At 67.1% G+C, this 115,343-nt stretch carries 82 protein-coding genes and 1 tRNA gene (2 of these 83 only partly in view); 46 read left to right on the top strand and 37 right to left on the bottom strand.

What is annotated here, in order from left to right:
- The 6 genes from ETR14_RS07665 to ETR14_RS07640 all read left to right on the top strand — a co-directional run.
- On the top strand, nucleotides 1-758 hold the 3' portion of the coding sequence (locus ETR14_RS07665) for an HlyD family secretion protein (RefSeq protein WP_129384068.1). 400 nt of this gene lie to the left of the window's left edge; only the last 758 of its 1,158 coding nucleotides appear in the window; its start codon lies beyond the left edge, outside the window; the stop codon is at nucleotides 756-758.
- Nucleotides 759-2,327, top strand: coding sequence for a DHA2 family efflux MFS transporter permease subunit (locus ETR14_RS07660; RefSeq protein WP_129384067.1), 1,569 nt, complete (start codon nucleotides 759-761; stop codon nucleotides 2,325-2,327). It abuts the gene before it with no gap.
- A 76-nt stretch (nucleotides 2,328-2,403) separates the two neighbouring features.
- Entirely contained in the window at nucleotides 2,404-3,393 is a 990-nt protein-coding gene (locus tag ETR14_RS07655; RefSeq protein ID WP_371416759.1) for an aldo/keto reductase, read from the top strand.
- Nucleotides 3,394-3,942: 549 nt separating this feature from the next.
- Entirely contained in the window at nucleotides 3,943-4,527 is a 585-nt protein-coding gene (locus ETR14_RS07650; RefSeq protein ID WP_129384066.1) for a GbsR/MarR family transcriptional regulator, read from the top strand.
- A 65-nt stretch (nucleotides 4,528-4,592) separates the two neighbouring features.
- A complete protein-coding gene (locus ETR14_RS07645; RefSeq protein ID WP_129384065.1) occupies nucleotides 4,593-5,282 on the top strand; it encodes a DUF4166 domain-containing protein in 690 nt (229 codons plus the stop codon).
- Nucleotides 5,279-6,778 carry a TIGR01777 family oxidoreductase gene (locus tag ETR14_RS07640; RefSeq protein WP_129384064.1) on the top strand — a complete coding sequence of 500 codons (1,500 nt, stop codon included), beginning with the start codon at nucleotides 5,279-5,281 and terminating at the stop codon, nucleotides 6,776-6,778. Before ETR14_RS07645 ends, ETR14_RS07640 begins: the two co-directional genes overlap by 4 nt.
- 335 nt (nucleotides 6,779-7,113) lie before the next feature.
- On the opposite strand, the gene rpsI is transcribed toward ETR14_RS07640, so the two are convergent.
- The 4 genes from rpsI to ETR14_RS07620 form a co-directional block, all read right to left on the bottom strand.
- The gene (gene rpsI, locus ETR14_RS07635) at nucleotides 7,114-7,692 is read right to left on the bottom strand and encodes a 30S ribosomal protein S9 (RefSeq protein WP_129384063.1); all 579 of its coding nucleotides are present in this window, start codon (nucleotides 7,690-7,692) and stop codon (nucleotides 7,114-7,116) included.
- Nucleotides 7,692-8,171 (bottom strand): 50S ribosomal protein L13, encoded by a 480-nt coding sequence (rplM, locus tag ETR14_RS07630; protein ID WP_129384062.1) that lies wholly within the window; start codon nucleotides 8,169-8,171, stop codon nucleotides 7,692-7,694. The genes rpsI and rplM overlap by 1 nt, the downstream gene beginning before the upstream one ends.
- Before the next feature lie 472 nt (nucleotides 8,172-8,643).
- A complete protein-coding gene (locus ETR14_RS07625; protein WP_129384061.1) occupies nucleotides 8,644-8,871 on the bottom strand; it encodes a helix-turn-helix transcriptional regulator in 228 nt (75 codons plus the stop codon).
- Nucleotides 8,871-9,371 carry a DUF2975 domain-containing protein gene (locus ETR14_RS07620; RefSeq protein WP_165356359.1) on the bottom strand — a complete coding sequence of 167 codons (501 nt, stop codon included), beginning with the start codon at nucleotides 9,369-9,371 and terminating at the stop codon, nucleotides 8,871-8,873. The genes ETR14_RS07625 and ETR14_RS07620 overlap by 1 nt, the downstream gene beginning before the upstream one ends.
- Nucleotides 9,372-9,461: 90 nt before the next feature.
- On the opposite strand from ETR14_RS07620, the gene ETR14_RS07615 reads away from it, so the two are divergent.
- On the top strand, nucleotides 9,462-10,778 hold the full coding sequence (locus tag ETR14_RS07615) for an aspartyl protease family protein (protein WP_129384059.1): 1,317 nt from the start codon (nucleotides 9,462-9,464) through the stop codon (nucleotides 10,776-10,778).
- A gap of 3 nt (nucleotides 10,779-10,781) precedes the next feature.
- Here the strand turns inward: ETR14_RS07615 and cutA are convergent, their stop codons facing one another.
- Entirely contained in the window at nucleotides 10,782-11,117 is a 336-nt protein-coding gene (cutA, locus tag ETR14_RS07610) for a divalent-cation tolerance protein CutA (RefSeq protein ID WP_129384058.1), read from the bottom strand.
- Nucleotides 11,114-12,232 carry a COX15/CtaA family protein gene (locus ETR14_RS07605; RefSeq protein ID WP_129384057.1) on the bottom strand — a complete coding sequence of 373 codons (1,119 nt, stop codon included), beginning with the start codon at nucleotides 12,230-12,232 and terminating at the stop codon, nucleotides 11,114-11,116. Before ETR14_RS07605 ends, cutA begins: the two co-directional genes overlap by 4 nt.
- A 118-nt stretch (nucleotides 12,233-12,350) precedes the next feature.
- Between ETR14_RS07605 and ETR14_RS07600 the strand changes: the two genes are divergently transcribed.
- The 4 genes from ETR14_RS07600 (at nucleotide 12,351) to ETR14_RS07585 (ending at nucleotide 16,406) form a co-directional block, all read left to right on the top strand.
- Nucleotides 12,351-12,716: a MerC domain-containing protein gene (locus ETR14_RS07600; protein WP_243455807.1), complete on the top strand. Its 366-nt coding sequence runs from the start codon at nucleotides 12,351-12,353 to the stop codon at nucleotides 12,714-12,716.
- A 127-nt stretch (nucleotides 12,717-12,843) separates the two neighbouring features.
- Nucleotides 12,844-13,320, top strand: a complete 477-nt coding sequence (locus ETR14_RS07595; RefSeq protein WP_129384055.1) for a Fur family transcriptional regulator — start codon at nucleotides 12,844-12,846, stop codon at nucleotides 13,318-13,320.
- A gap of 123 nt (nucleotides 13,321-13,443) precedes the next feature.
- Nucleotides 13,444-15,369, top strand: coding sequence for a 1-deoxy-D-xylulose-5-phosphate synthase (dxs, locus tag ETR14_RS07590; protein WP_129384054.1), 1,926 nt, complete (start codon nucleotides 13,444-13,446; stop codon nucleotides 15,367-15,369).
- A 299-nt stretch (nucleotides 15,370-15,668) separates the two neighbouring features.
- Complete coding sequence (locus ETR14_RS07585; RefSeq protein ID WP_129384053.1) at nucleotides 15,669-16,406, top strand: TlyA family RNA methyltransferase; 738 nt, start codon at nucleotides 15,669-15,671, stop codon at nucleotides 16,404-16,406.
- Nucleotides 16,407-16,581: 175 nt separating this feature from the next.
- Here the strand turns inward: ETR14_RS07585 and ETR14_RS07580 are convergent, their stop codons facing one another.
- Complete coding sequence (locus ETR14_RS07580) at nucleotides 16,582-17,751, bottom strand: integrase core domain-containing protein (RefSeq protein ID WP_129384052.1); 1,170 nt, start codon at nucleotides 17,749-17,751, stop codon at nucleotides 16,582-16,584.
- Nucleotides 17,752-17,946: 195 nt separating this feature from the next.
- A complete protein-coding gene (locus ETR14_RS07575; protein ID WP_129384051.1) occupies nucleotides 17,947-18,786 on the bottom strand; it encodes a hypothetical protein in 840 nt (279 codons plus the stop codon).
- Between the two features lie 85 nt (nucleotides 18,787-18,871).
- On the opposite strand from ETR14_RS07575, the gene ETR14_RS07570 reads away from it, so the two are divergent.
- From ETR14_RS07570 to ETR14_RS07545, 6 genes are all read left to right on the top strand, one after another.
- The gene (locus tag ETR14_RS07570) at nucleotides 18,872-19,480 is read left to right on the top strand and encodes a hypothetical protein (protein ID WP_129384050.1); all 609 of its coding nucleotides are present in this window, start codon (nucleotides 18,872-18,874) and stop codon (nucleotides 19,478-19,480) included.
- Between the two features lie 79 nt (nucleotides 19,481-19,559).
- The gene (locus tag ETR14_RS07565; RefSeq protein ID WP_243455806.1) at nucleotides 19,560-20,624 is read left to right on the top strand and encodes an efflux RND transporter periplasmic adaptor subunit; all 1,065 of its coding nucleotides are present in this window, start codon (nucleotides 19,560-19,562) and stop codon (nucleotides 20,622-20,624) included.
- 4 nt (nucleotides 20,625-20,628) lie between these two features.
- Nucleotides 20,629-23,742, top strand: coding sequence for an efflux RND transporter permease subunit (locus ETR14_RS07560; RefSeq protein WP_129384049.1), 3,114 nt, complete (start codon nucleotides 20,629-20,631; stop codon nucleotides 23,740-23,742).
- Nucleotides 23,743-23,751: 9 nt separating this feature from the next.
- Nucleotides 23,752-24,306, top strand: a complete 555-nt coding sequence (locus ETR14_RS07555; RefSeq protein WP_129384048.1) for a TspO/MBR family protein — start codon at nucleotides 23,752-23,754, stop codon at nucleotides 24,304-24,306.
- Nucleotides 24,307-24,372: 66 nt separating this feature from the next.
- A complete protein-coding gene (locus tag ETR14_RS07550; protein WP_129384047.1) occupies nucleotides 24,373-24,663 on the top strand; it encodes an accessory factor UbiK family protein in 291 nt (96 codons plus the stop codon).
- Nucleotides 24,664-24,757: 94 nt separating this feature from the next.
- Nucleotides 24,758-25,267: a YbjN domain-containing protein gene (locus ETR14_RS07545; RefSeq protein ID WP_129384046.1), complete on the top strand. Its 510-nt coding sequence runs from the start codon at nucleotides 24,758-24,760 to the stop codon at nucleotides 25,265-25,267.
- Here ETR14_RS07545 and ETR14_RS07540 read toward each other — a convergent pair.
- The gene (locus tag ETR14_RS07540; RefSeq protein WP_129384045.1) at nucleotides 25,177-25,845 is read right to left on the bottom strand and encodes a dual specificity protein phosphatase family protein; all 669 of its coding nucleotides are present in this window, start codon (nucleotides 25,843-25,845) and stop codon (nucleotides 25,177-25,179) included. The genes ETR14_RS07545 and ETR14_RS07540 overlap by 91 nt on opposite strands.
- Before the next feature lie 373 nt (nucleotides 25,846-26,218).
- Between ETR14_RS07540 and ETR14_RS07535 the strand changes: the two genes are divergently transcribed.
- The 3 genes from ETR14_RS07535 to ETR14_RS07525 all read left to right on the top strand — a co-directional run bounded on the left by ETR14_RS07535 (nucleotide 26,219) and on the right by ETR14_RS07525 (nucleotide 28,353).
- The gene (locus ETR14_RS07535) at nucleotides 26,219-27,031 is read left to right on the top strand and encodes a pyrroline-5-carboxylate reductase (RefSeq protein ID WP_129384044.1); all 813 of its coding nucleotides are present in this window, start codon (nucleotides 26,219-26,221) and stop codon (nucleotides 27,029-27,031) included.
- Nucleotides 27,032-27,294: 263 nt separating this feature from the next.
- Nucleotides 27,295-28,185, top strand: coding sequence for a branched-chain amino acid aminotransferase (locus ETR14_RS07530; RefSeq protein ID WP_129384043.1), 891 nt, complete (start codon nucleotides 27,295-27,297; stop codon nucleotides 28,183-28,185).
- Between the two features lie 93 nt (nucleotides 28,186-28,278).
- Nucleotides 28,279-28,353 (top strand) — tRNA-Gln (locus ETR14_RS07525).
- 162 nt (nucleotides 28,354-28,515) lie between these two features.
- Here the strand turns inward: ETR14_RS07525 and ETR14_RS07520 are convergent.
- The gene (locus ETR14_RS07520; protein ID WP_129384042.1) at nucleotides 28,516-29,919 is read right to left on the bottom strand and encodes an HlyD family type I secretion periplasmic adaptor subunit; all 1,404 of its coding nucleotides are present in this window, start codon (nucleotides 29,917-29,919) and stop codon (nucleotides 28,516-28,518) included.
- Between the two features lie 96 nt (nucleotides 29,920-30,015).
- Between ETR14_RS07520 and ETR14_RS07515 the strand changes: the two genes are divergently transcribed.
- From ETR14_RS07515 to ETR14_RS07250, 8 genes are all read left to right on the top strand, one after another.
- Nucleotides 30,016-32,277 (top strand): ATP-binding cassette domain-containing protein, encoded by a 2,262-nt coding sequence (locus ETR14_RS07515; RefSeq protein ID WP_165356358.1) that lies wholly within the window; start codon nucleotides 30,016-30,018, stop codon nucleotides 32,275-32,277.
- An 88-nt stretch (nucleotides 32,278-32,365) separates the two neighbouring features.
- Complete coding sequence (locus ETR14_RS07510) at nucleotides 32,366-33,100, top strand: hypothetical protein (protein ID WP_129384040.1); 735 nt, start codon at nucleotides 32,366-32,368, stop codon at nucleotides 33,098-33,100.
- A 13-nt stretch (nucleotides 33,101-33,113) separates the two neighbouring features.
- Nucleotides 33,114-34,580 (top strand): hypothetical protein, encoded by a 1,467-nt coding sequence (locus ETR14_RS07505; protein ID WP_129384039.1) that lies wholly within the window; start codon nucleotides 33,114-33,116, stop codon nucleotides 34,578-34,580.
- Nucleotides 34,581-34,582: 2 nt separating this feature from the next.
- Nucleotides 34,583-34,939, top strand: coding sequence for a PilZ domain-containing protein (locus tag ETR14_RS07500; RefSeq protein WP_129384038.1), 357 nt, complete (start codon nucleotides 34,583-34,585; stop codon nucleotides 34,937-34,939).
- A gap of 236 nt (nucleotides 34,940-35,175) precedes the next feature.
- Nucleotides 35,176-36,633 (top strand): TolC family protein, encoded by a 1,458-nt coding sequence (locus ETR14_RS07495; RefSeq protein ID WP_165356357.1) that lies wholly within the window; start codon nucleotides 35,176-35,178, stop codon nucleotides 36,631-36,633.
- A 137-nt stretch (nucleotides 36,634-36,770) separates the two neighbouring features.
- Complete coding sequence (locus ETR14_RS29630) at nucleotides 36,771-57,428, top strand: S-layer family protein (RefSeq protein WP_305851962.1); 20,658 nt, start codon at nucleotides 36,771-36,773, stop codon at nucleotides 57,426-57,428.
- Between the two features lie 245 nt (nucleotides 57,429-57,673).
- Nucleotides 57,674-58,009: a PilZ domain-containing protein gene (locus ETR14_RS07255; RefSeq protein WP_129384036.1), complete on the top strand. Its 336-nt coding sequence runs from the start codon at nucleotides 57,674-57,676 to the stop codon at nucleotides 58,007-58,009.
- Nucleotides 58,010-58,287: 278 nt separating this feature from the next.
- Nucleotides 58,288-58,653 (top strand): response regulator, encoded by a 366-nt coding sequence (locus tag ETR14_RS07250; protein ID WP_129391500.1) that lies wholly within the window; start codon nucleotides 58,288-58,290, stop codon nucleotides 58,651-58,653.
- A 386-nt stretch (nucleotides 58,654-59,039) separates the two neighbouring features.
- On the opposite strand, the gene ETR14_RS28185 is transcribed toward ETR14_RS07250, so the two are convergent.
- Complete coding sequence (locus tag ETR14_RS28185) at nucleotides 59,040-59,693, bottom strand: phosphatase PAP2 family protein (RefSeq protein ID WP_165356356.1); 654 nt, start codon at nucleotides 59,691-59,693, stop codon at nucleotides 59,040-59,042.
- Nucleotides 59,694-60,309: 616 nt separating this feature from the next.
- Between ETR14_RS28185 and ETR14_RS07240 the strand changes: the two genes are divergently transcribed.
- On the top strand, nucleotides 60,310-60,699 hold the full coding sequence (locus ETR14_RS07240) for a UrcA family protein (RefSeq protein WP_129384034.1): 390 nt from the start codon (nucleotides 60,310-60,312) through the stop codon (nucleotides 60,697-60,699).
- A gap of 45 nt (nucleotides 60,700-60,744) precedes the next feature.
- Nucleotides 60,745-61,866 (top strand): class I SAM-dependent methyltransferase, encoded by a 1,122-nt coding sequence (locus ETR14_RS07235; RefSeq protein ID WP_129384033.1) that lies wholly within the window; start codon nucleotides 60,745-60,747, stop codon nucleotides 61,864-61,866.
- A gap of 65 nt (nucleotides 61,867-61,931) precedes the next feature.
- Here ETR14_RS07235 and ETR14_RS07230 read toward each other — a convergent pair whose 3' ends face one another.
- The 12 genes from ETR14_RS07230 to ETR14_RS07175 form a co-directional block, all read right to left on the bottom strand.
- Entirely contained in the window at nucleotides 61,932-62,783 is an 852-nt protein-coding gene (locus ETR14_RS07230) for a GNAT family N-acetyltransferase (protein ID WP_206185996.1), read from the bottom strand.
- Nucleotides 62,784-63,242: 459 nt separating this feature from the next.
- The gene (locus ETR14_RS07225) at nucleotides 63,243-64,037 is read right to left on the bottom strand and encodes an alpha/beta fold hydrolase (RefSeq protein ID WP_129384032.1); all 795 of its coding nucleotides are present in this window, start codon (nucleotides 64,035-64,037) and stop codon (nucleotides 63,243-63,245) included.
- A 26-nt stretch (nucleotides 64,038-64,063) separates the two neighbouring features.
- Nucleotides 64,064-64,489, bottom strand: coding sequence for an organic hydroperoxide resistance protein (locus ETR14_RS07220; protein WP_129384031.1), 426 nt, complete (start codon nucleotides 64,487-64,489; stop codon nucleotides 64,064-64,066).
- Nucleotides 64,490-64,891: 402 nt separating this feature from the next.
- Nucleotides 64,892-65,290, bottom strand: coding sequence for a response regulator transcription factor (locus ETR14_RS07215; protein WP_129384030.1), 399 nt, complete (start codon nucleotides 65,288-65,290; stop codon nucleotides 64,892-64,894).
- 1 nt (nucleotide 65,291) lies between these two features.
- Entirely contained in the window at nucleotides 65,292-65,924 is a 633-nt protein-coding gene (locus tag ETR14_RS07210; protein ID WP_129384029.1) for a response regulator transcription factor, read from the bottom strand.
- Complete coding sequence (locus ETR14_RS07205; protein ID WP_129384028.1) at nucleotides 65,917-67,206, bottom strand: sensor histidine kinase; 1,290 nt, start codon at nucleotides 67,204-67,206, stop codon at nucleotides 65,917-65,919. The genes ETR14_RS07210 and ETR14_RS07205 overlap by 8 nt, the downstream gene beginning before the upstream one ends.
- A gap of 143 nt (nucleotides 67,207-67,349) precedes the next feature.
- Nucleotides 67,350-68,567 (bottom strand): GAF domain-containing protein, encoded by a 1,218-nt coding sequence (locus ETR14_RS07200; protein ID WP_129384027.1) that lies wholly within the window; start codon nucleotides 68,565-68,567, stop codon nucleotides 67,350-67,352.
- A 169-nt stretch (nucleotides 68,568-68,736) separates the two neighbouring features.
- The gene (locus ETR14_RS07195; protein WP_129384026.1) at nucleotides 68,737-70,872 is read right to left on the bottom strand and encodes a DAHL domain-containing protein; all 2,136 of its coding nucleotides are present in this window, start codon (nucleotides 70,870-70,872) and stop codon (nucleotides 68,737-68,739) included.
- Nucleotides 70,869-71,705, bottom strand: a complete 837-nt coding sequence (locus ETR14_RS07190; RefSeq protein ID WP_206185995.1) for a cytochrome-c peroxidase — start codon at nucleotides 71,703-71,705, stop codon at nucleotides 70,869-70,871. The genes ETR14_RS07195 and ETR14_RS07190 overlap by 4 nt, the downstream gene beginning before the upstream one ends.
- A gap of 83 nt (nucleotides 71,706-71,788) precedes the next feature.
- A complete protein-coding gene (locus ETR14_RS07185) occupies nucleotides 71,789-72,532 on the bottom strand; it encodes a response regulator (protein WP_129384024.1) in 744 nt (247 codons plus the stop codon).
- 641 nt (nucleotides 72,533-73,173) lie between these two features.
- The gene (locus ETR14_RS07180; protein WP_243455805.1) at nucleotides 73,174-73,953 is read right to left on the bottom strand and encodes a response regulator transcription factor; all 780 of its coding nucleotides are present in this window, start codon (nucleotides 73,951-73,953) and stop codon (nucleotides 73,174-73,176) included.
- A 136-nt stretch (nucleotides 73,954-74,089) separates the two neighbouring features.
- Complete coding sequence (locus tag ETR14_RS07175; RefSeq protein ID WP_129384023.1) at nucleotides 74,090-75,703, bottom strand: GMC family oxidoreductase; 1,614 nt, start codon at nucleotides 75,701-75,703, stop codon at nucleotides 74,090-74,092.
- Between the two features lie 352 nt (nucleotides 75,704-76,055).
- Between ETR14_RS07175 and ETR14_RS07170 the strand changes: the two genes are divergently transcribed.
- Nucleotides 76,056-76,442 carry a LysR substrate-binding domain-containing protein gene (locus tag ETR14_RS07170; RefSeq protein ID WP_371416757.1) on the top strand — a complete coding sequence of 129 codons (387 nt, stop codon included), beginning with the start codon at nucleotides 76,056-76,058 and terminating at the stop codon, nucleotides 76,440-76,442.
- 222 nt (nucleotides 76,443-76,664) lie between these two features.
- Here ETR14_RS07170 and ETR14_RS07165 read toward each other — a convergent pair whose 3' ends face one another.
- Together ETR14_RS07165 and ETR14_RS07160 are read right to left on the bottom strand one after the other, a co-directional pair.
- Nucleotides 76,665-77,018, bottom strand: coding sequence for a UrcA family protein (locus ETR14_RS07165; RefSeq protein WP_165356355.1), 354 nt, complete (start codon nucleotides 77,016-77,018; stop codon nucleotides 76,665-76,667).
- Nucleotides 77,019-77,198: 180 nt separating this feature from the next.
- The gene (locus tag ETR14_RS07160; RefSeq protein WP_129384020.1) at nucleotides 77,199-78,341 is read right to left on the bottom strand and encodes a benzoate/H(+) symporter BenE family transporter; all 1,143 of its coding nucleotides are present in this window, start codon (nucleotides 78,339-78,341) and stop codon (nucleotides 77,199-77,201) included.
- A gap of 237 nt (nucleotides 78,342-78,578) precedes the next feature.
- On the opposite strand from ETR14_RS07160, the gene ETR14_RS07155 reads away from it, so the two are divergent.
- On the top strand, nucleotides 78,579-79,100 hold the full coding sequence (locus ETR14_RS07155) for a MarR family winged helix-turn-helix transcriptional regulator (RefSeq protein WP_371416756.1): 522 nt from the start codon (nucleotides 78,579-78,581) through the stop codon (nucleotides 79,098-79,100).
- A 97-nt stretch (nucleotides 79,101-79,197) separates the two neighbouring features.
- Here the strand turns inward: ETR14_RS07155 and ETR14_RS07150 are convergent, their stop codons facing one another.
- Entirely contained in the window at nucleotides 79,198-80,469 is a 1,272-nt protein-coding gene (locus ETR14_RS07150; protein WP_129384018.1) for a cytochrome P450, read from the bottom strand.
- Between the two features lie 356 nt (nucleotides 80,470-80,825).
- Here ETR14_RS07150 and ETR14_RS07145 point away from each other — a divergent pair, with 356 nt between their 5' ends.
- The 3 genes from ETR14_RS07145 to ETR14_RS07135 all read left to right on the top strand — a co-directional run bounded on the left by ETR14_RS07145 (nucleotide 80,826) and on the right by ETR14_RS07135 (nucleotide 83,661).
- Nucleotides 80,826-81,665, top strand: coding sequence for an alpha/beta fold hydrolase (locus tag ETR14_RS07145; RefSeq protein ID WP_206185994.1), 840 nt, complete (start codon nucleotides 80,826-80,828; stop codon nucleotides 81,663-81,665).
- Between the two features lie 166 nt (nucleotides 81,666-81,831).
- The gene (locus tag ETR14_RS07140; RefSeq protein WP_129384016.1) at nucleotides 81,832-82,785 is read left to right on the top strand and encodes an alpha/beta fold hydrolase; all 954 of its coding nucleotides are present in this window, start codon (nucleotides 81,832-81,834) and stop codon (nucleotides 82,783-82,785) included.
- Nucleotides 82,786-83,259: 474 nt separating this feature from the next.
- The gene (locus ETR14_RS07135; protein WP_206185993.1) at nucleotides 83,260-83,661 is read left to right on the top strand and encodes a MerR family transcriptional regulator; all 402 of its coding nucleotides are present in this window, start codon (nucleotides 83,260-83,262) and stop codon (nucleotides 83,659-83,661) included.
- A gap of 115 nt (nucleotides 83,662-83,776) precedes the next feature.
- On the opposite strand, the gene ETR14_RS07130 is transcribed toward ETR14_RS07135, so the two are convergent.
- The 3 genes from ETR14_RS07130 to ETR14_RS07120 form a co-directional block, all read right to left on the bottom strand.
- On the bottom strand, nucleotides 83,777-84,193 hold the full coding sequence (locus tag ETR14_RS07130; protein WP_129384014.1) for a DoxX family protein: 417 nt from the start codon (nucleotides 84,191-84,193) through the stop codon (nucleotides 83,777-83,779).
- A gap of 273 nt (nucleotides 84,194-84,466) precedes the next feature.
- Nucleotides 84,467-85,033 carry a VOC family protein gene (locus ETR14_RS07125; protein ID WP_129384013.1) on the bottom strand — a complete coding sequence of 189 codons (567 nt, stop codon included), beginning with the start codon at nucleotides 85,031-85,033 and terminating at the stop codon, nucleotides 84,467-84,469.
- A gap of 136 nt (nucleotides 85,034-85,169) precedes the next feature.
- On the bottom strand, nucleotides 85,170-86,321 hold the full coding sequence (locus ETR14_RS07120) for an N-acetyltransferase (protein WP_129384012.1): 1,152 nt from the start codon (nucleotides 86,319-86,321) through the stop codon (nucleotides 85,170-85,172).
- Between the two features lie 357 nt (nucleotides 86,322-86,678).
- Between ETR14_RS07120 and ETR14_RS07115 the strand changes: the two genes are divergently transcribed.
- From ETR14_RS07115 to ETR14_RS07095, 5 genes are all read left to right on the top strand, one after another.
- Nucleotides 86,679-87,989, top strand: a complete 1,311-nt coding sequence (locus tag ETR14_RS07115) for an MFS transporter (RefSeq protein ID WP_129391491.1) — start codon at nucleotides 86,679-86,681, stop codon at nucleotides 87,987-87,989.
- Nucleotides 87,986-88,975, top strand: coding sequence for a hypothetical protein (locus ETR14_RS07110; protein WP_129384011.1), 990 nt, complete (start codon nucleotides 87,986-87,988; stop codon nucleotides 88,973-88,975). Before ETR14_RS07115 ends, ETR14_RS07110 begins: the two co-directional genes overlap by 4 nt.
- A gap of 162 nt (nucleotides 88,976-89,137) precedes the next feature.
- Nucleotides 89,138-91,330 (top strand): TonB-dependent siderophore receptor, encoded by a 2,193-nt coding sequence (locus ETR14_RS07105; RefSeq protein ID WP_129384010.1) that lies wholly within the window; start codon nucleotides 89,138-89,140, stop codon nucleotides 91,328-91,330.
- Between the two features lie 16 nt (nucleotides 91,331-91,346).
- Nucleotides 91,347-92,510 (top strand): PepSY domain-containing protein, encoded by a 1,164-nt coding sequence (locus ETR14_RS07100; protein WP_129384009.1) that lies wholly within the window; start codon nucleotides 91,347-91,349, stop codon nucleotides 92,508-92,510.
- Nucleotides 92,507-92,692: a hypothetical protein gene (locus ETR14_RS07095; protein WP_129384008.1), complete on the top strand. Its 186-nt coding sequence runs from the start codon at nucleotides 92,507-92,509 to the stop codon at nucleotides 92,690-92,692. The genes ETR14_RS07100 and ETR14_RS07095 overlap by 4 nt, the downstream gene beginning before the upstream one ends.
- 27 nt (nucleotides 92,693-92,719) lie before the next feature.
- Here the strand turns inward: ETR14_RS07095 and ETR14_RS07090 are convergent, their stop codons facing one another.
- Both ETR14_RS07090 and ETR14_RS07085 read right to left on the bottom strand, forming a co-directional pair.
- Nucleotides 92,720-94,687 (bottom strand): response regulator, encoded by a 1,968-nt coding sequence (locus ETR14_RS07090; protein ID WP_165356354.1) that lies wholly within the window; start codon nucleotides 94,685-94,687, stop codon nucleotides 92,720-92,722.
- Nucleotides 94,688-94,966: 279 nt separating this feature from the next.
- Nucleotides 94,967-96,601, bottom strand: a complete 1,635-nt coding sequence (locus ETR14_RS07085) for a lipopolysaccharide assembly protein LapB (RefSeq protein ID WP_129384006.1) — start codon at nucleotides 96,599-96,601, stop codon at nucleotides 94,967-94,969.
- 177 nt (nucleotides 96,602-96,778) lie between these two features.
- Here ETR14_RS07085 and ETR14_RS07080 point away from each other — a divergent pair, with 177 nt between their 5' ends.
- The 4 genes from ETR14_RS07080 (at nucleotide 96,779) to ETR14_RS07065 (ending at nucleotide 101,973) form a co-directional block, all read left to right on the top strand.
- Nucleotides 96,779-97,978, top strand: coding sequence for a multidrug effflux MFS transporter (locus ETR14_RS07080; RefSeq protein ID WP_129391488.1), 1,200 nt, complete (start codon nucleotides 96,779-96,781; stop codon nucleotides 97,976-97,978).
- A 175-nt stretch (nucleotides 97,979-98,153) separates the two neighbouring features.
- On the top strand, nucleotides 98,154-98,660 hold the full coding sequence (locus ETR14_RS07075; RefSeq protein WP_129384005.1) for a 2Fe-2S iron-sulfur cluster-binding protein: 507 nt from the start codon (nucleotides 98,154-98,156) through the stop codon (nucleotides 98,658-98,660).
- A complete protein-coding gene (locus tag ETR14_RS07070) occupies nucleotides 98,657-99,643 on the top strand; it encodes a xanthine dehydrogenase family protein subunit M (protein ID WP_129384004.1) in 987 nt (328 codons plus the stop codon). The genes ETR14_RS07075 and ETR14_RS07070 overlap by 4 nt, the downstream gene beginning before the upstream one ends.
- Nucleotides 99,640-101,973 (top strand): xanthine dehydrogenase family protein molybdopterin-binding subunit, encoded by a 2,334-nt coding sequence (locus tag ETR14_RS07065; protein ID WP_129384003.1) that lies wholly within the window; start codon nucleotides 99,640-99,642, stop codon nucleotides 101,971-101,973. Before ETR14_RS07070 ends, ETR14_RS07065 begins: the two co-directional genes overlap by 4 nt.
- 37 nt (nucleotides 101,974-102,010) lie before the next feature.
- Here the strand turns inward: ETR14_RS07065 and ETR14_RS07060 are convergent, their stop codons facing one another.
- The 3 genes from ETR14_RS07060 to ETR14_RS07050 all read right to left on the bottom strand — a co-directional run bounded on the left by ETR14_RS07060 (nucleotide 102,011) and on the right by ETR14_RS07050 (nucleotide 106,465).
- Nucleotides 102,011-104,488, bottom strand: coding sequence for an EAL domain-containing protein (locus ETR14_RS07060; RefSeq protein ID WP_129384002.1), 2,478 nt, complete (start codon nucleotides 104,486-104,488; stop codon nucleotides 102,011-102,013).
- 128 nt (nucleotides 104,489-104,616) lie between these two features.
- Complete coding sequence (locus tag ETR14_RS07055) at nucleotides 104,617-106,140, bottom strand: methyl-accepting chemotaxis protein (RefSeq protein WP_129384001.1); 1,524 nt, start codon at nucleotides 106,138-106,140, stop codon at nucleotides 104,617-104,619.
- Nucleotides 106,133-106,465, bottom strand: a complete 333-nt coding sequence (locus ETR14_RS07050) for a hypothetical protein (RefSeq protein WP_129384000.1) — start codon at nucleotides 106,463-106,465, stop codon at nucleotides 106,133-106,135. Before ETR14_RS07050 ends, ETR14_RS07055 begins: the two co-directional genes overlap by 8 nt.
- A 100-nt stretch (nucleotides 106,466-106,565) precedes the next feature.
- On the opposite strand from ETR14_RS07050, the gene ETR14_RS07045 reads away from it, so the two are divergent.
- Nucleotides 106,566-106,940: a PilZ domain-containing protein gene (locus tag ETR14_RS07045; RefSeq protein ID WP_371416755.1), complete on the top strand. Its 375-nt coding sequence runs from the start codon at nucleotides 106,566-106,568 to the stop codon at nucleotides 106,938-106,940.
- 29 nt (nucleotides 106,941-106,969) lie between these two features.
- Here the strand turns inward: ETR14_RS07045 and ETR14_RS07040 are convergent, their stop codons facing one another.
- From ETR14_RS07040 to ETR14_RS07035, 3 genes are all read right to left on the bottom strand, one after another.
- On the bottom strand, nucleotides 106,970-107,659 hold the full coding sequence (locus ETR14_RS07040; protein ID WP_129383998.1) for an alternative oxidase: 690 nt from the start codon (nucleotides 107,657-107,659) through the stop codon (nucleotides 106,970-106,972).
- A gap of 115 nt (nucleotides 107,660-107,774) precedes the next feature.
- Nucleotides 107,775-107,915 (bottom strand): hypothetical protein, encoded by a 141-nt coding sequence (locus ETR14_RS28180; protein WP_165356352.1) that lies wholly within the window; start codon nucleotides 107,913-107,915, stop codon nucleotides 107,775-107,777.
- 168 nt (nucleotides 107,916-108,083) lie between these two features.
- Complete coding sequence (locus tag ETR14_RS07035; protein WP_129383997.1) at nucleotides 108,084-108,725, bottom strand: helix-turn-helix transcriptional regulator; 642 nt, start codon at nucleotides 108,723-108,725, stop codon at nucleotides 108,084-108,086.
- A 279-nt stretch (nucleotides 108,726-109,004) separates the two neighbouring features.
- On the opposite strand from ETR14_RS07035, the gene ETR14_RS07030 reads away from it, so the two are divergent.
- A protein-coding gene (locus ETR14_RS07030; RefSeq protein ID WP_129383996.1) for an autotransporter outer membrane beta-barrel domain-containing protein crosses the window boundary here: on the top strand, nucleotides 109,005-115,343 show its 5' portion. The gene runs 633 nt beyond the window's last position; the window shows 6,339 of its 6,972 coding nt (coding positions 1-6,339); its start codon is at nucleotides 109,005-109,007; its stop codon lies beyond the right edge, outside the window.

Below are 115,343 nucleotides of genomic sequence, written 5' to 3'. Positions count from 1 at the left end.
CGGAGGTGGCGGGCAGCGGCGCCGACATCCAGGGCGCCGAGGCCAATGTGGCTTATGCCCAGCGCGCGTTCGACCGGCAGGCGGAATTGCTCGGGCGCGGCTTCACCACCCGCGCCAGCCATGACGAGGCGCTGCACGATCTCCAGGAAGCGCGCGAGCGCCTCGCCAACGCGCGGTCGCAGGCGCAGGTCACCCGCGCCCAGCTCAGCGCCGGTCCGGATACGAACCAGCCCGCTCTGCTCGCCGCGATCGCCGCGCGCGACAAGGCGATGCTGGACCTGAAGCGCACCGAAGTGCGGGCGCCGTCGGACGGCTACGTCACCCAGACCGATCGCCTCCAGGTCGGCAATGCCGTCGTCCAGGGCTTGTCGGTGGTCACCGTGGTGCGCAGCGGCGAAGTATGGGTCGAGGCCAATTACAAGGAAACGGATCTCGCCAAGATGGCGCCGGGCCAGCCGGCGGAGGTCAAGCTCGACGCCTATCCGAGCGCGCACATCGTCGGCCACGTCGCCTCCATTGGCCGCGGCACCGGCTCCGAATTCTCGGTGCTGCCGGCCCAGAACGCCACCGGCAATTGGGTGAAGGTGACGCAGCGCGTGCCGGTGCGGATCATCATCGACAGCGATCCCGGCCGTCCCCTGCTCGCGGGCCTTTCCGCCGAAGTCACCGTCGACACCCAGGAAACACCGCCGCCGGCGCAGGGCGGCCGCGCCAGCCTGGCGCACGCTTCGCAGCCGCAGGCGAACGGACGCCGGTAAGTGGCGAGCGCCGCCGCCTCGGCTTCTGCGGTCGCCGCGCCCGAGCGTCCCGCGCTCGACCGCGCCGAGCACGTGATCGTCAGCATCGCCTTGATGATGGCGGTGCTGCTGCAGGTGCTCGACACCACCATTGCCAATGTCGCTCTGCCGCACATGATGGCGAGCATGTCGGCCACCCAGGAAACCATCAACTGGGTGCTGACCAGCTACATCGTCGCCTCCGCGATCGCGATTCCGATCACCGGCTGGCTCGCCGACCGGGTCGGCCGGCGGCGGCTGTTCATCGCCTCGGTGGTGACCTTCACCTTTGCCTCGGTGCTGTGCGCGATGGCGCAGAATCTACCGGAAATGGTGGCATTCCGGGCACTGCAGGGCGTTTCCGGCGCCTTCCTGGTGCCGATCGCCCAGGCCGTATTGTTCGACATCAACCCGCCCGAGAAACATGCGCGGGCGATGGCGATGTTCGGCATGGGGGTGATGATCGGGCCGATCCTCGGGCCGGTGCTCGGCGGCTGGCTGACCGACAATTTCAGCTGGCGCTGGGTGTTCCTGGTCAATCTGCCGGTGGGTATCCTCTGCACTCTGATCCTGCTTCGCTACATGCCGAGCTTCCCCACTAACAGGAGACGGTTCGACCTGTTCGGCTTCGCGCTCCTGGCGCTGGCGCTCGGCAGCCTGCAGATGATGCTCGATCGCGGCGAGCAGCTGGATTGGCTGCAAAGCTGGGAGATCCGGATCGAGCTCGGCCTCGCCATTGCCGGCGCCTGGATGTTCGTCGTCCACCTGATGACCGCGCGCGAGCCGATCTTCGACCCCAAGATGTTCGCCGACCGCACCTTCGCCGTCTCCCTGCTGTTCATGGCGGTCACCGGCGTGCTGCTGCTCGCCGGCCTCGCCTTGCTGCCGCCCTTGCTGCAGCGGCTGCTCGGCTATTCGGTGCTCGATTCGGGCTTCCTGACCGCGCCGCGCGGCGTCGGCACTCTGGTGTCGATGATGGTCGCCGGCCGGCTGACCGGCAAAGTCGACGGGCGGCTGCTGATCTTCGGCGGCATCTCGGCGATGGCCTTGTCGCTGTGGCAGATGTCTGGCTTCTCGCTGCAGATGGACGCGCATCCGGTGATCGTCAGCGGCTTCGTCCAGGGGATCGGCCTCGGCCTCATCTTCGTGCCGCTGCAGGCGCTCGCTTTCTCATCGCTGCCGCCGCAATATCGCACCACCGCCGCCGCTCTGTTCAACCTCGCGCGCAACATCGGCGGCTCGATCGGCATCTCGATGGTCACCTTCCTGCTCGCCCGCAATCTCCAGGTCAGCCATTCCGATCTCGCCGCCCATGTCACGCCCTACACGATGCAGGTGGCCGATCCGACGATCGCGCAGATGCTCGGCAGCTTCGGCGACAGCGTGACGGCGATGCTCGATGCCGAGATCAACCGGCAGGCGCTGATGATCGCCTATCTCGACGATTTCCACGCGATGATGCTGGTGACCCTGTGCGCGCTGCCGCTCGTCCTGCTGCTGCGCAAGCCCAAGGCGGGCGCCGCCGGCGGTCCGCCGGTGATTGCCGACTGACGCGCGCGCCGATCGGGGGGCGGGAGCCGGAACGGCTTCCGCTCGTTGCGCGGGGAAAGCGGGAAGGAGCCTTCACATGATCACGAGACGAACCCTCGGCAGCAGCGGTCTCGAAGTCTCGGCGCTCGGCCTCGGCTGCATGGGCATGTCCGAATTCTACGGCGCCGGCGACGATGCCCGGTCGATCGCGACCATACACCATGCGATCGAGCGCGGCGTCGACTTCCTCGACACCGCCGACATGTACGGCGTCGGCCGCAATGAAGAGCTGGTCGGGCGTGCCATCGCCGATCGCCGCGACAAGGTCGTGCTCGCCACCAAGTTCGGCAACGTCCGCGGCGCGGACGGCAGCTTCGGCGGCATCTGCGGCACGCCCGATTATGTCCGCTCGGCCTGCGAGGCGAGCCTCAAGCGGCTGAAGGTGGACGTGATCGATCTCTATTATCAGCACCGGGTCGATCCCAACGTTCCGATCGAGGAAACTGTCGGCGCGATGGCCGAGCTGGTGGCACAGGGCAAGGTGCGCTTCCTCGGGCTCAGCGAGGCGGCGCCGGAGACGATCTGCCGCGCCCATGCGGTCCATCCGATCGCGGCGCTGCAGACCGAATATTCGCTGTGGAGCCGCGATGCCGAAGCGGAATTGCTGCCGACGGTGCGCGAGCTCGGCATCGGCTATGTCGCCTACAGTCCGCTTGGCCGCGGCTTCCTCACCGGCCAGTTCAAAAGCCCGGCCGATTTCGCCGAGGACGACTGGCGGCGCCACCATCCGCGCTTCGAAGGCGCCAATTTCGACAGCAATCTCGCGCTCGTCCGCGAGATCGAGGCGATCGCCGCCGACAAGGGCTGCACGCCCGCCCAGCTCGCGCTCGCCTGGGTGCTGGCGCAGGGCGACGACATCGTGCCGATCCCGGGCACGCGCCGGCCCGAGCGGCTCGACGAGAATGTCGGCGCCCTGGACGTCGTCCTCTCGGCCGAGGATCTGGCGCGGATCGATGCGGTGCTGCCACCCGGCGCCGCCGCGGGCGAGCGTTATCATGCGCAGGGGATGAAGACGATCAACGGGTGAGGGGCTGGGGCGCCGAAGCGAATTTGGATCGAGGGCTTGAGTGGGGCGAAGAGGAGGCTTGGCTAGAGCTGGCTCTCTCGTGCGACAGCGGGAAGGGAAGGGCTTCGACAGGCTCAGCCCGAACGGTGTTGGGGGTGAGGTAAGGTGCGCCTCTAACATCACCGGGCGGGCACAACGGCGTTGTTCCTGCTCTCGTGAGGATCTTGCCGAAGGGGTGAGAAGATCGGGACCGACCAATGGGCCGATCGCGGAGACAGCGGGAAGGAGAGGGAAGGGCTTCGACAGGCTCAGCCCGAACGGAGCATAGAGGGGGCGGTACGGCTTTGATTTAACCGTTGTGCCGAGCGCGGGGGCGACCCTGCCCGCTCGGTTCGTTGCACATTCGGCGATCGGACCGGTGTCTTCCACCACCGTTCGGGCTGAGCCTGTCGAAGCCCTCCTTTCTCCTGCCTCTTCCTGTCATCCGCTGCACCGCGGGCAATTGCGCGACCCTCGAGTGTCGTGGCGAACTCCCTTGACAAGCCTCGCGCAATGTCCGAAGTTTCTGTCATGACAGAAATCTCCGCCACGACTCGTACGATGCCGCCAGCGGTGGAACGCTTCGTGCTCCAATGGGGGGACATGGGCGGGCAATGGGGGGTCAATCGCTCGGTCGCCCAGATCCATGCCCTGCTCTATCTGGCGGAGCGGCCGCTGACCGCGGAGGACATTGCCGAGACGCTCGGCATCGCGCGGTCCAACGTTTCGAACAGCCTTCGCGAGTTGCAGGGCTGGAAGCTGATCCGGCGGGTGCCGGTGCTCGGCGACCGGCGCGACCATTTCGAAGCGGAAACCGATCTGTGGGAGATGGCGACCCGGATCGCGCAGGGGCGCAAGGAGCGCGAGATCGATCCCGCGGCGGCGGCGCTGCGCGCCTGCCGCACCGACGCCGACAAGGATCCGCGGGTCAGCGACATCGCGCGCAAGCGGCTGGCGGCGATGGACGAATTCGTGACCTCGCTCACCCGCTGGCACGACCAGATGTTGGGCGTGCCCGCACCGAAGCTGATGGCGCTGGTGCGGATGGGCGCCAAGGTTGCCAGCCTGGTCGGCTTCGGCCGCGGCAAGCCGGCGGCCGAGAAGGATAGCGGCTGAACGCGCTATCCCTTTTTTGACCATACGTTTCTGTCTCTACAGAAACAACGATAGTGGAGGAAGAAATGATCGCGCGGGGCGTAGCGGCGAAGGTGGGGATCGCGGCGGCCGCTGCGCCGACGTCGCCCCCCCTCGGCGACCTGCGCTTCCGCCGCCTGGTCGGCGAGGCCGATTGGGTCACGTTGCCCGAGGCGGTGCGCGCCCGCTTCGCCCATCGCGCCGCCGGCGGCCACGTCATCCTCTACGCCGGGGAGATCGTCGAGGCGCAGCGGAGCCGGTGCGGCTGGTGGCTGACGCAGGCCGCACGGCTGGTCGGGGCGCCGCTGCCGCTCGGCTGCGAGATCGGCGTTCCGGCGGCGGTCAGCGTCACCGAGGATCCGGCCACCGGTGGCCAATGCTGGACCCGCATCTATGGCCGACGCCGCGGCTTTCCGCAGGCCATCCACAGCGCCAAGCGCTTCGCCGGACCGACGGGGCTCGAGGAATATCTCGGCCTCGGCTTCGGCATCGCCCTGGTGCTGCGGGTCGAGGCCGGGGCGCTCCATTTCGACAGCGACCATTATTTCCTCAGGATCGGCAGCGTTCGCCTGCGCCTGCCGCACTGGCTCGCGCCGGGGCGGATGCGGGTCAGTCATGTCGACCTCGGCGACGGGCAGTTCGCCTTCATCCTCGCCCTTCATCACCCCTGGTTGGGCGCGCTCGTCCACCAGGTCGGTATCTTTCACGAGCGACCCGAAAGGGGAGACGCGCCATGACCGAGTTGCTCTGGACCCTCGTCGCCATCCAGATGGTGATGGGCGCGACCGACACCTTCCTTCACCATGAAGGAATCGAGCGGCTCGCCTGGCGTCCCTCCCAGCGCCGCGAGCTGCAGCTGCACGGGATCCGGAACCTGGCCTACGGCATCGCCTTCGGCGCGCTCGGCTGGACCGTGCCGCACGGCGCCTGGGCGGTCGGCCTGATCGCGCTGCTGATCGCCGAGACCGGGATCACCTTATGGGATTTCGTCGAGGAGGACCGCACCCGCAAGCTGCCGCCAAGCGAGCGTGTGCTCCACGCGCTGCTGACGCTCAATTACGGCGCGATCCTCGCCTTCCTCCTTCCCGTGCTCATCGGCTGGGCGCAGCGCGACACGGCGATCGCGCCGGTCTCCTACGGACTGTGGAGCTGGCTCTGCGCGCTGGCGACGGTCGGCACCTTCGTCACGGGCGTGCGCGATCTTGCCGCCGCAGCCCGCACCCGGCGGCTGCGCGACGGCGATGCTGCCCGCCTCGCCATCGGCCTCGCGCCGGGACGCGCGATCCTGGTCACCGGCGGCACCGGCTTCATCGGCCGGCGGCTGGTCGAAGCCTTGGTCGGCGCCGGTCACGACGTGACCGTGCTGACTCGCAGCCGGGGGAGCGATGCCGCGCTCCCGGCACCGATCCGGATCGTCACAGATCTCGATCAGATCGCCGCCGACGCGCGCATCGACGCGATCGTCAATCTGGCCGGCGAGCCGATCGGCAACGGCCTGTGGACCGCCGCCAAGCGTGCGCGCATCCTCGACTCACGCCGCGCGGTCACCGCCGCGGTCGGGCGCCTGATCGATCGGCTTGCGGTCACGCCGGAGGTGATGGTCAGTGGTTCCGCAATCGGCTGGTACGGCCTGCGCGGCGCCGAGCCGCTCGACGAGGGTGCCGCCGGTAGCGATTGCTTCTGCCGCACTGTCTGCGCCGCGTGGGAGCAGGCCGGCCGGAACGCCGCCGCGGGCCGGGCACGGCTCGTGATCCTGCGCACCGGTCTGGTGCTGGGGCGCGAGGGCGGCGTGCTCAGCCGGATGCTGGCGCCGTTCGAATTCGGGCTCGGCGGCCGCTTCGGCGACGGCCGCCAGGTGATGAGCTGGATCCACCGCGACGATCTCGTCCGTCTGATCGTCCGCGCGATCGCCGATCCCCGTTTCAAAGGCGTGATCAACGGCACCGCGCCCGGTCCGGTCGACAATCGCGCGTTCGTGCGGGCACTCGGCCGGGCGCTGCGCCGGCCGGCAATCCTGCCGGTGCCGGCGGCGCCGCTCCGTCTCGCGCTCGGCGGCTTCGCCGACGAGCTGCTCCTCGGCGGCCAGCATGTCGTGCCGGCGCGTGCGCTCGCGCTCGGCTTCCGGTTCGATTATCCCCGGATCGACGATGCGTTGGCGGAGATCGTCGGTAAGCCGCTCGCCGCGCCGCGCCTGCACATCCGGCGGCGCCCTGAGGCGGGGCTGCTGCGGTGAGTGGGGGCGACTCCACCGCGCTATACCCCGACCCGTCATCCCAGCCCTTCGACACGCTCAGGATGAACTGCAGCTGGGATCTCAGGTCGGAAGAGGCACCGCGCGCTTCATCCACGCCGACGCAGGTCTTCGGGGAGATCCCGGCTTTCGCTGGGATGACGGCTAAGGCCGAGGAGGCGACCCGCCTCACCCATTATGGGCCGGCTTCAGAAGACCCCGTTCTGCTCTCCGATCCCGCCGCGAAGTACCACTTCGAGGCGACGCAAAAAAAGGGCCGCCCCGAAGGACGACCCTCTTGTTGCCCGGCACGAAGCGAAGGCTTCGTGACGTATCTCTTAGCGCTTCGAGAACTGGAAGCTGCGGCGTGCCTTGGCGCGGCCGTACTTCTTGCGCTCGACGACGCGCGGATCGCGGGTGAGGAAGCCGGCGCGCTTCACCGTGGTGCGCAGGGTCGGCTCGTAGCGGGTGAGCGCGGTCGAGATGCCGTGACGGACCGCACCGGCCTGGCCGGAGAGACCGCCGCCCTTGACGGTAGCGACGACGTCATACTGATCGCGGCGCTCGGTGATGTCGAACACCTGGTTGATGATCAGGCGCAGCGTCGGACGCGCGAAATAGACGGTCTGATCGCGGCCGTTGACGATGATCTTGCCGGTGCCGGGCTTCAGCCAGACGCGGGCGACGGCGTCCTTGCGGCGGCCGGTCGCGTAAGCGCGGCCCTGCTTGTCGAGCTGCTGCTCGCGAAGCACTGCCTGGATCTGCGGGCCCTGGGTGGCGACGCCATGCTCGTTGGAGACCGGCGCTTCGGCTTCCGCGGTCGCTTCGGTCGGAGCGTCGGCAGCGGCCGGAGCCGGAGCCTGGGCGGCGCCCGTCAGCTGGGCGAGATCGGCGAGGGATTGACGATTGTCGGACATCAGGCACCCACCTTGTTCTTGCGGTTCATGCCCGCGACGTCGAGGGTTTCGGGGTTCTGGCCGGCGTGCGGATGCTCGGTGCCGGCATAGAGGTGAAGGTGGCGCATCTGCTCACGGCCGAGCGGGCCGCGCGGGATCATGCGCTCGACGGCCTTCTCGAGCACGCGCTCGGGGAAGCGGCCTTCGAGGACCTTGGCCGCAGTGACCGACTTGATGCCGCCGGCATAGCCGGTGTGGCGGTAATAGACCTTGTCGCCGAGCTTCTTGCCGGTGAACCGGACCTTGTCCGCATTGATCACCACGACATGGTCGCCGATGTCGGCATGCGGGGTGAACAGCGGCTTGTGCTTGCCGCGCAGCAGATTGGCGATGATCGTGGCGACGCGCCCGACGACCAGACCATCGGCATCGATGAGATGCCATTTCTTCTCGACCTCGGAGGCCTTGGCGGCCTTGGTGGTCTTCATCAGCGCCTTCATGGGCCCCAACTCCGTAACGAGGCACGCCGGATGACGCGCCCACCTGAAATGAACCGCGCCGCCCCGAGGCTTTCACCGGGGGCGGCGCTGACGAGCGGCCAAATGGCAGCTGGACCCATTTAAGTCAAGAAAAACCGCGGCTTTGACGAGAGGTAAAATGATACCGCTGCGGTTCGGCCCGTCGCGAAGAAGGGGGATGGACCGGCCGTTTCTGTCCTTCTGCTCAGGCCGCCTCGCTCGGCCGGCTAGCTGAAACGAGGGCAGAAGAAAATTGGATCACGCAAAGCCGCAAAGCCGCAAAGCCGCAAAACCGCAAAGCCGCGAAGAGGCGAAGAGGCCGCGCGGCGAGTCTCCCCGGGTGGATCCCAAGCGCCGACGATCCGGTCAAACATCGGGAGCCAAGGGAGATCTGTCTTCGCGTCTTTGAGGCTTCGAGTGAACAGTCCTTCTTCTCGTCCGCATGGAAGGGCGCTCAATCGTCCGCGCCGGGCGGCAGGGACCGGTCGAATTCGAGCAGGTCGCCGGGCTGGCAGTCGAGATAGTCGCAGATCTTCTCCAGCGTCTCGAAGCGGATGCCCTTTACCCGACCGGACTTGAGCAGCGACAGATTGGCCTCGGTGATGCCGACATGGGCCGCGAGTTCCTTCGACCGCACCTTGCGCCGGGCAAGCATCACATCGAGCCGGACGACGATCCGCATCAGACGATCTGCCGATTATCGTCGGCGATACGCTGCGCCTCGCCGAACAGCCTGGCGATGAAGAAGAGCAGGGCGCTGACCAGCAGGGCGAAGAAGTCGCCGCTCTCGAACGACAAGGTGACGGTGAGGCTGTCGCCGCCGCGGACCAATCCCAACAGGAACTCCAACAGCGGCGGCGCGACGATCGAGGCGATCGACGAGACCAGCACCCACAAGGCGAAGCCGCGCAGATCGGCGATCGTCGCCTGCTCGAACACCTCGCCGCGTTCGATCCGGCGCAGCATCGCGAGCAGCCGCCAAAGGCCGAGCGCGAACGGGATCCCCGACACCAGCGCTCCGGCGGCCTCGGCATCGGGTGCGCCGCTGCCGGTGGTGCCGAGATGCAGGCCGCCGATGCCGAGCAGGGTGGCGAGCCCGGCCACGGCGACGAGCAGGATCGTCGCGAGCAGCCCCGCCAGCGTGCCGATCCTCAGCCGGCGCGCGCCCACGGCCAGTCTCACACGAGATTCCATATTGCATCCCAAACAAAGATTATCGTAAAACAGAAACTGTTAACTGCTTCACGATGATTGTACAGGAGATCGATACCCGTGCCCAGAGCCTCTTCCCACGTCCTGCTCTCTCTTCTCTCGGGCGCAATCCTCGCCTGTGCTGGCCTCGCCGGCGCGGCTCCGGCGGACGCCGCCGCCGCGGCCGTGAAGACAGACCGGTTCGACGCCGCGATCCTGGCGGCGCGGGTCGGCGCGACCGCCCAGCTGGAGCAGCTCCTGCCCGGCCTCGATCCGGCGGCGCGTGCGCTTGCCGAAGCGCAACTCGCCGCCACCCGCCTCGGCGGACCGGATGCCGACGCGGCGCTGGCCCGCTATTTCGCACTCGGCGACCAGGACCGCGACCGGCGGGCACGGGCGCTTGAAATCGCGTCGGAGGTCGCGTTCGCGAAAGAGGATTATGCCGAGGCGGTGCGGCAGGCGGATGCCTTTCTCGCCCTGTCGCCGGATCGCCCGGCCAAGCAGATCGAGAATATGCGCCAGACCCGGGTCGTCGCCGCGATCCTCGCCCAGGCACCCGCGCAGCGCGTGGACAGCATCGCGGCGGGGCGCCCGGCGAACGGCGCCCGGGACAAGGTCGGCCTGCTGCGCGTGGCGATGGCCGCAGGCGGCGCCCAGGCGCAGGCGGTGGTCGATACCGGCGCCAACGTCTCGGTGGTCAATGCCAGCACCGCCAAGGCGCTCGGGCTCAGGATGCTCGACGGCGAAGCGGCGGTCGGCAATTCGATCGGCGCCGACGTGCCGGTGCGAATCGCCATTGCCGACAGCCTCCATTTCGCCGGCGCTACTCTGCGCAACGTTCCGTTCGCGGTGCTCGACGACAAGGCGCTCGACTTTCCGATGGTTCCGGGTGGCTACCGGATCGAAGCGATCGTCGGCCTGCCGGTGCTGCGGGCGCTCGGCCGGGTCACGTTCGGGCCGGGCGACGCTCTGACGATCGCGGCGGCGCCGAGCGGGCCGGCGCCGGCGCCGAACCTGCTGCTAATCGGCAACGATCTCTATGCGCAGGTCGCGATTGCCGGCCGAGTCCACCCGCTGTTCCTCGATACCGGGGCCGCCAGCACTGCCCTCTACAAGCGCTTCGCCGCCGAGCGCCCGGATCTCCGCCCGACCGACAGCGGCAAGAGTCAGGGCAAGGGCGGCGTCGGCGGATCGACGACAGTGCGGGTGGCGAGCCTCGGGCCCGTCCCCATCGCAATCGGCACCGCGACGCGCGAGATGAAGAGCATCGATGTGGAACTCGCCGACGATGCCAATGAAGAGGAACGCTACGGCGTGCTCGGCAACGACGTGCTCCGCGCCTTCGACGGCGTCACTCTAGATTTTCGCCGCGGGACGATCGAGGCGGCGCCGCGCTGAGGCTCAGGCGGGAGCGGTCTCGTCCACCACCCAGGCGGCATAGCCGGGAGTCGCCGCTGCGATCGGCCAGACCGCCGCGGCCGGAAGGTCGTAGCCGTGCAAGTCTGCGAATCGGGCGATCAGCGCCTCGGCACGATCGGTCGCCGTCTTGAACAGGGCCGCCACTTCGGCCGAATCCTCGATCCGTCCCTGCCAGCGGTAGATCGACCGGCAGCCGCCGAGGATGTTGACGCAGGCGGCCAGCCGTTCCTCGACGAGGATGCGGCCGATCCGCGCCGCCTCGTCTTCAGATGCGAAGGTCGCGTAGACGCTGACGATCCCGCGCGCCGCGTCGCTCATCCGCGGGCGACGCCGGGGCGACCGCCGGTGGCGGCGCCGGGGCGATCGCGGGTTGCGACGTCGAGGCGATCGCTGATGGCGACGCCGAGGCGATGGCCGGTCGCGACCATGGTGCCGAGCAGGATCACCGCCATCGCCTGGTGGCCGGCGGCGATGTGGATGTCGACTCCGCTGAGCAGGGTGGAAATGCCGAGCAGGATCTGCGCCGCCACGGCCGCGAGCAAGGCGAAGGCTTCGGTGCGCAAGTTATGCCGCCACGCCGCCCGGGCGAGCAAAGCGGCGGCGAGCGCGACCGCCCAGGCCAGCCAGCGGTGGACGAACTGGACCATGATCGGATTGTCGACAAAGTTGCGAAGCCACGGCGCCAGCATCGGAGTCGCCGCCGGAAACCATTCATCGCCCATCTTCGGCCAGCTCGAATAGGCATAGCCGGCGTCGAGCCCGGCGACATAGGCGCCGTACAGCAATTGCAAAGCGAGCGCCGACAAAGCCCAGATCGCGACCGTCGGCATGCGTGCCGGCCGCGCCGCCGGGTCGTCGGCAAGCCGGCGCAGGTCGAGCGCGACCCAGACCAGGCTGGAGAAGATCAGCAGGGCGGTCAGCAGGTGGACGGCGAGGCGGATGTGGCTGACGTCGGGTTGGTCGACCAGGCCCGACGCGACCATCCACCAGCCGATCGCGCCCTGCAGCCCGCCGAGCGCCAGCAAGGCGACCAGCTTCCAGCCATACCCGGCGGGGATCGCGCGGCGCAGCCAGAACCAGAGCAGGGGCAAAGCGAAGGCGAGGCCGATCACACGGCCGAGCAGGCGATGGACATATTCCCAGAAGTAGATGTTCTTGAACTCGGCCAGGCTCATGCCGGCATTGATCTGCCGGTATTGCGGGCTCTGCCGGTAGAGATCGAATTCCTCCTGCCAGGCGGCCTCGCCGATCGGGGGCATGGTGCCGGAGACCGGCTCCCAGCGGGTGATCGAGAGACCCGATTCGGTCAGCCGCGTGATGCCGCCGACGACGACCATCAGGAAGACGAGCGCGGCGACCGCGAGCAGCCAGGTGGCGATGGGGCGCGGGCGTGCGCCGGGCGCGGCGGAACGGGGAGCGGCGGCAGTGGCCATAAGCGCGTCCTATGCCTCCGGGATGGATCGAATCCAATGCAACTTTTTCGGGTATGTAATGTTGTATCTTCTCCGTAGCGCGCTTATAAAGGGCCGGCACGGAGGGTACGGAGACACGATGTTCGCCAATACGGCGCGGAGCGGAATGATGGATCGGATGGCGATCGCGCTGTCCGGGCTGTGCCTCGTCCATTGTCTCGCCAGCGCGGTATTCGTTGCGGTGCTGGCCTCGGCCGGCGGCATGCTGCTCAATCCCGTGATACACGAGGTCGGCCTTATGATGGCGATCGTGCTCGGTGTCGTCGCGCTCGGCCGCGGCATCGTCGATCACGGCTTCATGATGCCCTCGGCGGTCGGCGGCCTCGGTCTCGGCGTGATGGGCGGCTCGCTGATGCTTCCGCATGGCGGCAGCGAAATCTACTCGGTAATCGGAGTCCTGATCGTCGCGCTCGGCCACGATCTCAACCGCCGCGCGGTGATCTGAGCCGTTCCGGCCGGTGCCCCGGTGCCGCGCCCGCCAGGGCGGCACAGTCTGAACGAACGCCGAACGAGCCTCGCTGCAAAGCGGCCTGCGGCTTGCTCCGGAGCCGGCAAATCCCTACTTAGGGGCCATGGCCGACCACGAGCACCACCACGATCATCACACGCATGGCGGCGAGTCGCTGATGAGCGCCGCGCAGGCGACGATGGAGCGCTCGGGGGAGCAATGGACGGCGATGCGCCAGGCCGTGTTCGAAGCTTTGGCGAGCTTCGACAAGCCCGCCTCCGCCTACGACATCGCCGACAAGGTCAGCCAGCTTCAGGGGCGCCGCGTCGCCGCCAACAGCGTCTACCGCATTCTCGACCTGTTCGTCGGATCGAACCTCGCGCGCCGAGTCGAAAGCGCCAACGCCTATGTCGCCAACGATCATCCGGATTGCCTGCACGACTGCATCTTCCTGATCTGCGACACGTGCGGTCAGACCACCCATCTCGACGACGACTCGCTCGCCGGCGGAGTCCGTGATGCCGCCAAACAGGCCGGCTTCTCGCCGCAGCGCCCGGTGATCGAAGTCCACGGCACCTGTCCAGACTGCAAGGTCGCCTGATCCCGCATCGCCAGGTCGTTCGCGCGGGGGGCCGACCTCCACCGGCCCTGCACCAATTGCTCATTCGACAGCGCAGCCGCTTTGGAGTAGCGGGGGAGGCACAGGGATTTTTAGCGTAAGATCATGACCGAACGTCCGAATACGCCTTTGCTCGACACCGTTCCGACTCCGCACCAGCTGCGCAAGCTTCGCCCGGATCAGCTGCGCCAGCTTGCCGACGAGCTCCGCGACGAGACGATCTCGGCGGTCTCGGTCACCGGCGGTCACCTCGGCGCCGGCCTCGGCGTGGTCGAACTCACCGTCGCGTTGCACTATGTGTTCAACACGCCGGACGATCGGCTGATCTGGGACGTCGGCCACCAGGCCTATCCGCACAAGATCCTGACCGGCCGCCGCGAGCGGATCCGCACGTTGCGCCAGGGCGGCGGGCTCAGCGGCTTCACCAAGCGCTCCGAGAGCGAATATGATCCGTTCGGAGCGGCGCACAGCTCGACCTCGATTTCCGCTGCGCTCGGCTTCGCCGTCGCCAACAAGCTCGCCGGCGCACCCGGCCGCGCGATCGCGGTGATCGGCGACGGCGCGATGTCCGCCGGCATGGCCTATGAGGCGATGAACAATGCCGAGGCGGCCGGCAACCGGCTGATCGTGATCCTCAACGACAACGACATGTCGATCGCGCCGCCGGTCGGCGGCCTGTCCTCCTACCTCGCCCGTCTCGTGTCTTCCGGCCCGTTCCTCGGCCTGCGCGGCTTCGCGCGGCGAGTGGCGCGCAAGCTGCCCGATCCGCTGCACCGCGCCGCCCGCAAGGCCGACGAATACAGCCGCGGCATGGTTACCGGCGGCACCTTGTTCGAGGAGCTCGGCTTCTATTATGTTGGGCCGGTCGACGGGCACGATCTCGACGCCCTGATCCCGATCCTGGAAAACGTCCGCGACGCCGCCGAAGGGCCGATGCTGATCCACGTCGTCACCAAGAAGGGCAAGGGTTATGGCCCGGCCGAGGCGGCAGCGGACAAATATCACGGCGTCCAGAAGTTCGACGTGATTTCCGGCGAGCAGGCCAAGGCGCCGGCCGGCCCGCCAAGCTATACCGGCGTGTTCGCCAAGGCGCTGATCGCGGAAGGGACACGCGACGACAAGATCGTCGCGATCACCGCGGCGATGCCGTCCGGCACCGGCCTTGACACGTTCCAGGCGCAATTCCCCGAGCGCAGCTTCGACGTCGGCATCGCCGAACAGCATGCCGTCACCTTCGCCGCCGGCCTCGCCGCGCAGGGATATCGGCCGTTCGTCGCGATCTATTCGACCTTCCTTCAGCGCGCCTACGATCAGGTGGTCCACGACGTCTCGATCCAGAATCTGCCGGTCCGCTTCGCAATGGACCGCGCCGGCCTGGTCGGTGCCGACGGCGCCACCCACGCCGGCAGCTTCGATCTCGCTTATCTGTGCACCCTGCCCAACATGGTGGTGATGGCGGCGGCGGACGAAGCCGAACTGGTCCACATGGTCCACACCATGGCGCTGCACGACAGCGGCCCCTCGGCGGTCCGCTATCCGCGCGGCAACGGCACCGGCGTACCGCTCCCGGCGACTCCGCAGCGGCTCGAGATCGGCAAGGGCCGGATCGTCCGCGAAGGCAAGAAGGTCGCCATCCTGTCGCTAGGCACCCGCCTGGAGGAGGCGCTCAAGGCCGCCGAGATCCTCGACGCGCGCGGCCTTTCGACCAGCGTCGCCGATCTGCGCTTCGCCAAGCCGCTCGACAGCGAATTGATCCGGCGCCTGCTCACCACCCACGAAGTCGCGGTCACCGTCGAGGAAGCAGCGGTCGGAGGCCTCGGCGCCCATGTCCTCACCCTCGCCAGCGACCAGGGCCTGATCGACGCCGGCCTCAAGCTCCGAACCTTGCGCCTGCCCGACACCTATCAGGACCAGGACAAGCCGGAGAAGCAATATGCCGACGCCGGCCTCGATGCCGCCGGCATCGTCGACGCCGTCCTGAAAGCCCTCCGCCACAACAGTACCGGCGTCATCGAAGAAGCGCGGGCCTAGTCCCTCTCTCCTGAAGGGGAGAGGGTAGGGAGAGGGGCTCTGACGTGGAGCAGCGCTGACCAAGCCGAGCTTGCCCCGACTCCCCCTCTCCCTGCTCTCTCCCCTGAAGGGAGAGGAGAACTCCGTTTCGGATCATTCTTCACTCGGTTGCGGCGGGAAACTCTATTAGGCTGGCGCCTCATACCTCCGACTTGGGCTTGGCTGCCTCTCGCCGGTCCGTCGCCGCCTCCGTCTCGTACGGGGGCGGTTTTTTTGTGGGCGCTGGCGGCGCGTCCGTCGGTTCGGCTAAGGGCGGCGCGATGGCGAAACTTCGTGTCGATCAGATGCTCGTCGATCGCGGGCTGGTCGAGAGCCGGGCCAAGGCGCAGGCGCTGATCCTGGCGGGCCTGGTTTTCTCGGGCGAGCGCAAGATCGAGAAAGCGGGCCAGCCGCTGGCGGCGGACGCGCCGCTCGAGGTGCGCGGGCGCGAGCATCCCTGGGTGTCGCGCGGCGGCATCAAGCTCGCCCATGCCCTCGATCATTTCGGCTGGGAGGTGACCGGGGCCATCGGACTCGACGTCGGATCGTCGACCGGCGGCTTCACCGACGTGCTGCTCCAGCGCGGCGCGGCCAAGGTCTTCGCGGTCGATGTCGGCACCAACCAGCTCGCCTGGAAATTGCGCCAGGATCCGCGCGTGATCGTCCACGAACAGACCAATGCGCGATACCTGACCAGCGACATCGTCACCGAGCCGGTCGACATCATCGTCTGCGACGCGAGCTTCATCTCGCTCGCCAAAGTGCTCGACACCGCGCTCGATTTCGCCGGACCCGGCGGCCGGCTGATGGCGCTGGTCAAGCCGCAGTTCGAAGCGGAGCGAGGCGAGATCGGCAAGGGCGGCGTAGTCCGCGACCCCGCGGTGCACGCCCGCGTCTGCGATGCTGCGACGGTGTGGGTGGAGTCGCGCGGGTGGAACGTCGTGGGTGTCGAGCAGAGCCCGATCACCGGGCCGGAAGGGAATGTCGAGTTTCTGCTGGCGGCGGCGAAGGGGGCGTGAAGCATAAGGTTCAGCACCCCTCCACGACTTCTTGGAGGATGTGGCGCCTGAAACGCGCCCGCGCCGTCCAAGATGGCGCCGCATGAGGGTGGTCCTTCCTGAACGTCGCTCTCCGGCGGAAACAAGAAGGGGCCACTGTCCAGCTGATACCTAGGTAACAGTTTAGACCGGATACCTAGTTGACACTCTCCTTCGTTTGGGCGTGCCCGCGCGCGGGCACGCCCAAACGTTTCAGTCGCTTCTGCACGGTGTCGATGATGCCGATCGGCCGGGCGTAGAAGCGCATCTGCAAAGCTCCGGTCTCTTGCTCCTCGATCGCGACCCACTCGCCGATGAGTGTCTCGGAGACGAAGATCGAGTCACCGCCCCACCGGATCTCGCCGCTTGGTCGCACCTTGCGGATGTCGGCTTCGCGGGGATAGTCCGGCTCGGGCAAGCATTTCGGAAGCGGCCTCAGCGACGGCGCGTAGTGCCGGGCCGGCGGCGTCTGGTTCAGCGCCTGATGCGGCCGCTCGTGATTGTAGTCCTGGCGAAACGCCTCGAAGCGCACGGCTTGGACCGCGCGATCAGCCGATGGCGGATCCATTGCTTCCTTCAAGGTGAGATGGAAGCGCTCGTGCCGGCCGTTCTGCTGCGGCTTTCCCGGCACGATCCGTTCCTGGTGGATGCCAAGCTTGGTCCACCATACCGCAAGCGCGCTCAGACCCGTGACGCCCGTTGTCGCGAACGGCGTGCCGTTGTCGGACCGGATGATCTGTGGAAGGCCGTATTCGGCAAATGCACGCTCAAAAACAGGCCTCGCTTCCGCCGAGCGCGTGCTCGAACAGGCTTCGATCGCAACCAGGAAGCGCGAGAAGCTGTCGGTCACCGTCAGCGGCTCGCAACGCTGTCCATCGCTCAATCGGATCCAGCCCTTGTGATCGACGCCCCAGACATGATTGGGTTGCTCGGCAACGGTGAGGCCGCCCAACGTCGGCGGGACACGATGACGCCGACGACGACGCTCAACCAGGCCTGCCCGCTTGAGAATCTCGCCCGCCGTTGACGGTGCCGGCCATGAAAGATCAGGTCGCAATTCCTTGAGCTTCGAGACCAGCTTCAGCGGGCCCCAGCTCCTATTCCTGTCCTTCAAAGCAAGGATCAGCGCCACCTGCTCATCCGGCGTCGACCGGCCATGGTTCAACGGCGCAGAATTGCGCTCACGCAAGCCTTCCGCGCCCGCCTCTCGATAGCGCCCAATCCACTTGTAGGCCGTCTTGCGGCTGATCCCGTACCGCTCCGCCAGATCCGTCGTCGCCGACAAACCCTCAAGCCACTCCCCAATGAACTGCATTCGTCGATCCATCGCACAGCTCTCCGCCCAAGGCATCGGCAAGGCCCTCCCTCGCCGATAAGAGAACTGTCACCCAGGTAACCGGTCGGTTTCGTCACCAACCTATCCGGTCAGGACACCACCCCCACCCCTCCAGGAAGTCCTGGAGGGGAGATTAAGGTGCTGGAGGGGAGATTAGGATGTTCGTTCCTGGCCTGACCTAATCCCTTACCGCGGATCGTCGCAGAGTGCGTGATAGGCCACTTCGATCACGGTGCCTTTCTCGATCGCCATCGGCCCTTCCGGCTTTTCATAATCCTTCTGCTCGGTGAGAGCGCCGCCGGGGGCGTATTTGCGGCCGGAATGGGCGGTGATGGTGCGCGCCGGGCAATCGATGCGGAGCAGGTAGCCGATGTCGCCGACGACGGCGCCCTGATCGGAATTGAGCAGCCGGAACCAGGCCTGGCGCCAGCTCGGGCCGCGGGTGACGCTGGTCGCGTCGACGGCAATGCCCTGCCCGGTCGCGGCGGCGCCGAGATTGACCCAGAGCGGCCCGGCCGCTCCGGCGGCGCTCGCCGTGCTCGCCATGCTCTCCGGGACTGCCGCCGCTCCGGGCTGAGAGGCCGTTTGCGCGGCCGGAGGCGCGACGTCGGGCGCCGCCCCCTCGAGAGCGGGCGCGCCGGTCGGGGTCGCAGCCGCATCGAGACCGCAGCCGGCGATTGCGGCTTCGGTCTTCGGCTTGACGTCGGCATCCTCGACGAGGCTGGCGATGTAGAGAAAGTCGCGCGGTCCGAACGCGGCCGGGTTGTTGCCGCCGGGCTGCAGCCGGGAGGCAAGATCGGAGAGCTGGCGCAGCTCCCAGACGGTGAGCCCTTCGGTGAGCCTGGTCTCGACGCATTTGCCCTGATCGCCGGCCATGCCGTAGCGGACGAGCTGGGCGGCGATCAGCTCGTTCTTCGGCTTCCAGTAATCGGACGCGTAGCCGGCGCATCCGGCCAGCGACAGACTGGCCAGCGACAGGCCCGCGCAAGCGGCGGTGGACGGCAGGAAAGGCAGGCATCGAGGCACGTGGGGCGTCTCCGGTCGTCTCAGGATGGGATCGTATCCGCGCTCGGACCTTTTCACATCGCTTCGCGCCCGTCAAAGTCGGGCAATGCGCAAGCTATGCCTGATTCTGCTGTCGCTGTCCGCCTGTCACAATGACGCCGCGGAAGAGGGCGTTGTGGACGCGGCCTCCGAGCCGCAGCAAGCGCTGGTCACGAACGCCGCCGTGGGGAGCAGCGCGCCCGATCCGGCGCAGCTTCAGGCGATGGTGAAGCAGGCGATGGCAACGGTGCTGCCCGACGCCAAGGCGGCCCGCTACCGCAACCTCCACGCCGGCACCGGCGGCGCCGCCTGCGGCGAAGTCGCGGCAGGTTCGACCGCGTTCCGGCCGTTCGTGGTCACGCCGAACGCGATCGCGGTAGTGGCGGCGACGCCGGCAATCGCCTTCGAGGATCCGTCCGACATCTTCGCCGACGCCTGGATCCGCTGGTGCGCGACGCCCGACGACCTCCGGCGGCTCGGCCCGGTGCTGCAGCAGGCGGCGGCGAGCAACGTGATCGAGACGATCCCCAACCCCGAAATCCCGCCGCCGGGGGAGCCGGCGCTGCCACCGCCGACACCGGCCGATACGCAGCCGCCTCCGGCGGCGGTCGCGCAACCGGCGCCCCGTCCGGAAATCGACAGCTTCTTCAATTCGGTAAAGCGCCAAGGCGAGTGAGGCATCGCTGCCTCGGCGGACCAATCGCGATCTGCAACGGGGTTGATCCCACCCGGCCGCTCGGTTAGCGACATGTTTCGTGCCCACTTTCCGGATCTTCCTGGTGGCGGCGCTTCTGGCTTCGCTCGCCGCCTGCGGGAACGGTAGCGACGACAAAGGCGGCCGCAATCGCCAGCCGCCGCTCGTCAAGGCGGCGGCGGCCTCGACGACGCGCTTCGTCCAGACCGTCGAGGCGGTCGGCACCGCCGTCGCCAACGAACAGGTGACCCTGTCCGCGCCGGTGACCGAGCGCATCGTTCGCCTCGGCTTCGACGATGGCCAATATGTCCGCAAGGGGCAGATCATCGCGGTGCTCGCGCAAGGGCAGCAGACCGCCCAGCTCGCAGAGGCGCAGGCCCGTGCCCGCGAGGCGCAGCAGCAGCTCAGCCGCATCGAGGCGCTGCGCCAGCGCGGCTTCGCCACCCAGTCCAACCTCGACGCGCAGACCGCCTCCGCCGCCGCCGCCCGCGCCCAGGCCTCGCAGGCGAGCGCGACGATCGGCGAGCGCGTGATCCGGGCGCCGTTCGCCGGCTGGGTCTCGCTGCGCACCATCTCGGCCGGCGCCGTGGTCAATTCGGGAACGCCGATCGCGACGATCAGCGACGTCTCGACGATCAAGCTCGATTTCCCGGTGCCGGAGACGGTGCTGGCGACGATCCGGCCGGGCCTCACCATCGAAGCACGATCCGCCGCCTATCCGGACCAGCCCTTCCGCGGCCAGATCGCGACCGTCGATCCGGTGATCGATCCGAACACCCGCGCCGTCACCGTGCGGGCGCGGCTGCCCAATCCGGACGGCCGGCTGAAGCCCGGCATGCTGCTCACCGTCTCGATCGAACAGGCGCCGCGGCTGTCGCTGGCAGTGCCCGAGCTCGCCGTCGTCGGCGAGGGCGATCGCCGCTTCGTCTATGTCGTCGCCGGCGACGGCGCAGCGCGCCGCACCGAGATCAAGACCGGCCTTCGCAGCAACGGCCTGATCGAGGTGCGCGAAGGACTGAAGCCGGGTGAAAAGGTGGTCACCGACGGCGTCGTCAAACTGTCCGATGGAATGAAGGTAAAGCTGGCCGGCCCCGCCGCGGGCGCGCCGAAGCCCGCAGGGGGCTGAGCCGATGATGCTCTCCGACGTCTCGGTCCGGCGGCCGGTGTTCGCGGCGGTCCTCGCGATCCTGATCGCGGTGATCGGCCTGGTCGGATTCTTCTCGCTGTCGGTGCGCGAGTATCCCGACGTCGATCCGCCGGTGGTGTCGATCACCACCATCTATACCGGCGCCGCCGCCAGCGTCGTCGAGAGCCGGATTACCCAGGTGATCGAGGAACGGCTTTCGGGGATCGAGGGCCTGCAGACGATCACATCGCGCTCGCGCGACGGCCAGTCCGAGATCTCGGTCGAATTCACGCCGGGCCGCTCGGTCGACGAAGCCGCCAATGACGTGCGTGACCGGATCGGCGGCGCCGCCCAGGATTTGCCCGAGGAGGCGCTGCCTTCGGAGGTGCGCAAGGTCGACGCCGATGCCTCGCCGATCCTGTTCCTGGTCTTCTCCAAGCCGGGCTGGAACCAGCTCCAGCTCTCCGATTATATTGATCGGACGGTGCTCGACCGTTTCTCGTCGCTCGACGGGGTCGCGCGGGTGTTCATCGGCGGCGAGGCGCGGCCGGCGATGCGGATCTGGCTGAAACCGGAACGGCTCGCCGCTTTCGGGCTCACCCCGGCCGATGTCGAGCAGGGTCTGCGCAGCCAGAATGTCGAGCTACCCGCGGGACGGCTCGAATCCGCGGCGCAGAATGTCACCCTGCGGGTCAACCGGCCGTTCGCGACTCCGCAGGAATTCACCCGGCTGATCGTCGGCCGCGGCGGCAACGGCTATCTGGTGCGGCTGGGCGACGTCGCCCGGGTCGAGCAGGGGCCTGAAAATCCCTATTCGGCCTTCCGCAACAACGGCGCCTCGTCGGTCGGGCTCGGCATCGTCCGCCAGTCCGGCGCCAACACCCTCGCGGTCGCCGACGCCGCCAAGGCGCTCGCCGAGCAGATAAAGCCCAACCTGCCCGACGGCATGACGGTGACGGTCGCGTCCGACGAGAGCCTGTTCATCAGCCGGGCGATCGACGGCGTCTACCACACCCTGTTCGAAGCGGCGGTGCTGGTCGTCATCGTCATCTTCCTGTTCCTCGGCAGCTGGCGCGCCACCCTGATCCCGGCGATCACCGTACCGCTCTGCCTGATGGCCTCGTTCGCGGTGCTGTGGGCGGTCGGCTTCTCGATCAACCTGCTCACCCTGCTCGCGCTCGTCCTCGCCATCGGCATCGTCGTCGACGACGCCATCGTCGTGCTCGAGAACGTCTATCACCGCATCGAGGAAGGCGAGCCGCCGCTCGCCGCAGCGTTCGAGGGCACCCGCCAGGTCGGCTTCGCAATCGTCTCGACCACCCTGGTGATCTGCGCGGTGTTCGTGCCGGTGATGTTCATCGCCGGGCAAACCGGCCTTCTGTTCCGCGAGCTCGCCGTGGCGATGATCGGCGCCGTCGCCTTTTCCGGCTTCCTGGCCCTCAGCCTGACGCCGATGCTGTGTTCCAAGCTGCTCCGCCACGAGACTCGCGGACGCTTCGCCGCCTGGCTCGATGAACGGTTCAAACGCCTCGAGAGCCGCTACGGAAGCGGCCTCGAACGGGCGCTGGGGCGTCCCAAGACGGCCTTCCTGCTGCTCGCCCTGTTGCTCGGCAGCACCGGTTATCTGTTCACCACGCTGCAGTCCGAGCTGGTGCCGGCCGAGGATGTCGGCATCCTCGAAGCGAGCATCTCCGCGCCGGAGGGCACCGGCTTTGCCGAGATGGACCGCTACATGCTGGAGGCCCAGGACAAGTTGCTGCCGCTGACCCGCGAGGGCGCGGTCCGCAACGTCATCCAGCGCACGCCGGGAGGCTTCGGCGCCAGCGACGACTTCAACTCGGGCCGGTTCATCATCTTCCTGCGGCCGTGGGAGGATCGCACCGAAACCACCCAGGAGGTCGTCGGCGAGGTCAACAAGCGTCTCGCCGAGCTGCCGACGATCCGCGGCAATGCGACGATGCGCTCGTCGATCGGCCGCGGCCGCGGCCAGCCGATCAACTTCGTCATCGCGGGCTCGACCTATGAGGAGCTCGCTCGGGCGCGCGACCGCATCCTCGCCGCCGCCGAGGACAATCCGGGGCTCGTCAACCTCGACAGCGACTACAAGGAAACAAAGCCGCAGCTGCGCATCGACGTCGATACCGCCCGTGCCGGCGATCTCGGCGTCTCCGTGTCCGACGTCAGCCAGGCACTGCAGACCCTGCTCGGCTCGCGCCGGGTGTCGACCTATGTCGATCGCGGCGAGGAATATCGGGTCGTCGTCCAAGCCGAGGCGCCGGCGCGAGCGACCGAGGCGAACCTCTCCACCATCCACGTCCGCAGCCGCTCGGGCGCTTTGATCCCCCTGTCCAATCTGGTGCAGATGCGCGAGACGGCGGGCGCGCGCGATCTCGGCCGCTACAACAAGCTGCGTGCGATCACCCTCTCCGGCGCGCTCGCCCCCGGCTACTCGATGGGCGAGGCGCTCGCCTTCCTCGAGCAGCAGGCGGCCGCTTCGCCGGAAGTCACCGCGGTGGGCTATCGCGGCGAGAGCCAGTCGTTCAAGGAAGCGGGCGGATCGATCTGGATCGTGTTCGCGCTGACCATCCTCGTCGTCTACCTGCTGCTCGCCGCCCAGTTCGAAAGCTTCGTCCACCCGGGCGTGATCATCGCCACGGTGCCGCTTGCCGTCGCCGGCGGCGTCGTCGGCCTTGCGGTGATGGGCCAGACGCTCAATCTCTACAGCCAGATCGGCATCGTCATGCTGGTCGGTCTCGCCGCCAAGAACGGCATCCTGATCGTCGAATTCGCCAACCAGCTGCGCGATCAGGGCCAAGGGATCGGGGATGCCATCCGCACAGCCTCGGTGCGCCGCCTGCGCCCGATCCTGATGACCTCTATCGCGATGGTCGCCGGTGCGGTGCCGCTGATGTTGGCGAGCGGCGCCGGCGCCGGCGCCCGCCAGGCGATCGGCGTGGTGATCGTCTGGGGTGTTTCGATCTCGACCATCATCACGATCTTCCTGATCCCGCTGCTCTATTCGCGCCTTGCCCGCTATACGGGCTCGCCGCTTGCCGTTACCCGTAGGCTGGAAGCCGAATTGCGGGGCGGGCGGAGGGAGCCTGCACCCGCCGAATAGGGAGGGGTCATGACGGCAATAGCGTCGCGTTCGCAGCTCAGGATGTCGTTTCTTCGTTATGCGCTGATTACGGTGCCGGCGATACTTCTGCTCGGCACGCTGTCCGGGCGTGCGTCCAATTCGGGCTATGGCAACAGCTGGTTCGATGCGCTGGAAAAGCCGGCGATCATGCCGCCCTCCTGGGCGTTTCCAGTCGCCTGGACGATCCTCTACATCCTGCTCGGCCTGGCGCTGGCGCTGATCCTGCACGCCCGGGGCGCCCGTGGGCGCGGCCTCGCCGTCACCCTGTTCCTGGTCCAGCTCTCGCTCAACCTCGCCTGGTCGCCGATCTTCTTCGCCGCGCACCAGGTCTGGACCGCCTTCTTCGTCATCGTCGCGATGTTCGTGCTGGCGGCGCTCACCGCCTGGCTGTTCGCCCGAATCCGCAAGGGCGCCGGCCTGCTGATGCTGCCCTATCTCGCCTGGCTGCTGTTCGCGGCGACGCTCAACTGGCAGATCGCCCAGGCCAATCCGGGCGCGGCGGAGCTTGTACCCGGGCCGCAGAGCGCCGATATCCCGCTCTGACCAACCTTGCGGCCTGCGCGCATCTCGCGCGTTGGACGCCTGACCATCTTGGCCAAGGAGCCCGTTATGCAATCCCAGAACCGCCTGTTCGACGATGTCGTGAAGATGATGAACGGCGCCGCCGGTACCGTGGCCGGCATGACCCGGGAAGCGGAAGGCGCCTTTCGCGAGCGCGTCCGCGAATGGGTCGGCGGGCTCGATCTGGTCAGCCGCGAGGAATTCGAAGCGGTGAAGGCGATCGCGGTGGCCGCGCGCGAGGAGAATGTGGCGCTGAAGGCGCGGCTCGATGCGCTGGAAGCGGTTTCGCGCGGCACCGCCGATGGTGGTGCGCCCGTGAACGGACCGGATGTACAGTAATCCACAACATATTGTATGTGGGCGCCCGACACCGTCTTGCACCGCAACAATTAGGGAGGCAGGCTCCTGGTGAACAAAAGCAGGACCCAGGGGCATGATGAACGTGGACGAGTTTGAGCTGGAGCGCGAGACCAGCGCACCCATCGACATGCTCGAACATTATTTCTCCGCGCACGGCTGGAGCTGCGAGCGGGGCGAGGACGAGATCGTCGCCAATTTCCAGGGCAGCTGGGCGCAATATGAATTGCGCGCGATCTGGCGCGAGGAAGACAATGTCCTGCAATTCCTCGCGCTGCCCGACATTCGCGTTGCCACCGACAAGCGTCTGACCATCTACGAGACGATCGGCCTCATCAACGAGCAATTGTGGCTCGGGCATTTCGAATTGTGGGCAAGCTCCGGCCTGGTCCTGTTCCGCCATGCCGCTCTGCTCGAAGGCGAGGAAGGCGCGGTGCTGACCCTGCAGCAGGCCGAAACCCTGGTCGAAGCCGCGATCGAGGAATGCGAGCGTTTCTACCCGGTGTTCCAGTTCGTCCTGTGGGCCGGCAAGACCCCGCAGGAAGCGATCGCCGCCGCCCTCATCGAGACCCAGGGCGAGGCATAAGGGGACGTCCCGAAGTAGTACTTCGGGCCGGAACTAAAGGATGCGCTCCGCACCAGGTGCGTCAATCGGTCGCCAGGGCAGCGGCGCAGTTTCAAGAATGTTGCTCCACCCAATCGCAGCACCCATTGCCGCTGGGCCTCCGTGTCAGGCACCTCCACGCCCCGGGCGGCCGTGATTGCGGCGAGGGCCGCTTCGGGCGTGATGCCGGCGGCGACCAGCACTGCCGCAGCCATCACGGACGATCGCCCGATGCCCGCGCGGCAGTGGATGGCGATGCGCTTGCCGCTGACCGCCAGCCGCCATGCCAGGGCCAATGCCTCCGGCATGTCATCGGGCACATGTCGGTCCGCAATGGGAAAGGAGACGAAGTCGATCCCGCTCCGCGCGCACAGCCGCGCCTCGGCGCCGAGCTCCAGCTCCTCGATTTCGTTCTGCTCCAGCAGGCTGACGACGCGTTCCACGCCCGCATCCTTCCAGTGAGCGATTTCGTCTTCCAGCCAGTCGCCCGCACGCGGCCGCGCCATGATCGCGAGCTTCGGTCCGCTCTTGGTGTCGATCCAGTAAATCTCAGATCGCATGCGCGGCGCTTTCTTTCGCTGGATGGCTGAGTCTGTCCTCCCCGGAACAGGGAGGGGGACCGCACGAAGTTCGGTGGAGGGGGTTTCGAGAACCCACTCGGCATCCGCAGTGCGGGTCTCGCGCCCCCCTCCGCCACCGCCTGTCGGCGGCGGTCCCCCTCCCCGTTCCGGGGAGGATCCTATCCGAGTCAACACGGCGTTTTGACTCTCTTCCGCGTTCCTGATACGTTCCATCCTGGCGAGACCGCCCGGCTGCTTCCCCACAGGCGTCGGGCCGGGAGCCGGCCCCCGGACGCGGCGGGTCGGCTCATTTGCTTGCCGGCCGGGATTGGGTAGGGCGAGCGCCGGACCATCTGTTTGCGGAGCGGCGCGCATGACCCTGTTCGAAGGACCCATCTGGCTGATCGGCTGCGGCAACATGGCCGGAGCGATGCTGCAGGGCTGGCTGCGCGCCGGCGCCGATCCGCGATCCTTCACCGTGATCCGTCCGAGCGGCACGCCGGTCGCCGAGGGTGTTCGCGTGCTCACCGCATTGCCGGAGGACGAAGTGCCCGCGCTCGTCCTGCTTGGGGTCAAGCCGCAGAAGCTCGACGAGGTTGCGCCGTCGCTGGCGCCGGCGCTCGCGGCCGAGACCATCCTGCTCTCGATCCTCGCTGGGGTCGAGCTCGGCGCCTTGCGGGCGCGGTTCGCAGCGCCGGCGACGATCGTCAAGGCGATGCCGAACCTGCCGGTCGCGCTCGGCAAGGGCGTCACCGAATTGATCAGCGACAGCGAGGATGCCGACGCTCGCGCCCGCGTCGACCGGCTGATCGGCGCGCTCGGCCATGTCGAATGGTTCGAGGACGAAGCGGGCTTCAACATCGCCAGCGGGCTCACCGGTGCCGCGCCGGCCTTCCTGTTCCGCTTCCTCGACGCGCTCGCCGGCGCCGCCACCGAGCTCGGCCTCGCGCCCGATCAGGCCGCCCGGCTCGCCGCCCGCATGGCCGAAGGCGCCGCCGCGCTCGCCGCCGGATCGGACGCCACCCCGACCGAACTCGCCCGCCGAGTCGCCAGCCCCGGCGGCACCACCGAGGCGGGGCTCAAGGTGCTCGACTCCGAGGAGGGCCTGAAGCCGCTGATGTTGCGCACCCTCGACGCCTCCCGCCGCCGCGAGGCGGAACTGGCCGCCGCCGCCCGGCGCGGCTGAACCGGAACAATCGCCCGCGGCCGTCATTCGCCTTCGAAACAGGAGGAAGACATGGCCAATCCGGAACAACCCAATAGCCGCCTGATGTGGATCATCGGCCTGGTCCTGCTCGCGATCGTCGTCGTTGTCGCACTCTGGGCGTTCACCGGCGGCGGCACCGTGCCCTGACGGGGCGCGGTGAGGGCCGCACGCCGCCCCGGCGTTGACGCTCTCCGCCCCGCGCCCTATCCCCCAGCCTCACCCCTGGAACAGCGGCGAGTGCAATGACCGAGCAGCGACCCTATGACGACCGTGACGGCTTGATCTGGCTGGACGGGCAGCTCATTCCGTGGCGCGAGGCGAACGTCCATGTCCTCACCCATGCGCTGCATTATGCGTCGTCGGTATTCGAGGGGCAGCGCGCTTATGGCGGCGAGGTGTTCCGGCTCACCGATCACAGCAAGCGGCTGAAGCGCAGCGCCGAGATCCTCGGCTTCGAGATCCCGTTCAGCGTCGAGGAAATCGACCAGGCCTGCCGCGACGTGCTCAAGGCCAACGACTTGACCGATGCGTATCTGCGCCCGGTGGCGTGGCGCGGTTCCGAGCAGATGGGCGTGTCGGCGCAGAACGCGAAGATCCACCTGTCGGTCGCCGCCTGGTATTGGGGCGCCTATTTCGGCGAGGACGCGATCCGCAAGGGCCTGCGCCTCGACATCTCCAAGTGGCGCCGACCCGCGCCCTACACCGCGCCGGTGGAGAGCAAGGCGGCCGGCCTCTACATGATCTGCACGATGGCCCGGCACGATGCGCAGGCGAAGGGCTATGACGACGCCTTGATGTTCGATTATCGCGGCCAGGTGGCGGAGGCGACCGGCGCCAACGCCTTCTTCATCCGCGAGAACAAGATCTACACGCCGACGCCCGACTGCTTCCTGAACGGCATCACCCGACAGACCGTGATCGAGCTCGCCAAGCGGCGCGGCATCGAGGTCGTCGAGCGGGCGATCTGGCCGGAGGAGCTCGAGAGTTTCGAGGAATTCTTCCTGACCGGCAGCGCCGCCGAGGTGACTCCGGTGTCGGAAGCCGGGCCGTGGCGCTTCACCGTCGGCGAGCTGTCGATGCAGCTCCGCCGCGACTATCTCGATCTCGTCAACCGGCGGTCCTCGAACAGCTGATCAGCGCTGCGGGAGCACCAGGGCGCCCGCCGACGGGGGGTGCGGATAGGGGCTTCCGCAACGCGTCACGGCGGCTATAAGGCCGCCACCTGGTGGGGCGTCGCCAAGTGGTAAGGCACCGGTTTTTGGTACCGGCATTCGCAGGTTCGAATCCTGCCGCCCCAGCCAGCATTTCTTCCGAACGCGTTACAGGGACGATCCGGCGTCTCATCCGCGGCCGCGACGGCAGGTTGGTTGCCGAAGGCCGAGGCGGCGCGGAGACCGGAGCAACTGCAACGTCCCTGCGCTTCCCCTTCCGGCGAGGCCGATCGACAGTCGGCGCCTCGCCGGTCAATGCTCCTGCAGCGCGGTATCCCGGATGCGGATCAGCGGGCCCAATATGTAGTCGAGGATCGTTTGCTTGCCCGAGCGGATGTTGACCTCGGCCGTCATGCCCGGCGTCACCGGCTTGTTCCAGCGGGTGGTGTCCGCACTCAGGCGCACGCGATAGAAGACCTCTCCCTTCTGGTCCTGGACGATGTCCGGAGAGACGTCGAGCACCTTGCCCTCGAGCCCGCCGTAGATGCTGGAATCATAGGCGGAGATCTTGATCCTGGCGGGAAGGCCCGGCCACACTTCGCCGCGGTCCTTGGGAGCGATCCTCGCCTCCACCATGACGACGTCGTCTACGGGCACGATCTCGGCGATCGGCTCGCCAGCCTTGATCACGCCGCCCACCGTCTGGATGTACAGCTTGTTGACGATGCCATCCATCGGCGCTCGCACCTCTTCGCGCGTCGCCTTGTCTTGCGCCGCGCCATATTGTTCGTCGGCCTTGGAAAGTTCGAGCCGCAGCTGTGCCGCCCGCTCCTTGGTTTCCTCCATCTCGCGGGTCCAGACCTCGTTGCGGCGGGCTGCCGATTCGCCGAGAGCGGCGCTGGACTGGGGAATTTCGTTCTGCACGTCGGCGATGCGCGTCCGGAGCGCGAGCAGCGCCGAGCGCTTCTCGAGGACGTCGCGCTCGGAGATGGCATCCTCCGCAAAGGCCCGCTCCAGCTTGTCGAGCTGGACCATCATCAGCTTTTCCTCGTTTCGCAGATTGGCCAGACGCGCCTGCAGGGAGCCGATCTCGGCGCGCCGTGCCCGGGCCTGTTCGTCGATGATGCCGGTCTGCTGGCCGCGCTGTGCCCGGCGCGAATGGAACAGGCTGACTTCGCTTGCGGCGATCTCGGGCGCTTGCGCGGCGAGCTCTTCGGGCACCACGAAATCGCCCGCACCAGCGACCTCCGCATCCATCCGGGCGAGGGTGATCTTCTTGGCGATCACGTCCGTGTGCGAGTTTTCGAGTTCCGCGCCGGTATAGGCATTCTCGATCCGAAGCAGCACCTGGCCCTTGTGGACCCGCTGGCCTTCCTTGACGAGGATCTCCTGGGCGATGCCGCCTTCGAGATGCTGAACCACCTGATTCTGCACCGACGGCAGCACCCGCCCGCCGCCGCGCGTTACCTTGTCGATCGAAAAGAGGGAGGCCCACGCGACGAAGGCAATCGTCAGCAGCACGAGAATCCGAAGCATCCAGGTCTGGCGCTCCGTGGCCGCGCGCGTGCTCCAGGGTGCGAGGCCCCCGATGGCAACGCCGGAGCCTGGAAGTCGCCCGCCAAGCGCCGCCTGCGCTTCCGAGCCCTTGACGTTCTCGAACAGGGTCGCGCCGCCCGCGGCGATGATGATGCGGTCGCGAACTCGGTGGAGAAGCATCTTTGCGTCCTGTGACAAGAAATCCGAGCACGCGTTTACCAGTCGTTATCCTTAATAATGTTTAACGCGCTCGAGTTTTTTTGGGGAGCGGGCGTGGTGTCGCAAACTGCTGAGTATGAAGAGGCGCGCAGGGACAGCCTCGTCGGGCTGCTCTGGAAGCGGGTGCGACGCCGGAGTCCGAAAGCAGCCGCCCGGGCGACTGCGCGAATCGCGGACGGCGACGCTTCTCTGTCTCCCTTTCCCTTCGCCAAGGCGCTGGAGCATCTCAGCGCGCTTTGCGGCAGCCCGACGACAACGGGGCAATTGACCGCCGGGCTTCCGTTTCACGATGGCGACCTCGATTGCCGCTTCGCAGCCTTTGCGATGGCACGCGCCGGATTGGACGCCCGCTGGCAATCGCTATCGCTGTCGTCGGTCGCGACCCACGACCTTCCGGCGATCGTTCCGCTTTACGGCGGCGGAGTCGTCATCCTGCTCGGGGTGCAGGTCAGCGCCGGTCGCGCGACCATTCTGGATGGCGCCGGCGAGCATGACATATCGCTCTCGGACTTCGACGATCTGATCCGCGGCGAGATGCTCGTGTGCGGCCACCTCGATCCGGAGAATGGCCTCGACGAAGACGCGGAGCGCTCGCTGTTGCAGCGCAACCCGAGGCTGTGGCTGCTGGGCGCCTTCCTTTCGGAAAAGAAGCGGCTGGGCCAGTTGCTCGTTGCGGCCTTGTTCCTCAACCTGTGTGCGCTCGGCATCCCGCTCTACATGCGTGCGATCTACGACCGCGTGCTGCCGAACCTGGCCATAGAGTCGCTCTGGGCACTCTCGGCGGGAATGGTTCTGGTGCTGCTGTTCGAATATGTCTTCCGAGGCATCAGGGGTGCGTTCGTCGACACGGTCGGACTTCGAGTCGGCCAGGTGGTGCAGCATCGTGCCATGCACGCGATCCTGCATGGGCGCATACCCAACGGCGGGAAGAGCGCCGGCGCGTTCATGGCGGGGCTGCGCGACGTCGAGCAGCTTGCGGCACTCGCCCCGCAGGCCGCGGTCACCTTCTTCGTCGACATTCCGAGCTTCTTCGGCTTCCTCGCGTTGATCGTCATGATCGGCGGCAGCACCATTGCCGGACCGGTCGTCGGCGCCGCTTGCCTGCTGGTGGTCGGAGTCGTCGCCAATTACGCCCTCAAGCTTGCCAGCGGCCGCACGTCCAAGCTGATGCAGGCGCGCAACAATCTGGTCGTCGAGGTCGCCGACGGCTGGTCCACGATCAAGTCCAACCAGGCCGAAGGGCTGTTCCTTCGCCAATGGGACATCGTCGCGGATCATATCGGCATCGGCAGCAAGGGCGTTCGCCATTGGGGCGAGGTGCTTGCCGGCATGTCGGCTCTGATCGTCCAGATCGTCACCGTGCTGGTGGTGGTCATCGGCGTCTTCCGGATCCAAGACGGCGCGATGACCACCGGTGCGCTGGTCGCGGTGACGATGCTGACCGGCCGCGCCATGGTGCCGATCTCATCGGCGGTGGCGATGGTGGGCAAGCTGTACCAGGCGCTCGCCCAATTTCAGGGGCTCGCCCAGATCCTCTCGACGCCCCCGGAGCGATCCCAATCCGATCCTTCGATCCGTGCCCACCGGGTGCGCGGAGACATTCGGGTGCGAAATCTCTCCTATCGATTCGATGGGGCGGCCGACGACAGCCTGCGGGAGGTGAGCTTCATGATCCGGCCCGGCGAGAAGATCGCGTTGATCGGCAAGTCCGGATCGGGAAAGTCGACCTTGCTGCAGCTTGTCGGTGGGCTGCTGGAGCCGCCTGCGGGGGCAATGACCATCGATGGCCATGCCGCCGGTCAATATGCACCGTCCTTCCTGCGCCAGCACATCGTCTATGCGGCCCAGGACGCCGCCCTGTTCGACCGGTCGATCTGGGAGAACATTCTCCTCGGCATGCCCGAACCGGAAGAGAAAGTCGTGGAACAGGCAATCCGCACGTCCGGGCTGGACGCCTTCGTCAGCCGCACCGTCGAGGGTTACGGCCGCAACATCGGCCCCCGCGGCCAGCGTCTCTCCGGAGGGCAACGGCAATGTCTTCTCCTCGCGCGCGCCTTGGTGCGCAACCCCTCCGTTCTGCTGCTCGACGAGCCGACCGCGGCGATGGACATCCATTGCGAGAGCATGGTGATCGACGGACTGCGCGAGGCCACGCGCGACAAGACCCTCATCGTTGCAACGCACCGCATGGCCCTGCTCGAGCTGGTCGACCGCGTGATCTGGCTCGAGGACGGCAGGGTGCAGGCCGACAAGCCCCGCCTCGAGGTCATGGCGATGATGCGCAACCTGCAGGCGGCGCAAACCGCCAAGGCTGTCTAACGCGCTCTTAACCAAAGCTTAGTCGAGCCCGGTCTATGTCGTTCGCCATTGCCGGGCACGAGATCCCGTCAGTCGAGGGAAAAGTGACGTGGCAGGTGCATCCGCCGAGGGCGAAGTCAATCATTGGCCGGCATTCGTCGACGTACTGACGACCGTGATCATGGTCGTCACCTTCCTGCTCGTGATCATGAGCGCGGCGGTGATGACCCTTTCGCAGCGCGTGATGCAGAATTTCAAAGAACAGCTGATCGCCCAGCAGAAGCAGAAACAGGAGCAGGAACGCCCGCGCAGCCGCGATGCCGCGGCTGCCCCCGACGCATCCGCAAGGCCGAGGCTGGTTTCGCCGGACGCCGAATCGGGAACTTCGGTTGCCGAATTCGGCGCCGTGCTCCGCAGCGAGACGGCGGTCGGAAACGAGCGGCTGACGATCCGTACGCGTGAAACGCCGGACACGCTCAAGCTGCAGGTGAAATCGATCGAGACGCCGGACGACAGCAAGGGCGCCCGGGTCCAGACGGCCGACGTGCTGCTGCGTGTCGACTTCGAACCGAATGCGATCAAATATGAGGACGAGAATGCGGCCAAGGTGCTCGCCTTCCTCAAGGCGAAGGCCCGCCCGGGCCTGACCTACGAAATCTGGTCGTTCGCGCCGCAGGGCGCCTCGGTCACCGAGGCGCAGCGCCTGTCTTATTATCGCGCGGCGATGACCCGCAACATCCTGATCCGTGCGGGCATCTCGCCCGCGAAAATCCAGACCCAGGTCCGCGTCACTGACCCGGCCTCCAGGGACGGACACAATGTTCGTGTCGTGCTGAAGCCGTGAGAGAGCTCGATCGATGACCATCGAAAAGAAGATCAAGTCCGAGCTTTCCAAGATGAGCGGGATCATGCTGGTCCTGCTCGCGCTCGGCATCTACGCCTATGACTTCGTGATCGCCGGCCTTCAGGCGAAGCTGGTGCTCAACTGCTCGATCTTCCTGCTTGCGGGAGTCGCCGCGTCGCTGGCGTTCCGGCACGTGCTCTCGCTCAAGAACGAGGCGGTGGCGCTCAAGGCTTTGCAGGTCGACCACGGCAATCGACGTCGCCGACCGGTGAACCCCTATCGCCATCCCGCAATCATCTTCAACGAGCCGGAGCTTCTCGGCCACGGCTATCGGATGATCACCGAGGAGCTCAGTAAGCAGGGCGAGGCGAAGATCTCGAACTCCACCGTGCAGATGCTGCTCCACGACGTCGATGCAAGGATCAACGATCGCAAGTCGACGATCATGTATTTTTCGGGGCTCATGGTGTTTCTCGGCCTGCTCGGCGCCTTCATGGGCCTGATGAAGACCGTGCACTCGGTCTCCGACCTGATCGGGGCGATGGACTTGTCCGCCACCGCCGGCGTCGACGGAATGGCCAAGATGATCGAGGGCATGAAAGCGCCTCTCAACGGCATGTCGGTAGGCTTCTCTTCGTCGCTGTTCGGCCTTCTCACCTCGATGGTTCTCGGCGCTCTCGAACGCTGCATGACCAGTGCGATGAAGGCGCTGCGCAACGAATATGAGCATTGGCTGTCGAACATCGCCGACCTCGAATCGAACGGCAGCAGCCGTCCGGGCGACGTGCATGTCACCGTCGATGCGGACTTCGCTGAAATGCGGGGAATGCTCGCCGCCAGCAGCGAGCAGCTCGAGCGGCTTTGCTCCGCTGCCATCTACAGCGCCGACGATGGCGCACGAACCCGCGCCGCATTGGGAGAGGTTGCCGGGTCGGTCGTTCGCCTGACCGAGACGGTGGAGCGGCTCCACGATCCCAAGCCGATGCTGGAGCCGATTGCGAAACTGGTTTCGGATCTGGCCGGCAACCAGGCTGCCATGCTCGACCACTTCCGAACCCTGTATGAACAGGCGGAATCCGATCGTACGCAGATCGCGGCCATACTGGGCGGAATGACGGCCGCCGTCGAGCGGATGAACACGCTCGACGGAGCGCAGATGCACCAACAGCTCGACATGCTCGCGACGCTGATGCGCGAGGAGAAGGAGCGGGACCGCACCTCCCTCGCCCAGGCGGAGAGCGCCGGCTTCTGGTCCTGGTTGTTCGACGGTCCTTCACGTCGCAGCCGGCGCGAGGAACCGCGCCCGCAGCCGGTTGGCGCGGCGTCGGCAACGAACTCTGCCGATGCCGCAGACCTCAGCGGATCGCGGCTTGCCCTCGAACTGCTGCGCCGCCGCTTGCGCGCCGATATCGCCGACGAGCCGGAGGCGCCGGAGACATCGCCCGCGCCGGTGACGAAGCAGGCCCGGGGAGGAGAGTGACAATGAAGCTTCCGTTCGCAAACCGCTTCGGCCGCGGCGCCAAGCGCGTCAATCGCTCGTTCGTGCGCTTCCGCTGCGAAGTCGATACCGAGCTGATGCTGCTCGATCGCGTGATGAGCTACGAAGGCCGCATCATCGACATCTCCCGTGGCGGCGCCTTGTTCCGACCGAAGCTCGCATACATCATGCGTCGCGCCAACGTGCCGGTCTGCATTCAGTGGGGCAGCGAGGAATTGTTCGGTCAGATCGTCGGAACCTCGCCGGCCGGATTCAGCATCCGCTTCGAGCAGCCGATCGATGAAGAGCTGTTCGACGAACTTACCGCCCCGCTCCGCGTGACTCCGAAGGCGGCCGCCTGACCACGACGACCTCCAACAGGCCTTCTGGAGCGCTGAGGTGATCGTCCGCGAGACCGCGGATCCGGACTCATGCTTACGACCCGTAACCTGCTGCGGCTCCGGGGCAAGACGGCATCGCCGCCCGCCCGCAAGATCTGGTTGGTTGCGCAACAGGGGATCTTCCCCGAGAGCATCCTAAACGCGTTGTTAACCTTAAGCATTTACGTCCCCCTCACCAGATGTTGAGGGATTTCGTCATGCGTGGGCAGTTTGCGGCGACGCTGTTTGCCAGAGTTGCCGTATTGGCTTTGGTTGCCATTCCGGCGGGGGGTGTTGCGGCGGCGCAGGGTCCGCAGGGTTCGCCGGACGATGCGAACCTTGCTCAGGCCGCCGAACCGCTTCCACCCGCCGACCAGAATGCGGGCGACGGTCCGGCCTTGCCCGCAGACGCAGAGTCGCTGCGCGATGCGATCGTGGCGTCGTTGAAGAGCAATCCGGACATTCAAATCGCTCTCGCCAAGCAGGATGACGCCAAGTTCGGCGTGAGTCAGTCCCGCGCCGGCAATCTCCCGCATGTCGACATGCAGATCGGCTACGGGCCCGAGATCGTGCGGCAGAACGGAACCACCGGCGATCTCAACAAGCGCTTCGAAGGCACCGTCACGGTCAATCAGAACGTCTGGGATTTCGGGACGACGAGCAACGACATCAAGCGCTCCAAGGCAAGCTACCGGGCAATGCAGTGGGCGACGCGCGAGCAGATCGAAGCGATCACCTTCGACATCACCAATGCCTATCTCGGGATCCTCCAGCAGCAGAAGCTGATCGAGCTCGGCAACGAGGAGATGGCCGCCACAAAGAAGATCCTGCGGATGATCACCGTCCAGAAGGAACTCGGCCTCACCACCCAGGCAGATGTCGATCGCGCCAAGGCGCGTGTCGAGAATCTGCAATCGAGCCTGCTCGATCGCCAGAGCCTGTTGCAGCAGGCGCGCGACAGCTACACGCGTCTTACGGACCGCAGCCCCGGCCGCGCGGTCGACCTGCCGCCGAGTGGCGGCGCGCTCCCCGCCACCGTCGATGCCGCCGTCGAGATGATCAGCCAGCACAGCCCGCGCATGGCGCAGGCGGTGGAGGATCGTCGCTCGCTCGAGCGGCAATATGCAAGTCAAAAGGGAACCTTCTTCCCGCGCGTGGGCGTCCAGCTGCAGGGCAACCACCGTTATGACGTGCTCGGGCGAACCGGCCTCGTCCAGGACGCGCGCGGCATGGTCACTTTGTCGTACAGCTTCTTGAACGGCGGTGCGGACGTCGCGCTGCGCAATCGTATCGGGGCGCGGCTTCGGCAGGCGGATTACGAGCTCGAGCGCCGCCGCCGCGAAGTCGAGCAGGATCTGCGCGCCGACTTTCAGTCGCTGGGCGCAGCGCGGCAGAAGATGGCAACCATCTCCGCCGAGATCGAGTCGGCCGAACGCGTCGCCGATCTCTACAAGCAGCAGTTCAAGGAAAGCAAAAGGTCGGTGTTCGACCTGCTCGACAGCCAGCAAGGACTGTTCAATGCCCGCGGCAGCTACGTTGCCAACGACATTGCGATGAAGCTGGCCGAGTACCGCGTCCTCCAGAAGCTCGGCGGACTGTTCACACTGGTCAGCGACGGCGAGCCGCTGCCGCGCCTGACGATGCCCGCGCCGGTGGTTGCGGGGTCCGGTTACTGACGCTTGCAAGAAGGGCCTTCAAAGAGGCTTTTTCATAAATTTTCAACGGACTGGATCGTAAACCAGCCATTGACCTTGAGGGAAGCGACGCAATGGCGGGGGGAGGAACGGCGCCGGCCGGCACAGAGGAGACGCGCATGCCCGCCGACGACGGATCGCAGGCGCCCGGCAGCGCATCTTCCGATTTGGCGCCGAACGCCACGCGTGCCGACGTCGGACCCGCCAAGGTGGTGGAACTCAGCGCCGACGACAAGGCGATGCTGGGCATCCCGTTCGCGCCGTTCAAGGTCGAGATCGTCGACGTCGACATCGTCCTGATCTTCGAGGACGGCAGCAAGATCATCATTCCGGGAATGGCACTGGCCGCTTTCTCGGGCCGCAAGGCAATGCTGGTGTTCACCGACAAGGAGATGACGGCCGATCAGGTGGTCGCCAGCGTCGGCGAGATTCTCGAGCAGGACGTCCCGCTGAAACTGTCCTCCGCACATGCTTCGGAGCAGGCCCAGGGCAAGGCCGAAGGCGAGAAGGAGGCAGACAGCGGCGGCATGCAGCCGCAGGAGTCGGCGCGCAGCCAGGAGGAGGCCGGCGCCAAGGAAGAGAACCGGCACAAATCCGACGAGGAGAACCGGGCGCTCACCGAGAAGATCAGCAACACACCATCCTCCGCGCCCTCTCCGCCGAGCCAGCCTTCGGCGCGCGCTCTCGAGCCGGCGCCGGACGACGCAATTGGCCCGGCCGGAATCGGCAAGCTCGTGCCGACCCTCTCCTTCAAGCTCTACAATTCGGAAGGCGTCACCACCACGTCGGTGAACGGCCAGGCGGTGATCAAGGGTGACACCGGCGGGCCGGGCTCCGCAACCGATGCCGGTTACACGGCGCAGAGCGCCAAGGAGACCGTGACCGGTACGTCCGCGGACGACGTCATCTATGCCGACAATCCTGCCCATGCCCCGGCTGGTGCGACGATGCGGGTTCTCCATGTCGAGGCGATGGTGCCGAGCGCCGGACTGCAGCTGCTTCAGGTCCTGGTGCCCTCCCTGCCGCAAGGCTACAGCATCGCCAACGCGGTCCAGACCGACAAGGGCTGGCTGGTCACGATCGAACCCGGCAACATCACGCCTTTGACCACGCTGAACGACGCGGCCGGCGTGCCCGTCCCGGTTCCCGCAAGCCAGTCCGCCTTCGGGTTCGACCTCCAGCTCATCTATGCCCTGCCGGAAGGCGCCGCGGCCGAGAACGGAGGTTTCCAGGACGAGTTCTTCCTGCCGGTCCAGCTTGGCTTGTCGACCGATGGCAAGACCAGCACCAACGCGGTCGAGGTGTCCACGCATTTCGGGATCAAGGTGGTCAATGCCGCCGGCGACATGATCGTTTCGGATCCCGTCAGCGGCAATCCGATCCAGGTCCTCTTTTCCAATCCGCCCGGCAACGTCATCAACGCGGGGACCGGCGACGATCACATCTATGCCGGTGCGGGCGATGATCAGATCGACGGCGGCGCCGGAGCGGACGTCGTCGACTATAGCCTGTCGAACGCAGCCGTGCAGGCGAACCTCGCTACGGGCAAGGGCGATGGCGGCTCTGCAAAGGGCGACAGCTACAGCGGCGTCGAAAATCTGGTCGGATCGGACTTCGCCGACACGCTGACCGGCGATGGCGGCGACAACCGCCTCGACGGCGGCAAGGGCGCAGACCGGATCGAGGGCGGGGCCGGCTTCGACACCGTCGATTATGATGAAGCGGTCGAGGGCGCCTCGGGTTCGACCGGGGTCGAGATCTTCCTGGATGGAAGTGCCTCGCATGGCGGCGCTGCGGAAGGAGACCGGCTGACCGGGATCGAGCAGGTGCTCGGTGGAACCGGCGACGACGTCCTGCACGGCGCCGACGGCGCCGAGACGCTCCATGGCCGCGACGGCGACGATCTCTTCACCGGCAGCGCCGGCGCCGACACGCTCCAGGGCGGAGAGGGAACCGACCTCGTCGACTATTCCGGATCGGCAAGCGGGGTAACCGCCTTCCTGGACGGTCGCGTCGGCCGCGGCGGCGATGCCGAAGGCGATGTGCTCGGTGGCATCGAGAACATGATCGGCTCCGTCCACGACGACAGTCTGACCGGCGACGCCGGCGACAACCGCATTGCCGGCGGGGCCGGTGCCGACCGCATCGACGGCGGCGCCGGAACCGACACCGTCGATTTCAGTGAAAGCGGCGAGGGCGTGGCGGTCTATTTCGACGGCCGTACCGGCTCGGGCGGCGATGCCGCCGGCGATACCTATGCGAACATGGAAGTGGCGATCGGGTCGCGTTTCGACGACCGGCTGGTCGGCGGTACCGATGTCGACACGCTGATCGGCGGGCAGGGCGACGATGTGCTCGAGGGTGGCAGCGGAGGCGACCTCCTCGACGGCGGTGACGGCTTCGACCTTGCCAGCTACGAAGGATCGTCGCGCGGCGTTCGTGTCGCGCTCGATGGGTCCGTGCAGGACGGCGGCGACCCGGCCGGAGACAGGTTCACCAGCATCGAAGGCCTGCGCGGCTCCGCCTTCGACGATGTCCTGATCGGAACCGCCGGGGACGACGTCCTGCAAGGCGGTGGCGGCGACGACGTGCTGCTCGGGGCCGGCGGCGCCGACGACCTCGACGGCGGGACCGGGTTCGACACCGTCGATTATTCGACCTCGCGGTTCGCGGTGAGTGTCGATCTTGGCGGAGGGCTTTCCGAGGGCGGCGATTCCGATGGTGACCGTCTCACCGACATCGAACATGTGATCGGGACCGCACTCGACGACCGGCTCCTGGGCGGCGCCGGTGACGACCAGCTCGAAGGTCGCGCCGGCGACGACCTGCTGCGCGGCGGTGCGGGCGCCGACCGTCTGCAGGGCGGGGAAGGCACCGATACCGCCGATTACGCGAGTTCGGCGGCCGGCGTGACGGTGGCCCTCGACGGCAGCCTTGGACGCGGCGGCGATGCCGAAGGCGACAGCCTCTCGGGGATCGAACGACTGGTCGGATCGTCGCATGCCGATCGGCTGAGCGGCGATGGCGCCGACAATCTGCTGGCCGGCGGCGGCGGCGACGACATCCTCGTCGGCGGCCTTGGTGCCGATGAACTGCAGGGCGGCGAAGGCTTCGACACGGCCGATTACGCCGCTGCCACGGGCGCGGTCACCGTGCGCCTGGACGGCAACGGTTCGTCCGGCGACGTTGCAGAAGGCGACCGCCTGACCGGTATCGAAAAGGCAATCGGCGGTGCGTATGCGGACATCTTGATCGGCGACAGCGGCGACAATGTGCTGGACGGTGGTGCCGGCGACGACCTGCTCGTCGGTGGCCGCGGCGCTGACCAACTGCTCGGCGGTGCCGGGGTCGACACTGCCGATTATGAGGATTCCGATCAGGCGGTCTCGATCGATCTCCTCTCCGGCACCGGCCTCGGCGGCACTGCGGAGGGAGACAGGCTCGCCGGAATCGAGAACGTAGCCGGATCCCGCCATGACGACCGCCTTGTCGGCGATGACGGCGCGAACCGGCTGGCGGGCGGCAGCGGCAACGACAATCTCGAAGGCGGTGCCGGCGCCGACATGCTCGATGGCGGCACCGGCTTCGACGTCGCCGACTATTCGGGGTCGGACGCGGGCGTCAGCGTGGCCCTGGACGGCAGCGTCGGGATCGGCGGCGATGCCGCCGGCGATCGGCTTCGCGACGTCGAAGGTCTGCAGGGCTCGGCCTTCGACGACACGCTGACCGGCAATGACGGAACGAACGTCCTGACCGGCGGCGTCGGCGACGATGTGCTGCGCGGCGGCCTCGGCGCCGACGCCCTGATCGGCGGCGCCGGGTTCGACAGCGCAGATTATTCAAGCTCGGCGTCGGGCGTGATCGTCGGCAATGACGGCACGATCGGGCTCGGCGGCGACGCACAGGGTGACAGCCTGCAGGGGGTCGAGCGCATTGTCGGGTCCGCGTTCGGCGATCTTCTTTCAGGTTCCGCAGGAGACGATGCCCTGGTCGGCGGCGGGGGCGACGACCGGCTCGACGGCGGGATCGGCGCCGATGCGCTCGATGGCGGCACCGGTGTCGACATCGTCGATTATGGCCGTTCCGAAAGCGGCGTCGTTGCCGGTCTCGACGGGCGCCTCAATCATGGCGGCGACGCCGAAGGCGACGTCTTCATCGGCATCGAGGGCCTCTCCGGCTCAGCGTTCGGCGACGTCCTCCACGGCTCGATCGCCGAGGATCGGCTCAGCGGACAGGGCGGCAACGATCGGCTGGTCGGCTCCGCCGGCGCGGACGTCCTCGACGGCGGCGCCGGGTTCGACGCGGTCGACTATGGCAACTCGCAGGTCGGCGTGTCGGTGAATCTGACCACCAGCCGCGCGTCCGGCGGCGATGCCGACGGCGATATCCTGACAGGCATCGAAAGCATCGTCGGCTCCGCCTTCGACGATCTGCTGGTCGGCTCGGAAGATTCGGACACTTTGCTCGGCGGCGCCGGTGACGATGTGCTCTCGGGGCGCGCAGGCGCGGACACGCTCGATGGTGGCGCCGGCTTCGACACGGTCGATTACGTGTCCAGCACCAGCGGCATATCGCTGATCCTCGACGGCAGCGGCGGCATCGGCGGCGATGCCGCCGGCGACCATGTTGCCAATGTCGAGCATGTCATCGGCTCCGAATATGGCGACGTCATCATCGGCGTCGGCCCCGACGAGCTCCTCGAAGGCGGCGGCGGCGACGATCGCCTGGCCGGGGCGGACGGGCGTGACACCCTGCGGGGCGGCGCCGGGGACGATCTGCTCGAGGGCGGCCTCGGAGAGGATGTCCTGGCCGGCGACGAAGGCGCCGACACGCTTCGCGGCGGCCAGGGGGCGGACATCCTGACCGGCGGTGCCGGTTTCGACACCGCCGATTACGGAGCGTCCGCATCGGCCGTCGTGATCGACCTTGGGACCGGCAGCGGCCGCGGCGGCGACGCCGAGGGTGATCGGCTGGACGGGATCGAGGCGGTGGTCGGATCGGCTTTCGCCGATCAAATGACCGGCGGTGCCGCGGCCGACACGCTCGCCGGCGGTGCCGGAGACGATCGCATCGCCAGCGGCGCCGGCAACGACATGCTGCTCGGCGGTGGCGGCGACGACCGTCTGGATGGCGGAGCGGGCGCCGACACGATCGATGGCGGAGACGGCCACGACGTTGCCGATTATGGCGGCTCGAGCGCCGGCGTAACCGTCTATCTGGACGGATCGGCCGGGCTCGGCGGCCACGCCACCGGAGACACCCTCCTCGGCATCGAGGAAGTGATCGGCACCGGTTCGGCCGATACGATCATCGGCACCGACCGGAACGAGCTTCTGCATGGCGCAGGCGGCGACGACCGGCTCGTCGGCGGCGCCGGCGCCGACCTGCTCGACGGCGGCGGCGGCACAGACACCGCCGATTACGGCGCTTCCGCGGGCGCGGTGACGGTGGATCTTGCCGCCGGCACGGCGCTCGGCGGCGATGCCGAAGGCGATCGGCTGATCTCGATCGAGCGCCTGGTCGGCTCGACCGGAGCGGACGTGCTGCGCGGCGACACGGGCGAGGAGACGATCCAGGGCGGTGCCGGCGCGGACCTCATCGCCGGGCGGGACGGCAGCGACATCCTCGAAGGTGGTGCCGGCGACGACGTTCTCGACGGCGGTGCAGGCGCGGACATGCTCGATGGCGGGGCCGGCCTCGACAGCGTCGACTATTCGTCGTCCGGGGTAGCCGTCCGGGTCGGCCTCGACGGCAGTACGGGCGCGGGCGGCGATGCCCAGGGCGACGTGCTCTCCGGTATCGAGCGCCTGGTCGGATCGATGCACGACGACGTCCTGACCGGCGGGGTCCAGGCCGACATCCTGGTCGGCGGTGCCGGTGATGACGGCATCACCGGTGGCGCTGGCGACGACCGCCTGGAGGGCGGCGATGGTGATGACGTGCTCGAGGGCGGAGCCGGCGGCGACATGCTCGACGGCGGCGCCGGCCTCGACACCGTCGATTATTCGGCTTCGTCCCAGGCTGTCATTGTCGCCCTCGACGGCTCGGCAGGCGCCGGCGGCGACGCGCGCGGCGACCAGCTGCTCGGCATCGAGACTCTGGTCGGGTCGTCGTTCGACGACCGGCTGACCGGATCGGCTGCGGACGAGACGATCCGCGGCGGCGGCGGCGACGACGTGGTTCGCGGCGCCGGCGGCAACGATCGCCTGGAGGGCGGCGGCGGCAACGACCTGCTGTTGGGCGGCCGCGGCGCCGACATCCTCGACGGCGGCACCGGCACCGACACGGCGAGCTATGCCGACTCTGCGGAGGGCGTGAGCGTGTCGCTCGACGGATCGGCGGCGAGCGGCGGCGACGCGGCCGGCGACAGGCTGACCCAGATCGAGAATCTGGTCGGATCCGCATTCGACGACGTGCTCGGCGGCGCAAGTGGAAGCGAGACGATCGAGGCGGGCGCGGGGAATGACCGTATCCTCGGCAGCGACGGCGCCGATATCCTCGACGGCGGGTCAGGCTTCGACATCGTCGATTACAGCCGCTCCGCCGATGCGGTCACCGTTCGCCTGGACGGCTCCAGCGGCGTCGGCGGCGATGCCGCCGGTGACCAATATCGCGGGATCGAGGGCGTCATCGGCTCCTCGCTCGACGACATGCTCGCCGGCGGGGCCGGGGCCGAGCGCCTGGAGGGTGGCGCCGGCAGCGATCGGCTGAGCGGCGGTGCCGGGGACGATCAGCTTCGCGGCGGCGCCGGTGACGACATTCTCGACGGCGGCACCGGCGCGGACTCGATCGACGGTGGTGCCGGCATCGACACCGTCGATTATTCCACCTCGAGCGCCGGCGTGAACGTCTCGGTCGACGGCAGCAGCTCGCGCGGCGGCGCCGCCGAAGGCGACATGCTCCTCGACGTGGAGAATCTGATCGGCTCCGCTTATGACGACGTCTTGCGGGGCACCGCCGGCACGGACACGCTTACCGGCGGCGACGGAGACGATATCCTCGAAGGGCGTGCAGGCGCCGATATCCTGCTCGGCGGCAGCGGCCTCGACACTGCGGATTATTCCGGCGCACAAGGCGGCATCGCAGTGTCGCTGGCGAGCGGGCGCGGTACGGCCGGCGATGCGGCAGGCGACCGGCTCGAGGGGATCGAGCGGATCGTCGGCTCCGCGCAGGACGACAGCATCGACGGCTCGTCTGCGGCCGACCGGCTCGAGGCAGGGGACGGCAGCGACATCGTACGCGCCGGTGCCGGCGACGATCGGATCGCCGGCGGCGGCGGCGACGACCTTATCGACGGCGGTGCCGGTGCCGACACGATCGACGGCGGTGCGGGTGTTGACGTCGCCGACTATTCGGCATCGGCCGTCGGAGTCCAGATCTGGCTCGACGGGCGCGCCAGCACCGGCGGGCTTGCCGAGGGCGACCTGCTGACCGGAATAGAGGGGGTGGTCGGATCCGCATTCGCCGACGTGCTCAGCGGATCGGCTGCGAACGAACAGCTTCATGGCGCAGGCGGTGACGATGTGCTGCGCGGCGGCCTCGGCGCCGACCTGCTCGACGGCGGAGCCGGCACGGACACGGCGGATTATTCGCAGGCGAGCGCGGGTGTGGCACTGAGCCTGGCCAGCGGCGGCACCGCCGGCGAGGCAAATGGCGACACGTTCGCGGGTATCGAGATCGTCCAGGGCTCAGGCTTTGCGGATCAGATCACCGGCGCCGAGGCGGCGGAGCGCTTGATCGGCGGCGGTGGCAACGATCTGCTCGACGGCGGCGCCGGCCGCGACGAGTTGCAGGGCGATGCCGGCGATGACCTGCTGCGCGGCGGTGCCGGCGCCGACCTTCTGGACGGCGGCGCAGGCATCGACACCGCCGATTATTCGACCTCCTCGGCAGCGATCGCGATCAATCTCGACGGCTCGCTCTCGGCAGGCGGCGACGCCCAGGGCGACACCCTGGCCTCGATCGAGAATGTCGTCGGCTCCGCCTTTGCCGACGCAATCAGCGGAACCGGCCAGAACGAGACGCTCGACGGCAACGATGGCGACGATGTGCTGCGCGGCCTCGGCGGGTCCGACACGCTGCGCGGCGGTGCAGGCAACGATATCATGATCGGCGGCGCCGGCGCAGACCTCATCCAGGGGGGAACCGGCTTCGACACGGCCAGCTACGCCGAGTCTACGGCCGGCGTGACCATTCGGCTGGACGGCGGCCCGAGCAGTGGCGGCGATGCCGAAGGGGACACGCTGCGATCCATCGAAGGGGTGATCGGCTCCGCGTATGACGACACGCTGACCGGCGGCGATGCCAATGATCGGCTCGAAGGCGGTGGCGGTGCGGACCGCCTCGACGGCGGGCTCGGCGACGACGTGCTGCTTGGTGGCAGCGGCGACGACGTCCTGGTCGGTGGGCTCGGCGCGGACATCCTCGACGGCGGCGGCGACATCAATACCGCAAGCTACGCAGCGGCGGCTGCCGGTGTTGCCGTGGATCTTTCCGGGGCCGCCGGGACCGGCGGCGAAGCTGCCGGCGATCGGCTGACCAATATCCAGATCCTGGTCGGCTCGGAGCATGCCGACACGCTCGGCGGCGGAGCCGGCGGCGAGACGCTTCGCGGCGGCCGCGGCGACGACAGCCTGCTCGGAAGCCTCGGTGCCGACCTCCTCGACGGCGGTGCCGGCTTCGATACGGTGAGCTATGCCGCGTCCGGTGCCGGCGTGACCGCCTATCTCGACGGCCGGCTGGGCATCGGCGGCGATGCCGCCGGCGACACGCTGACCGACGTCGAGGCGCTGCTCGGTTCGGCGCACGACGACAGCCTCGTCGGCGGCGGCGTTGGCGAGCGGATCGGCGGAGGCGCCGGCAGCGACCGGATCGACGGCGGCGGCGGCGACGATATCCTCTCCGGCGATGCCGGCAACGATATCTTGACCGGTGGCGCGGGCGCCGACCGGATCGACGGCGGGGCCGGTAGCGACACCGCCTCCTATGGCGACTCGGCAAGCGCCGTCACGATCGCGCTCGACGGCAGCGACGGCGCCGGCGGGACTGCCGCCGGCGACGTGCTCAGCGCCGTCGAGACGCTGGTCGGGTCCGCCTACGACGACGTACTTGGCGGGAGCGCCGCCGCCGACACGCTGAGCGGCGGCGACGGCGACGACCGCCTGCGCAGCAGCCTCGGTGCCGACCGGCTGATCGGCGGCCAGGGCATCGACGTCGCCGATTATTCGGCCTCCGGCAGCGGCGTGGTGATCGGCCTCGACGGCAATGTCGGGAGCGGCGGCGACGCCGCCGGCGATCAGCTTACCGGTATCGAGCAACTGGTCGGATCGGCGTTTGGCGACCGTCTGTCCGGCGCCATCGACGGCGAGCAGCTGGACGGCGGAGCCGGCGACGACGTGCTGGTCGGAAGTCTCGGCAACGATCGCCTGATCGGTGGCGTCGGCTTCGACACGGTCGATTATTCGTCCTCCTCGGCGGGCATTACGGTCGCGACGGACGGCAGCTTCGGCTCCAGTGGCGATGCCGCCGGCGACGCACTCTCCGGCATCGAAAGGATTGTCGGATCTGCGGGCGCGGATCGCCTCACGGGATCTTCCGGCGACGAGACGTTCGAGGGCGGCGGCGGCGCCGACAGCCTCTTCGGCGAGGGTGGCAGCGACACGCTGCGCGGCGGCAGCGGCGACGATGTGCTTGTCGGCGGCGCGGGTGCGGACCTTCTGGACGGCGGCACCGGCTTCGACACGGTGAGCTATGCAGCTGCCGGAGGGGCGGTGAGCATCGACCTTGCCGCCGGCACCGGCACCGGCAGCGAAGCCCAGGGTGACCGCTTCGTGAGCATCGAGCAGGTCGTCGGCTCGGACTATGACGATGCGATCCTCGGCGGCGCGGCTGCCGAAATCCTGATCGGGGGCACCGGCAGCGACAGGCTGGCCGGCGGCGCGGGCAGCGACCGCCTGGACGGCGAAGCCGGCGACGATGTCCTCGACGGTGGGGCCGGCGCAGACGAGATGGTCGGCGGTAGCGGCTTCGATACGGCCGATTATTCAGCCAGCGCAGGCGCGGTGGATGTGACGCTCGACGGATCGGCGGCGGCGGGGGGTGACGCGGCCGGCGACATCCTGCTGAGCATCGAGCGCGTCGTCGGCTCCGCCCAGGACGACACGATCACCGGCGCATCCGCCGCAGAGACGCTGGAAGGCGGTGACGGCAACGACGTTCTGATCGGGAATGCGGGCGGGGACCGCCTTCGCGGCGGGGCCGGCAACGACATCTTGCGCGGCGGCGCCGGTGCGGATGCGCTGGAGGGCGGCAGCGGCACCGACACCGCCGATTATTCGGGCTCGATCCTCGGCGTGAGCGTCACCCTCGATGGCTCGGCGGGAGTCGGCGGGGATGCCCAGGGCGACACTTATGTCGGCATCGAGCGTGTCGTCGGCTCCAGCGAAGCCGACACGCTGACCGGTGGCAGCGGTGACGATAGTCTGCTCGGCCAGTCCGGCGACGACATCCTCTCCGGCGGCGCCGGCAAGGACAGCCTGTCCGGTGCCGCGGGCGACGACATCATCACGGGCGGGACCGGTGCCGACCAGATCGACGGCGGCGCCGGCATCGATACGGTGAGCTATCTGAGTTCGGCCGCCGGTGTCTCCGCGTCGCTCGGCGGCGCGCTCGGGACGGGCGGCGACGCCGCCGGCGACGTGATCGTCAATGCCGAGATCCTGCAGGGATCGAACCAGGCGGACATTCTCTACGGGCGCGTCGGCAGCGATACCCTGCTCGGTGAGGGTGGAGACGACAGGCTGGTCGGCAGCGCCGGCGCGGATGCGCTGGATGGTGGCGACGGCTTCGACACCGCCGATTATTCGGCCTCGGCCGCGGCGGTGACGGTTGCACTCGACGGTTCGGTCTCGCTCGGCGGCGATGCTTCCGGCGATACGCTGGTTCGGATCGAGCGGGTGATCGGATCACTGCAGGCGGACCGGCTGAGCGGTTCCGACGATTCCGACACGCTCGAGGGCAATGACGGCGACGACCTTCTCGACGGCCGTCTCGGTTTCGACATCCTGCGCGGCGGTGCCGGCAACGACACGCTGGTCGGCGGCGCCGGTGCCGACAGCCTCGATGGCGGGGCGGGGAACGACAGCGTCAGCTATGCCGCATCGGCCGCGGGCGTGAACGCCGGCCTCGACGGCGCCGTGAACAGCGGCGGCGACGCCGCCGGCGACACGATCGCCAATGTCGAACGGCTGGTCGGCTCCGAGCAGGACGATACGCTCCGCGGCGGCACTGGCGCGGAAACGCTGAGCGGCGGTGCGGGCGACGATATCCTGACCGGTTCCGCAGGCGCCGATGTGCTGCAGGGCGGCAGCGGCACGGACACGGCCGATTATTCCGCCTCCGGCAGTGCCGTGACCGTGCGCCTGGACGGCACCGCCGGCATCGGCGGCCAGGCCGCGGGCGACACCCTGGCCAGCATCGAGCGCGTGGTCGGTTCCGCCTTCGCCGATACCCTGGTGGGCGGCAACGAGGCCGACATTCTGGTGGGCGGAGTTGGCGACGATCAAATCGCCGGCGGTCTCGGCGCAGACCTGCTCCAGGGTGGTGCCGGGGACGATCGCATCATCAGCGGCGGCGGCGCCGACACGGTCGACGGTGGCACCGGGTTGGACACGATCGATTATACGCTCTCGGCCGGTGCCGTGACCGTGAACCTGAACGGAGCGGCCAGCAGCGGCGGTGACGCCGAAGGCGACACGCTCGCGGGTATCGAAATCGTGCTCGGCTCTGCCCAGGGCGACAGCCTCACCGGCAGCGCCGCAGCGGATCGGCTCTATGGTAATGGCGGCGACGACGTGCTGATCGGCGCGGGCGGTGCGGACATGCTCGTCGGCGGGAGCGGCATCGACACCGCCGATTATTCCGGTGCCGCCGGCGCGGTGGCGATCGCGCTGGATGGCAGCGCAGGCAGCGGCAGCGACGCTGCCGGAGATGTGCTTGCGGGAATCGAGCGGCTGGTCGGCTCGAGCTTCGACGACAGTCTTGGAGGCTCGGCGTCCGACGACGTCCTGGTGGGAGGCGCCGGCAACGACAATCTCGCGGGCGGCGCCGGCGACGACCTGCTGCTGGGCGGCGGCGGCGACGACCTGCTCGCCGGTGGTGCCGGGGCAGACGTGTTCGAGGGCGGCACCGGCTTCGATACCGCGAGCTACGCCGCTGCCGGTGCTGCGGTCACCGCCTATCTGGACGGCACCACCGGGAGCCGCGGCGACGCCGCCGGCGACATTCTCTCGGGGGTCGAGCAACTGGTCGGCTCGGCATTCGACGATCGCCTGAATGGCGGCAGTGCCGCCGAGCAGATCCGTGGCGGCAGCGGCGCGGATGTCATTGCCGGTGGGGGCGGCGACGACGTTCTTGCCGGCGAGGATGGCGATGACACGATCAGCGGCGGCGCCGGGGCCGATCGCATCGACGGAGGCGTCGGCCGCGACGTTGCGAGTTATGCCGCGTCGCTGAGCGGGGTCACCGTCTATCTCGACGGCAGCACTTCGAGCGGCGGCGACGCCGAGGGCGACCTGCTGACCGGCATCGAGAGCGTGATCGGCTCGAGCCTTGCCGACGCGCTGCACGGCGGATCGGGCGACGAGCGGCTCGACGGCGGCGCCGGCGACGACATGCTCCATGCGAGCGCCGGCGCCGACACCTTGATCGGTGGATCGGGCTTCGACACGGCCGACTATTCGGCCGGCAGCGTTGCCGTCGCCGTCAACATGGACGGCACCGTCTCGACTGGCGGCTGGGCGGCCGGCGACATTCTTTCCGGGGTCGAACAGGTCATCGGCACCGCAGCGGGCGACAGCGTTCGCGGCTCGGCCGGCGCCGACACGGTCCTCGGTCTCGGCGGCGACGACGTGCTGAGCGGCGGCGCCGGAACCGATAGCCTCGCCGGCGGCGAAGGCGACGATGTGCTGGTCGGCGGCGCCGGCGGCGACGTGCTGGACGGCGGCGCTGGGACCGATACGGCCGACTATTCGGGCGCCTCCGGCGGGGTCGCGGCGAGAATGGACGGAGTGGCGGGATCCGGCGGCGAGGCGCTGGGCGACGTGCTGGCCGACGTCGAGCGCGTGATCGGCTCCGCATTCGCCGACACCGTCCAGGGCAGCAGCGGTGACGACCAGATCGACGGCGGCGGCGGGGACGACATGCTCTCCGGCGCGGCGGGCGACGACATGATCGCCGGGGGCGCCGGCGACGACCTCCTCGACGGCGGTGCCGGAGCCGATATGCTCGATGGCGGTGCAGGCGTCGACATCGCCGACTACAGTGCCTCCAACGCCGCGATCGTCATGGCACTGGACGGAACCGCAGGGGCCGGCGGCCATGCCGCCGGGGACCGCGTGACCAATGTGGAGGTGTTGCGAGGCTCGGCATTCGCCGATGCGCTGCGCGGCAGTGCATCCGCCGACACCCTCCAGGGCGCGGCCGGGGACGATGTCCTTGCGGGTGGGGGCGGCGCCGACCTGCTGATCGGCGGCGAAGGCTTCGACAGCGCGGATTATTCCGGTTCGGCGGCAGCGATCGTGCTCAACCTGACGGCGGGCACCGGCAGCGGCGGCGATGCCGCCGGCGACCGGCTGAGCGGTATCGAGCGGATCGTCGGTACCGCGTTCGCGGATTCGATCACCGGGTCGGCCGACGCCGACACCGTCGAGGGCGGCGCCGGAGACGACCTGCTCGACGGTGGTGCCGCGGGTGACGTGCTGCGCGGCGGCGACGGCAACGACACCCTCGTCGGCAATGCCGGCAGCGACCTGCTCGACGGCGGCGCAGGCACCGATACGGCGGATTACTCCGCCTCCAGCCAGGCGGTGACCGTCTACAATAACGGCACCGATGCCGGCGCCGGCGGTACCGCCACCGGCGACATCCTGGTCGGCGTCGAACGTGTGCTCGGCTCCGCTTATTCCGACATTCTGGTTGGCGGCAACGGCGTCGACACGCTGGTCGGTCAGGACGGCAACGATGTGATCGAGGGGCGGCAGGGCGCGGACGTCATCGAGGGCGGCGCCGGTTTCGACACGGCGTCCTACGAGCATGCGACCTCCGCCGTCGCGGTAAGCCTCGCGACGGGTTCCGGATCGGCGGGCGAAGCGGCCGGCGACCTGTTCAGCGGGATCGAGCGCCTGCTCGGCTCCGACTATGACGATATGCTGAGCGGCGGCACGGCGGCCGAGACCCTGGACGGCGGCAGCGGCGACGACCTGCTGGTCGCCAGCGCGGGCGCCGACACTCTGGTCGGCGGCGCCGGATTTGACACTGCGGACTATGCGGCGGCGACCACCGGCGTGACCGTCGCGCTCGACGGATCTGCCGGCCTTGGCGGGCTCGCGGCCGGAGATCGTCTGTCCGGAGTCGAGGCCGTGATCGGATCGGCCTTCGACGACGTCCTCACCGGTACCTTTTCCGACGACCGCCTCGTCGGAGGTCTCGGCAATGACCTGCTTGCCGGCGGCGCCGGGCTCGACACGCTCCAGGGCGGCGAGGGCGACGACAGCCTTGAGGGTGGCGGCGGCGCCGATGTGCTGGACGGCGGCGATGGCATCGACACCGCCAGCTATGCGGGCTCGGGCGTCGGGATCACCATCGACCTGTCGCTCGGGACCGCGACGGGCGGCGACGCGACGGGCGACAGCTTCACCGACATCGAGCGATTCGTCGGTTCGCGCGTATCCGACACCATGATCGGGGGCGGCGCGGCGGACTCGTTCGACGGATTCGACGGCAATGACACCTTGCGGGGCGGTGGCGGGGACGATGTCCTGGTCGGCGGCATTGGCGACGACCTGCTCGTCGGTGGCGCCGGCGCCGACCGGATCGAGGGCGGCGTCGGCATCGACACTGCGGATTATGGCGGGTCGGCTGCGGCGGTGACGATCCGGACGGCCGGCCTGTCGGCCGGCGGCGATGCAGACGGCGACGCGATGAGCGGCATCGAACGGGTTCTCGGCTCCGCCTTCGCCGACCGCTTCGAGGGCAGCGCAGCGGACGAAGAATTTGGCGGCGCAGCCGGCAACGACACGTTCGTCGCCTCCGGCGGCGCGGACATCTATCGCGGCGACGGCGGCATCGACACCGTCGATTATTCGGCATCGGCGTCAAGCGGCATGCAGATCTACATGGACGGCAGCTTCGGCACCGGCGGCGACGCCGCCGGCGACCGGCTGTTCGATGTCGAGATCGTCATCGGCTCGGCGCAGAACGACACGATCACTGCAGGCGGCAGCGCCTCCACGATCCTGGCCGGCGATGGCAACGACACGCTGATCGGCGGCGTCGCCAACGACGTGCTCGATGGCGGCGCAGGCGACGATGTGCTCGCCGGTGGCCTCGGCGCGGACCAGCTGATCGGCGGTGCCGATAGCGACACGGCCGACTACCGGCAGTCGAACGCCGCCGTCACCATTTCCAACGACGGCACCGCCGGTGCCGGAGGCTGGGCACAGGGGGACGTGCTCGCCAGCATCGAGCGGATCGAAGGGTCGCTGAACTATGGCGACACGCTCCGCGGCGGCACGCTTGCTGCGACCGCCTTGTTCGGCTGGGGCGGCAACGACCTGTTCGTGAGCTTCGGTCAGGCCGACAGCATCGACGGCGGTATCGGCACCGACACGATTGATTATTCCGCGTCGCTCACCGGCGTGACGGTGCGGCTGGACGGCAGCGTCTCGTCCGGTGGCGATGCGGCAGGCGACCGGATCATCAACGTCGAAGCGGTGCTCGGATCAGGTCAGAACGACTCGATCTTCGGAACCGGCGTCAACGAGGCTCTGTCCGGCGGCGCCGGCGACGACCGGCTCGTCGGCGGGGGCGGCGCGGACATGCTCGACGGCGGCGCCGGTTTCGACACCGCGGACTATAGCAATGCAGGCGGCGTCGTGGTCCGCATGGACGGAACGCCCGGCATCGCCGGCGACGCGGCCGGCGACATCCTGATCGGCATCGAACGGGTGGTCGGCTCCGCGCTTTCGGACACCATCTACGGCTCGGCCAATGCCGATACGATCGTCGGCGGCGATGGCGACGATCTGATCGCGCCTGGAGCCGGGGCTGATGCGCTCGACGGCGGCAACGGCTTCGACACGGTCGATTATGGCAGCGCGGCCTCGGCGATCACCGTCGATGCGGTCAACGCCGCACTCTCGACCGGCGACGCGCAGGGCGACACGTTCGTCAGCATCGAGCGCTTCAATCTCGGCGCCTTCGGTGACACCTTCGTCGGATCGGCCAATGCGGAGACGGTCTACGGCTATGCCGGCAACGACCTGCTCATCGGCGGTGGCGGCGACGACATGCTGTTCGGCGGCCTTGGCAACGACGTGCTGACCGGCGGTGCCGGCGCAGACACGATCGATGGCGGCGGCAGCACGGACATCGATACGGTCGACTATTCGGCCTCGGCGGCGGGCGTGTCGATCAACCTCGCAACCGGCGTCGGCAATAGCGGCGGCGATGCGCAGGGTGACGTGTTCGTCGTCAACACGATCGAGAATGCGATCGGATCGGCCTTCGGCGACACCCTGTACGGCACCAGCGGTGTCAATGTTCTGACCGGCGGCGCCGGCAATGACACGCTGATCGGCGGCGCGGGCGCAGACACCCTCGACGGCGGCAGCGGTATCGACACATTGAGCTACAGCAACACCGGCAGCGCCGTGACGGTCTCGCTGCTCGCCGGTTCGGGTTCGGCCGGAGATGCTGCCGGTGACACCTTCACCAATTTCGAAAATCTCGCCGGCGGCGCCGGCAACGACACGCTGACCGGCAACAATAACGCCAACGTCATCGACGGCGGCTTCGGCGTCGACACGATCTTCGGCCTATCCGGCGACGACACGATCAACGGCGGTGACGGCAATGACGTGATCGACGGGGGCGCCGGCGCGGACGCGATGGACGGCGGGCTCGGGATCAATACGCTGAGCTATGGAACGTCGAGCCTTGCCGTGACGGTGTCGCTGCTCAGCGGGCTCGGCACCAGCGGCGACGCGGCCGGAGACAGCTTCTCGAACTTCTCGAACCTGACCGGCGGCGGGGGCAACGACAGCCTGACCGGCGACGGCGGCATCAATGCCATCCGGGGCGGTAGTGGCGTCGATACGATCGACGGCGGAGACGGCAACGATCTGCTGTACGGCGATGCCGGCGACGACATCCTCCGCGGCGGATCGGGCTCGGACTACTTCCAGGGAGATGCCGGGCTCGACACCGTGGACTATTCGGCGTCGGCAGGCGGCGTGACGGTCGACATCAGCAGCGGCATCGGCTCCGGAATCGGAGGGGACGCGCAAGGCGATACGTTCCAGATCTCGACGATCGAGAACCTGACCGGCTCGGCGTTCAGCGACACGCTGGTTGGCGGCGGGGCCGGCAACGTGCTCAGCGGCGGCGACGGCAATGATCGCCTGTCGGGCCTCGGCGGCAACGACATGCTGAACGGCGGCAATGGCGACGACGTGATCTCCGGCGGCGCCGGAGCGGACGCCATCGACGGCGGAGCGGGCGACAACACGCTGATCTTCGGCAACAACTTCGCAAATCTGGGCAGCGTATCCGCGGTAACGGGAGTCACCGTGTATCTCGACGGCGTCACTGCCGGCGTCGGCGGCGATGCCGCCGGCGATACCTACAAGAACATCCAGAACGTCTACCTCACCAATCTGAACGATACCGCCTACGGCACCAACGCGAACGAGTGGTTCCGCGGCCTCGGCGGAGCGGACACGATCAACGGCGGCGGCGGCACCGATACGGTGAGCTATTGGGGCTCCGGCGCAGGTGTCACAATCAGCCTCGACGGCACGGCGGGGGCCGGCGGCGAGGCGCAAGGCGACGTCCTCTCCAACATCGAGGTCCTGACCGGCTCCCAATATGACGACGTGATCGGCGGCAGCGGCGTTGCGAACAGCCTGTACGGAATGGAAGGATCCGACGTGCTCAAGGGCGATGCCGGCGCCGACCTGCTGGACGGCGGTCTCGGGACCGACACCGCCAACTATGCGCTCTCCGCGTCCGCGGTGACGGTGAACCTGACCACGGGCCTCGGATCTGGCGGCGATGCTGCCGGCGATGTCTATGTTTCGATCGAGAATGTGGTCGGCTCTGCGTCCAATGATATCCTATACGGCGACGCGGGCGACAATGTGCTCACCGGCGGCCTCGGCAACGACGTCTTGCGGGGTGGCGCGGGCGCCGACCAGCTGAATGGCGGCAGCGGCACTGATACGGCCGACTATACGGATTCCACCGCCGCGGTGACCCTCTATCTCGATGGCACCACGTCCACTGGCGGCTTTGCCCAGGGTGACGTCCTGCTGTCGATCGATGTCGCGCTCGGGTCAGCATTCGGCGACACCATCGTCGGCTCGAATGCGTCCGAGACCCTCACCGGAAATGATGGGGACGACATCCTCTCGGGCAATGTCGGCGACGACGTGCTGAACGGCGGCGCCGGCAACGATACGCTGAGCGGCGGCCAAGGCGCCGACATCGTCGACGGCGGCGCCGACACCGACAGCTTCAGCTATGCGACATCTACGGCAGCGGTTGTCGCCTATCTGGACGGCACGATCGGAAGCGGCGGCGACGCGGCCGGCGACAGGCTGGTGAATGTCGAATTGCTCACCGGCTCCGGTTTCGGCGACATCCTCTACGGTGCCGCCGGAGCGGAGACGCTGCAAGGCGGCAGCGGCGACGACGTGCTGATCGGCGGCGCGGGCGCCGACCGGCTCGACGGCGGTGCGGGCATCGACAGCGTATCCTATCTGACGTCGGGCGCCGCAATCAACGCGAGCTTCGCCTCCGGATCCCTCGTCGTGAGCGGTGCAGACGCGGCCGGCGACGTGTTCGTCTCGATCGAAGGCGTCATCGGCACCAACTATGCCGACACGCTGGCGGGCGGGACAGGGGCCGAGCGGCTCGACGGCGGTGCCGGCGACGATCTCATGCTCGGCAGCGCCGGCGCCGACACCCTGATCGGCGGCAGCGGGACAGATACGGTCAGCTATGCCGGATCAGTGGCCGGTGTGGCGGCCGCGCTCGACGGCACGATCGGCAGCGGCGGCGATGCAGCGGGCGACATGCTCTCGCAAGTCGAGATCCTGATCGGCAGCGCCAATGCCGATCAACTGACCGGATCGGCCGGAGACGACACGTTGCGCGGCGGTGCCGGAGGCGACGTCCTTCAGGGCGGTGCCGGCAACGACACGCTCGTTGGAGACGGCGACGACGATATCCTGGTCGGCGGCGTCGGTGCGGACACGCTCGACGGCGGCGCCGGCAACGACACGGCGAGCTATGCCGGCTCGGCGTCCGGCGTCACCGCCGCTCTCGGGGGAGCGAGCGGCTCCGGAGGAGACGCCCAGGGCGACAGCCTTGCCGCCATCGAAAATCTCGTCGGCTCGGCCTTCGGCGACACTCTCGTCGGGGATGGGGGCGTCAACCGGCTCGATGGCGGGAACGGCAACGATGTTCTCGTCGGAGGGGAAGGCGCCGACACGCTGATCGGCAGCGGCGGCAACGACGTCGCAAGCTACAGCACGGCCTCGGCGAGCGTCTCGGTGAACCTGCTCAATGCCGCGCTGAATCTTGGCGAGGCGGCGGGCGACAGCTTCACCAGCATCGAGGGACTGGTCGGCTCCTCCTTCGACGATTCGCTGACCGGCGACGGCAATGCCAACAGCATCGATGGCGGGGCGGGTAACGATCTGCTCGTCGGCGGGAGCGGTGCCGACGCGCTGAACGGCGGCAGCGGCATCGACATCGCCGATTATTCCTCCGCTTCCACCGGGGTCACCGTCTACATGGACGGACGCGCCGGCAGCGGCGGCGATGCCGCGGGCGACACGCTGTCCTCGATCGAAACCGTGATCGGATCGGACTTCGCCGACACCCTCGTCGGCGACGCCGGTGGCAACCGGCTCGAGGGCGGCGCCGGTGACGACGTCCTTGACGGCGGACTCGGGGCCGACACCCTGGTCGGCGGCGCCGGTGCCGACACGGCAAGCTATGCCTCGGCGGGCGCCGGCGTGACCGCAAGCCTCGCCAACAGCCTCGCCAATGGCGGGGCGGCCGCCGGCGACAGCTATACCGGCATGGAGAATCTTACCGGGTCGAGCCGGGCCGACACGCTGATCGGAGATGCAGGCGGCAACCGTATCGACGGTGGGGCCGGCGACGATCGCCTGGTCGGCGGCGATGGCGCGGACACGCTGATCGGCGGCAGCGGGATCGACACAGCCGACTATTCCGGTGCGGGCGCGGGCGTGACCATGAACCTTGCATCGGGCGGGAGCGGATCGGCCGGCGACGCGGCCGGCGACTCATTGTCCGGCATCGAGCGGATCATCGGCTCCGGCTTCGGTGACGATCTGACACTCAGCCTCGGCAACGGCTGGTCCGTCGATGCCGGGGGCGGCAACGACGTTGTCCACCTCGCCGCCGGCAGCGGCACGGTGTCCGAGGCCAATCTTGCCGGGGTCCTCAGCCACGTGGAGACGATCGACTTCACCTCCGCCGGGACCAACGGCAACCTTGCGGTCGACGCGGGCTTCATCCAGTCGCTCGTCGGCAATGGCGCGAGCTCGCATCTGACCCTCGACTTCGATGCCGGCGATACGGTGTCTGTCGCCAACGGCAGTTTCTACAATCAGGCGGGGAACGAATATACCTTCTACTCGGATGCGACGATGACCACGGAGGTGGCGAAGCTCACGCTCGTCTGAACCGTGGTGCGCATTGCAACAGCTCCGGCGGCTGATGACGACCTGCCGAAGCGGCGGTCAGCGGGGCAGAACTCCGCCAAGGATATGAAGGGCGAAGAGGTCTCTCCTCCCTTCGCCTGGATGGAGGAGCGGATCGGACATGTCGGAGACCGAGGATGCGGGAGGACTGAGGACGTGTTTCGCTCCCGGCGCTCGAGCAGCGCGGCGACGAAGCAGGAAGCGGAACAGGCGAGTGGGGAAAGCTTATGTATGCGGAATTGGAGCGCCGGGCGGGGGATCGCATCGTTACGCGAATGATGGCCCGCTTTCGTCTGCTCGGCGCGTCTCCCTGGCGGGTCGACGTTATCGACCTGTCGCCAACCGGCTGTGCCGTTGCACCGGCCTTTTACGCGCGCGTGGAGGAAACGGTGTGGATCAGGTTTCCTGGCCTTGAAAGCTGGGAAGCCCGCATTCGGTGGGTTGCGTCTGACAAAGCGGGGCTGGAGTTCACGAGGCCGCTTCATCCTGCGGTTCTCTCCCACCTTCTTGGGAAGCTGCAGACCAACCCGACCTGCGATCCTGTGCCGCGTTCTCCAAGCTGATTTTTTCCGCGGAACTGGAGAGTGTCGAGGCAGGAGGAAACGGATCCGCGGTATGGGCCGTATTTGATGGTGGCGTGCATGTGACTCGTGTCTGCGCCCGGTAACGCCTCCTGTCGATTGAGTGCCAAGATTCAGAGAATGGATGCAGGCGCAACGTCCTTCGGAAGTCTCTTCGCCAACAATTCTGGCAGAAAGCTTTTGCGGTCTCACCTTCCTTAACAGGGTGCTTACCTTTGAACGGTAGAATTGCTGCATAGCCCCGAACAGCGAGTCTGATGATGAAGAACTGCCTTGTGGTCGATGATTCGAAAGTGATCCGAAAGGTCGCGCGCCATATCCTCGAGGCACTCGAGTTTGAGGTTCGGGAAGCGGGAGACGGGTGCGAGGCGCTCGCCTGCTGCGAGATCCAGATGCCGGACGTGGTCCTGCTCGACTGGAATATGCCGGTGATGAACGGAATCGATTTCCTGCGGATCCTTCGGCAGCGCAGTTTTCCCAGTCAGCCAAAGGTCGTCTTCTGCACGACGGAGACCGATGCCGCGCATATCCGAACAGCGATCGAGGCCGGCGCGGACGAATATATGATGAAGCCGTTCGATCGTGAGACACTCGAGGTCAAGTTGGAGATTGCCGGGGTGGTGTGAGAGCGTCCAGCAGCAATTGGTTGTCCCGGCCGAGGGCAAGGCGGATTGTAGGGACCAAAAAGCACCGATCCAGCCAACAGCCGAGCCACGGAACTCGCTTTCTGGCGAGCAATGGCAACACGCCGCGCAACAGCTCGGTATCGCCGTCGCGGCCGGGGCGGCGCCGTGATCTATCGCACTCAGCCGTTCAGCAACTCACTCCTCGAGTTCGGCCTTGGAACACTGTCTTGCGGCCCAGCGCTGGGACGCCGGCTCTGCTTCCCCAATCTGCCCGGGATCGCAATTGTGCACCGGTAAGCGTCTGCGCCTGGCCGCGCGTCAGCATGTCCAATCCGGGTGCGCCTCGAGGGAGGGTCGATGGGGCGCGGCCTCACGCGCGCGGATCCTCAGCCGTCGGCAAGCGCCCGCAGATCGGCAAAGAGGCGCCCGACCTCGAACGCGAACAGCATCAGGAGGACGTCGCCGGCGGCCGCACCGCGTCCAGTGTTCCAGCGCCACGCCGGCAGCTGCTTCCAGCCGGTGCCGAGAAGCAGGCGCGCGGACAGGAGCCCGATCGCCGCCCCGGCGACGAGATCGCTGGCATAATGGTAGCCGCCGTAGAGGCGGGGAAAGGCCACCGCGAACAGGCTCCAGCCATAAGCGAAGCGGGCGCTGGCGCCGCCGCGGCGCGCGAGGACCGCCGCCAGCGCGAAGGCGGCAGCAATCGTCTCGCTGGGAAAGCTGAGGCGGTCCGCCTGTGCGCCCGGCGGCAGCGGCGGAAACGCGAACAGGCCGCTGAGCGCGGGACGGACGCGGTCTCCACCGACATGCTGCGCCAGCGCGCATGCCGCCAAGGCGAGGGTTGCGGCGAGAAGGGCCGTGACCGTCTCGCGGCGCCACTCTCCATCCCGCCTGCCCAAGAGGAGCAAAGCGACAAGCGGCAGGAGCTTCAGCAGATCCGTCTGCAAAGCCTGCAGCAACAGCCAGTCGAGGCCCGGCAGATGTCCCGCGACCGCGCTCATCGCCTCGCTGATCCGATGGTCTAGCGCGGAGATGCGCATGCGCGTTCTCCGGCGGCCGACACGTGGGGCTCGTGCAGGCACCGGTGACGGCGTATCGACCCGGCGCGACACGGACCGTGACCGGCGCGATCCGGGCGACGAGCGGCCCCGCCGCCGCTCTTGCCGGTTTCCGAGCGTCGCCGGGCGGCGCCCGCCTTGCGCAGGATCGTACGCATGGGAATCCTCCTCCTCCTGTTCGAGGTGACGAGCCTCGCCGCGGCGCGTTACGGAATGGCGTCGGCGCTCGTGCGCCAAGCTTCGCTTGTAAGACGAGCGTCGATCCGGAGCCGGCAGCCACTTGTTCGCGACCGGACAGGGCGAAAGGGGCATTGGACGTGCCGTGCCGCCGCGCCCTTGAAACGCGGCCTCCGTGGGAGGCGGGGTCATCCCATCGGAGGCCGCGGCCGCCACAACCCGGCACAACGGGAACGCGGGCGGCAATTTCATGGCGCCGTCGAAAAACAGCTCTCACTCGCGGGATTCCCATAGTCGATGCACGATCTCCAGGTAAGCGCCCTTAAAAACGGAAGCGTTACAAGTGAAACGCTACACACCCCGCCAATAACATGTCTGCCATCTGGCCGAGTTACGGGCGAGTCAGATTGGAGGATTTGACATGCAGCATTCCGTTTCCGGTGTTTCGGTGCGCGCGTCCGGGCAGTTGCAGGTGAAATTGGCGGTAATGGTCTGCGCGTGCGCGCTGATCGCTGCCCGAGCAGAGGCCGGCCGCCCGGTGCACCAGATAGAGGTGGATGTCAGCGACCTGGACCTTCGCTCCGGCAAGGGCAAGGTCACGCGCGATTATCGTGTCGGGGCATCGGCCTCCGCCGCGTGCGGCATCGGCGAGAGCCAGCGAGGCGCCGAATTTCGCGCCTGCGTCGATCTTGCGGTCGGCCGGGCACGCCGCACCTGCCGCACCGACGACAGGATCTGCCATGTCCCGATCGATCCGCGCGCACGCGCGCTCCCGCCACGGCTGAGCCTCGGCTCTCGCAGCAGCAACTGAACGGCCGCCGGCCAGGACTGCCGGACAACAAACAAGGATGAACAGATGGACTATGGCAGACGCGATGGTGCGGGAACGATCCGTGCAGGCGATCCTTGGGGCGATGACGACGATGCTGCGGACGGTGCTCCGGCGCCGATGCCGATGCTCGGCATCTATCTGCAGATGATGACCGCAGCGGCAATGGCGACGGCCGGCAAGCTTGGGCTGTTCGAGGCTCTGGCCGACCGCCCGATGGACGTCGCCGGCCTGGCCGAGACGCTGCAGGCAAGCAGGACGGGAGTCGAACGACTGACGGACTTCCTGGTCGCGCTCGGCTCGTTGACGCGACGTGGCCCGATGCTCGCCAACGCCGCGGAGACAACCCGCCTTTTCACCGCGCGCGGGCCGATCGACTGGGGCGCTGGCCTCAGCTGGACGGCCGACGTGTGGAAGATCATGAGCGATCTCCCGGACGCCGTCGTCCGGGGCGGGCCGGAGCGATTGCTGTGGGACCGGATGGCGGAGGATCCGGCGCTCGGGCAGGCTTTCTCCCGCTACATGCGCGAGGCTGCCAAGTTCGTGCTTCCGGATCTGGTCGGCGCGCTGGATCTGCCGGACGGGCCCCTGCGGCTGCTTGACCTCGGCGGATCGCACGGCGTGCATTCGATCGAATTGTGCCGGCGCTACCCGAGGATGGACGCGGTAATCGTCGATCTGGAAAGCGCGCTCAGCGAGACGCGGACGCGGATCGCCGACCATCGCCTGGAGGACCGGATCGCCGTGCAGGGAGCGGACCTGCGCTGCTGCGACTGGGGGCAGGGCTATGATGTCGCGCTGTATCTGTCGGTCGCCCACAACATGGACATCGAGGAGAATCGCGCGATTTTCCGGCGGCTGGGCGAGGTCATCCGGCCCGGCGGGATCCTGGTCATTCATGATTATCCGAAGGAGACGAGGCCCTTATTGTTCGAAGCCGCCTTTCGGCTGACGTTGCTGACCGAGACGGGAACCCGAACCCTGTCCCATGCGGAACTGACCGGCATGGTCGCAGAGGCGGGCTTCACGACGCAGGTGCGCATCGTGCTGTCGCCGGCGGAGAAGGGCACCTTGATCATCGCGCGGCGTGCCGGCGCACGCGTCGCGGCGCTCGGGCGCATGGTTGGCGAAGGCTTCGGCCAGAATTGACCGGCTTGGAGGCGGGACGCGGAATGCCGACGGCGTTCCGCGTCTCCCTTTGCCGATGACGAAAATCAGAGCGGCGGCAAGGACACGATCCGGTAGTCCGCGATCGTGGTGAAGCCGAGCCGGCGGTAGAGCGGCTGCCCGGCCGGCGTGGCGTGGAGCGCGGCGATCAGGGCGCCGCGCCGGCCGCCAAGCCGGACGGCGGCGGCGGTGACGGCCGCACCGAGGCCGAGGCGCCGCCGCGCTGCAGCGGTTGCCACGAGATAGATGCCTGCCACTCCATCGCGCATCAGCAATTCGCTCACGGCGACGATCTCGCCGTCCAGGCGTGCAGCGAAGCGCACCAGGCATCCGGGCGGATCGGTGCGCGCTTCCTCCGCCCGGATCATCGCCGGGATTTCCTCGGCGGCGATGCCCATGGGCGGGCCGTAGGTCCTGACCCACGGGGCCAGATCGGCATCCGGCGCCAGTTCCTCGACGACCAGTCCGGGAGGATGAGGCACGTCGGCGACCCGGTCAGTGCGGATCGCCATGACCGGCGAGACCCCGACCGGCCTTCCGTGTCGGGCGAGCAGGACATCGAGGGTGCCGGGATCGCTGTCCGGCCCGACCCACCACAACCACGGCAGATCGGCGAAGCAGTGTCGCGCCTCGTCCACCCTGGTGCCGAGATCGCCCGGTCCCATCCACATGACCCCATTCAGCTGGGGGTCGCGAACGCCTGCGCTGTAGAGCGTCATCCCGGTATCGATCCGGAGCCTGGATCCGTAGCCGAGCCAATAATGCCGGCAATTCCGGAAGATCGCTTCACGTTCGCTGTCCGTAAGTTGCAGCCGGTCGGCCGCCTCGGTTGCTGACGAGGCCCCGTCCGAAAACGGTGATTGGGCGGCGTCGGCCTGTTCTGCATGGTTGCCGGTCATCGGAAATCCTTTCGGCCTTGAGGGTCATGTCGAGTCGCGCGGGCCCGGATGCGGCTCGGCTCCGAGAGTCATGAGCCGCCGGGCGAGATCCACGCCTTCCCCGGTGGGATAGTGAAGGCAGCCCGCCACCGCGAAGCCCCGCATGACCTCTCGAACGACCCGCCGCCCGATCGTGGCGGGGCCAGCAGGGGCTCTGCCGCGCATGTCCGGGCCGCTCTGGCCGGGCCGAAAACACGGGACTTCGGGGCGATCCTTGACCATGCGGCTCCTTCGGATCGTCTCCCCCCGTTTGCGCATGATCGGCAGGCGAGAGGGCGCGACAATCCTGTTCGAGCCTGCGCATCGGCGCCGCGCGCTACAGCGTGATTACCGGACGGTCCTCCTCGGTTGCATATGAAAGACGGCGGGCGACATCGCCAGATGCCGCCCGCCGCCGCGTCTTCGGATGTGGTCAGCCGCTCAGAGCTTCCTTGCGCCTGCGGTTCGTGCCGCCTGATCGATCACGTCGGCCACCGCCTTCGGCTTGGTGAGGAAGACGACGTGGCTCCCCTCCACCTCATGCGCCGAGGCGCCGATACGCTTGGCGGTCCAACGCAAGAGCTTCGGATCGATCGCCGAATCCCGGGTCGCGATCACCGCCCAGCTCGGCTTCGACCGCCACGCCGCCTGCGTGACCTTTTCGCCGAAGGCCGACATGGCGATCGGCACCTGCGAGTCCCTGAGGAAGGCCGCATCGGCGTCGCTAGTGTCGCCGGCGAAGCCGCTCTTGAACTTGTCGAGATTGACGAACCCGAATCCGTCTGCCTGCGGCTCGATGACGAACCCGGCCGGCGCAGGAATGTCGGCGAACTGGTCACCAGTGGATTCTCCGGCGTCCGGGGCGAGTGCCGCCACGTAGACGAGGCCGATCACCTTGGGATCCACCCCGGCCTCGGTGATCACGGTGCCGCCATAGGAATGGCCGACCAGGATGGTCGGTCCGTCCTGCCGGGCAAGGACGCGCTTGGTGGCCGCCACGTCGTCCGCAAGCGAGGTGAGCGGGTTCTGGACAATGCTGACCCGGTAGCCCCGCCTGGTCAGATCGTCATAGACGCCGCGCCAGCCGGAACCATCGGCGAACGCGCCATGGACCAGGACGACGTTGCGCGCTTGTCCGGCCGCCGGGCGGGTGGCCGGACTCTGGGCGGGCAGGGCCGAGGCGAAGCCCAAAGTTGCAATGGCGGCGGCAGTGATGGTGAGGAGGTTTCGGATCATCGATTGCGTCCTTTCTGCGGGCAGTTTCACTCGACCAGCGACAGCCGGGTTGCGGCAGCGTTGCGGGTGAGGTGAGAGTAAGGGCAGACTAGGTCAGCCTGCTCGATCAATTGATTGGCGAGCCTGGTTTCAATCGTAGGCAAATAGATTTGGAGCTGGACGTCGAGGTCGAAGCCGTCGCCGGCATCGCGCATGCCGATGCCGACCTTGGCGGTGACGCTGCTTCGCTCCGCGATCACGAGCTTGCGCCTGCCGGCGACGAACCGGATCGCGCTCAGGAAGCAGGCCGCATAGCCGGCGGCGAACAATTGCTCAGGATTGGTACCATCGCCATTGCTGCCGCCAAGTTCCGGCGGAGTGGTCAGCGTCAGCGCAATCGCGCCGTCAGCCGTGGCCACCTTGCCGGTGCGGCCGCCGGTGGCAACGGCCTGTGTCTGATAGAGAAGGTTCATCTGCTCACTCTTTTCGTCATAACATTTATCACGATATTAAACGGTGTCAAGGCGGTGAGCGCCTGAGCAACCGCGAGAGGAGATCGAGACCGGTCGATCCATTCCGGCGATGGTTCGGACGCTAGAGCTCATCGGCTCGACCAGCCTGAAAACGGTGTCAGCTCCTGTCATGCGCTTCCCCACCTACATAGCGGCAAAGCAGAAGCTGACGCGGTGGGGAACAGGCAGCTAGCCGGGTCTGCGGATGATCGGGCTAATACCAGCGTATGATTGTGGTCGTTGCGAGCGCGACTGTTCGCGCCCGGAAAATGTCAGCCCTCTCGCCGGGATGCAGACCCGTTCACTTGCCGGGTCGGACGGGCTTGCGAGATATGGCCTGCGCGGACGCAGGCGTGCAAACCATCACGGAAGCGCGACGGCTTTTCGCACATGCGCGATCAGCCGCTCCGGATCGAACGGCTTGCGCAAAAAGGCGAAACAGCCTCCCGCCGTTGCTCGGTGCTCCAGTCGCACGTCGCTGAGCGCGGTTATCACGATCACCGGCACCGGATGCGCCAGAGTCTCGCCGAGCTGCTTCAGGAGACCGAGCCCGTCGAGTTCCCCCATTTCGATATCGGTGATGACGAGATCGCTCGACTCGGCCGCCTCAGCGCTCAGGAACAGCTCGCTGCTGCCGAAAGCCCGTGACTGGCAGCCCAGCGAATCGAGCAGATCGCTGAGCGCCGCCCGCATCGCCGAATCGTCGTCGATGACGCTGACGATCGGCTTGCACGCGCTCCGTTCGGTTGCCGCCGCCATCATGTCAGGCGCCCAGCGCTTCGGCCAAGCGGGTCAGCTCGACCAGGGAGCGCACACCGAGCTTGCGCATTGCTCCTGAGCGGTGGATCTTCACCGTGACCTCGCTGATCAGGAGGGCGTGGGCGATCTGCTTGTTCAGCCGTCCCTCGACAACGAGATCGATGACCTGCCGTTCACGGGGCGAGAGGGTGGCGAAGCGCCGCTGAGCGTCGAGGCGACGCTGGATCCGTGGGGCGCGCCGACGCCCTTCCTCGATCGCCAGTGCGACCGCATCGAGCAGATCCTGGTCCCGGAAGGGCTTTTCGATAAAGTCGATCGCGCCGGCCTTCATGCCCCGCACGCTCATCGGCACGTCGCCATGGCCGGTGACGAGGACGACGGGGACGTGACGGCCTTCCCGTGCCAATTGCTCCTGGAGATCCAGCCCGTTCACACCCGGCAGGCGGACATCGAGGATCAGGCAAGCCGACCCTTCAACCTGCTCGCCGTGGAGCCATTCGGCGGCGCTCGCATAACTCGCGACGTCGTAGCCCACCGATTCGAGCAGGTCTTCCAGCGAGGCCCGCATCCCGGGATCGTCATCGACGACGTGCACCAGCGGCCTGCGAAGCGGCGCGGCGGCCTTCGCCTCAAACATGATCGCCCCCTTCTGCGGGAAGAAGAAGCTCGAACACCGATCCGCCGCCCTCCCGCGCTGCGGCGTGCAGGGTCCCCCCATGGGCGATCGCGATCTTGCGCGAGATCGACAGGCCCAGTCCCATGCCTTCCTTCTTGGTCGTAAACAGCGGCTTGAACAGAAGGTCGGGATTGGCCCCGTCGAACCCTGTGCCGGTGTCCGCAACTTGGAGCGAGAGCATGGCGTCGCGGCGTGCCGTGGCCACGGTCAGAACCCGCCGCGCCTTGCTGTTCTGCATCGCCTCGATGGCGTTGCGGGCCAGATTCATCAGGATCTGCTGGAACTGCACCCGGTTGCCGACTGCGCGGGGCAAATCGGCTGCGAAGCGGGTTTCGAGCAAGATATTCTCCCGAGCCAGCTCCGACAGGATCAGCGAACACACGTCGCGCGCCGCGCCCTCCCAATCGAAGGCCGAGGGCTCCGCCGAAACGTCGTGGATGAGGGACTTGAGGCCGCTGATGATTGCGGCTGCGCGCTGCCCTTCTTCGACCACCCGATCGAGCGATGCCAGCGCCCGCTCCTTATGGTCCTCGCCGGCGGCCATCCAGCGGCGGCATGCCGAGGCGCTGGTGGCGATCGCGGCAAGCGGTTGATTGACCTCGTGGATGATCGAACCGGCGAGCTCGCCCATCGACGCAAGGCGCAAGGCGGCGGCAAGCTCGGCTTCCATCGTGCGTTGCGCCTGCTCGGCCGCGCGCCGTTCGGTGACGTCGGTCAGTACGCCGAAGTAAACGAGCTCACCCTTGAACTCGAGATCGGGCTCGCCGTCGCAGCGTATGTGCTTCTCACCGGTGTCGAGAACGATGCGGTATTCGAAGCGGAGATCTTTTCCGCCGGCGATGGCCGCGAAAAATTGCTGCTCGATCCTGGCACGGTCATCAGGATGAAGTCTCTCCAGCCACTGCTCGACGGTGCAGCCCCGGGTGCCGGGCGGGAAGCGGAACATCTTGAACACTTCCTCGGTCCCGGTGATCGCGCCGGTTACCGTGTTGTACCGGAAGTTTCCGCACTTGCCGACTTGCTGATGCTGGATCATCGCGGCGAGCGTCTCGCGCAGCCCCTCCTCTGCAGCCATCCAGGCACGTTGCGTACGCGCCAATTCGGCACGCAGTTCGATCAGTGAAGGTGCCTGCTCAATCTCGGGCGGCTCCCATTCGCCCTGATCCGGTTGCGGATGCTCTTCCCCCATGCACGCTCCCGGGCCGGCCAGATTGCCAACGATGATCTGGTGAGCGAATAGCATTCAACCTCAACCCGCCCAACCCGATCGACTGGCGACCACTCTCGCGCCCTCTCGGCGCGGCGCAACTCATCCTCTGGTATAGGGGCAGCTGTCGCCGCGATCCGGCCGCGGAGGCGGGGCCATGGCAGATGCGAGCGGCCGTATCAGGCACCGGATGTTTTCGTCTTTCCGGATCCGCCACGACGGGCAGCTTTCGTCGGCCGCAACGGGATCGCCGCAGTTTCATTGGCCGCTGTCCCTGCGCCTGCGCCGGCCGCCGCTGCCCTTTCGGGGTGCCTGCGACTGGCCTCCCGCAGCTTCCTATCCAAAGCGCGCAAGCGCACCTCGTCGGAGGCGAGCGCAGCGAGGGCCGATATGGTCTGCGCTTCGTGATCGCTGAGCGTGCGTGCCTTGTGGTCGATGACGCACAGCGATCCGACCACGAACCCGTCCTCGTCGAGCACCGGCGCGCCCGCATAGAAGCGGAAGCGAGGCTCGCCCTTCACCGCGGGATTGTCCGCAAAGCGCGGATCGGTGGCGAGATCCTCGACCGAGAAGACACCCTTCTGCATCACCGTATGGTTGCAGAATGCCCAGCTGCGCGGCGTCTCGGGAAGGTCGAGCCCGAACCGCGACTTGAACCATTGCCGGGTTGGGGTGAGCAAGGTCATCAGGGCCACCGGTGCCTTGAGGCCGTGGGCGGCAAGCCAGGTAAGACGGTCGAATGCCTCTTCCGGTGCGCTGTCGACCAGTCCGGAACGCTCCAGCGCCACCAGCCGCCGGCCTTCGTTGAGAGCGATCGGGAAGGTCTGGTCCGAAAGGGTGACCTTGAGCTCTTCCGTGTCGCTCAACGTTGCCCGGACTGCCGAAACGGCATCTTCGGGCGTGGCTGCGCACGCAAGTTTGGGCAGCAGATCGCGGGGCACGAGGCCGTCATCTCCCACCACCATGATCTGGGTCCCGTCAGTGGCAGGACTGGTGGCCAGGCTCCGGAGTAATGGCAGCCGGTCGGTGCCCGAGCCCCCCAGGTCGACGATGATCGTGTGCGGCTTCACCGAACCGACGGCGACGAGCGCTTCGAGCACATCTTCGAACGTGTCGACCGTGCACTCCGGGACGGTCGCGAACAGGCGGTCGTAGAGCGCGAGCCGTTCTGCGGTGCCGAGAACGAAGACCGTGGCGGAGGGCAGGGGGGCGACCGCGGCGGGGCGGTCATCGATGAGCGACAGCACGTCGGAGCGGTAGACCCGACGGTGACCGCCCGGCGTTTTCCAGGACGTGATCGATCCGCCTTCGATGAGCAACTGCGCCGTCCTGACGGAGACGCCGAGCAGCTTTGCCGTGTCCGCCGTCGTCAGGATCTCTTTGTCAGTCTTGCTCATGTCCATTCACCTCAGGATCGACCCACAGACTGCAAGGCCGGCGCGCACCCGTACGATATAGTACGCTTCGGCCTCGACCGAAATATGATATAATCGCTAGCGGAGAGGCCGCAGCCTCGACCGCGGCCCCCCACCGTCTCCCGCAGCCGTGCTTGGACGACGGGTCCCCTCATCCGGATCCGGTGGGGTTGAACGCTGACCTCAACCAGCAGGAGCGGCGCCTTTGCTGCCGCGCGGCCGCGGGCGCTGACGGCCCGACGGAGGGCGCGACCGCGGCTGCCTCGGTCTCCGGCCTCGCATCAAGCTCCGGCAGCCAAACCGAGAAGCAGGCACCGCCGTCCGGCATGTTCTCGACCGCGATGGTTCCCCCATGATCCTGGACGATTTCCCAGGCTGTCGACAGGCCAAGGCCAGTGCCCGCCGCCTTGGTGGTGAAGAATGGCTCGAACAAACGCTCTCTGACCGACTCCGCAATTCCCGGCCCCGCGTCACGAACCCGCACGACAACGTAGCGGCCAGGGGAAAGCCCGGATATGGCGTTCTGGCTTTCATTCCGCAGCACGGCCGATTCGATCGAGATCGTCACCGGGCTTCCGCGGCTTGCCTCGCGGGCGTTGTTGCAGATGTTCAAGAAGACCTGCTGCAGGTCGCTGCCGGCGCCAAGGACAGGAAATCGGCTATGCGTCGACGGCTGCAGTTCGAAGCATCGTTTCGAGCGGGTTGCTCCGGCAAGCAGCCGCACCGTTTGCTTGAGCACGCCGAGCAAGTCCACGGGCTGCTTCGTCGCCCGATCCTGCTTGCCGAAGTGCAGGATGTCGTCGATCAGATCGCTCGCACGATCGGCTGCCGCGCATATCTCGTTGAAGCAGGTTCGGCCCGGCGATCCGGCGCGGGTTCGCTCCTGCCCCAATTCGGCGAAGCCGCGGATCGCGCAGATGATGTTGTTGAAGTTGTGCGCGACGCCGCTCGCCATTGCGCCGATCGTCTCCATGCGGCCCGCACGAGCGAGGCTTCTCTCGAGCCTCTCGCGCTCGACCTGCATCGCCTCCCGGCGGGCACCGTGCGCGATCGCAATGATCGCGGAGGTGATGCCGGCCAGATTGTCACGCCTTTCGACGAAGCCTAGGCTTTTCGGCTCGAAGCCGATCACGAGCGCACATGGTTCGGAGATGCGGAGCATCGCCAGATTGTCCATGCCAATGGCAGTCATGGTCCGCCGCAGCAGCGGATAGCGCCTGTCGTCCGCGCGGGATGCGATCACGCGGTCCCCCACCCAGGCGGAGTCCGCTCCGGCCGCTTCTACCAACCTCTGCAGCCAATCGGACTCGGGATCCGTGTCGGGCCACGAAAAGAGACGATTTCCCGTACAATCGGGAATGATCAGCTGAAGCCGCGTGGCGTCGATATGGAGGGCGAGCCGGTGCATCGCTTCATGAATCCGGGCAATGAAGTTCGCCGGCTCCGTGTCGATCAGCGGCGTTGCGATAGCGGCATTGAGCCGCTCGTTCGCAGCCTGTGCCCTGAGGTCTCGCCCGGCGACATGCTGGACCAGCAGCAGGGCCAATATGTTCGTCACGAACATCAGCAGCAGAACGCCGAAGGTGACCTGGAGCGTTCGAACCCGGGCCATGCGTTCCTCCGCATCCGTCTGTACGGCGCGTTGGAGCGCGACGATCCGGCTTTCGGTGCGCAGGCTGCGCAGCGACTGGAGCAGGCCGTCGATCCGAGGCAGCACCGCAACCAGCAAACGCGCATGGGACAGCAATTGCGACTCCGGCGTGCCGTCCCGTGCCGCTGGTATCCTGCGCAGCGCCTTCTCGGCCTCGATCACGGTCTGCGGGCTCGTGTCCAAGGTCAGCCTGAGGATCCGGGCCGACAGAGGGTCGCCGGCCGCCGCGTCCGACGTTCCCGCGACCGCGAAGCGGGTCAGCGAGTTTTGCAGCAGAGCATTGCTGCTCTTGAACTGTTCGACGAGCGCTTCCTGGCGATCGCCGATGCGCATCAGGGTGGCCACGAGCCGCTGTGAGGATGCTCGTTGGAAGCTGCTGCGGAGGACGGCGAGGTTCTTGCGAGCGACGGCGAGATCGCGGTTGACCGGATCATAATTGCGAAGGAGCCCGGCGCGCAGGCTGAGCAGATCCACCTGCAAGGCGCGCTCGGCGAGCGCGTAGCCGATCATCGCGTCGCTGGAGGCGGTCATCCACCGTCGGCTGTCGTTCATCGCCCGGAGCGTCAGGCTGGCGAGTGCGGTGCAGAGCAGAAACAGGAGAATGGTGCCGATCCGCAGACAGGGCAGCCATCTCATTCCCGAACGCTCGCCTGCCGCAGCGGGCGGCCTCGATAGGTTCCGGTCAGCGCGCGCAGAAAGGCGGCGATGTCGCGAACGTCCTCATCGGCAAGGGTCAGATCGAGCTGGGACCGGGCCATCACCCGGATCGCGCCGGGCAGCGAGGCGACGCGGCCGTCGTGAAAGTAAGGCGCAGTGACCGCAACGTTCCTGAGGCTCGGCACCCTCAGATCATCGGGGCCTTTGCCGCCGATCGGATGGAAGATGCCGCGGCGCTGGAACAGGTTCGCACCGAGGTTCACACCCTGGTGGCAGCTTGCGCATCCGGCGCGTTTGAACCGTTCGTAGCCGCGCACCTGCTGCGGCGTGAGCGCAGCGCGATCGCCGCGCAGCCATCGATCGAACGGGGCCGGGGTCACTAGCGTGCTCATGAAGCTGGCGAGCGCATCGGCGATCGTGGTCCGGTTCGGGCCGGCGCCGTAGACTTCCTCGAAGCGGGCGAACATCCGGGGATCGGCGGCAAAGCGCTCTGCGGACCGATCGCGATCGCGCATCACATGCTCGCTCCCGAGCGTGCCGATCGCGAAATCTTTGAGGGTGCGCGTCCTGCCTTCCCAGCCGAGCCGATAATTATGGACGCTGTTGAACACGGTCGGCGTGTTGAACTGGAGGCGGCGGCCGGAAATCCCGCGATCGAAGCGCCGTGATGTCGCGCCATTGGTCTCGAGATCGTGACAGGAGGCGCAACTCAGCGTCAGCGAAGCCGAGATCCGGCGGTCGTGGAACAGGTCTCTGCCGAGGTCGATCTTGCTGCCGCGGCTCTGAGGCAGGCGCGATTGTGTCTCGATCACGCCAACGGGAACCCCGTCCTCTCGGGATCTGGCCGGCGGGGCGAGCATGCAGCATGCGAGGGCCAGAGGAAGCGCGAAGCTCCTCACACGAGTTCCACCTCGCAGTCGAACCGGTAGCCGACTCCGCGTTCCGTCCGAATGAGGCGGGGCGCGTGCGGGGGGTCCTGGAGCTTGCGCCGCAGCCGGAGGATTTGGACGTCGATGCTGCGATCCAGAACGTCTTCGTGAACCCTCGTCGCCTGGAGCAGATGTTCGCGGGTGAGCGGCCGGCGCGGTGCCTGGAGGAAGGCGCTCAGCAATGCGAACTCGCCCTTGGTGAGGACGACGACTTCGCCGGTCGGCGAGGTGAGTTGGCGCTGGCGCTGGTCGAATGTCCAGCCGGCGAAGCGGAAGGTGCATTCACGCTGCTTGGCCGGGCTCATGCGATCCATGCTGCGGCGTCGGAGCGCCGCGCGGATACGGGCAAGCAGTTCGCGAAGGCCAAAGGGCTTGGTCAGATAGTCGTCGGCTCCGAGCTCGAGCCCCAGCACCCGATCGACCTCCTCGCGGCGACCGCCGGTGATGAGGATGACCGGGACGACACTCCTGGCGCGGAGCTCACGCAGGATGTCGAGCCCGTCATCTTCACCGAGGTGAAGGTCGAGCACCACCAGGTCCGGCTCGCGGATTGTGATCGATCGCATCAGGCCCTCGCGCCCGGAGACCGAGGTGGCACGAAGATTGTGCTCGATCAGGTAGGCGACGATCATGCGCTGCATCGCCGGATCGTCGTCCACGACCAGCACACGCGCCGCCTTCGCCTGGGACGTGAACTCACTATTGTTCATAAAAGTCACTGCAAACACCTCATTGGTTACCTCCCCGTGAGGTCGAGGCGCCTCTAAGGTCGTTTTCCTCGGCCAAGAATAGCGATGGTAACAACCGTAACAGTTCTTTCCTAACTATCGGCCAGCGGACTGCCCGGTGCGATGAGGCGATCAACCGCGTGGCACGTCGGAGAGGAATGACTTGCTGGCGATGCAACGCGTTGCATCGGAAACAAGGGGGCGATTGACAGGTCAGCCGAGCTGTTCAAGAACAAGGAATATGCGGACTTGCCTTGTCATTCTGAAAGTCCAGCCATCGGATGCGCCTGCTATTCCGGGGTCCCGAGCGGTGAAGGTCGGGAACCCGAGGCGAGGTTCTGCAGCGACCTCGGCACTCAGACCCCGGAACCTCGTGCACGCGTCATCCGAAAGCGCCGAGGCCTGACTTGCGCCGGCCACGCCCGATCGAGCTGGCGGGAGCGCGCGAAGGCGACCGCGCGGACCTGCAAAACTGAGCAAGGGGAGGAGAGTCGAGCCGCCCCCTGGCTGCGGCTGGCTGCATTCCTGTCGCCCTTTGCCTAGCAAGCTAAACCGGTGGCGTTGCCGACGCCGTCGGAGGTCTCGCTTGCGTCTGCTGGGCGGTAGGCGATGCGTCCGCAAGCTCAGAACAGGGTCTCGACAGTCGCGTCGAACCGATAGCCATAGCTCCGTTCCGTCTTGATCAGGTCGCCGCCGCGGGGATGTGCGGACAGCTTGCGTCTGAGCCGAAGCACCTGAACATCGATGCTGCGATCGAAAATGTCTTCGTGGGTGCGTGTGGCCCGCATGAGATGGAGCCTGGACAGCGGCCGGCCGGGCGCGTCCAGAAATGCGGTCAGAAGGGCATATTCCTTCTTGGTGAGCTCGACCTCGTTACCCGCGGGATTGGTCAGCGTCCGGATCGTGTGACGCAATTCCCAGCCCTGAAAACGGTAGCCGCCCCTTGGCGATGGCCCGGTGAACCGGCGGCCATATTCCTGCCGGCGCAGGATCGCGCGCGCCCGCGCGATGAGCTCTCGCACGCTGAACGGTTGCGGAAGGAGGTCGTCAGCACCGAGCTCGAGTGCCAGCACGCGATCGATTTCGTCATGGCGTGCCTCGGTGATCAGGATCACCGGTACGTTGGAACGGGTCCGAACCTGGCGCAGGGTGTCGAAGCCGTTCAGGGCTTCGCGCCTGACATCGAGAATGACCAGACTGAATTGATCCGTCTGAAGGTGACGCGCGGCGTCACGCCGCATGGTGCCCACGGCCACGCATTGCTGGTCCGTCAGCGGCTGCATGATCCGCTCGCGGGCAGTGGGGTCATCGTCGATGACCAGCACGCGCCCGAGCTGGGCGGCCGGGATCGGTGGCATCGTTCGGGGGCCGATCCCCTGCGGCATGTCAGTGAAGTGATACATGGATTTTCTAACCTTCTGCGCCGGCCGGGGCTGGTGCGCACGGCCCCTCGAGCCTGTTCGAGGCGATCGGCTCGAGGGGGGCACGCCCCAGCCCGTCCGGCGCGCACGGGAGGAAAAGCGGGATCTTATCCGAGGATCAGAGGCCGTGGCTTACGCGCAGGATGTCTGCTGCCCGCTCACCGACGATCGCACAGGGCGCCTGCGTGTTTCCGGTCGACACCCGCGGCAGGATCGAACCGTCTGCAATGCGCAAGCCATCGACACCGTAGACCCGCAGCTTGTGGTCGACGACCGACATCGCATCCTGACCCATCTTCGCGGTGCAGGTCTGGTGCCAGTAGGTGACGGCCGAGTTGCGGATATAGTCCTCGAGATCGTCTCCGGCGACGTTGCCGGGCATGACCTCCCGTGTGACGTAGGGGCTGAACGCCTGGGCGTTGCCGAGTTCCCGGCACAATTGGACGCAACCGACGGCAGCCTCCATGTCGGCGGGATCCGACAGCATGTTGGCATCGATCGTGATCGGCGCCATCGGGTCTGCGCTCGTGAGCCGCAGGCGGCCTCGGCTGGCAGGACGTGCGAGGCCGGCGAACATGGTCCAGCCATGCTCGGGAACGCCGAGGGCCGCGGTTCGCTCGCTGGGGACCGGAAACTCGACCTGGCAGAAGAGCAGATCCGGTGCATCGAGATCCGGCCGGCTCTTCCAGTAAAGGGTGGCCTCGCTGCCGCTGTTGCGGGGCGCGATGGGCTCGGCATATTCCCAGATGCAGCCGAACGACACGTGATCCTGCAGGTTGCGACCGACGCCGGGCAGATGCTGCACGAGCGGAATGCCGTGGCGCCCTAGCTCGTCGCGGTCGCCGATTCCGGAATGCATCAGCACCTTCGGCGTGTGCATCGCGCCGAGCGACAGCACGATCTCGCTGCGTGCACCGATGGTCGAGACGCGGCCGCCATGCACGATCTCCACTCCGGTGGCCCGCTTACCGTCGAGAACCACCCGGCGGACCGTTGCGCCGGTCAGCACGGTAAGGTTTGGGCGATCGAGCCACGGATGGAGGTAGGCACGATACAGAGACTGGCGCTGACCGTCGCGGACCAGCATGTCGCTGATCGCGGCCCCCCCGGGACCTTCCATCATCTCGCCGTTCGGAGAATCGAATGTCGGGATGCCGAGTTCCGAGGCGGCGGCCAGCATCGCATGCGCAACCGGGCTGGGATCGGAGGCCGGCTGGACCCAGACCGGCCCCGATGCGCCGCGAAATTCCGGATCCGGCCGGCCCTGCCAATTCTCGATTCGGCGGTAGAGTGAAAGGACGTTGTCATAGCCCCAATCCTCGTCGCCGGCCTCCGCCGCATAATGATCCCAGTCGCTGCGGTGCCCGCGGGCCCAGACCATCACGTTGATGCTGGAGCCGCCGCCGAGCACCTTGCCCATCGACATCGACAGCGAACGGCCGTTCAGGTGCGGATTGGGCTCGGCCTGGAAACCCCAGTCGCGCTCGCTGCCGAGGTTCGTCGGCCATTGCGCGGGATCGAGCACGGGAGCGACCTCGTCGCTCCCGCCCGCTTCGAGGAGCAGGACCTGCACATCTGGATTCTCGGCCAGCCGCCGAGCGACCACCGAGCCGGATGACCCCGCGCCGCAGATGATGAAGTCGTAGTGCGATTTCAGATCGGCAGTCAGCCGATCCTGGTTTGCGCGCGCGCGTCGGGCGAAATCCAGCGCGTCTTGATGGTGCGAATTCATTCTTGGACCTCCTTCGAAAGCGGATCCACCGCCGTTCGCAGCCACGTGACCCGGCCGGTAAATCCGTCCGTGCCCGGCCGTGGCGCTCGAAGGCTGCACGGCACGTGCCTGCACCGCGTGTCGACCCGAGGCTCCCCCGGCCGGGTCAGGGCTGGAGGAGCACCAAGCCGGCGGAAGGGACACTCCCTCCGCGGCGGTGGCGGTCAGATATCAAATCTATCAATTCTATCAAGTATAATATTTCAATTTTTTTGGGCGCGGCGGCGCATTCGAGGCGAACCGTCAAATATCCGGCCCGTTGCGCGTGACGGGCAGAGGCAGTGGGACGAGCCGCTCCGCCGGTGTCTGCGACGTGGCGGATCAGACCGTCGGAACGGTGCCGCCGTCGATCACGTATTCCGACGCGGTGATCGTCGAAGAGATTGGAGAGACGGTCCAGGTCGACCTCGAAGGGCCGATTACCCCGGACGAGGCAAGCCTTTCCCGCGCGGTCGTGCTTTCCGGAATTGGTCTCGGCTTTTTCATGGAGCCGGACGTGCTTGCCGACATTCGCGCGGGGCGACTGGTCCGCGTCCTTGAAGATTGGACGCCGCCGCTGTCGGCGCTTTGTCTCTATCACCGAGGGCGGCGCAACGCTTCGGTCGCGCTCAGGGCATTCGTCGCCCTCGCCCGGGAGCTTCGCGGCAAAGCCGACGCCTCGGATGCCGGAGCGAGTGCTCCCGCCCAAGCTGTCTGGTGACCGATCGGCAAGGCAGAATGGTGTGCGGCCTCTCGATACCCATGTCCCATCACGATCACGATCTCGAGCGGACTAGCCGAGACGCTGGCGGACGACTTCGGGAAGGTCGCCATCCGTTACGTCCGTAGGCGTTTTGTGGCACCGCCGGGTCCATCGGGACGGCAGAAGAGAGTAGACCTTCGACCCGCCCCGAAAGGACGCGGAGCGGGCTTCAGGCTTGCGCTAACGAGAATATACGTCGCCGACGCGTCCCGGAGCGGGCGCGTCGGCCTCCCGCGTCACCGGTGCGGCCTGTCGGAGCTGGGAGATGGCGCTCTGCTTTGCCTCCGCCATGCACTCTCTGATGACGCGGCTGAGCATACGCTCGAACCCGCACACGCGGCGTGCGGCAGTGCCGATGCGGCGATCGAGCCTCTGCTGCCCCTCCGCAGAGCCCAGGTCGAGATCATCGATCCGAACGAGCGCGGTCCGCGGCTCGTCGAGCGGATCGGCGGCGGAAGCGGCGCCTGGCTGGGCCAGGATCGCCGCACCGGTAACCATCACCGCCAGGTTCCACAGCAACAAGCGGGAGATCATGTTTGACTGCATTTCGTTCACTCACATCTGTTTCTCGATGTGGCGACGAATAACCTCGACCTGTTTCAGTACTGATGCGGATCGCCTGAACATTATGGCAGTTGTAGTCAGGCAATCATCTGCTATTAGCTCGCAACTGTTATTGCGGTATCGTCACCAGGGCAATCCGTACGCCCGTGCTCAGGCTTTTCGCAGCACTCCGGTGACGGCCAAGGCGGCGAAACCGATCATCAAGCCCCAGAAGGCTGATCCAAGCCCCAGCATGGTCATGCCCGATCCGGTCACAAGGAAGGTCAGTATGGCCGGTTCGCGATCTTCGTGTCCCGACAGCATCGCGCCGGCCGCGCCGGTAAATGCCGGAACAAGGGCAAGGCCGGTGAGCGCAGCCACCACCGCGTGAGGCAAAGCGAGGAACAGGCGCACCAGACCCGGCGAGAAGAGTGCGAGGACGAGATAGAAGCCCGCGTACAGCATTCCGACGATCCAGCGCCTGTCTTTATCAGGGTGCGCCTCCGCATTGGTGCAGATTGCCGCAGTGATGGCCGCAAGGTTGACCGCGTGGGCGCCGAACGGTGCCCCGGCCACGGTGGCGAGCCCAGTGCCGACGAGAAGCGATCGCGGGGGCGGGCCATAGCCGGCGCTGCGAAGAACCAGCAGGCCGGGCAGGTTCTGGGACGCGAGGGTGACCAGGAACAAGGGAAGCCCCACGCTGATGAGCGTTCGTACGTCGAAGCGTGGAAGGACGGGCAGCAGCCTGCCTAGGGTCTCGCCCGCCGGCAGCGGCGCCAGGGTGCCCCTCACGAGGGTGAGCGCGACGCCGCCTACGAGAACCAGCAATAATGCGTGCAGGGGCAATCGGCGCCGGGCGACGACGAAGATGGCAAGGAGGGTCGTGACCAGGAGCGGATCGACCGCCGTCAGCCGAAACAGCTCGAGGCAAAAGGGCAGCAGGACGCCGGCGAGCATCGCAGACGCGATCGAACCGGGAATGCGTTCCGCAAGCCGAGACAGCCACGGGATTGCGCCAAGGACGATCATCAACAGGCCGGCAGCGAGGAAAGCGCCCAGTGCCAGCGGCCAATCGACGCCCGGGGCTGCCGCCAGAAGCGCGGCGCCGGGGGTGGACCATGCGAGAATCACGGGCATGCGGAGGCGGAAGGAAAGCGCTGCACCGCCAAGCGCGATTCCCAGGCACAAGGCGGTAACCGCCGACCCGATCTCCTCGACGGAAGCCCCCATATTTTCCATCGCCTGCACGACCAGTACGATCGTGCCGCCGAACCCGACGAGGGCGGCCACCAACGCTGCCGACCAGGACGCCATTGGCGGGGATCTTTCGAGCAAAGGTCGTCTCCCGTTCGGAATGCTGCGGAGCCTGCGATCACGCCTGGTCCAGGTGTTTACGCGCACGACCCGCAGAGACCGGAACTTGTGAGGTTCGGCAAGCAGATCCTTGATACGGCGGGCACGCGCGGTGCCGGCGGCGCCCCCGGTTCTGTCGCGTCACAGCCGTTGAGGCATAAGGTGTCGGACTCGGCGGTCACGCGCTTCCGGTAACGCTTGTTCCCCCAAGTCTTATTGCGATATCAAAGTTCGGACCTGCACGCGAAAGGCGATTTGATGACGACGGATACGGGGCCGGTGCCCCTGGAAGAGCAGCTTTGCTATGCAATCTACTCCGCCGGGATCGCGATCCAGCGCGTCTACAAGCCGCTGCTCGACCGGATGGGGCTGACCTACCCGCAATTTTTGGTGCTCAACATCCTGTGGCGAGAGGATGGGCAGAGCGTCGGTGCCATTGCCGATCGGCTTGCCCTGGAATCGAGCACCCTCACGCCCCTGCTGAAGCGGCTCGAAGCCAACGGAATCCTGGTCCGGAAGCGCAACCCGATCAACGAACGTCAGGTGCTCATTTCGTTGACGGACAAGGGCAGAGCTCTTCGGCCCGACGCCGGCTGCCTTGGCAGCGCGTTGCTGGAGGCCTCGCACCAGACACCCGAACAACTCGCCGGATTGAACCGCAAGGTGAGGGCCCTGCGCGACGCCCTTTACCAGGAGTCCGGTGCTTGGCAGCCGGGATGAAGCGCCGCTTGATCGTTTGCCGTCGGCATTCGCACGACATTGGGCAAGTCTTCCCGCCGCCTGCGCCGAGGCGCTGCGGCAGTTGCTCTTGGCGGCGTCACGCGCGCTCCGGGATCTTGACGATCAGATCCTGGAACCCGTGGATGAAGCAGGAAGGTGTCCTTCTCGGCGCAGCCGTCACGTCGATCCGCCGGAAGCGCTTGAGGATCTCCTCCCACAAGATCCGCACCTGCAATTCGGCGGCCCGCGCCCCAATGCATCGATGGATGCCGGCGCCGAGGGCGAGCTGACGGCGCGCGTTGCGTCGATCGATCACGAACGCATCGCCCTCGTCGAAAATCCTCTCGTCACGATTGGCGGACAGATACCACAAGACGACCTTGTCGCCCTTGCGGATCCGCCGGCCTTCGAAATCGACGTCTCGCACGGCCGTGCGGCGCATGTGAGCCAGGGGCGTCTGCCAACGGAAGATCTCCGGTGCCAGGTTGCGAATGAGGCCGGGGTCCGCGCGAAGCTTGGCCAGCTCCGCAGGGTGGCGATCGAACGCCACGACGCTCCCGCTGATGCTGTTGCGGGTCGTGTCGTTGCCGCCGACGAGAAGCAGGAGGATGTTTCCGTGAAATTCCGCTTTCGCCATGTTGCGCGTTTCCGGGCGACTGGCGAGGAGTGATACGAGGTCGCCGCCGCTCGGATCGCTGAGCCGCTTCTCCCAGATCGAGTCGAACATCGCGAAGCATTCGTGCAAGGCGGCGAGCTTCGCCTCGATCGTCGGGAACAGGGGGTGGCCGGGAAGGGCCACGGCGGCCTCGGACCAGCGGATGAGGTCACGCGCATGTGCCTGGGGCACTCCGAGCAGAAGCGCGAGGGTGCGTGCGGTGAGCCCGATCGACACGCGATCGACCCAATCGAAAGCTGCGCCGATCGGCAGGTCGTCGAGGATTTCGGCGCACCACAAGCGGACCTGCTCGCCGAACGCGTTCATTCGATCGAGGGAGAAAGCCGGCGCCACCGCTTTCCTGTGCTCGCCGTGGCGCGGCGGATCCATCGAGATGAAAGCGGGGAAGAATTGCGGTTCGTCCGGATGCGAGGCGATCGTGATGCCGCCGTTGAAATGATCGGAAGAGAAGGTTTGGGGATCGAGTTCGATGGCCTCGACATCCCTGTGCCGGGTGATCGACCAATAGGCGCCGTAGAGGCCCCCGGCACAATAATGAACAGGCGCCTCGCGCCGCAGCCGATGCAGAGCATGCTCGGCGACGCCGAGCTCGAAATAATCCGGGCGCCCAACATCGAGCTGTTCGATCGGCAACCCGTCAATCTGATCCTTGAGGGATTGCGCGTGTTCGGGGGCGTTCCATGGGGCGTTCATGAGGTCTCCTCCTAAGGCGTCGGGTCTCTAGGGGGAGCGCGCTACCGTCTGGTTGCATCAGGGCGGCGGCGTGTTGCACGCGCAACAATCGTTTTACGATCGTTTGGAAATGCTTCCTGAAGAACGCGCAATTCGAAAAAAAACTTCTTGAGATATCGCGTCGCTGGCAAATCATATGGCCACCGAAGGAGAGATCATTTGGGCATCTTTATTCCATCTGTTACATCTGAAGCGCCATTCGACTTTTACGATTCAACCCGCGGCTTTATCGCTCCTCGCCAGAAGAGATCGTTCGCTGCAACGATTTCGGCAGCCGGCCCGCGCGGCCGCCGATCAAAATGATCAAGGAGACGCTCGTGACTCACCCTCCCGTCCGCAGGCACATCGAGACCTCGCACGGCGTGATCTCGGTCCAGGATAACCAACGGTCCGGCACGCCACTGGTGATGGTGCATGGCAATTCGTCCTGTGCCGCCGTGTTCGGCCGGCAATGGCAAGGAACCCTGGGCGAGAGTCTGAGGCTAATCAGTCTCGACTTGCCGGGGCATGGCGAGTCCGCAAATGCTTCCGATCCCGAGCGGACCTACACGCTGCCGGGCCTGGCGAGCGCGGTAACCGAGGTGATCGAAACCCTAGGGCTCGATGAGGCCATTGTTCTGGGCTGGTCGCTCGGCGGCCATATCGCGATCGAGATGATCGATCTGCTCCCCGGGCTGAAGGGGCTGATCCTCACCGGCACACCGCCGATCCGCCGCAATGGCTTTGCAGAGGGCTTTCTGGCCAATCCGGCGAAGTTGCCGGCCGCGAAGCGCGATCTGTCCGCCGATGAGGTCGAGGCTTTCGCCGGTGCGATGTTCGGAGAGCCCGTCGAGCCCTTTCTGCGGGCCGCGATCATCCGCTCGGACGGACGATTTCGGGAGCGGCTGTTCGCCGCGGCGCAGGCCGGCGCAGGGATCGATCAGCGGCATGCGGTCGAGAGCGCCACGCTCCCCATTGCGGTGATCAACGGAAGCCGCGATCCGTTGGTCAACCTCGCCTACATCGAAAGCATCCGGTTCGAGAATTTGTGGGGCGGGAGAGCCCATCGACTGAGCGGGGATGGCCATGCGCCCTTCTGGCATTCGGCACCGGCGTATGACGCGCTCGTCGCCGCGTTCACGGCGGATGTGACGGGCAGGCTGTCCAAGGTCGCCTGAAGCGGCGTCGTAAGCCGATCGCCCGCGACACGATTCCGGCCGCCACCCTCGCGGCCTGCTTGGCGGCGGTCATAGCTCCCCAGGAAGTCACCGGATGCGAAAAGTTCTGGCAAGATCGGGTCGTCCCGCTGCGCCTTCATCGAGCGATTGGCGGCGCCGAATATGCATGCTCCTCGCCGGCTGTGCTGCCGCGGGCCTCAGTCCGGCGCCTGGCGCCCCTGCGCATCTTCGCGCCGCGCCGCCGGCGTGGCGGACGCTCCCGGCGCAGCGGGCATTGCCGCCGATCCCGACGCAGCAGTATCTGCGCCGCGATGGCGCGCAGCTCTGGTTCGGCAGCATCGGCAAAGGTGCGCCGGTGATCCTTCTGCATGGCGGGCTGTCGAGCAGCCGCGCATGGAGCGAGCAGGTGCCGGCGCTCGCCGCCGCCGGCCATCGTGTTATTCTCATGGACTCCCGGGGCCATGGACGCAGTAGCCTCGGCGATCGGCCGCTGAGCTACGAACTGTTGGCCGCCGATGTTCTTGCCATAATCGATCGCCTGCAGTTGCAGCGCCCGGCGATCGTGGGATGGAGCGACGGCGCGGTCACTGCCCTCGTGCTTGCCAGGCGCCATGGCGCGCGGCTCGGCCGTGTGTACGCGTTCGGTGCGAACATGGATCGGCGCGGGGTTCGGAGCGGAGCTGGCGAAACACCGATCCTTGCCGCAGTCGCCCCGCGGCTCGTGGCAGATTACCGGGCGCTTTCCCAAACGCCTGACGCTTTTCCCCGCCTGAGTGCCGCCGTTCGCGCGATGCAGAAGGCTCAACCCGATTACGCACCGGAGGAACTCGGCTCGATTAGCGTCCCTGCGGTGCTGATCGCAGGCGCCGACCATGACGAGTTCATCACCGACGACCATCCCGCGTATCTCGCCGGCGCGATCCCCGGTGCCGAGCTCGAGATGTTCATCGCCGCAAGCCATTTTGCGCCCTGGCAGTGCCCCAGAACCGTCACGCGCTCGATCCTAGCTTTCCTCGACAAGGAGCGGCCGTCCTTTCGGATGCGGGGCAGGAACAATCCGGCTCTGCGGCGGCGGGCCGCGTCGGCGGCCGTGCCGCGGCAGCGACCCTGTGCCGACTGAGGGCGGGCGAGTGGCTGGCGCACAGCCCGCTTGCCGCACGCGAGTGCAGCGTCCCGCTCGGCTGCGGCCGCTCCCGGCGCTCGAGCGTTGAACATGCGCTGGAACGCTTTCTTCGATCGCCTGCTGGTCGCGGCTGCCGCGGCTGTGCTGATCGGCGGCATGGTCGCGTTGTCGCTGGTTGGAGAGCGTCCGCTGTCGCGACCCGCTCCGGCCCGGCTTCGCAGCGAGGCTCCGCCCCTTGTCTGTTTCGCTCCGGCGCACCGGTGGTCGGCCTGCGCTCCATGCTTGCCGATCCGGATGCCCGATCCGGCGCGCCGGTGCGACGCGGAGCAGATCGGGTCTCATGGATGAACCTTTCTGCAGAAACGCTGTGGCAAGAGGATCGGCCCGCGCCGCCCGGCTCCGAGACCGTGCACCACCGAGCCATCCATCGGCCAGGCGAACAGACGCGAGTGGAGGATGAAGAGGTCGCCGATGCCGGACGGAATTGAACAGTTGCGAGGCATTCAGGAGGTCGCCGACAGCCTGGGCATCACGCCGCGAACGTTGCGCTTGTACGAGGATCGAGGCCTGATCGCGCCCCAGCGCGTGGGAACCCAACGAGTCTATTCCCGGCGTGAGACCAACCGCATGCGGCGTATCCTCAGGGGCAAGCGGCTCGGCTTCTCCCTTCGCGAGATCCGCGAATTCCTCGCCCTCTATGACGCCGATCCTCGTCATGTCGTGCAGATGCGCGGATTAGCGGGCCGCTGCCGGGAGCGCATAGAAGAATTGCGGGCTCAGAAGGTCGCGCTGGAGCTGACCCTCGACGAGCTGGTGAAGATCGAGCGTGACGCTTTGGCGGGGATCGCCGACCTCTGCGACAACGGAGGATAGGTCCACGCCCGCACTTAGGGCAGCGGCCCCGGACCTGATGAAAGCGCGCAAGCAGGGCCGCGCGCATTGAGGCTCGGCACCGGCGCGGTGCCGCCGATGCCGAGCCGTGCATGCCTCACACCGGCTCGGAACTCGGGCGGGCCGCCAGGATGGCGACTGCAAAGAGGCCGCCGATGATGCCGACATGCTCCATCGCAGTGTGGAAGGCGATGGTTCGGGCGGGTTCCTCGGCGATCGACCAGAAGTGGTGTGCCACGATCACCGTCAGGCCGGTGAAGACGCCCAGCGCGCCGGCGCCCAGCCAGGCCAATCTGTCGACGATGATCAGGAAGGAACCTCCGAGCTGAACGGCGATCGTCGCGACGGCGAAAAAGGTCGCCGGATGAAGACCGAAATGGGTCATCTCGGCGAGTGCTCCCCCGAAATCGACGAGCTTGACGATGCCGCTCGCCCAAAAAGGAAAGGTCAGGGCCGTTCTGGCGATGAATGCGGCCGTGCGCCGCCGCAAGAGGCGTTCGATCGAAAGAGACATGAGTTTACTCCGGGACGAGAATTGAGGAGGAGCGACGCGTTCGCGCCGAGCGGCGGAAATGATCGGCACCGTTCGGGCCTGGAGATTGGACGCGGCGTCGCGTTCCACGCCGCCTTCTCGGGAGGCCGTTCTGCGGTGCTTGGATCGGGATGTCTGCCGTGACGCCGCCACTTGGACGAGCACATGCCCGACACAGCGCCGGCATGCCGATGCCGTCGATCCAGCATGCCAGCGTTGTGCCCGGGACGCTTGCCGAGGCCGCCGATCGAGGGATCAGTGCTGTCTGGGCAAGGTGTTGTTGACGGTTCTGTCTCCGCCCTGCCAACGGCGCAGCGCCTCGTGGGCGGTGGCGCGCTGGTGCACCGCGATGCTGTCCATCAGCTCGGGCTCCACCGCGAATTCGATCATCTGGCCGTCGGGATCCTGGACGTAGAGCGAGCGCGCGTAGCCGTGATCGAATTCCGAAGCCTCGAGGCCCGCTGCATGGAGCCGGCAGCGGAGCTGTTCCTGGTGATCCTCATTCACCCTGAGTGCCAGGTGGACGAACAATCCCTGCCTGTGCGCGGCATGTTGCTGTTGAATTTCGGGATCGGCGAAGTTGAAGAAGGACAGCGCGCTGCCGTCACCCAGCGCGTACAGGGAAAGGCTGAATTCGTGTGCGATGCCTCCGATGACTTCATGTTCGACCCAGAACCCGGTCAGCTCCATCCCGAGAATATCTTCGTAGAAGTGACGGGTTCGTTCCTGGTCGGAAGAGACGTAGGCTGCGTGGTGAAAACGGGGCAGGGCCGGAAGGGTCTTGAGATTCGGTCCCGACTCATCACGAATATTCGTGCTCATCTGCAACTCCAATCAGCGGCGAAATTGCCGTCCGATGCACCCTGTGCGGTTCCTCCTACGTGCACGTTGCGGTTCGGAGGGGAGTCATTACCATTGTAGTGCATGGGGATCGACCGAGACGTCTTCGAGTCATAGCTCAAAGCGATCGTCCGTAGATGACATACACCTTGTTGATGTCGCTTTGGATCGTTGTTGCGATGGAGAGCATTCCGCGATTGTCGTCCAATATCCAGCCGATCTCGCCGCGGGTCGCGCCGTATTTGTCGACGGCCGCACGGCGAATACGCTCGATCATCATGAAGGCGAGCTGATTGGCCAGTCTCGACGTCTGAAGCTCCTTGACCACGCCCATCAACGGAACGCGCATGGTCCTCACCTTGGGTTTGCGAAGCCACCAGAGCAGCTTGATCCAGCCAAACGGCAGGAGCGAGCCGTTGAGGCTTTTCGTCGCCTCGTTCAAATCGGGGAGGGTGAGCATGAAGGCGACAGGTCTGCCGTCCAGCTCGGCGATCTGGATGAGGTCGTTGAAGACGATCGGCTTCAGCTTCACGCCAACGTCGCGAATTTCCGGCTCGGTCAGCGGAACGAAGCCCCAATTCGATTTCCAGGCGTCGTTGAGGATTGCGAGAATGATCGCCGCCTCCTCCTCGAACCGGTTTTTGTCCGTGTCCCTGATGCGGATGCGCGGATTAGCCTCGCCGGACTTGATGATCCGCTGGACGATCTTCGGAAAATTTCCGGTGATGTCGAGCTCGTAGGTCAGGAGCTTCTTGACCGGAGAATATCCCGCACGCTCGATCCAGTCGCGATATTCCGGCCGGGCGTGGCCCATCATGATGGTCGGCGGATGGTCGAATCCCTCGACGAGCAAGCCGGGCTCTTCCCAAATCGACATGCTGATGGGTCCCAGTGCCCGGGTCATGCCCTGATCGCGCAGCCAGCGCTCGGCGCGCGCCACCAAAGCGAGGAAGATGTCTTCCCGCTCGGCCTCCATCAAGCCCCATTGACCGACGCCGGGACCAAAGCCCTGCTCCCGCGGCATGGTGAGCGCGAGCGTGTCGATATGGGCCGAAATGCGCCCGACCACGCGCTTCCCTTCGCAAGCAAGGAAAAGCTGGACCTTGGCGTGGCTGAACCAGCCGTTCTTTTCGGGGGTGATCAGCCCCAGCGCCTCACCCTTGAGCGGCGGTACCCAATGCGGGTCGTCACGGTAGAGCCGGAACGGCAGGTCCACGAAGGCCTTGCGGTCGTTGGCGGTGATGACGGGCGCGATCGTTACGGTATGCAAGCGTTGCCTTTCGGATTGATCCCTTGACCACGCCGGCCTCAGCCAGAAAGGCTCGGTCTTGCATGGCACGAGGGACATGATCTTCGAGCTCTAACCACCTGCGACGCGAGAACCATCGAAACATAGTTTCCGTCGTAATCATGGCGAGCGATGTAGACCGAGGTGCTTCGATGTCTCTTTTCTTTCCCAGTCCGCTACAGCGGTAGTCATCGGAGTGTACGAAGGAGCAATCGGAGCCGCTATCTGTCGAAGCGAGTGAATGAAGGAGCATTCGATGCGATCCGAGATCCGGGGGCTTGTTGACCAAGCCGGCTCCCAGCACAGCGCGGTTCAGAGCGGTCCGAGCGTGCGGTGGCGATGAACTCGGCACCGGCTGCGAAGAGTCGCATTGACGTCGGCCGTCGTCAGTGGCGATCGGTCCTGCTCGCTGCACTTGGCGGCGGCCTCGAATATTATGATTTCATCGTCTACGGCATTTTCGCCCAGGCGATCGCCGCCGCCTTCTTTCCGGCCGGAGACCCGCTGGCATTGACGCTTGCCCTCGCGATCTTCGCGATCGGCTATCTGGCGCGGCCGATCGGCGGCATGATCTCGAGCCATTATGGCGACCGCTACGGCCGCAAGACCGTGTTCGTGGTCACCGTCTTCACCATGTCGGCCTGCACGCTCGCCATCGGCCTGATCCCGACCTATGCGACATGGGGCCTCGCCGCCACCTTCCTGCTGGTGCTGCTGCGCTTCATCCAGGGCCTATGCATCGGCGGCGAACTGCCGGGCGCGATCACCTTCGTCGTCGAGACGGCGGGAAAGCGGCCGGGTCTTGCCTGCGGGATCGTCTTCGCCCTGGTCAATGGCGGCGTGCTGCTCGCCGCCTTCGTCAACCTTGCCCTCGGCGCATGGCTCAGTCCCGCAGCGATGCTCGATCATGGCTGGCGGATCGCCTTCGTGATCGGCGGCTTGCTCGGTCTGCTGAGCTTCTGGCTGCGCCGCAATCTGGAGGAAACGCCTGAATTCCTCCGCATCCGCCACGACGCCGCGCGCCAGCCAGTGCGGGAGGTGCTGCGCACGCATCCGGGTTCGATCCTGCTCGGCTGCGCCGTGGTGGCGCTGACCGCCGGGTTCAACGGCCTGCTGTTCGCGCACATGCCGGCCTATCTCGGCCAGGTGCTCGGCTACGACCGCCAGGCGGTGGCGATCGCGATGAACGTCGCCCTGCTCGCCATGTCGCTGTCGCTGCTCGCCGCATCGTGGTGGGCCGACCGGGTGCCGCCCAATTTCCTGCTGCTCGGCTCCTCCGTGCTGCTGCTGATCGGCGGACCCCTGGCCTATTCCCTGCTCGCCCGTGGCGACGCCAACCTTCTCGTCGTGCTGCCGCTGCTGGCGATTGCCGTCGCGGGCGCAAACGGCAGCTTCGCCTATCTGATCGCAGGCCTGTTTCCGGCCCGGGTACGATTCAGCGGCGTCGCGCTGTCGCTCAACATCAGCTTCACCCTGCTGAGCGGCCTCGGCCCTCTCGCCGCCAACGCACTGATCCAGGCGAGCGGCCGGCCGGCAGCGCCGGGCCTGATCGTCGGCGCCGTCGCGCTCGTAGGCCTGGTCGCTAGCCTGGGGTTGGTCGCCGTGCCGCGGCCAACCGAGGCCAATCAGCGACCGGAAGGTGTCGAATGAACCCGTTTTGCCAAAAGTGGAAAGGTACGCTGCTTCCCACGGCTGCCCTGATCGCCCTGCCGTTGCTCTTCCTGGTACGCGCCTTTGCCGCCGATGCGTGCGTTGCCCCAAAGGCAGGCGCGGACGTGGCGCAAGCCCCGGCGGGAGTCGATCCAACCGCATCCCTCCTGTCGCGCCTTCGCCCGCCATCACCGGACGCCATTCGCAGCTACGTCGATTCAGGGGCGGTGTCCGCGCGGCCATATCTCCTGAACGCTGCCCAAAGGGCCAAGGTGGACGATGCCCTGCGCAACCTACCCGCGTTACATCGGCAGAAACTGCACGCGCATCTGCGTCACCTCAGCTTCATCGATGTCCCTGCAGGGGCGGGCAATGGACTTACCGCGGTGGTGAACGACGGAAGCTTTCCGGTGTTCGATCTCACCCTTCGTGCCGGGATTTTGAACGAGTCACTCGCGGAGTTCCTGACCAGCAAAGAGCGGGCGATTTTCGCCGATGACGGCTCCGGATCGACCGTGACCATCGACGCGCCTGCAAATGCTCTGGACTATGTCCTTCTTCACGAGGCGACACATATCGTTGACAATGTCCTGGCCGTTACGAGGAAGCTGGATCCGAGATTTACCTCGTCGATCTGGTTGGATCGCACGTCTCTTCACCCCTCCTGGGCCAAATCGCCGATTGCGTCGAACCTCTTTCGCCGCGGACCCAGGATCCCGATTTCGTCGGCACCGGGCCTTTACACGTCGTTGGTCAACAGTCCTTTCGTCTCATTATACGCGACCGCCGCAGCCCCGGAGGACTTTGCGGAGCTCGTTGCCTGGCGCGAAATGTCAAAGCGCCACCGGCAGCCGCTCACCATAACCGTTCGAGACAATAGAGGGGCGGTGATCCATCGAACTCAGCCGTTCGACAATGATCGATTCACCAGGCGCTTTGCTGCCGTGGACGCACTCTTCGGCGGTTGCGCTGCACGCCGACGGTGATCGTGGACAGCACCGCACCTGCTCGTGGCCGGCACGCTTCCTAAAACGCGAGCACCGTTGGCTGCCATGAACGGCGGTCCGCCTGCCCGCCAAGACCGTTGCAATCTCTGCTACCGCCCCCTAGTGGCTGCGAATGATTATCAATAGCGAAGGTCTAATTTCTTGAGGGGGCTTTATCATCTCGGAATCGCCGCGTTGGTCGCGATTCCCGGAGGTGCCTTTGCGCAGGATGCGAGGCAGGACGAAGATGAGATCATCGTCACGGCCCAGCAGGCGCAGAGGCAGGTCGTGTCGGACGGGGCGATCGGCGTCCTCGGCAATCTCGATGCGCTCGAAACGCCGTTCAACGTCACCGGCTACACTGCCCAGCTGATCCTCGACCAGCAGTCGGAAACGATCGGCGACGTGCTCGAGAACGAGCCGTCGGTCCGCACCACCTACGGCTTCGGCAACCAGGCGGAGCTGTTCGTGCTGCGCGGGTTTACGCTAAGCGGCGACGACGTGTCGATCGACGGCCTCTACGGCGTCACCCCGCGCCAGCTCGTCTCACCCGAACTCTACGAGCGGGTGCAGGTGCTGAACGGCGCCAACGCCTTCCTGTTTGGGGCGGCGCCGGGCGGATCCGGGATCGGCGGCAGCATCAATCTGGTGCCCAAGCGGGCCGAGCGCACCCTGCTACGCGCCACCGCAAGCTACGGCGCCGACAGCCTGTTCGGCGGCAATTTCGACGCCGGCACCAGGTTCGGGCGTGACAACATGCTCGGGCTCCGCGTCAACGGCATCTACCGCGAGGGCGAGACGGCGGTGGACAACGACCGGCGCCGGGTCGGCGTGCTCGGTGGGAGCTTCGATGTCCGCACCGGGCCGGGCCGCTTCTTCCTCGACATCGGCTATGAGGACCAGAACGCCTACCAGCCGCGCACCACGGTGCGGCTCGCCGCCGGCCAGCCGGTGCCGGACGCGCCTGATCCGAGCTACAATCCCGCCCAGCGCTGGACCTACACGGAGCTGCGCGACCTTTATGTCCTCGCCCGCGCCGAGGTCGATGTCGCGCCCAACATCACCGCCTTCCTCGCCGCCGGCATGCGCAACGGCACCGAGGAAGGGGAATATTCGACGATCACCGTCACCAACGCCGCAACGGGGATCGGCACCGCCGCGCGGCTCTACGTGCCGCGCGAGGATCACAATCAGAGCGGCCAGGCCGGACTTCGCGGGCGCTTCCAGACCGGGCCTATCAGCCATCGCTTCAGCCTCGGCGCATCGGTGAACTTCCTCGAGAATCGCAATGCCTTTACCTCGGGTAATTTCCCGCTAGCCGCGCGCCAGGGCTGCGCCGCCGCGCCGGTGGCGGTGACGAGCTTCTGCACGAGCATCTATGACGCTCGGATGGTGGATTTGCCGACCAATGCCACCCTGCCGTCGGCGGGCGGCGACCTCGTTGACCTGCCGCGCGCCTCCACCGCGGAGTTCACCAGCTTCTACGCCTCCGACACGCTCGGCCTGTGGAACGATCGCGTCCTGGTGACGGCCGGTGCGCGGCACCAGCGGATCGGCGTCGACGCCTATAATCGCGGCACCTTGCTGCGTACGACCAGCTATCGCGAATCGGCGACCACGCCCGTCGTCGGGCTCGTCGTCCGGCCGACCGAGCGCCTGTCGCTCTACGCCAATCGCATCGAAGGCCTCGCCCAAGGCCCGACGGCGCCGCTCAACGCGAACACGCTCAATGCCGGCGAGGTGTTCGCGCCGTTCCGTTCGGTCCAGTACGAGATTGGCGGCAAGATCGCGTTGCGCGGTCTCACCGGAACCGTGGCACTCTACCAGATCACGCAGCCGAGCGCGTTCAGCGCGTCGACGCCGACGCCGACCAACCCCAATGCGCTCACCTTCGTCGTCGACGGCGAGCAGCGCAATCGCGGCGTCGAGGTCTCGCTGAACGGCGAGCCGACCGACTGGCTGCGCATCATCGGCGGCTTCGCGCTCAACGATGCCAAGCTGACCCGCACCCTCAACGGCATCAATGACGGCCGCAGCGCGATCGGCGTGCCGGATCTCCAGGCCAATCTGGGCGTGGAGCTGGTGCCGCCCTTCCTGCGCGCCGCGACGATCACCGCGCGCGTCGTCCACACCGCTGCCCAATATCTGGATGTCGCGAACAGCCAGCGCGTGCCCGCCTGGAGCCGCGTCGATCTCGGTATCCGCTACGTGCTCGTCGCCGCCGACCATCCGGTCACATTGCGGCTGAGTGCCGAGAACGTCACCAACGAGGGCTATTGGGCGTCGGCCTTCGGCGGCTACCTGCTTCAGGGGCAGCCGCGCACCCTGCGCTCGTCGGTCACCTTCGAATTCTGATCGCCCGAGGGAGCCGATGACGAACCGCACGATCAAGGCCTGGTACCTGGTCCACAAATGGACCAGCCTCGCCTGCACGATCTTCCTGCTGATGCTGTGCGTCACCGGCCTGCCGCTGATCTTCCACGACGAGATCGACGCGGCCAGCGGAAACAACAAGGCGCTGAAGGCGCTCTCGGCCGGCACGCCGCTCAAGACCTATGACGAGATCGTCGCTACGGCTGTCGCCATGTTCCCCGGCGAGCGCCCCTTGTTCATGAGCTGGGACGACGATCGGCCTGTGGTCAACGTCACCACCGGCCCCGAGGCGCGGGTCGGTGCCGACCAGATGCACATCACCGCTTTCGATCTGCGCACCGCCGAGGCTGTCGGCGATCTCAACGGAGGCGGCGTGATGGATTTCCTCCTCACCCTGCACGTCGACATGTTCCTGGGACTGCCAGGGAAGCTTTTCCTCGGCTTCATGGGCGTCCTGTTCTTCGTCTCGATCGTCTCGGGTGCGGTGGTCTACGCGCCGTTCATGCGGCGTCTGAAGTTCGGCACGGTGCGGGTGTCGCGCAGCAAGCGGGTCCGGTGGCTGGATCTGCACAATCTGCTCGGAATCGTCACCCTGATGTGGCTGAGCGTCGTCGGCCTCACCGGCGTGATCAACACCCTGTCCGAACCGCTCGTCGACGTCTGGCGGCGGGATCAGCTGGCCGAGCTGACCGCTGCCTATCAGGGGCTGCCGCCGGTACCGGTCGAACGCTTCGGGTCCCTGCAGCGCGCGGTCGCCACGGCGCGCGCCGCCGCGCCCGGCATGGAGCCGCAATTCGTCGCCTTTCCGGGCGTGCGCTTCACCAGCGAACATCATTATGCGGTGTGGCTGCGCGGCGGCACCCCGGCGACCAACCGAATCTTCCGGCCGACCCTGATCGACGCGCAGACCGGCGAACTGACCGCGAGCCGGCGCATGCCCTGGTACATGCTGGCGCTGCGCCTGTCGCAGCCGCTTCATTTCGGCGACTATGGCGGGCTGCCGCTCAAATTGTTGTGGGGCCTGCTCGACATCGCCGCAATCGTGGTGCTGATCAGCGGCCTCTATCTCTGGCTCGGCAAGCGCCGCGTTTCGCTCGAGGCGCGCCTGCGCGAATTGCGCCGCGGCGGCGAGCCGGATGGCGCATGGGTGCCGGCGGAATGACGCGGACAAGCGGCGGTCGCGGCCATTCCGTCTTCGCTATTCCGATCGTCCTCGCCCTGCTCAGCCTCGCCGGCCTCGTCGTCGGGCTGATCGGCGACGGCCTGTACGATCTCGTTTCGTGGATCGCGCTCGCCGCTCCGATCATCGCGATCGGCTGGGCGCTCGTGCTGCGACGGAGGTGATCGCGGCTTCGCAGGCGGATCCGCCGATCAGGGCGAGGGCGGCCCCGCCGCCTCGGTCTGCTGGAGGCGCGCTATCGCAGCGAGCAGCTCCGCATTGCTGAACGGCTTCCGCAGCACCGCGACGTCGTCGGGGAGCCCTTCCGTCGCGGTGACGAAACCCGTGACGAGCAGGACCGGCAGCTGTGGATGATCCGCCCGAAGCTGTCGGATCAGATCGCCGCCCGATTTGCCGGGCATCACGAAGTCGGTAACGACGGCATCGAATCTCCCGTCCTCCCGCAGGCGCTGGAGGGCTTGGTCGACGTTCGCGGCCTCGACGATGTCCTGATCGGCGTCGCGCAGCATCTCCGCGGTGGCCGTGCGGACACCGTCGTCGTCGTCGACGAGCAGGATCCGGCCGGACGAAAGGCGCGTCGGCATCGCCACCGGCGACTGGGAAACGACCGGCGCCTCCCGGCTGCAGGGCAGGACGATCGTTGCCGTGGTGCCGGTGCCCACTTCGCTGCGCAGGCGCAGCGCGCCTCCGGATTGGGCGGCGAAGCCGTCGATCATCGAAAGGCCGAGACCCGTCCCCTTGTCGACGGCCTTGGTGGTGAAGAACGGATCGACCGCATGCTTGAGGGTGGCCTCGTCCATGCCGCTTCCGGCATCCTCGACGGCCACATAGACATAGTCTCCCGGCGGGAGCCCGTCGATCATCTCGGGCGATGCCGACCCGGTCGCAATGCGCAGCGTGCCCCCGCACGGCATTGCGTCGCGCGCGTTGATGACCAGGTTGAGAATGGCGAGTTCCAGCTGCCCGGGATCGGCCAAGGCGGGGCGGGCCGGCCCTTCCGCCTCGACGCGCACCTCGATCACCGGAGTGAGCGAGCGGGCGATCAAATCAGACATGTTCTCGATCAGCATTCGTAAATCGAGCGACCTGGGGGCGAGATTTTGTCGGCGCGAAAAGGCCAGCAGCCGGCCAACCAGAGACCGGGCGCGCTCGGCGCTCGCCAGCGCCGCATCCGCGTAGCGCGCGCTGCGTTCGTCCGTCGTCCTCCGGCGAATCATGTCGAGGCCGCCCAATATGGGCGTGAGCAAATTGTTGAAGTCGTGCGCGACGCCGCCGGTCAGCCGCCCCAGCGCCTCCATCCGCTGGCTTTGCAGCAAGGCTGCGTCGCGCTGGCGCCCTTCCTTCAAATCCGCCGCAAGCATTCTTGCCAGCAGCAAGACGACGCCGAGACATAGAAGCGCCGCGAGGATCAGGAGCAGAACGGCTCGCTCGACCGGCGCGGAGAAGATCCTCGCCGGCGCAGTGATGCGCACCGTCCAATCCGTTCCCGCCACCGGTGCGGATCGCTCCAGCAGGTCGGCGCGCCCACCCTGCGCGGCGAGCTGCCCCGACGCGGTGACCGGACTGTTGCTGGCGTCGATGACGGAGGCCGTCCAACCGTCCGGAAGATCCTCGAACAGGAGCAGATCGCGAAGTCTCGTCGCCGGCACCACCGCCGTGACGACGAAGCGGACCCGGCCGCCCTTCAGCACGGGCGCCCGGATCGCGAAGGCGCGGACCCCGCCCGGCCCCGCGACGACGTTGCCGATCGTCGGTCGGCCGCTGGCGACGACTCGGCGGAGACTGGTCATTTCGACGACCTTGCCGGTCTGTTTCCCGCCAATGGCGATCGGCACGTCGGCGATCCGGTTTCCCGCCGGATCGGCGAGGGAAACGGTGCGCCAGTCCGGCTGGTTGGCGACGATGCGCGCGGCCAGGATGCGGAACCGCTGCAGGTCGGGCACGCCGTCCAGGGCTGGCGACTGCGCCACCATTTCGACCGCTCTCAGGTTGCTCTGCAGCTTGACCGAAAGCAGAGCCGCCGCGAACCGCGCGTCGGTCTGCGCCTGCCGCTTCAGCGCCGCTTCTTCGTTGGCGAGGGTGATCGCACCGAAGGTCCCGCCGAGCGCGATCACTGGCAGCAGACCGGCGAGGATGAGGAGGGAAACCGATCGACGCACGCGTGCCAGACAGATTAGCGGAGACAGGGGATTAGCCGAACGCATCGACGAGCGCCATCCGCCGAAAGACCCTGGTCTGCTGCCGCGTTGCAACGCGGCCCCATCGACGGCCTCGGTCTATCGCCCAGGCTGGTCGAACCATCGACCAGGTCGGAACGCGTCTTCAATGATCGAGTTGGAAAGGAGCTTGCAGCGTGCCTGCCCTTTCCGGGGGAAGGGCGTTGGAGCGCTCGCGACGCCCTGTCGAACCCCGGTTCGGCGGGGCGTCTTTGCCCGTGCTCAGCCCGTCAGACGCCGCATCTCGTCCAACGCGGCCCGCCTCGAGGGATCGGCGCGGCGAGTCAATTCCAGCAATCGTCGCGCATGATCGCGGGCCGCTGCGCTGTCGCCGGCGCGACGGGCGGCGCTTGCCGCGCCGTAGAGCGACCAGAAACGGTTGGGGTCTCTTTCCAGACTCGCGCGATATTCCGCCAGCGCCTCGGTTGGTCTCCCGAGCGACAGCAGCATGTCGCCCAATATCTCGCGTGCCGGAAGAAACGGACCCGGCGTAACCGATGCGAGTTCGGTCTTGTCCTCGCGCGCGGCGGCGTCGCGCAGATCGGCAAGGCCCTTCTCGACGTCGCCCTCGGCGAGCGCGAGCCGGCCGGAAACCTCGCGCATGGCGATGTCGATCTGACCCGTCCAATAGTCGTCATTGGTGTCGGCAAGCTTGCCGCGCAGCTGCTCCAGCGCCGCGATCGCCGCCCGTGCCGTGGCGCCGTCCTTGCGAGAAGCGGCGCCGAATCCGCGGGCGAAAAAGGTGATCGCGTCGGCATTGGGAAAGGGGCTGGGGTGCGGCGCGAGTGCGGCGGCTTCCGACCAGGCATGGCGTTCGAGAGCGAAGCGTGCCGGTATCGCCGCGTTCGCGAAGAAGGCGGCCGACGCCGGTGCCGCCCCGCTGGCCCTCGCGGGATCAAAGGTGCGGAACACCTCGACCGATGTGGCGACGAGCCGGCGCGCGGCCTCGTCCTGTCCCGTCTGCAGGTAGCCGTAGATCATGTAATCGCTGGCGTGCAGGACATCGGCCGGTTGCCCTGCCGCCCGGGCCGCATCCGCCGACGCCTTATTGGTATCGATCGAGGCCTGCCAGTCGCCGACGCGGGTGAAAGTGTGCGAAGGCATGTGCAGCGCATGCGGCGTCGAAGGTGCGATCGCCCCGTAGCGCTTCGCAGCCCCGGCCGCCCGCGCCGCGAGCGCCGGCTCGTCATAGGCATGGATGATGTAATGGGCGAGCCCGGGATGATCGGGGTAGCGGGCGAACAAGGGCTCGAGCAGCGCCCCGGCCCTGCGCTGCCGCGCGTAGGTTTGGTCGGACGGATCGGCGGCGGCTGCGAGCGCCAGCGCGTAGAAGATCGTCGCTTCGACATCCTCAGGATAGGCATTGCTGACCGCCGCCATCGCCTGCTCGTAGGCCTTCAGGCGCTCGGACTGGGAGCGGCGCGCACTGTCGACGTACAGCTGTGCGACCGCATCCACATAGGCTTTTTCGCGGGCGGTTCCGGTGCCGATCGCGCGCGCCTTGCCGACCGCGTCCAGCCCTTGTGCCAATTGGGCCGGGGATTTGAAACCGGCGAATGGATTGCTCCAGCGGCTCAGCGCGATGCCCCAATGCGCCATCGCGCAGGAGGGATCGGCGGCAAGGATCGCGTTGAACGTCTCGATGGCACGGCCGAACTGGAAGGAGTGCATCAGCGCTACGGCGGTGTCGAAGCGCTGGCGAACCGAGGGCGCGCACGACGTCTCGAACCTGACCGTGCCGAGGGTCTGCGCCGCATGGTGATCGTGGGCCTGCGCGGCACGATGGTCGGGCGTCTGCGCGGAAAGAGAGGATCCGAGCAGGAGGGTGCTCGCCAGTGCCGTGACCGTGACCTTCATGACCGCCTCGCTTGCTGCCCGGAGGAAGCTTAGCTTATTTTGCCGTCGGGAGCACCTGTGTGCGCGGGCAGGTTCGGAATCTTGCCGCGTGCGGACGGCCCGATCCGGTCGCGGCTTGTGGTGCCGGCCCGGGACGGCGATAGCCGCCGCATGAGTCAGCACAAAGCGCCGTCCGCCATGCACCCGCGCGAGTTCGTCGCCTTCATCGCGTCCGTGATGGCGGTGAACGCGCTCGGCGTGGACCTGATGCTGCCGGCTTTGGCCGATATCGGCCGTGACCTGTTCGTGACCGAAGCCAATCATCGCCAATGGGTGGTGACCGTCTACGTGCTCGGTTTCGGCGCCGGGCAGTTGGTCTACGGACCGCTCGCAGATCGCTTCGGGCGAAAACCGGTGCTTATCGCCACGCTGGCCGGCTTCATCGCGGCGAGCGCGTTCGCGGCGCGCTCCGGCACGTTCGAGGCCTTGCTCGGCGCGCGCTTGCTGCAGGGTTTGATGTCCGCTTCGAGCCGGGTGCTGGCGGTGGCGATCGTGCGTGACGGTGCCTCCGGCCGGCAGATGGCGCGAACCATGTCGATCGCGCAGATGATCTTCTTCCTGGTGCCGATCCTGGCGCCGACCATCGGCCAGGGCCTGCTTGCGATCGGCCCGTGGCGCTTCATCTTCTACGCGCTCGGCACCTTCGCTGCCTTCGTGCTCGCCTGGACCTTGCTGCGCCTGCCTGAGACGCTGCCGGTCGCGGCGCGGTTGCCGATCTCGATCGCGAACTTACGGAAGAGCTACACACTGACGCTGACCGAGCGTTATTCGATCGGCTATGCCTGCGCGGCGTCGCTGACCTTCGGCGGGATCATCGCCTTCGTCTCCTCGGCCCAGCAGATCTTCGTCGACGAATTCGGCGTCGGCCGGCGCTTCTCGCTGCTGTTCGCGATCTGCGCCTTCTCGATGGGCCTCGCCTCGTTCGCGAACAGCCGGCTGGTCGAGCGGCTCGGAACCCGGCTGATCTCGCATTCGGCGGTGCTCGCGTTGATCGCGCTGTCGGTCGTCCACGTTCTGGTCATCGTCGCGGGCTGGGAAAGCCTAGTCACCTATGTGGCCTTCCAGGCGCTCAGCATGACCTGCATCGGCCTTTGCGGCTCCAATTTCGGGGCGATGGCGATGGAACCGGTCGGCCACATCGCCGGCACCGCCTCGTCGATCCAGGGATTCATCACCAGCATCGGCGCGGTGCTGGTCGCCTCTGCAATCGGCCAGGCTTATGCCGGCACGACCTTGCCGCTGGCGATCGGCTATCTGCTGATCGGCCTTGCCGTCCTTGGAATCGTCCTTGTCGTCGAAGGCGGGCAATTGTTCCGGCCGCGCATGGCGCCGCGCTGAGCTCGGCCTCTTATTCGAGGCCTCATCCAAGCATCGGCGGCACGGGTGAAGATCTCTCATGGGAGAGAAACGCTTCGCCGCAGTAGAGAGTGGGCTGGCCGGTCCGGCGGAGCGGCCCCGCTTGATCGCGCCGTGCTTTCGCGCGACCATTGCCGAACCTCGGTGGGAGGAGCCAATGACCATCATCGTGAACGGGGCGCGCGTGACCCTGCCGGACGATCCGCGTGTCTCCCTGCTCGATCTGTTGCGCGAGCATCTCCATCTTCCCGGTACGAAGAAGGGCTGCAACCAGGGTGCGTGCGGCGCCTGTACCGTCTTGGCGGACGGAGAGCGCATCCTCTCCTGCCTCGCGCTCGCGGTGCAATATCAGGGACGCGAGATCACCACCGTCGAGGGGATCGGCACGGCCGAGGCCCTGCACCCGCTCCAGCAGGCGTTCGTCGAGCATGACGGCTTCCAATGCGGCTATTGCACCCCGGGCCAGATCTGCTCGGCGATCGGCATGGCCGGCGAGATCAAGCGCGGCGTGCCGAGCCACGTCACCGCCGATCTCGCCGCGGAGCAGATCCCGCTCAACGCCGACGAACTTCGCGAGCGGATGAGCGGCAACCTTTGCCGCTGCGGCGCCTATAACGGCATCGTCGCCGCGATTGCCGAGACCTTTGCGGAGACTGCGGCATGACCCCGTTTCTCTATGCCCGTGCCGCCGACGCGGGCGAGGCGCTGCGCAAGGCGGCCCTACCCAATGCCAGGTTTCTCGGCGGCGGCACCAATCTCGTCGATCTGATGCGGGAGACGATCGAGCGTCCGACGATGCTGGTCGATGTCACGGGGCTCGATCGGACGATCGCCGAAACGCCGGCGGGCGGGTTGCGGATCGGTGCCGCAGCGACCAACACCGCCGTTGCCGAGCATCGCCTGGTGCGGACGCGCTACCCGGCGCTCGCCCGCGCGATCGTCGCCGGCGCCAGCGCCCAGATCCGTAACATGGCGACCGCCGGCGGCAACCTGCTCCAGCGCACCCGTTGCGCCTATTTCTACGACGACGACGGTTCCCGCTGCAACAAGCGCAGGCCCGGCCAGGGCTGCGACGCCATCGGCGGCTTCAATCGCGGTCACGCCATATTGGGCGCGTCGGACTCGTGCGTGGCGGTGCATCCTTCGGACATGTGCGTCGCACTCGCCGCCTTCGACGCGATCGTCCATGTGGAAGGCGCGGGGGGTGCGCGCAGCCTGCCGTTCGCCGAGTTCCACCGCCTCCCCGGCGACCGGCCGGAGATCGAGACGGCGCTCCGGCCCGGCGAGCTGATCACCGCGATCGAATTGCCGCCGCTGCCGATCGCGGCTCGATCGACTTATCGCAAGGTGCGCGACCGGGCGAGTTACGCTTTTGCATTGGTCTCGGTTGCCGCCGCGCTTGAGGTGGAGAATGGCCGCGTCAGCGATGTCCGGCTCGCGATCGGCGGCGTGGCGCACAAACCCTGGCGGGCCGCCACTGCGGAGGCCGCCCTGCGCGGCCGCCCGTTCGGCGAGGCGGCGTTCACCGCCGCCGCCGATGCCGAGCTGGCCGACGCGCGGCCGCTCAAGGACAATGGCTTCAAGGTCGAACTCGCGCGGCGGACGATCGTCGCGGTGCTCGAAAGTCTGGCGGGAGACGCGGCATGAGCATCCTCGACGAAGGCAAGGCGCTCGCCCAGGGGATGGTTCAGGGCGCCATGGGGAAGGCGGTGGCGCTCGCCCCGGACAGCTGGATTCCGGGCGGCGTCCCCGATCCGCTGATCCGCCGCCAGCATGGCCATGTCGGCGCGCCGGTCTCGCGCATCGACGGGCCGCTCAAGGTATCCGGCGCGGCGCCGTTCGCTGCGGAATTCCCGATGGCCGACATGGTCTACGCCGCGATCGCCTACAGCAACATCGCCAGGGGACGGATCTCAGAGCTCGACGTCGGTGCGGCCGAGGCGGCGCCCGGAGTGGTGCTGGTGATGACCCACCGCAACGCCCCAAGGTTGAAACCGACGCCTCTGTTCATGAGCGACCCCAAAGCGGCGGGCGGCGACAGCGTGCCGGTGCTGCAGGACGATCGCATCTATTGGAACGGGCAGCCGATCGCGATCGTGCTCGCCGACACCCAGGAGCAGGCCGACCATGCCAAGTCGCTGATCCGCGCGACTTTCGAGGCCGCGCCGGCGGCAACCGATCTCGACGCTGCAAAGGCGAACGGCACCTCGCCATCGCAATTCATGGGCGGGCCGATGCACGACGCGGTCGGCGATGCCGAAGCCGCTCTTGCCAAAGCGGCGGTCACGGTGGACTCGGTCTATACGACGCCGGGACACAACCACAATCCGATCGAGCTGCATGCGGTGACGCTTGCCTGGGACGGGGACACGCTGCGCATCCACGACGCGCAGCAGGCGGTGGCGCATTCGGCGTGGACGCTCGCCCAGGTTTTCGATCTGCCGGCCGAGCAGGTGGTGATCACCTCGCCCTTCGTCGGCGGCGGCTTCGGCAGCAAGACTTTGTGGCAGCACCAGATCATCGCCGCCGCAGCGGCGCGGGTCGCCGGCCGACCGGTGCGCCTCGTCCTCACCCGCGAGGGTGTCTACCGGACGGTCGGCGGGCGCTCGCCGACCGAACAGAGGCTGGCGCTCGGCGCCACCGAAGACGGCCGGCTGACCGCGCTGATCCACACCGGCGTCACCGCCAAGACCGCGCACAATGCGATGCCCGAACCGTTCATCCTGCCGACCCGCAGTGCCTATGCGGCCGAGACGATGCTGCTCGACGTGCAGCATGTCGAACTCGACATGATCAGCAACACCTTCATGCGTGCCCCCGGCGAGGCGGTCGGCACCTTCGCGCTCGAATGTGCGATGGACGAACTCGCCGAACAGCTCGGCCTCGATCCGGTCGAGTTCAGGCTGCGCAACGAGCCGGACAAGGATCCGCTCACCGGCCTGCCGTTCTCCTCGCGGGAGATCGCCAAGGCATGGCGCGACGGCGCCGAGCGGTTCGGCTGGAGCAGGCGCAATCCGGTGCCGGGCAGGGTGCGCGACGGCGAGTGGCTGGTCGGGGTGGGCTGCGCCACCGGCACCTATCCCTACTACCGAATGCCGGGCGGCGCAGCCCGGATCACGCTGTCGCGCGACGGCGCGGTCCAAGTCGATATCGCGGCGCACGAAATGGGCATGGGCACCGCGACGGCGCAGACCCAGGTGATCGCCGATCGGCTCGGGCTTTCGCTGGAGCAGGTGCGCTTCACCTATGGCGACTCGACGTTGCCGGGGCTGGTCCTAGCCGGCGGTTCGCAGCAGACCGCCTCGATCGGCGCGTCGGTGATCGCCGCCTACAACAAGCTGGTGGCCGAGTTGCTCAGCCTTGCCGGCAATGATTCCCCGCTCGCCGGGCTGAAGCCGGACGAGATCGGCAGCCGCGACGGCGGTCTGTGCAAGCTGGACGATCCCGAACGCCACGAGAGCTATGCCTCGATCCTCGGCAGGGCGCAGCGCGATGCGGTCAGCGTCGAGGCGGAGCCGCCGATGCCGTTGGAAACGCAGCATTGGTCGATGCACAGCCACGCCGCGATGTTCTGCGAGGTGCGGGTCAATGCCGTGACCGGCGAGCCGCGCGTCTCGCGCTTCCTGGGCTCGTTCGACTGCGGGCGCATCCTCAACCCGAAAACGGCCGCGAGCCAGTTTCGCGGCGGCATCATCATGGGGCTCGGCCTTGCGCTGATGGAGGAGACCCAGTTCGATCCCCGCAATGGCCGGATCGTGAATGCGAGCCTCGCCGAATATCATGTGCCGGTGCACATGGACGTGCCGGAAATCGAGGTGATCTGGACCGACATTCCCGATCCGCACGCGCCGATGGGCGCCCGGGGCGTCGGCGAGATCGGCATCACCGGCACCGGCGCCGCGGTCGCCAACGCGATCTACAACGCCACCGGCAAGCGCGTCCGCAGCCTGCCGATCACGCTCGACAAATTGTTGTGAGACGCGGCGCTGCCGCGCGCCTGCAGGTGTTTGTCGCTCAGGCAGCCGATCGCCACGCATCGCGTTCGGCCCGGAGCGCCGCCGGCACCTGGTCCGCGGGCATCGGACGGCCATAGAGAAAGCCCTGGCCGACATGGCAGCCGAGCGCGACGAGCAGATCGTGCTGGGCGCGGGTCTCGATCCCCTCGGCGACGACCTGCTTGCGCAGGCTTCTGCCAAGGCCGATCACCGCATCGACGATGGCGCCGTCATTTTCGTCGCATTGCAGATCGGTGACGAAGGACCGGTCGATCTTGATTACGTCCACGGGAAAGCGCTTGAGGTGCGACAGCGAGGCATAGCCGGTGCCGAAATCGTCGAGCGCGATGCCGATGCCGCCGGCGGCGAGCGTGTTCAGCGCACGCTCGACATATTCGGCGCCGCGGCCGAGGAACACCGATTCGGTGACTTCCACCTGGATGTCGCCCGGATCGAGGCCATGTTGCCGCATGCGGCCGAGCAGGCGCTCGGCGAAATCGTCATGGCGGAATTCGGCCGGCGAAGCGTTGAGCGCGACATGGCCGAACTCGGTGCCGCCTGCCCGCCAGGCGCCGATGTCGCGGATCACCTGCTCGATCATCCGGTCGCCGAGCTCGACCGCGAGCACCGGGTCGTCGAAACAGGCGGCGATCGTGTCCGGAGTCCGGATCCGGGCCCCGTCGCGCCAGCGCAGCAGCGCTTCGAAGCCGGCGAACAGGCCGGTCTGCAAATCGATCTTGGGCTGATAGAAGGGCACCACCAGAGCGGCATCGATCGCATGCTTGCCGGTCTTCAGCATCACGCTGCGCTGATGGAAGGCATCGCGCAGCCCCGGCTCGAAGATCCTGAGGGTGCCGCCGCCCATCGCCTTGGCGGCGTAGAGGGCAAGATCCGCGCTCTTCAGCAAATCGCTCTTGGACGCGCCATGATCGGGAAACAGGGCTGCGCCGATGCTCGCCCGGCACTCGAGCAGATTGCCGTCGTGCAGAAACGGCAGCCGCATCGCGGCGGCGAGACGGCGTGAGAAGTCGAGCAGCGCCTCGGCTTCGGTCACGTCCGGCAGGATCACCGCGAATTCGTCGCCGCCGAGCCGCGCGACCATGTCGTCGCCGCCGGTGATCGCGCGCAGATGCCCGGCCAAGGCGATCAGCAAGGCGTCGCCGGCATCGTGGCCGAGCGTGTCGTTGGTCCGCTTGAAATCGTCGACGTCGAGCAGGAGCAGGGCGAAGGGACGATCACTCGCCGTCTCGCCGACCACTTCGGCATCGAGGCGCTGCTGGAGAAGGGCTCGGTTCGGCAGATCTGTCAGCGTGTCGTGGCCGGCCGCCCAACGCGCTTTCTGCTCGGCATGCTTCTGATCGCTGACGTCCCGGGCGGTCACCAGCAGCCGCGGCCGGGTCTGCGAGGCATCCACGGGTGTCGCGATCACGTCCCACCAACGACCCCGCGAATGCTCCACGGTGAACCGGATCTTCTCGCCGGTGCGCCAGGCGCGCGCGGCCGCACGCCACGCGCTGCGGCGCACGGCATAGGGCACCAGATCCGCCCAGAAGCTGCCGAGCAGAGATCTCTGCCAGCGCCCCGCAAGCGCCTTTTCGGCGACGTCGTTGCAGAAGGTGACGTGTCCGGTGCCGTCGAGCAGCAGCAGCGCGTCCGGCGCCGCGCCGAGCAGGCGGGCGGCAAAATCCCGCGCCGAGGCGGCTTCGTCGACGGCGAGCACCTGTTCGTGAATGTCGGTGCACGTGCCGTACCAGCGGCGGATTGTGCCGGTCTCGTCCCGCTCCGGCAGGGCTCGGCTGAGCACCCAGCGGAACTCGCCCGAACGATGGATCAGCCGGTAGCGCGCCTGGTAGGGGGTGCCGCTGCGGACGCTCAGCGTCCAGCTCTCGTGCGCGCTGTCGCGATCGTCGGGATGGATGAGATCGAGCCGCAGGATGCTGCCATCGTTGATCAACCGCCCGGTGAAATCCACCCAGCGTTCGTTGTAAAATGCTTCACGGCCGTCGGGCGACATCGACCACGCCATTTGCGGGATCGTGTCGAGCATCTTGCGCCATTGCGCCGATGCCGTGCGCTCCACATCCTCCGCCTGCCGGGCCGCGGTGACGTCGCTGATGATTCCTTCCAGAAAGATCGGCTGGCCGTCGGCGTCGCGGATGGCGTGTCCCTGTTCGGCGACCCAGCGCAGCGTGCCGTCCTTGTGGCGGATCGGATAGGTGATCTCGAACCGGGCCTCGGCGGCGATCGCGGCTTCGACCGAGGCATCGATCTCGCTCATATATTCGGGCAGGATGAGATTGCCCCACGAGGTCGCGTCGAGTTCCTCGCGCGAATAGCCGGTGAGCGTATCGCCGCCTTCGCTCAGAAACGAAAAGCGCCAGGGGGCGCGCAGCTCGCTGCGGTAGAAGAGGCCGTTCAGGCAGGCGAGGATGCTGTGAAAGGAACGCGCGTCATCGCGGTCGCCATGGATAGCCGGATGTAGCCTGTCCTCGATCATGCGCGCCCCAAATTCCCAATTCGCGCCGTCCAGACGCGCCCTTCCTCGGCGTAATCCATGTTGGCTTCCAAGCCGCTACCGCCGGTCTACGTAATCCTACGGGGCGGCGGTGTGTCGGCGGCGTCGGCTCACGCGGTGCGGAGTGAGTTGAGGAAGGTCGTCGTGGCCTGTTCCAGCCGGCGCGCGCTCTCGGTCAGGCGTTCGCTCGATCCGTTGACCAGGCCGGCGAGGCGCTCGGCGGAGACCGCGGTGGCGGCAACCTCTGCGACTTCACCGGCGATCGCTACGGCGCTAGCCGCCGCCTCTTCGGCGCTGGCATTCAGCCGGTCGGTGGTTGCCCGCTGTTCCGCCACTTCGGCGCGAATGGTCTCGGCCGCGCCGCCGAGCTGATCGACCACGCCGACGATATCGATCAAGGCCCGCTCGACATTGGCCGCGCCGTCGCCGACGCTGCCGATCAGGCGCTTGATTTCAGACGTTGCGGCGCGCGACTGATGCGCCAATTGCTTCACCTCGGAGGCGACCACGGCGAAGCCGGTGCCGGCCTCTCCCGCCCGCGCAGCCTCGATGGTTGCGTTGAGGGCCAGCAAATTGGTGTGCTTGGCGACGGTCGCGATCTGCTCGGCGAAGCCGTCGATGTCGTTCACCCGATCGGAAAGGTCGTGCAGCCTGTCTTCGCCGGCGGCGGTGCGTGCATGCGCCGCCAGGCTCAGTTGAGTTTGCTGATCGGCATTGGCGGCGATCTGCGCGACCGACCGGGCAAGGCTTGCCGCTCGCTCCGCAATGTCGCGCGCCGCAAGCGAGGACTGGCCCGCGCCGGCGGCGACGCTTGCCGCCCGCCGCTGGCCCTGCCGTGCGAGGTCGACCAGGCTGCCTGCCATCTTCTGCACGTCTCCCGCGGCGGCGCCGACGGCGCCCACCACCGCGGCGACCGACGTCTCGAACTCCGCTGCGATCGCCAGCATGTCCGATGTGCGGGCGGCGTCGGCGGCGCGCTGCACGTCCCCGCGATGCTTGCGCTCCAGCGCCGCCCGCGCTTCCGATTTGCGAGCGCGGGCCAGCGCCGCTTCCGCCTCGCGCCGGGCACCCGCAGCGCTCTCGGCAAGGCGCTCGCTGCGGGCGCGGCTTTCGACCTGGCTGGCGATCAGCGTTCCGAGTCGCCTGGTCACCTGGGCGAGCACCAGGAACTGGAGCGCGACCGCGATCGCATGGATGGCGACTCGGCCGATCGCGCCGGATCCGGTGAACGCCCAGTCCGGCGACAGCAAGGACGCAAGCACGTGATGCACCGCGACGATCACCGAGGCGACCGCGATCGGTCGCCAGTCGCAGAGCAGGGTAAGGGCGGCAAGGCTGACGAAGAAGTACATGTGCATGTCCATCTGCCAGGCGCTTCCGCGCAGCAGGAAGACGAGGATCGCCGGTTGCAGCGCGGCCATGACGCCGACGCCGATGCGGGATTCGGCATCGTAGCGGTTGCGCCAGGCGTCGCGGCAGACCGGAAGGTTGATCAATGCGGAGACGGCGAGGGCGATCGATCCGTCCTCGAACCCGAACAGCGAAACGATCAGCGCGAACACAGCGGTGCAGCCGAGCCCGCAGAGCGCCAGCAGGCGCACGCCGCGGCGGCGAAGATCGTCGAGTTCAGCCACGGCGAACGGCCCCTGCCGCCGCGCCGCAGCCGACCGTGCGCGCCGCGAGGAGGATCACGGCCCGGCCCGCCAGCGCCTCGGCGACGTCGCGCCTGCGGCCGTCCACGACGATCGAGCCGGGCAGCGGCCCGCGGGCGACGAGCAGCGTCTCGTCGGCAAGGGCGGCGGCGACCAGGTTCTGCGCGGCGTCGCGGGAAAGCGGCACGAGCAGGAGCCTGCCGCTGGATGGTGGCCAGGCGATCAGGAGGGCAAGGGCGCCGAATGCCGTCAGCACCTTCGCTCCGCGGCCGGCAAGAATTCGGAGCGGCGGCGGGAATCGAACCATGGCGACGCCGTAGTCGGGATGTGGTGAAGACCGGGTTAAGTCTGTTCTTGAACGGGGACGATATGATGAACTGGCAAATATCGGGCGTAGCCCTTTGACCATGTTGCCGTGGCAGGGACGATCAACTAGATCACTTCATCACCAGCTTCTCGGGGGGGAAGAGCTTTTGTACGCCGATCTGGAGCGCCGCACGGGGGCGCGAATCGCGACGCAGATGAAGGCGGGCTTTCGCCTGCTGGGCGCATCCGCCTGGCGAGTCGACGTGCTCGATCTTTGCGACACCGGCTGTGCCGTCTCTCCCGCTTTCTATGCGAAGGCCGGGGAGACGGTTTGGATCAGGTTCCCCGGGCTCGAAAGCTGGGAAGCGCGCGTCCGCTGGGTCGCGGGCGAGCGCGCGGGTCTGGAATTCGCCCGGGCGCTGCATCCGGCGGTTCTCACCGATCTCCTGCGCCGCTCGGAGAGTGCGAACGGGTAAGGGCGGCGCCGGGGCGCCGCCGCTTGCGCTCAGGCCGCTTTCTTCCAGATCGGCTCGAGGGCGTTGTGCTCGGGGCAGGGCGCCACCTTGATCTGAGGCAGGCCGCCGAGTTCGTTGGCGAAGCCGTGATTGACGTCGCGGTGGTGGGCCTCGTCGGCGCGAACGACCAGCACGACATCGCGCAGGGTGGCCGTCTCGGGAAGGTTCCAATAGAGCTTCGCGATTGTCGGGGCCGGCACGTTCTCGGAGCGGCCATCGTCGATCTCGGCCAGGTAATGGGTGTAGCTGATTACCGCTTCTTCCTCGAAATAGCCGACGACGCGGTGCGCGGTCTTGGCGCTGATCAGGTAAAGCGCGAAGAAGCAGACATAGAAGACCCACTGCACGCCGATGATCACAGCGCGCTCGAACAGGGTCGGCTTGGAGATCTCGATGAACGTCATGAGATGCATGCGCTCGTTCTCGGCCTCGTCCATCAGCGTCTTGATCCAGCCCTTGTCGTCGCACATGCGGCGAAGGCAGGCGAGGTGGTTGATGGTTGCGCCGACCATGCCGGGAACGGCGGCGACGGTCTCGAGGACCACGGCGCGGTGGCCATAACGCTCCGCGAAGAAGGTGTCGGCGCACCAGCGCAGCGCCTTGGTGAAGCCAAAGGCAACGCGGTCGGACATACCTTTAGGCTGGTGATGGACGCTCAGGTCTACGAACGGGGCAGTCATCGGAAAACTCCTGCTTCATCAATCTCTTGGTCGATGAAGCGGAGTTACTTGCCGGGTCCGTCGCCGGATATGAGGAATATCCCCTAGACGTTCCGTCCAACCGGATGCTGTGCGATCAAGGCCGAAGCGCCGTCGGCGTCAGCGCTGGGCGGGCAATTGCCGCGGCCTGCCCGCACTCGGATTGTTCGAGGCGCGCGATCAACGCGGCGGCGATCACCGCCGGTATCGGCCGGCCACTGGCAACGAATGTCTTCACAGCGGCAAGATCGGCGTCGTTGATCGGAGCAGCAAGGTAATTAAGCATGATAGCGCAATGACTTATTGCGTGGCTGCAGTCGCTGATACAGGTTGGTGCCCAGTCCGATTCTGCGCTCAGTCGCGCCCGGAGGACGACGGGCGGAGCCTGTGACCACGAGGTCGCGCCTTATCCGCGGAAGAGCCGGCCCATCTTCGCCACCAGCTCGGTCTCCCGCTTTACGCCAAGCTTGGCGAAGATCGCCTTCAGCTGGAACTTGATCGTGTCGACCGAAACGCCGCGATGCTCGGCGATCGCGGAGCGCGAGCGACCCTCGCCAAGCATCATCGCCACTTCGACCTCAGACGCCGTCAGCCGGAACGCCTCGCGGAGGACGTCTGCGATCATCGGCTCCTCGCAGCCGCCGCCGCGGATGGTGAGCAGGTAGCGCGGGGCACCGGCGTCCGAACTCTGCTCTCGGCGCGGCAGAAGCAGCATCTCGACCAGCAGCGGCGCGGCGCCCGCCGCGCCATGCAGGATGCGCCGGGCGGACAGCACCGCGACTCCTGACGCATCCGCGTCTACCAGTGTCCCGATCAGTGCCTCCAGCACCCGATCGTCTCCCGCAATACCCGCACCCGGACCCGATGCCGTGACGAGAATCCGACCGGATCGGGTGAGCGGTCGCATGAGCGGGCCGATCGCGATCACCCTGCCGGCGGCATCGAGCAGCATTGCCGGCAGCCCGACGGCCGCCAGCATGTCCTGCGCCAAGATATGATCCGCGACTGTGTCGTCGCGCCGCCCCCATGCACTTTCCAAATTGCCCACGCCGTTTCTTCAAGCCCCGCAACACGTGTGCGCCGGATGATTGCGGCTGACAAGCCTGCGCAGCCGCCATGTGTGCCGAAGCCGGGCGCAGCCTTGCGCCTAACGCGTAACAGCGTGTCTCGGGGATGCATGGCCGGCGGGCGTTACTCCCCTATCGGGTAGTATCAATTCCAAAAAGCGCGGTTATTCAAGATCCTCGAAGGGGGCTCCGGACGGCCAAGGCCGTGGCAGGTGCGTGCGTCTCGTGCCTCCTCTCGCGAAATTGAAGAGGGGCATTTCATGAAGAATCTATCCTACAAGGCGTCGCTGCGCGCGACGGCCGCCGTCACTGTGACCGCGACCGCGATGTTCGCGGCCGCTCCGGCGAGCGCGGCCTGCACCACCGACGCGAGCGTGGTGACCTGCGAGGGCGCGGGAAATCCGTCAGGATCCATCAATTCCGGCCTCCAGTCGGTGACGACGCCGAACCTTTCGCTCATCATCGGGAATGCAGGCGCGGCGCCGGCGGTCGTTCGCGGAGGTTCTTTCAACATCGGCGTTTCCGCCACTGCGACCGAACGCAACGGCATCGTGAACTACACCAATGACGGCCAGGTCGGCACGCCGGATGCCCGCGTCGGCATCTTTTACCAGGGTGCCGGCGCGACAACCAGTTCGAACTCCTTCGGGATGTCGAACACGGGCACGGTGACCGGCACCGTGGAGATCTTCAACGTCGGTGGCAATCTGAACCTCACCAGCCCCGGTTCCATAGGCGGCAGCGTCGTGCTCCAGGCGCACGGCGTCGTTACGGCCGAGATTGGCGGCAATGTGGGAGCGCCGGCCAGCGGCAGCATGGCGGCGGCTCCGGCTGACGTGAGCGCCTGGGGCCGCAGCGGCGCTTCCCTCTCGATCGGCGCCCTCGCCGGGAATGTGTTCGCGAGCGGCGGAGACTCGTTGTCGACCGCTAGTGGACCGACCACTGTCATTGTGGACGGGGTCTCGTCCACGACCAGTTCGTCGAGCTTCACCTACAATGCCGGGGACGCGATGACGCGCGTCACGGCGGGCGGCATCGTTGGCAGCGTCTACGCAGATTCATCCCGCGGCAATGCGGCAGTTGTGATGGATGGCACTGCCGGTACTGCCGCTAACGCTGCCTTCATCCAAGCCACCGGCAGCTCTGACGAGGTTACGTCCGTGACACGCTCCACCTCGACCCTGGTCACGGGCGCGAGCACTTTCGAGCAGATCTCGAGCCGGACGACGGTTGGCGGCGCGACCGAACTCGAGATCGGTGGAACCGCCTTTGCGTTCGTTAATACGCAAGGTGTGACCAGCGCGCGTGTCGCGATCCGCGGCAGCGTGCAGCGGGGGATTGCGTCGGGCTCGGGGGGCGTGAGCGCAAGTGCCGTTAAATACGAGAGCTCGACACGCAATTTCTCTTCTACGACACCGACAGCCGATGGATCCGTTTCGGTTTCTGGATCGACGTCGAGCGAACACAGGACCGGCGGTGATGCTGAGATCGTGATCAAGGAGGGCGCTAGCGTCGCGACCTACGCGTCCGCGGGCGGACCTGCCGGTGGAGTCGTGATCGTGGACGGCACCTTGGGCAGCGAAGGCAACCTTGCCAATGCCAATGCGGATGCCTTCGGCGTGCGCCGCACTCAGAGCGACACCAGCCGCACCATCATTTCAGCAGTCGGAACGACCAACGAGCGCGAAATTTTTTACGAGGAGTCGTTCACGGGGGGCGAGGCAAAGATCTTGGTCGGCAAGACCGGTCGCGTTACCGGCTCGCTCATCGCGGCCAGTATTGGCGGAGCGAACATTACAGTCGCTGGCGCGGCTGGAACGTCGGCTTCTTCTTCCAGAATCGAAGCGACATCGACTGCCATCGATCGCACCACTCGCGATTTCTCGTCATTTTCGCTGCTGAACGGGGGCGGCGCAGCGTCGGTTACCGAGTATAGCTCCAGCGGTCTCGCCTCGGGTGGCGAGGCGGCAATTGCGATCGAGCAGGGCGCAAGCTTCACTAGTTCCGTCACCGCAACCGGCCACGCGGGCGCGAAGGTGATCGTGGATGGCACCGTCGGCGATGCCGGCGCCTACACCACCATCACTGCCGCCTCTTCCGGCTTCAATACTGCCTCGGCGGGCACCACCACCTCGTCACCGACCGAGTACCGCACTGCGAACAGCAGCAGCAGCGAAGCAGTTGGCGGATCCGCCTCGGTCGAGGTCACCGGAACCGTTTTCGGGAATGTGGATGCAACCGGCCACGCCGGCGCGAACGTGAAGATTGCCGGAAACGTTCTTGGCACAGAAACCTGGTGGGGCGGCCTTGATGGCGGCGCGGTGTCCGCCACTTCTCGGGCGGCAGACACCAGCAGCAGCTCTTCTTCGCTGACCGACGCAAGCGGCTCGAGGAGCGAAAGCGCCTCGACGTCCGTGTCCGTCGGCGGAGCGGCCGCGATCGAGATCGGCGAAGGCGCCCTGGTTCAAGGCGCAGCATACGCCCAGGGCGATGCGGGTGCGTCGGTGGTGGTCGACGGTGTCGTCGGAGCCGCGGGTACGGCTTCGGGCGTGCGCGCGGCTGCGGGTGGGGTCGACACCGAAAGCGCCTCTACCGCCCAGAGCACCGGCACTTATGGCAGCGAGAGGTCCGTTTCCGGGACGTCCAGCCGCGCTTCGACGACCGTCAACGGTGGTCCGGCTTCCATCATCTTGGGCGCTACCGGAAGCGTTGCCGGGAATGTCCAGGCCGAAGGCAGCGCCGGAGCCAGGATCGTCGTCAGCGGCACCGTTGGCCGCGATGGCCCCGCGGCTTTCGTAACTGCCACCTCCAGCGCCTCGAACAGCAAATCGAATAGTGCGTCGACGACAGTCTATTCTGGCCACACTCCGATCGGCAATTCGTCTGTCAACGAGAGCGTCGTGCAAGCGGCTGGCGGCCTGGCGGAGATCGAGGTCGCGAGCACCGGAATCGTGAGCGGCTTCGTGCGCGCGAGCGGCGATGGCGGGGCGACTGCGATCATCGCTGGCAAGGTGCTTCGCAGCTCTCCTGCGTGGGAGAGCGGCGTATGGGCATCTTCTCTCGCCCAAGATCGCACCACGCGAACGGACTCCGAGTACGGTTCGGCTGGATCCCGTTATGAGGATTTGTCCACTTCCGCTTCCGTTGGCGGTAACGCCGCAGTTGAGATCGCCGAGGGTGCGGTCGTTGAAGGCCGGGTCGGCGCCGAAGCCAATTCGGACGCGTCGGTGGTCGTCAACGGCGCGGTCGGACTGTCGGGATTCACCTCGGGCGTGATCGCCTCCGCTTACGGCGCGAGCAGCGAATACGGAAATACTCGTCGAACCTCCTACGGCAGCGTCGCTGGCGATACTGTCTACGAAGAGGTAACCCGTGATGCCACAACTGCGACGGGCGGGGCTGCGAGCGTCACCATCGCGTCCACCGGCACGGCCATCGGCGAAGTAAGGGCAAGCGGAGACGCCGCGGCCAAGGTCGTCATCGACGGCAGCGTCGATAATAGCGACTATTTTTCCCCGGTCAGCGTCCAATCGGAGGCGACGAACACCAGTCGAAACATACGCTCTCTGACCACGTATTCCGGCAATTCTCGTACCACCTACGAATATACAAATGAAAGCGTGACGACTTCAGTCGGCGGTCTCGCCGAAGTGGTGATCGGAAGCGCTGGCTCCCTGATGGGTCGCCTGGAAGTGTCCGGAGATGCTGGCGCGACTGCATCGATCGCGGGCATGGTCGGAAACGCCGAGGATCCGTACAACGTCACCATAGTCTCCACGACGACCGATCGTGCGACGAAGGAGGTATCCGGCGGCAATAACGTGACCGGAAGGTCGAGCAGCTCGTCGCTGTCGACCACCACCGCCTCCGGCGGTCTCGCCACGGTGTCAATCGCAGGCACCGCGCATGTCTTTGGTGATGTGTATGCCGCCGGCGATGCCGGGGCGACTCTCACGATGGAAGCAGGCAGTGTCCTCGGAGGGCAACTCACGGTTGCCTCCTACGGTCAGGCATATGAAGACAGCAGGGCAAGTACGGCCGAACAGACCGGCTCGGGTACGCTTACGCGCACCCAGGCGCGCGGATACGACAGCCGCGACACGGGTGGTGCCGTAACCCTTGCAATCGGCGGCACGGTCGGAGGCTCCATCGAAGCATCCAGCAACGCCGGAAACGTCGCAGTCGCTCTTACCGGCACGGCAGGGGGCGGCGTCGGCGTCTTCTCCAGCGGTGGCACCTATCAACAGAGCTACGTCGACAATTCCGGCGGCAGCAACGGCTACACCTTCGTCGGTTCGTCCTCTCAGCAATCCTTGCGGTCCACCGGCGGAACGGCCACCCTCGAGATCGACAGCAACGCAGCACTTCGCGCCGCTGGCACAGATGCTGTCGCGGCAGGAACGATCGAGGTGGTCGGCGTTGGCGGATCAGCGTTGACCATCGCTGCCGGAAGTCGCGTGCTGACGTCGAATGACGGCGAAATCTCAGTTGGCAACATATTCACCGACTACACCTACACGGCGAATGGAACCGCCGATGGTGGTCAGGTCAGGAAACTGGACGCGATGGTGGGCGGAGGTCCGGCGAGTCTCACCAATGCGGGTGCGATCGGTGCGGCGACTGACGAATTGGACGGCTACGTTGATAACCCCGTCGATGTCCAGATCTCCAGTATCGCCAACGCTTCGGCGGTGAACAGCGGACAGATTTACGGCGATGTCGGCGTCGTTGGCCTGTATTCCGCCCAAGACTGGACAGATACGGTTACATGGGATGCCGCTCATGGGTCGATCAGCAATCGAAGCGTGACGCGGGTCTATACGCCCGTTGGGGGGACGGCGACGCTTACCAACAGCGGCCTGATCGCTGGTGACGTCGAGCTCGCCGCGGCCACTGCAACGGCAACCAACAGCGGAGTGATCCGCGGAACCGTGATGCTCGGGGGTGCGGTCGACAATTTCACGTCGGCGCAGACCGTCCAGCCGGATGGCACCTCCACCGATCCTGTCGTCACCCCGGCCGCTGCCCCGTTCGTGCAGACTTACACGCTGAACCAGAACGGCCTGCTCGCCGGCGGCGTTTCGGTCGACGGTGCGTTCGACCCATCGGGTCTCAGCGACGCGCCAACCAGCGTGATCAACGCCACCGTAAACCTCAATGCGGGTTCGGTGACGCTGGGCAACATCGTCGGCGATCATGATGCGGAGACCGGTGTTCGCACCACCAATACAATGGTCAATCTCGTCGGTGCGGGCCGCCTCGGCCTCAGCAGCGACGAGGCGGCGGATCGTCTGGCGGCGTTCGGCCCTGCCGATCCGCTGCTCGGCAGCGATGTCGATGCGGCGATCGAGGGCCTCGGCGGCGAGGATGCCCTCGGCGCCCGCATCCTCGGCGTCAACACGGTGACCAAATCGGGCACCGGTGCCTTCGTGATCACCGGCGCTGCTTACGGCGTGGAAGAGAATGAGGACGAGGAGGTCGAAGCTTCGGCGCTGGTCACCGCGGCCGCGCCGACGATCAACTGGACGATGGACGTTGGTACCTTCCGCAACAGCGCCGGCGAGGTCCAGCTCGGCGTTGCCGGTGCGGATTCGGTGTTCGGCATCCGCGGCAACGTTCAGAACGACGCCACCCTGGTGCTCGGACGCCGCGTTGCCGTCTCAGCGGGCACCGAGGTGATCGAGGGTATCGACGTCTACCAGCTCGGTAACTTCACCCAATCGGGCACCGGCACTCTGGTGTTCGGGATGACTCCGACCCTGGTCCGCGTGATCGCTCCGAACGCCACCGGCGGCGCTCCCGGAGATCTGTTCGATCCTGCGGCGCTGGGCTTCACGACTCCGGCGAACAGTCAGGTTCCCGTCTCCACGCCGAGCACCTTGACGGTCGACGGCAACGTCAGCCTGGCGGGCACCGTTCAGGTTGCCACCACCCGCGGCGCTCTCTACCTCGATGGCACCACCACCGACCTGTTCAACGTCAGCGGCACGTTCACCAACAATGCGACGGTGACCACCACCAACGGTTCGGCGTTCCTGAAGTTCGCGCTGACGCCGCGGACCTCGGGTGGCCGCACGGTCGTTGCGGTCACGCTCGACCGGCTGGATTACGACACCGCCGCTGCGAACGGGAATGCGGCGGCTGCGGCCGACGCGCTCAACGCCTCGATGGCGGGTGTGGTGAGCACGCTGCGGGCGAATGCGGTGGGCACTCCGGCCTTTGCGCTGACCCAGGATCTCGGCGTGGTGATGGCGGCGCTCGACACGCAGCTTTCGGCGGCGCAGGCCACCGAGGCGCTGAATGAGTTGTCTTCCGGCAGCTTCTACGGCTCGCTGCTTGCGGTCTCGACGACGGCGTCCTTCGGAACGGCGATCGACCAGGCCATCGGCAAATCCGGCACGCGCGGCCTCCAGCTTTGGGTCCGGCCGAATGCGATCTTCTCGCGCTTCGACGCCAACAAGGACGCAGGCGCCTCGGGCCTCAAGGCGAACAGCCTCGGCGGTTCGATCGGGATCGGCTTTTCGACCGGAAGCGGCGGCGAGTTCGGCATTGGCGCTGGCTACGACCATGCCGATATCGATGCACGCGGAACGCCTGAA

Source organism: Sphingosinicella sp. BN140058 (assembly GCF_004135585.1).
In the GTDB taxonomy this organism is placed as follows: domain Bacteria; phylum Pseudomonadota; class Alphaproteobacteria; order Sphingomonadales; family Sphingomonadaceae; genus Allosphingosinicella.
Note: the sequence above shows the minus strand (reverse complement) of the source record. Positions and strands in the feature narration are given on the sequence as shown.

Coding starts and splice junctions, on each gene's coding strand:
- ETR14_RS07505 (WP_129384039.1), top strand. CDS start 33,114: ATGACCATCGAAAAGAAGATCAAGTCCGAGCTTTCCAAGATGAGCGGG.
- ETR14_RS07650 (WP_129384066.1), top strand. CDS start 3,943: ATGACAGAAATCTCCGCCACGACTCGTACGATGCCGCCAGCGGTGGAA.
- ETR14_RS07560 (WP_129384049.1), top strand. CDS start 20,629: ATGATGCTCTCCGACGTCTCGGTCCGGCGGCCGGTGTTCGCGGCGGTC.
- ETR14_RS07110 (WP_129384011.1), top strand. CDS start 87,986: ATGAACCCGTTTTGCCAAAAGTGGAAAGGTACGCTGCTTCCCACGGCT.
- ETR14_RS07235 (WP_129384033.1), top strand. CDS start 60,745: ATGGACTATGGCAGACGCGATGGTGCGGGAACGATCCGTGCAGGCGAT.
- ETR14_RS07550 (WP_129384047.1), top strand. CDS start 24,373: ATGCAATCCCAGAACCGCCTGTTCGACGATGTCGTGAAGATGATGAAC.
- ETR14_RS07570 (WP_129384050.1), top strand. CDS start 18,872: ATGCGCAAGCTATGCCTGATTCTGCTGTCGCTGTCCGCCTGTCACAAT.
- ETR14_RS07180 (WP_243455805.1), bottom strand. CDS start 73,953: ATGTATCACTTCACTGACATGCCGCAGGGGATCGGCCCCCGAACGATG.
- ETR14_RS07545 (WP_129384046.1), top strand. CDS start 24,758: ATGATGAACGTGGACGAGTTTGAGCTGGAGCGCGAGACCAGCGCACCC.
- rplM (WP_129384062.1), bottom strand. CDS start 8,171: ATGAAGGCGCTGATGAAGACCACCAAGGCCGCCAAGGCCTCCGAGGTC.
- ETR14_RS07205 (WP_129384028.1), bottom strand. CDS start 67,206: ATGCTATTCGCTCACCAGATCATCGTTGGCAATCTGGCCGGCCCGGGA.
- ETR14_RS07135 (WP_206185993.1), top strand. CDS start 83,260: ATGCCGGACGGAATTGAACAGTTGCGAGGCATTCAGGAGGTCGCCGAC.
- ETR14_RS07070 (WP_129384004.1), top strand. CDS start 98,657: ATGACCCCGTTTCTCTATGCCCGTGCCGCCGACGCGGGCGAGGCGCTG.
- ETR14_RS07175 (WP_129384023.1), bottom strand. CDS start 75,703: ATGAATTCGCACCATCAAGACGCGCTGGATTTCGCCCGACGCGCGCGC.
- ETR14_RS07585 (WP_129384053.1), top strand. CDS start 15,669: ATGGCGAAACTTCGTGTCGATCAGATGCTCGTCGATCGCGGGCTGGTC.
- ETR14_RS07085 (WP_129384006.1), bottom strand. CDS start 96,601: ATGAAGGTCACGGTCACGGCACTGGCGAGCACCCTCCTGCTCGGATCC.
- ETR14_RS07520 (WP_129384042.1), bottom strand. CDS start 29,919: ATGCTTCTCCACCGAGTTCGCGACCGCATCATCATCGCCGCGGGCGGC.
- ETR14_RS07625 (WP_129384061.1), bottom strand. CDS start 8,871: ATGCGGATCGTCGTCCGGCTCGATGTGATGCTTGCCCGGCGCAAGGTG.
- rpsI (WP_129384063.1), bottom strand. CDS start 7,692: ATGTCCGACAATCGTCAATCCCTCGCCGATCTCGCCCAGCTGACGGGC.
- ETR14_RS07100 (WP_129384009.1), top strand. CDS start 91,347: ATGACGAACCGCACGATCAAGGCCTGGTACCTGGTCCACAAATGGACC.
- ETR14_RS07140 (WP_129384016.1), top strand. CDS start 81,832: ATGCTCCTCGCCGGCTGTGCTGCCGCGGGCCTCAGTCCGGCGCCTGGC.
- ETR14_RS07185 (WP_129384024.1), bottom strand. CDS start 72,532: ATGAACAATAGTGAGTTCACGTCCCAGGCGAAGGCGGCGCGTGTGCTG.
- ETR14_RS07540 (WP_129384045.1), bottom strand. CDS start 25,845: ATGCGATCTGAGATTTACTGGATCGACACCAAGAGCGGACCGAAGCTC.
- cutA (WP_129384058.1), bottom strand. CDS start 11,117: ATGAGCGACGCGGCGCGCGGGATCGTCAGCGTCTACGCGACCTTCGCA.
- ETR14_RS07250 (WP_129391500.1), top strand. CDS start 58,288: ATGAAGAACTGCCTTGTGGTCGATGATTCGAAAGTGATCCGAAAGGTC.
- ETR14_RS07115 (WP_129391491.1), top strand. CDS start 86,679: ATGAACTCGGCACCGGCTGCGAAGAGTCGCATTGACGTCGGCCGTCGT.
- ETR14_RS07555 (WP_129384048.1), top strand. CDS start 23,752: ATGACGGCAATAGCGTCGCGTTCGCAGCTCAGGATGTCGTTTCTTCGT.
- ETR14_RS07060 (WP_129384002.1), bottom strand. CDS start 104,488: ATGATCGAGGACAGGCTACATCCGGCTATCCATGGCGACCGCGATGAC.
- ETR14_RS07195 (WP_129384026.1), bottom strand. CDS start 70,872: ATGAGATGGCTGCCCTGTCTGCGGATCGGCACCATTCTCCTGTTTCTG.
- ETR14_RS07165 (WP_165356355.1), bottom strand. CDS start 77,018: ATGATCTCCCGCTTGTTGCTGTGGAACCTGGCGGTGATGGTTACCGGT.
- ETR14_RS07215 (WP_129384030.1), bottom strand. CDS start 65,290: ATGATGGCGGCGGCAACCGAACGGAGCGCGTGCAAGCCGATCGTCAGC.
- ETR14_RS07065 (WP_129384003.1), top strand. CDS start 99,640: ATGAGCATCCTCGACGAAGGCAAGGCGCTCGCCCAGGGGATGGTTCAG.
- ETR14_RS07045 (WP_371416755.1), top strand. CDS start 106,566: ATGTTGCCGTGGCAGGGACGATCAACTAGATCACTTCATCACCAGCTT.
- ETR14_RS07595 (WP_129384055.1), top strand. CDS start 12,844: ATGGCCGACCACGAGCACCACCACGATCATCACACGCATGGCGGCGAG.
- ETR14_RS07255 (WP_129384036.1), top strand. CDS start 57,674: ATGTATGCGGAATTGGAGCGCCGGGCGGGGGATCGCATCGTTACGCGA.
- ETR14_RS07500 (WP_129384038.1), top strand. CDS start 34,583: ATGAAGCTTCCGTTCGCAAACCGCTTCGGCCGCGGCGCCAAGCGCGTC.
- ETR14_RS07040 (WP_129383998.1), bottom strand. CDS start 107,659: ATGACTGCCCCGTTCGTAGACCTGAGCGTCCATCACCAGCCTAAAGGT.
- ETR14_RS07645 (WP_129384065.1), top strand. CDS start 4,593: ATGATCGCGCGGGGCGTAGCGGCGAAGGTGGGGATCGCGGCGGCCGCT.
- ETR14_RS07495 (WP_165356357.1), top strand. CDS start 35,176: ATGCGTGGGCAGTTTGCGGCGACGCTGTTTGCCAGAGTTGCCGTATTG.
- ETR14_RS07580 (WP_129384052.1), bottom strand. CDS start 17,751: ATGGATCGACGAATGCAGTTCATTGGGGAGTGGCTTGAGGGTTTGTCG.
- ETR14_RS07160 (WP_129384020.1), bottom strand. CDS start 78,341: ATGGCGTCCTGGTCGGCAGCGTTGGTGGCCGCCCTCGTCGGGTTCGGC.
- ETR14_RS07200 (WP_129384027.1), bottom strand. CDS start 68,567: ATGAGCAAGACTGACAAAGAGATCCTGACGACGGCGGACACGGCAAAG.
- ETR14_RS07150 (WP_129384018.1), bottom strand. CDS start 80,469: ATGAACGCCCCATGGAACGCCCCCGAACACGCGCAATCCCTCAAGGAT.
- ETR14_RS07130 (WP_129384014.1), bottom strand. CDS start 84,193: ATGTCTCTTTCGATCGAACGCCTCTTGCGGCGGCGCACGGCCGCATTC.
- ETR14_RS29630 (WP_305851962.1), top strand. CDS start 36,771: ATGCCCGCCGACGACGGATCGCAGGCGCCCGGCAGCGCATCTTCCGAT.
- ETR14_RS07655 (WP_371416759.1), top strand. CDS start 2,404: ATGATCACGAGACGAACCCTCGGCAGCAGCGGTCTCGAAGTCTCGGCG.
- ETR14_RS07080 (WP_129391488.1), top strand. CDS start 96,779: ATGCACCCGCGCGAGTTCGTCGCCTTCATCGCGTCCGTGATGGCGGTG.
- ETR14_RS07220 (WP_129384031.1), bottom strand. CDS start 64,489: ATGAACCTTCTCTATCAGACACAGGCCGTTGCCACCGGCGGCCGCACC.
- ETR14_RS07240 (WP_129384034.1), top strand. CDS start 60,310: ATGCAGCATTCCGTTTCCGGTGTTTCGGTGCGCGCGTCCGGGCAGTTG.
- dxs (WP_129384054.1), top strand. CDS start 13,444: ATGACCGAACGTCCGAATACGCCTTTGCTCGACACCGTTCCGACTCCG.
- ETR14_RS07210 (WP_129384029.1), bottom strand. CDS start 65,924: ATGTTTGAGGCGAAGGCCGCCGCGCCGCTTCGCAGGCCGCTGGTGCAC.
- ETR14_RS07075 (WP_129384005.1), top strand. CDS start 98,154: ATGACCATCATCGTGAACGGGGCGCGCGTGACCCTGCCGGACGATCCG.
- ETR14_RS07225 (WP_129384032.1), bottom strand. CDS start 64,037: ATGATCCGAAACCTCCTCACCATCACTGCCGCCGCCATTGCAACTTTG.
- ETR14_RS07605 (WP_129384057.1), bottom strand. CDS start 12,232: ATGGCCACTGCCGCCGCTCCCCGTTCCGCCGCGCCCGGCGCACGCCCG.
- ETR14_RS07600 (WP_243455807.1), top strand. CDS start 12,351: ATGTTCGCCAATACGGCGCGGAGCGGAATGATGGATCGGATGGCGATC.
- ETR14_RS07125 (WP_129384013.1), bottom strand. CDS start 85,033: ATGAGCACGAATATTCGTGATGAGTCGGGACCGAATCTCAAGACCCTT.
- ETR14_RS07230 (WP_206185996.1), bottom strand. CDS start 62,783: ATGACCGGCAACCATGCAGAACAGGCCGACGCCGCCCAATCACCGTTT.
- ETR14_RS07050 (WP_129384000.1), bottom strand. CDS start 106,465: ATGGTTCGATTCCCGCCGCCGCTCCGAATTCTTGCCGGCCGCGGAGCG.
- ETR14_RS28185 (WP_165356356.1), bottom strand. CDS start 59,693: ATGCGCATCTCCGCGCTAGACCATCGGATCAGCGAGGCGATGAGCGCG.
- ETR14_RS07640 (WP_129384064.1), top strand. CDS start 5,279: ATGACCGAGTTGCTCTGGACCCTCGTCGCCATCCAGATGGTGATGGGC.
- ETR14_RS07530 (WP_129384043.1), top strand. CDS start 27,295: ATGACCGAGCAGCGACCCTATGACGACCGTGACGGCTTGATCTGGCTG.
- ETR14_RS07535 (WP_129384044.1), top strand. CDS start 26,219: ATGACCCTGTTCGAAGGACCCATCTGGCTGATCGGCTGCGGCAACATG.
- ETR14_RS07095 (WP_129384008.1), top strand. CDS start 92,507: ATGACGCGGACAAGCGGCGGTCGCGGCCATTCCGTCTTCGCTATTCCG.